The sequence below is a fragment of the Streptomyces sp. HUAS YS2 genome, from assembly GCF_033343995.1.
Classification (GTDB): Bacteria; Actinomycetota; Actinomycetes; order Streptomycetales; family Streptomycetaceae; genus Streptomyces; species Streptomyces solicathayae.
The window spans coordinates 4356834-4467593 of sequence record NZ_CP137573.1 but is presented as its reverse complement, the minus strand read 5'-3'; the positions used below and the strand labels follow the sequence as shown (position 1 = coordinate 4467593).

General features: G+C 72.4%; 111 protein-coding genes, 1 tRNA gene, 3 pseudogenes and 1 riboswitch (2 of these 116 running past the window's edge). Of the genes and pseudogenes, 63 read left to right on the top strand and 52 right to left on the bottom strand.

Going from position 1 to position 110760, the window contains the following annotated elements; translation table 11 throughout:
- The 4 genes from R2D22_RS20695 to R2D22_RS20680 form a co-directional block, all read left to right on the top strand.
- On the top strand, positions 1–1009 hold the 3' portion of the coding sequence (locus tag R2D22_RS20695) for an MFS transporter (protein ID WP_318105742.1). The gene continues 362 nt to the left of window position 1, outside the view; only the last 1009 of its 1371 coding nucleotides appear in the window; its start codon lies beyond the left edge, outside the window; the stop codon is at positions 1007–1009.
- Positions 1010–1103: 94 nt separating this feature from the next.
- Positions 1104–1583 (top strand): DUF2771 domain-containing protein, encoded by a 480-nt coding sequence (locus R2D22_RS20690; protein ID WP_318105739.1) that lies wholly within the window; start codon positions 1104–1106, stop codon positions 1581–1583.
- A gap of 7 nt (positions 1584–1590) precedes the next feature.
- The gene (locus R2D22_RS20685; RefSeq protein WP_318105737.1) at positions 1591–2544 is read left to right on the top strand and encodes a futalosine hydrolase; all 954 of its coding nucleotides are present in this window, start codon (positions 1591–1593) and stop codon (positions 2542–2544) included.
- Positions 2541–3389: a 1,4-dihydroxy-6-naphtoate synthase gene (locus R2D22_RS20680; protein ID WP_318105734.1), complete on the top strand. Its 849-nt coding sequence runs from the start codon at positions 2541–2543 to the stop codon at positions 3387–3389. The genes R2D22_RS20685 and R2D22_RS20680 overlap by 4 nt, the downstream gene beginning before the upstream one ends.
- Before the next feature lie 79 nt (positions 3390–3468).
- On the opposite strand, the gene R2D22_RS20675 is transcribed toward R2D22_RS20680, so the two are convergent.
- Entirely contained in the window at positions 3469–3852 is a 384-nt protein-coding gene (locus tag R2D22_RS20675) for a cold-shock protein (RefSeq protein WP_318105731.1), read from the bottom strand.
- A 151-nt stretch (positions 3853–4003) separates the two neighbouring features.
- Here R2D22_RS20675 and R2D22_RS20670 point away from each other — a divergent pair, with 151 nt between their 5' ends.
- Complete coding sequence (locus R2D22_RS20670; protein ID WP_318105729.1) at positions 4004–4273, top strand: hypothetical protein; 270 nt, start codon at positions 4004–4006, stop codon at positions 4271–4273.
- On the opposite strand, the gene R2D22_RS20665 is transcribed toward R2D22_RS20670, so the two are convergent.
- Positions 4270–4902 (bottom strand): HAD family hydrolase, encoded by a 633-nt coding sequence (locus R2D22_RS20665; protein WP_318105727.1) that lies wholly within the window; start codon positions 4900–4902, stop codon positions 4270–4272. The two genes, R2D22_RS20670 and R2D22_RS20665, sit on opposite strands and share 4 nt — an antisense overlap.
- Positions 4903–5011: 109 nt before the next feature.
- On the opposite strand from R2D22_RS20665, the gene R2D22_RS20660 reads away from it, so the two are divergent.
- From R2D22_RS20660 to R2D22_RS20650, 3 genes are read left to right on the top strand one after another with little or no spacing between them, the layout of a single operon-like run.
- Positions 5012–6016 carry a FecCD family ABC transporter permease gene (locus tag R2D22_RS20660; RefSeq protein WP_318105724.1) on the top strand — a complete coding sequence of 335 codons (1005 nt, stop codon included), beginning with the start codon at positions 5012–5014 and terminating at the stop codon, positions 6014–6016.
- A complete protein-coding gene (locus R2D22_RS20655) occupies positions 6013–7116 on the top strand; it encodes a FecCD family ABC transporter permease (RefSeq protein ID WP_318105722.1) in 1104 nt (367 codons plus the stop codon). Before R2D22_RS20660 ends, R2D22_RS20655 begins: the two co-directional genes overlap by 4 nt.
- Positions 7113–7970 carry an ABC transporter ATP-binding protein gene (locus R2D22_RS20650; RefSeq protein WP_318105720.1) on the top strand — a complete coding sequence of 286 codons (858 nt, stop codon included), beginning with the start codon at positions 7113–7115 and terminating at the stop codon, positions 7968–7970. Before R2D22_RS20655 ends, R2D22_RS20650 begins: the two co-directional genes overlap by 4 nt.
- Before the next feature lie 517 nt (positions 7971–8487).
- On the opposite strand, the gene R2D22_RS20645 is transcribed toward R2D22_RS20650, so the two are convergent.
- Complete coding sequence (locus tag R2D22_RS20645; protein WP_318105716.1) at positions 8488–9321, bottom strand: hypothetical protein; 834 nt, start codon at positions 9319–9321, stop codon at positions 8488–8490.
- A gap of 63 nt (positions 9322–9384) precedes the next feature.
- On the opposite strand from R2D22_RS20645, the gene R2D22_RS20640 reads away from it, so the two are divergent.
- Entirely contained in the window at positions 9385–11955 is a 2571-nt protein-coding gene (locus R2D22_RS20640; RefSeq protein ID WP_318105714.1) for a helicase-associated domain-containing protein, read from the top strand.
- A gap of 12 nt (positions 11956–11967) precedes the next feature.
- Here R2D22_RS20640 and R2D22_RS20635 read toward each other — a convergent pair whose 3' ends face one another.
- Both R2D22_RS20635 and R2D22_RS20630 read right to left on the bottom strand, forming a co-directional pair.
- A complete protein-coding gene (locus tag R2D22_RS20635) occupies positions 11968–13458 on the bottom strand; it encodes an HAD-IA family hydrolase (RefSeq protein ID WP_318105712.1) in 1491 nt (496 codons plus the stop codon).
- Between the two features lie 26 nt (positions 13459–13484).
- Positions 13485–13916: pseudogene (locus R2D22_RS20630) on the bottom strand (TOBE domain-containing protein); the annotation flags it as partial.
- On the opposite strand from R2D22_RS20630, the pseudogene R2D22_RS20625 reads away from it, so the two are divergent.
- Together R2D22_RS20625 and R2D22_RS20620 are read left to right on the top strand one after the other, a co-directional pair.
- Positions 13908–14288 (top strand): annotated as a pseudogene (locus R2D22_RS20625) (GntR family transcriptional regulator); the annotation flags it as partial. The pseudogenes R2D22_RS20630 and R2D22_RS20625 sit on opposite strands and share 9 nt — an antisense overlap.
- A 51-nt stretch (positions 14289–14339) precedes the next feature.
- The gene (locus R2D22_RS20620; RefSeq protein WP_318105710.1) at positions 14340–16016 is read left to right on the top strand and encodes a DNA repair helicase XPB; all 1677 of its coding nucleotides are present in this window, start codon (positions 14340–14342) and stop codon (positions 16014–16016) included.
- A 16-nt stretch (positions 16017–16032) separates the two neighbouring features.
- On the opposite strand, the gene R2D22_RS20615 is transcribed toward R2D22_RS20620, so the two are convergent.
- The gene (locus R2D22_RS20615; protein WP_318105708.1) at positions 16033–16209 is read right to left on the bottom strand and encodes a hypothetical protein; all 177 of its coding nucleotides are present in this window, start codon (positions 16207–16209) and stop codon (positions 16033–16035) included.
- A 396-nt stretch (positions 16210–16605) separates the two neighbouring features.
- On the opposite strand from R2D22_RS20615, the gene R2D22_RS20610 reads away from it, so the two are divergent.
- A complete protein-coding gene (locus R2D22_RS20610) occupies positions 16606–18576 on the top strand; it encodes a HelD family protein (protein ID WP_318109888.1) in 1971 nt (656 codons plus the stop codon).
- Here the strand turns inward: R2D22_RS20610 and R2D22_RS20605 are convergent.
- Entirely contained in the window at positions 18573–19454 is an 882-nt protein-coding gene (locus tag R2D22_RS20605) for an aminoglycoside phosphotransferase family protein (protein ID WP_318105706.1), read from the bottom strand. The two genes, R2D22_RS20610 and R2D22_RS20605, sit on opposite strands and share 4 nt — an antisense overlap.
- Positions 19455–19671: 217 nt before the next feature.
- Between R2D22_RS20605 and R2D22_RS20600 the strand changes: the two genes are divergently transcribed.
- Complete coding sequence (locus R2D22_RS20600) at positions 19672–20076, top strand: hypothetical protein (protein WP_318105704.1); 405 nt, start codon at positions 19672–19674, stop codon at positions 20074–20076.
- A gap of 19 nt (positions 20077–20095) precedes the next feature.
- On the opposite strand, the gene R2D22_RS20595 is transcribed toward R2D22_RS20600, so the two are convergent.
- Entirely contained in the window at positions 20096–20785 is a 690-nt protein-coding gene (locus tag R2D22_RS20595) for a copper homeostasis protein CutC (RefSeq protein WP_318105703.1), read from the bottom strand.
- Positions 20786–20840: 55 nt separating this feature from the next.
- Positions 20841–21800: a hypothetical protein gene (locus R2D22_RS20590; RefSeq protein ID WP_318105701.1), complete on the bottom strand. Its 960-nt coding sequence runs from the start codon at positions 21798–21800 to the stop codon at positions 20841–20843.
- A 175-nt stretch (positions 21801–21975) separates the two neighbouring features.
- On the opposite strand from R2D22_RS20590, the gene R2D22_RS20585 reads away from it, so the two are divergent.
- The 5 genes from R2D22_RS20585 (at position 21976) to R2D22_RS20565 (ending at position 26962) form a co-directional block, all read left to right on the top strand.
- A complete protein-coding gene (locus tag R2D22_RS20585) occupies positions 21976–22266 on the top strand; it encodes a heavy-metal-associated domain-containing protein (protein ID WP_318105699.1) in 291 nt (96 codons plus the stop codon).
- Positions 22267–22368: 102 nt separating this feature from the next.
- The gene (locus R2D22_RS20580; RefSeq protein ID WP_318105697.1) at positions 22369–24633 is read left to right on the top strand and encodes a heavy metal translocating P-type ATPase; all 2265 of its coding nucleotides are present in this window, start codon (positions 22369–22371) and stop codon (positions 24631–24633) included.
- Between the two features lies 1 nt (position 24634).
- On the top strand, positions 24635–24916 hold the full coding sequence (locus tag R2D22_RS20575) for a metal-sensitive transcriptional regulator (protein ID WP_318105696.1): 282 nt from the start codon (positions 24635–24637) through the stop codon (positions 24914–24916).
- Positions 24917–25097: 181 nt separating this feature from the next.
- Positions 25098–26312: a sensor histidine kinase gene (locus tag R2D22_RS20570; protein WP_318105694.1), complete on the top strand. Its 1215-nt coding sequence runs from the start codon at positions 25098–25100 to the stop codon at positions 26310–26312.
- Positions 26309–26962, top strand: a complete 654-nt coding sequence (locus tag R2D22_RS20565) for a response regulator (protein WP_318105692.1) — start codon at positions 26309–26311, stop codon at positions 26960–26962. Before R2D22_RS20570 ends, R2D22_RS20565 begins: the two co-directional genes overlap by 4 nt.
- A 6-nt stretch (positions 26963–26968) precedes the next feature.
- Here the strand turns inward: R2D22_RS20565 and R2D22_RS20560 are convergent, their stop codons facing one another.
- Positions 26969–27244: a hypothetical protein gene (locus R2D22_RS20560; RefSeq protein ID WP_318105690.1), complete on the bottom strand. Its 276-nt coding sequence runs from the start codon at positions 27242–27244 to the stop codon at positions 26969–26971.
- A gap of 150 nt (positions 27245–27394) precedes the next feature.
- Positions 27395–28837, bottom strand: a complete 1443-nt coding sequence (locus R2D22_RS20555) for an MFS transporter (protein ID WP_318105687.1) — start codon at positions 28835–28837, stop codon at positions 27395–27397.
- Between the two features lie 127 nt (positions 28838–28964).
- Between R2D22_RS20555 and R2D22_RS20550 the strand changes: the two genes are divergently transcribed.
- Positions 28965–29657 (top strand): HD domain-containing protein, encoded by a 693-nt coding sequence (locus tag R2D22_RS20550; RefSeq protein WP_318105685.1) that lies wholly within the window; start codon positions 28965–28967, stop codon positions 29655–29657.
- Positions 29658–29772: 115 nt separating this feature from the next.
- Entirely contained in the window at positions 29773–30993 is a 1221-nt protein-coding gene (locus R2D22_RS20545; protein ID WP_318109886.1) for a Cmx/CmrA family chloramphenicol efflux MFS transporter, read from the top strand.
- Here the strand turns inward: R2D22_RS20545 and R2D22_RS20540 are convergent.
- Positions 30983–31264: a DUF4031 domain-containing protein gene (locus R2D22_RS20540; RefSeq protein WP_318105684.1), complete on the bottom strand. Its 282-nt coding sequence runs from the start codon at positions 31262–31264 to the stop codon at positions 30983–30985. The genes R2D22_RS20545 and R2D22_RS20540 overlap by 11 nt on opposite strands.
- A gap of 19 nt (positions 31265–31283) precedes the next feature.
- A complete protein-coding gene (locus R2D22_RS20535) occupies positions 31284–31640 on the bottom strand; it encodes a hypothetical protein (RefSeq protein ID WP_318105682.1) in 357 nt (118 codons plus the stop codon).
- Between the two features lie 68 nt (positions 31641–31708).
- Here R2D22_RS20535 and R2D22_RS20530 point away from each other — a divergent pair, with 68 nt between their 5' ends.
- From R2D22_RS20530 to R2D22_RS20500, 7 genes are all read left to right on the top strand, one after another.
- Entirely contained in the window at positions 31709–32734 is a 1026-nt protein-coding gene (locus tag R2D22_RS20530) for a MurR/RpiR family transcriptional regulator (RefSeq protein WP_411977053.1), read from the top strand.
- Positions 32735–32914: 180 nt separating this feature from the next.
- Positions 32915–33844, top strand: coding sequence for an N-acetylmuramic acid 6-phosphate etherase (gene murQ / locus R2D22_RS20525; RefSeq protein ID WP_318105677.1), 930 nt, complete (start codon positions 32915–32917; stop codon positions 33842–33844).
- A 39-nt stretch (positions 33845–33883) separates the two neighbouring features.
- Complete coding sequence (locus R2D22_RS20520) at positions 33884–35368, top strand: PTS transporter subunit EIIC (RefSeq protein WP_318105675.1); 1485 nt, start codon at positions 33884–33886, stop codon at positions 35366–35368.
- An 86-nt stretch (positions 35369–35454) separates the two neighbouring features.
- A complete protein-coding gene (locus R2D22_RS20515; RefSeq protein WP_318105673.1) occupies positions 35455–35727 on the top strand; it encodes a type II toxin-antitoxin system RelE/ParE family toxin in 273 nt (90 codons plus the stop codon).
- 21 nt (positions 35728–35748) lie between these two features.
- Positions 35749–36312: a dihydrofolate reductase family protein gene (locus R2D22_RS20510; RefSeq protein WP_318105671.1), complete on the top strand. Its 564-nt coding sequence runs from the start codon at positions 35749–35751 to the stop codon at positions 36310–36312.
- Positions 36313–36421: 109 nt separating this feature from the next.
- Positions 36422–37441, top strand: a complete 1020-nt coding sequence (locus R2D22_RS20505) for an alpha/beta hydrolase (RefSeq protein ID WP_318105670.1) — start codon at positions 36422–36424, stop codon at positions 37439–37441.
- A gap of 4 nt (positions 37442–37445) precedes the next feature.
- Positions 37446–37781, top strand: coding sequence for a deoxyxylulose-5-phosphate synthase (locus R2D22_RS20500; protein ID WP_318105667.1), 336 nt, complete (start codon positions 37446–37448; stop codon positions 37779–37781).
- Here the strand turns inward: R2D22_RS20500 and R2D22_RS20495 are convergent.
- Positions 37756–37980: a hypothetical protein gene (locus tag R2D22_RS20495; RefSeq protein ID WP_318105665.1), complete on the bottom strand. Its 225-nt coding sequence runs from the start codon at positions 37978–37980 to the stop codon at positions 37756–37758. The two genes, R2D22_RS20500 and R2D22_RS20495, sit on opposite strands and share 26 nt — an antisense overlap.
- A complete protein-coding gene (locus tag R2D22_RS20490) occupies positions 37977–38186 on the bottom strand; it encodes a hypothetical protein (RefSeq protein ID WP_318105663.1) in 210 nt (69 codons plus the stop codon). Before R2D22_RS20490 ends, R2D22_RS20495 begins: the two co-directional genes overlap by 4 nt.
- Before the next feature lie 107 nt (positions 38187–38293).
- Between R2D22_RS20490 and R2D22_RS20485 the strand changes: the two genes are divergently transcribed.
- Positions 38294–39169 carry a helix-turn-helix domain-containing protein gene (locus tag R2D22_RS20485; protein ID WP_318105661.1) on the top strand — a complete coding sequence of 292 codons (876 nt, stop codon included), beginning with the start codon at positions 38294–38296 and terminating at the stop codon, positions 39167–39169.
- Positions 39150–39356: a DUF397 domain-containing protein gene (locus R2D22_RS20480; protein ID WP_318105658.1), complete on the top strand. Its 207-nt coding sequence runs from the start codon at positions 39150–39152 to the stop codon at positions 39354–39356. Before R2D22_RS20485 ends, R2D22_RS20480 begins: the two co-directional genes overlap by 20 nt.
- A gap of 35 nt (positions 39357–39391) precedes the next feature.
- Here the strand turns inward: R2D22_RS20480 and R2D22_RS20475 are convergent, their stop codons facing one another.
- Positions 39392–39880, bottom strand: a complete 489-nt coding sequence (locus tag R2D22_RS20475; RefSeq protein ID WP_318105655.1) for an SgcJ/EcaC family oxidoreductase — start codon at positions 39878–39880, stop codon at positions 39392–39394.
- A 94-nt stretch (positions 39881–39974) separates the two neighbouring features.
- Here R2D22_RS20475 and R2D22_RS20470 point away from each other — a divergent pair, with 94 nt between their 5' ends.
- Together R2D22_RS20470 and R2D22_RS20465 are read left to right on the top strand one after the other, a co-directional pair.
- Positions 39975–40439 carry a hypothetical protein gene (locus R2D22_RS20470; RefSeq protein ID WP_318105652.1) on the top strand — a complete coding sequence of 155 codons (465 nt, stop codon included), beginning with the start codon at positions 39975–39977 and terminating at the stop codon, positions 40437–40439.
- A gap of 240 nt (positions 40440–40679) precedes the next feature.
- Positions 40680–41498: a hypothetical protein gene (locus R2D22_RS20465; RefSeq protein WP_318105650.1), complete on the top strand. Its 819-nt coding sequence runs from the start codon at positions 40680–40682 to the stop codon at positions 41496–41498.
- Between the two features lie 49 nt (positions 41499–41547).
- Here the strand turns inward: R2D22_RS20465 and R2D22_RS20460 are convergent, their stop codons facing one another.
- The 3 genes from R2D22_RS20460 to R2D22_RS20450 form a co-directional block, all read right to left on the bottom strand.
- Positions 41548–41880 carry a hypothetical protein gene (locus R2D22_RS20460; protein WP_318105647.1) on the bottom strand — a complete coding sequence of 111 codons (333 nt, stop codon included), beginning with the start codon at positions 41878–41880 and terminating at the stop codon, positions 41548–41550.
- A 231-nt stretch (positions 41881–42111) separates the two neighbouring features.
- On the bottom strand, positions 42112–42795 hold the full coding sequence (locus R2D22_RS20455) for a hypothetical protein (RefSeq protein WP_318105642.1): 684 nt from the start codon (positions 42793–42795) through the stop codon (positions 42112–42114).
- A 218-nt stretch (positions 42796–43013) separates the two neighbouring features.
- On the bottom strand, positions 43014–43592 hold the full coding sequence (locus R2D22_RS20450) for a TetR/AcrR family transcriptional regulator (RefSeq protein ID WP_318105640.1): 579 nt from the start codon (positions 43590–43592) through the stop codon (positions 43014–43016).
- Positions 43593–43682: 90 nt separating this feature from the next.
- On the opposite strand from R2D22_RS20450, the gene R2D22_RS20445 reads away from it, so the two are divergent.
- Entirely contained in the window at positions 43683–44117 is a 435-nt protein-coding gene (locus R2D22_RS20445) for a DUF4267 domain-containing protein (RefSeq protein WP_318105638.1), read from the top strand.
- Here R2D22_RS20445 and R2D22_RS20440 read toward each other — a convergent pair.
- Together R2D22_RS20440 and R2D22_RS20435 are read right to left on the bottom strand one after the other, a co-directional pair.
- On the bottom strand, positions 44114–44818 hold the full coding sequence (locus R2D22_RS20440; RefSeq protein WP_318105635.1) for an alpha/beta fold hydrolase: 705 nt from the start codon (positions 44816–44818) through the stop codon (positions 44114–44116). The genes R2D22_RS20445 and R2D22_RS20440 overlap by 4 nt on opposite strands.
- Before the next feature lie 32 nt (positions 44819–44850).
- Positions 44851–45510, bottom strand: a complete 660-nt coding sequence (locus R2D22_RS20435) for a DUF1326 domain-containing protein (protein WP_318105633.1) — start codon at positions 45508–45510, stop codon at positions 44851–44853.
- A 184-nt stretch (positions 45511–45694) separates the two neighbouring features.
- Here R2D22_RS20435 and R2D22_RS20430 point away from each other — a divergent pair, with 184 nt between their 5' ends.
- On the top strand, positions 45695–46441 hold the full coding sequence (locus R2D22_RS20430; protein WP_318105630.1) for a DUF2182 domain-containing protein: 747 nt from the start codon (positions 45695–45697) through the stop codon (positions 46439–46441).
- 50 nt (positions 46442–46491) lie between these two features.
- Here R2D22_RS20430 and R2D22_RS20425 read toward each other — a convergent pair whose 3' ends face one another.
- Positions 46492–48012: an alpha/beta hydrolase gene (locus R2D22_RS20425; RefSeq protein WP_318105628.1), complete on the bottom strand. Its 1521-nt coding sequence runs from the start codon at positions 48010–48012 to the stop codon at positions 46492–46494.
- 72 nt (positions 48013–48084) lie between these two features.
- Positions 48085–49281 carry a serine hydrolase domain-containing protein gene (locus tag R2D22_RS20420; protein ID WP_318105626.1) on the bottom strand — a complete coding sequence of 399 codons (1197 nt, stop codon included), beginning with the start codon at positions 49279–49281 and terminating at the stop codon, positions 48085–48087.
- 220 nt (positions 49282–49501) lie between these two features.
- Here R2D22_RS20420 and R2D22_RS20415 point away from each other — a divergent pair, with 220 nt between their 5' ends.
- Positions 49502–51496 carry a protein kinase domain-containing protein gene (locus tag R2D22_RS20415; RefSeq protein WP_318105624.1) on the top strand — a complete coding sequence of 665 codons (1995 nt, stop codon included), beginning with the start codon at positions 49502–49504 and terminating at the stop codon, positions 51494–51496.
- Positions 51497–51511: 15 nt separating this feature from the next.
- On the opposite strand, the gene R2D22_RS20410 is transcribed toward R2D22_RS20415, so the two are convergent.
- The 5 genes from R2D22_RS20410 to thrC form a co-directional block, all read right to left on the bottom strand.
- Positions 51512–52105, bottom strand: coding sequence for a GNAT family N-acetyltransferase (locus R2D22_RS20410; protein WP_318105623.1), 594 nt, complete (start codon positions 52103–52105; stop codon positions 51512–51514).
- Between the two features lie 152 nt (positions 52106–52257).
- Entirely contained in the window at positions 52258–53880 is a 1623-nt protein-coding gene (gene groL, locus R2D22_RS20405; protein WP_318105621.1) for a chaperonin GroEL, read from the bottom strand.
- Positions 53881–54201: 321 nt separating this feature from the next.
- Positions 54202–54405 (bottom strand): cold-shock protein, encoded by a 204-nt coding sequence (locus R2D22_RS20400; protein ID WP_005315736.1) that lies wholly within the window; start codon positions 54403–54405, stop codon positions 54202–54204.
- A gap of 396 nt (positions 54406–54801) precedes the next feature.
- Positions 54802–55080 carry a MoaD/ThiS family protein gene (locus R2D22_RS20395; protein WP_318105590.1) on the bottom strand — a complete coding sequence of 93 codons (279 nt, stop codon included), beginning with the start codon at positions 55078–55080 and terminating at the stop codon, positions 54802–54804.
- A 12-nt stretch (positions 55081–55092) separates the two neighbouring features.
- Entirely contained in the window at positions 55093–56403 is a 1311-nt protein-coding gene (thrC, locus tag R2D22_RS20390) for a threonine synthase (protein ID WP_318105588.1), read from the bottom strand.
- Positions 56397–56547, bottom strand: a riboswitch (SAM riboswitch). (Overlaps the previous gene by 7 nt.)
- Positions 56548–56691: 144 nt before the next feature.
- Between thrC and R2D22_RS20385 the strand changes: the two genes are divergently transcribed.
- The 4 genes from R2D22_RS20385 (at position 56692) to R2D22_RS20370 (ending at position 61860) form a co-directional block, all read left to right on the top strand.
- Positions 56692–57642, top strand: coding sequence for a glucosyl-3-phosphoglycerate synthase (locus tag R2D22_RS20385; protein ID WP_318105587.1), 951 nt, complete (start codon positions 56692–56694; stop codon positions 57640–57642).
- 38 nt (positions 57643–57680) lie between these two features.
- A complete protein-coding gene (locus tag R2D22_RS20380; RefSeq protein ID WP_318105585.1) occupies positions 57681–57845 on the top strand; it encodes a hypothetical protein in 165 nt (54 codons plus the stop codon).
- 72 nt (positions 57846–57917) lie between these two features.
- Positions 57918–59366, top strand: a complete 1449-nt coding sequence (locus R2D22_RS20375; RefSeq protein ID WP_318105583.1) for an alpha,alpha-trehalose-phosphate synthase (UDP-forming) — start codon at positions 57918–57920, stop codon at positions 59364–59366.
- Between the two features lie 202 nt (positions 59367–59568).
- On the top strand, positions 59569–61860 hold the full coding sequence (locus R2D22_RS20370; protein WP_318105581.1) for an immune inhibitor A domain-containing protein: 2292 nt from the start codon (positions 59569–59571) through the stop codon (positions 61858–61860).
- A 42-nt stretch (positions 61861–61902) separates the two neighbouring features.
- On the opposite strand, the gene otsB is transcribed toward R2D22_RS20370, so the two are convergent.
- From otsB to R2D22_RS20355, 3 genes are read right to left on the bottom strand one after another with little or no spacing between them, the layout of a single operon-like run.
- Positions 61903–62745 carry a trehalose-phosphatase gene (otsB, locus tag R2D22_RS20365; protein ID WP_318105579.1) on the bottom strand — a complete coding sequence of 281 codons (843 nt, stop codon included), beginning with the start codon at positions 62743–62745 and terminating at the stop codon, positions 61903–61905.
- A gap of 45 nt (positions 62746–62790) precedes the next feature.
- Entirely contained in the window at positions 62791–63051 is a 261-nt protein-coding gene (locus R2D22_RS20360) for a DUF3263 domain-containing protein (RefSeq protein WP_318105578.1), read from the bottom strand.
- Between the two features lie 9 nt (positions 63052–63060).
- Positions 63061–64329, bottom strand: a complete 1269-nt coding sequence (locus R2D22_RS20355) for an extracellular solute-binding protein (protein WP_318105576.1) — start codon at positions 64327–64329, stop codon at positions 63061–63063.
- A gap of 199 nt (positions 64330–64528) precedes the next feature.
- Here R2D22_RS20355 and R2D22_RS20350 point away from each other — a divergent pair, with 199 nt between their 5' ends.
- The 3 genes from R2D22_RS20350 to R2D22_RS20340 all read left to right on the top strand — a co-directional run bounded on the left by R2D22_RS20350 (position 64529) and on the right by R2D22_RS20340 (position 67720).
- Positions 64529–65491 (top strand): ROK family protein, encoded by a 963-nt coding sequence (locus R2D22_RS20350; protein ID WP_318105574.1) that lies wholly within the window; start codon positions 64529–64531, stop codon positions 65489–65491.
- Positions 65491–66636, top strand: coding sequence for an N-acetylglucosamine-6-phosphate deacetylase (nagA, locus tag R2D22_RS20345; protein ID WP_318105572.1), 1146 nt, complete (start codon positions 65491–65493; stop codon positions 66634–66636). The genes R2D22_RS20350 and nagA overlap by 1 nt, the downstream gene beginning before the upstream one ends.
- A 157-nt stretch (positions 66637–66793) precedes the next feature.
- Entirely contained in the window at positions 66794–67720 is a 927-nt protein-coding gene (locus R2D22_RS20340) for a 1-phosphofructokinase family hexose kinase (RefSeq protein WP_318109884.1), read from the top strand.
- 76 nt (positions 67721–67796) lie between these two features.
- On the opposite strand, the gene R2D22_RS20335 is transcribed toward R2D22_RS20340, so the two are convergent.
- Both R2D22_RS20335 and cdgB read right to left on the bottom strand, forming a co-directional pair.
- On the bottom strand, positions 67797–68753 hold the full coding sequence (locus R2D22_RS20335) for a CBM35 domain-containing protein (RefSeq protein WP_318105570.1): 957 nt from the start codon (positions 68751–68753) through the stop codon (positions 67797–67799).
- Between the two features lie 109 nt (positions 68754–68862).
- Positions 68863–70692: a diguanylate cyclase CdgB gene (cdgB, locus tag R2D22_RS20330; RefSeq protein WP_318105568.1), complete on the bottom strand. Its 1830-nt coding sequence runs from the start codon at positions 70690–70692 to the stop codon at positions 68863–68865.
- A 352-nt stretch (positions 70693–71044) separates the two neighbouring features.
- Here cdgB and R2D22_RS20325 point away from each other — a divergent pair, with 352 nt between their 5' ends.
- Positions 71045–71620, top strand: a complete 576-nt coding sequence (locus tag R2D22_RS20325) for a flavin reductase family protein (protein WP_318105566.1) — start codon at positions 71045–71047, stop codon at positions 71618–71620.
- Between the two features lie 72 nt (positions 71621–71692).
- On the opposite strand, the gene arfB is transcribed toward R2D22_RS20325, so the two are convergent.
- Positions 71693–72130, bottom strand: coding sequence for an alternative ribosome rescue aminoacyl-tRNA hydrolase ArfB (arfB, locus tag R2D22_RS20320; RefSeq protein WP_318105565.1), 438 nt, complete (start codon positions 72128–72130; stop codon positions 71693–71695).
- Between the two features lie 105 nt (positions 72131–72235).
- Between arfB and R2D22_RS20315 the strand changes: the two genes are divergently transcribed.
- Both R2D22_RS20315 and R2D22_RS20310 read left to right on the top strand, forming a co-directional pair.
- A complete protein-coding gene (locus R2D22_RS20315; RefSeq protein ID WP_318105564.1) occupies positions 72236–72811 on the top strand; it encodes a TerD family protein in 576 nt (191 codons plus the stop codon).
- Between the two features lie 271 nt (positions 72812–73082).
- Complete coding sequence (locus R2D22_RS20310; protein WP_411977052.1) at positions 73083–73337, top strand: GNAT family N-acetyltransferase; 255 nt, start codon at positions 73083–73085, stop codon at positions 73335–73337.
- On the opposite strand, the gene R2D22_RS20305 is transcribed toward R2D22_RS20310, so the two are convergent.
- The 3 genes from R2D22_RS20305 to R2D22_RS20295 all read right to left on the bottom strand — a co-directional run bounded on the left by R2D22_RS20305 (position 73334) and on the right by R2D22_RS20295 (position 76116).
- Positions 73334–74773 (bottom strand): M1 family metallopeptidase, encoded by a 1440-nt coding sequence (locus R2D22_RS20305; RefSeq protein ID WP_318105562.1) that lies wholly within the window; start codon positions 74771–74773, stop codon positions 73334–73336. The genes R2D22_RS20310 and R2D22_RS20305 overlap by 4 nt on opposite strands.
- 40 nt (positions 74774–74813) lie before the next feature.
- Positions 74814–75425: an ankyrin repeat domain-containing protein gene (locus R2D22_RS20300; protein WP_318105561.1), complete on the bottom strand. Its 612-nt coding sequence runs from the start codon at positions 75423–75425 to the stop codon at positions 74814–74816.
- Positions 75426–75573: 148 nt separating this feature from the next.
- Positions 75574–76116: a GlcG/HbpS family heme-binding protein gene (locus R2D22_RS20295; RefSeq protein WP_318105558.1), complete on the bottom strand. Its 543-nt coding sequence runs from the start codon at positions 76114–76116 to the stop codon at positions 75574–75576.
- 219 nt (positions 76117–76335) lie between these two features.
- Between R2D22_RS20295 and R2D22_RS20290 the strand changes: the two genes are divergently transcribed.
- The 5 genes and pseudogenes from R2D22_RS20290 (at position 76336) to R2D22_RS20265 (ending at position 80120) form a co-directional block, all read left to right on the top strand.
- Positions 76336–77484 carry a sensor histidine kinase gene (locus R2D22_RS20290; protein ID WP_318105555.1) on the top strand — a complete coding sequence of 383 codons (1149 nt, stop codon included), beginning with the start codon at positions 76336–76338 and terminating at the stop codon, positions 77482–77484.
- Positions 77481–78116 (top strand): response regulator transcription factor, encoded by a 636-nt coding sequence (locus tag R2D22_RS20285; RefSeq protein ID WP_318105553.1) that lies wholly within the window; start codon positions 77481–77483, stop codon positions 78114–78116. The genes R2D22_RS20290 and R2D22_RS20285 overlap by 4 nt, the downstream gene beginning before the upstream one ends.
- A gap of 99 nt (positions 78117–78215) precedes the next feature.
- Positions 78216–78722 carry a hypothetical protein gene (locus tag R2D22_RS20280; protein ID WP_318105552.1) on the top strand — a complete coding sequence of 169 codons (507 nt, stop codon included), beginning with the start codon at positions 78216–78218 and terminating at the stop codon, positions 78720–78722.
- A 24-nt stretch (positions 78723–78746) separates the two neighbouring features.
- The gene (locus R2D22_RS20275; protein ID WP_318105548.1) at positions 78747–79247 is read left to right on the top strand and encodes a hypothetical protein; all 501 of its coding nucleotides are present in this window, start codon (positions 78747–78749) and stop codon (positions 79245–79247) included.
- Between the two features lie 40 nt (positions 79248–79287).
- Positions 79288–80120: pseudogene (locus R2D22_RS20265) on the top strand (IS5 family transposase).
- A 40-nt stretch (positions 80121–80160) separates the two neighbouring features.
- On the opposite strand, the gene R2D22_RS20260 reads toward R2D22_RS20265, so the two are convergent.
- Entirely contained in the window at positions 80161–80835 is a 675-nt protein-coding gene (locus R2D22_RS20260; RefSeq protein WP_411977051.1) for a pentapeptide repeat-containing protein, read from the bottom strand.
- A gap of 99 nt (positions 80836–80934) precedes the next feature.
- Here R2D22_RS20260 and R2D22_RS20255 point away from each other — a divergent pair, with 99 nt between their 5' ends.
- Positions 80935–82098 (top strand): NAD(P)-binding protein, encoded by a 1164-nt coding sequence (locus tag R2D22_RS20255; RefSeq protein WP_318105544.1) that lies wholly within the window; start codon positions 80935–80937, stop codon positions 82096–82098.
- Positions 82099–82157: 59 nt separating this feature from the next.
- The gene (locus R2D22_RS20250; RefSeq protein ID WP_318105542.1) at positions 82158–83144 is read left to right on the top strand and encodes a zinc-binding dehydrogenase; all 987 of its coding nucleotides are present in this window, start codon (positions 82158–82160) and stop codon (positions 83142–83144) included.
- A 95-nt stretch (positions 83145–83239) separates the two neighbouring features.
- Here R2D22_RS20250 and R2D22_RS20245 read toward each other — a convergent pair whose 3' ends face one another.
- Positions 83240–83719, bottom strand: a complete 480-nt coding sequence (locus tag R2D22_RS20245; protein WP_318105538.1) for a GNAT family N-acetyltransferase — start codon at positions 83717–83719, stop codon at positions 83240–83242.
- Between the two features lie 259 nt (positions 83720–83978).
- Here R2D22_RS20245 and R2D22_RS20240 point away from each other — a divergent pair, with 259 nt between their 5' ends.
- On the top strand, positions 83979–85376 hold the full coding sequence (locus R2D22_RS20240) for an NAD(P)/FAD-dependent oxidoreductase (protein WP_318105537.1): 1398 nt from the start codon (positions 83979–83981) through the stop codon (positions 85374–85376).
- 50 nt (positions 85377–85426) lie between these two features.
- Here R2D22_RS20240 and R2D22_RS20235 read toward each other — a convergent pair.
- Positions 85427–85500, bottom strand: a tRNA-Thr gene (locus R2D22_RS20235).
- Between the two features lie 182 nt (positions 85501–85682).
- On the opposite strand from R2D22_RS20235, the gene R2D22_RS20230 reads away from it, so the two are divergent.
- The 3 genes from R2D22_RS20230 (at position 85683) to R2D22_RS20220 (ending at position 88183) form a co-directional block, all read left to right on the top strand.
- Positions 85683–86780, top strand: a complete 1098-nt coding sequence (locus R2D22_RS20230) for an ABC transporter ATP-binding protein (RefSeq protein ID WP_318105536.1) — start codon at positions 85683–85685, stop codon at positions 86778–86780.
- A 225-nt stretch (positions 86781–87005) separates the two neighbouring features.
- Complete coding sequence (locus tag R2D22_RS20225) at positions 87006–87419, top strand: hypothetical protein (protein ID WP_318105534.1); 414 nt, start codon at positions 87006–87008, stop codon at positions 87417–87419.
- Between the two features lie 47 nt (positions 87420–87466).
- Positions 87467–88183, top strand: coding sequence for a nucleotidyltransferase family protein (locus tag R2D22_RS20220; protein WP_318105532.1), 717 nt, complete (start codon positions 87467–87469; stop codon positions 88181–88183).
- Positions 88184–88258: 75 nt separating this feature from the next.
- On the opposite strand, the gene R2D22_RS20215 is transcribed toward R2D22_RS20220, so the two are convergent.
- The 6 genes from R2D22_RS20215 to R2D22_RS20190 all read right to left on the bottom strand — a co-directional run bounded on the left by R2D22_RS20215 (position 88259) and on the right by R2D22_RS20190 (position 94437).
- Positions 88259–89791, bottom strand: a complete 1533-nt coding sequence (locus R2D22_RS20215) for a DoxX family membrane protein (RefSeq protein WP_318105530.1) — start codon at positions 89789–89791, stop codon at positions 88259–88261.
- A 133-nt stretch (positions 89792–89924) separates the two neighbouring features.
- A complete protein-coding gene (gene rlmB, locus R2D22_RS20210) occupies positions 89925–90884 on the bottom strand; it encodes a 23S rRNA (guanosine(2251)-2'-O)-methyltransferase RlmB (RefSeq protein WP_318105529.1) in 960 nt (319 codons plus the stop codon).
- 76 nt (positions 90885–90960) lie between these two features.
- Positions 90961–92358, bottom strand: a complete 1398-nt coding sequence (gene cysS / locus R2D22_RS20205) for a cysteine--tRNA ligase (protein WP_318105527.1) — start codon at positions 92356–92358, stop codon at positions 90961–90963.
- Positions 92359–92438: 80 nt separating this feature from the next.
- Complete coding sequence (gene ispF, locus R2D22_RS20200) at positions 92439–92960, bottom strand: 2-C-methyl-D-erythritol 2,4-cyclodiphosphate synthase (RefSeq protein ID WP_318105525.1); 522 nt, start codon at positions 92958–92960, stop codon at positions 92439–92441.
- A complete protein-coding gene (ispD, locus tag R2D22_RS20195; RefSeq protein WP_318105523.1) occupies positions 92950–93696 on the bottom strand; it encodes a 2-C-methyl-D-erythritol 4-phosphate cytidylyltransferase in 747 nt (248 codons plus the stop codon). Before ispD ends, ispF begins: the two co-directional genes overlap by 11 nt.
- Before the next feature lie 258 nt (positions 93697–93954).
- A complete protein-coding gene (locus R2D22_RS20190) occupies positions 93955–94437 on the bottom strand; it encodes a CarD family transcriptional regulator (protein WP_003953493.1) in 483 nt (160 codons plus the stop codon).
- A 676-nt stretch (positions 94438–95113) separates the two neighbouring features.
- Here R2D22_RS20190 and R2D22_RS20185 point away from each other — a divergent pair.
- Positions 95114–95770, top strand: a complete 657-nt coding sequence (locus R2D22_RS20185) for a DUF461 domain-containing protein (protein ID WP_318105521.1) — start codon at positions 95114–95116, stop codon at positions 95768–95770.
- A 285-nt stretch (positions 95771–96055) separates the two neighbouring features.
- Here R2D22_RS20185 and phoP read toward each other — a convergent pair whose 3' ends face one another.
- Both phoP and phoR read right to left on the bottom strand, forming a co-directional pair.
- The gene (gene phoP / locus R2D22_RS20175) at positions 96056–96727 is read right to left on the bottom strand and encodes a two-component system response regulator PhoP (RefSeq protein ID WP_475638844.1); all 672 of its coding nucleotides are present in this window, start codon (positions 96725–96727) and stop codon (positions 96056–96058) included.
- Between the two features lie 5 nt (positions 96728–96732).
- Entirely contained in the window at positions 96733–97977 is a 1245-nt protein-coding gene (gene phoR, locus R2D22_RS20170; protein WP_318105516.1) for a two-component system sensor histidine kinase PhoR, read from the bottom strand.
- Between the two features lie 265 nt (positions 97978–98242).
- Here phoR and phoU point away from each other — a divergent pair, with 265 nt between their 5' ends.
- The 4 genes from phoU to R2D22_RS20150 all read left to right on the top strand — a co-directional run bounded on the left by phoU (position 98243) and on the right by R2D22_RS20150 (position 105172).
- Complete coding sequence (gene phoU / locus R2D22_RS20165) at positions 98243–98923, top strand: phosphate signaling complex protein PhoU (RefSeq protein ID WP_318105513.1); 681 nt, start codon at positions 98243–98245, stop codon at positions 98921–98923.
- Positions 98924–99116: 193 nt separating this feature from the next.
- Complete coding sequence (locus tag R2D22_RS20160) at positions 99117–99422, top strand: trypco2 family protein (protein WP_318105510.1); 306 nt, start codon at positions 99117–99119, stop codon at positions 99420–99422.
- 16 nt (positions 99423–99438) lie between these two features.
- Positions 99439–104913 (top strand): trypsin-like peptidase domain-containing protein, encoded by a 5475-nt coding sequence (locus R2D22_RS20155; protein ID WP_318105508.1) that lies wholly within the window; start codon positions 99439–99441, stop codon positions 104911–104913.
- Between the two features lie 103 nt (positions 104914–105016).
- Entirely contained in the window at positions 105017–105172 is a 156-nt protein-coding gene (locus R2D22_RS20150) for a hypothetical protein (RefSeq protein ID WP_318105506.1), read from the top strand.
- A gap of 48 nt (positions 105173–105220) precedes the next feature.
- Here R2D22_RS20150 and R2D22_RS20145 read toward each other — a convergent pair whose 3' ends face one another.
- Entirely contained in the window at positions 105221–105688 is a 468-nt protein-coding gene (locus tag R2D22_RS20145) for a GNAT family N-acetyltransferase (RefSeq protein WP_318105505.1), read from the bottom strand.
- A gap of 157 nt (positions 105689–105845) precedes the next feature.
- On the opposite strand from R2D22_RS20145, the gene R2D22_RS20140 reads away from it, so the two are divergent.
- Entirely contained in the window at positions 105846–106277 is a 432-nt protein-coding gene (locus R2D22_RS20140) for a hypothetical protein (RefSeq protein ID WP_318105503.1), read from the top strand.
- A gap of 58 nt (positions 106278–106335) precedes the next feature.
- Here R2D22_RS20140 and R2D22_RS20135 read toward each other — a convergent pair whose 3' ends face one another.
- Positions 106336–107097, bottom strand: a complete 762-nt coding sequence (locus R2D22_RS20135) for a phosphoglyceromutase (protein ID WP_318105501.1) — start codon at positions 107095–107097, stop codon at positions 106336–106338.
- 156 nt (positions 107098–107253) lie between these two features.
- Between R2D22_RS20135 and R2D22_RS20130 the strand changes: the two genes are divergently transcribed.
- Positions 107254–108558 (top strand): MDR family MFS transporter, encoded by a 1305-nt coding sequence (locus R2D22_RS20130; protein ID WP_318105498.1) that lies wholly within the window; start codon positions 107254–107256, stop codon positions 108556–108558.
- A gap of 22 nt (positions 108559–108580) precedes the next feature.
- Here R2D22_RS20130 and R2D22_RS20125 read toward each other — a convergent pair whose 3' ends face one another.
- A complete protein-coding gene (locus tag R2D22_RS20125; protein ID WP_318105496.1) occupies positions 108581–109084 on the bottom strand; it encodes a type III secretion system chaperone family protein in 504 nt (167 codons plus the stop codon).
- A complete protein-coding gene (mshA, locus tag R2D22_RS20120) occupies positions 109077–110435 on the bottom strand; it encodes a D-inositol-3-phosphate glycosyltransferase (protein WP_318105494.1) in 1359 nt (452 codons plus the stop codon). Before mshA ends, R2D22_RS20125 begins: the two co-directional genes overlap by 8 nt.
- 232 nt (positions 110436–110667) lie before the next feature.
- Between mshA and R2D22_RS20115 the strand changes: the two genes are divergently transcribed.
- On the top strand, positions 110668–110760 hold the start of the coding sequence (locus R2D22_RS20115; protein WP_318105492.1) for a class I SAM-dependent methyltransferase. Its footprint extends 705 nt past the window's final position; only the first 93 of its 798 coding nucleotides appear in the window; it begins with the start codon at positions 110668–110670; its stop codon lies beyond the right edge, outside the window.

Genomic DNA, 110760 nt, shown 5'->3' with positions numbered 1-110760 from the left:
ATGGGCCATGGCGGGCTCGATGGTGGCCCGCGCCGTCCTGGCCCTCGCCATGTCCGGCGCGGTCGCCACGGGCGGCCTGGAGCTCTATCCGGCGGCCCTGGGCGTCCTCGTGGCGTCGAAGGCGTACGGGGTGGTCCGCAGCGCGGTCGTGCCCCGGCTGCTGCCACCGAACTTCTCGCTCGTGAAGGCGAACTCGCGCGTCACGCTGGCCGGCCTGCTCGCCACCGGGCTCGCCGCGCCGGTGGGGGTCGGGCTGCAGCGGATCGGGCAGGCCTGGCCGCTGTACGGGGCGTGCGCGCTGTTCCTGCTCGGCGCGTTCTGGTCGCTGCGGATGCCGCACAAGGTCGACTCGCCGAAGGGCGAACGGCGGGCGCACCTGCTGACCCACGGCGAGACGAAACCGAGCCTGCGCACGGTCGGCCCGGCGGTGCTCCACGGCCTCCAGGCGAACGCGGCGATGCGCGGGCTGTCCGGGTTCCTGATCTTCTTCCTGGCGTTCCTGCTGCGCGAGCACCCGCTCGCCGGGCAGAGCGCGGCGGTCTCGCTGGGCATCGTCGGCGTGGCGGCGGGCGCGGGGAACGCCTGCGGCACGGCGATCGGCTCGCTGCTGCGCTCCCGCAGCCCGGAGGTGATCATCGCCACGATGATCGTGGTGGACCTGGGGGCGGCGATCTGCGCGGCGATCTTCTTCAGCCCGGCCTGGGTGGCCGTCCTGGGCGCGGTGGCGGGCCTGTCGCAGGCGCTGTCGAAGCTGTCGCTGGACGCGCTGATCCAGCGGGACGTGCCGGAGGTCGTACGGACCTCCGCGTTCGCGCGGTCGGAGACCCTGCTGCAGATGGCGTGGGTGGCGGGCGGCGCGATCGGCATCGCCCTGCCACTGCAGGGAACGCTCGGGATGGCCGTCGCCGCGGCCATCCTGGCGACCGGCGCCCTGCTGTCCGTACGCGGCCTCCTGACCGCCCCCCGCCACCCCCCGGCCCAGCGCCCGTCCACGTCCCGGGTGACGTGAGGCGGGCGGGACCCGAGCCGGGCGCGGGTGACGCGAGGCGCGCAACCGGGGGGTCGACAAGCCCTCTCCCGACCCGCCCGATAGCCTTCGGCTCATGACCGTTGCGTTCTTCTCCGGCAAGCGCCGCCGGGCCGCCATGGCCCTCGGGGCCGTCTCCGCCGGGCTCCTCGTACTCTCCGCCTGCGACAAGCCGACGCCGCTCGCGACCGTGACGGTCGGGACGGACTCGGTCCACACCGAGGCCTCCTGCTACAACGACGGCGAGGCCATCAAGGAATCGCTGATCCAGGGCTGCCTGAACAAGAAGGCGAAGACCTCGATCTCCGTCTCCTCCGACGACAAGATCCGGTTCGGCGTCGACCCGGAGATCGCCGACAACGGCTGGACGATCTTCCTGGGCGGCCAGCAGGCCGAGCCCGAGCCGTACACGAAGACCTACCGGACCATCCCGGCCAGCGCCTTCTTCTCCGCCCAGGGCGGCGAGGCGACGAACAAGACCCAGGTCACGATCGTCGAGACCACCGGCAAGAAGCTGACCGGCATCTGGCAGTTCGAGCTGAAGAAGAAGTCCTGATCCCCAGGTGGCCGACCGGATCCTGATCGTGACGGCCGTGGCGGCGGAGGCCGACTCCGTCGCCCGGGGCCTCACCGGCGGCAGCCGGGGACCGAGCGGCCGGACGCCGATCGGCCCGGGGCCGGCGGTCCAGCCGCTGCCGGGCGGGTACGCCCTGCGCCGCCATGCCTCGGCGATCCTGCTCCCGGGCGCCATCACCCCCAGCCCGCTGTCCGCGCACGGACCACTGTCCGGCACCGTCTCTGCGGGCGGCCTGGTCCCCCCGGCCCTGGCCCAGTCCCCCGAGCCCGTCCCGCACGGCCCCGTCGTCGACGTCCTCGTCGCCGGCGTCGGCCCCGCGGCCGCGGCGGCCGCCACGTCGACCGCGCTCGCCCGGGCGGCCCTGGGGCACGGCCCGACGGCCGGCCCGCGCACCGCCCCGTACGACCTCGTCGTGTCCGCCGGGATCGCCGGCGGGTTCCAGCCGGACGCGCCGCTCGGCGCGATCGTCGTCTCGGACGCGATCGTCGCCGCCGACCTCGGCGCCGAGACCCCGGACGGCTACCTGCCCGTCGAGGAGCTCGGCTTCGGACACTCCGTGCACCGCGTGCCCGACGCTCTGACCGGCCGGATCGCCGGGGCCCTCGCGGACGGTGTGCAGCGCCACGTCGTGGGGCCCGTCCTCACCGTCTCCACCGTCACCGGAACGGCGGAGCGCGCCGCCGAACTGGCGCGCCGTCACCCGCGCGCCGCCGCGGAGGCGATGGAGGGCTTCGGGGTCGCGGAGGCCGCCGCCGCGTACGGCGTGCCGGTCGTCGAGATCCGCGCCGTCTCCAACCCGGTCGGCCCGCGCGACCGCGCCAACTGGCGCATCGGGCAGGCCATGGACTCGCTGCGGTACGCGTTCCAGCTGCTCGGCAGCACGGTATTCGTTGAGCCGATGGACCCGATCGACCCGAGGGACCCGAGGGAATCGCTGTGAAGAAGCTGAAGATCGCGTACTCGCCCTGCCCGAACGACACCTTCGTCTTCGACGCCTGGGCGCACGACCGCGTCCCCGACGCCCCCCGGCTCGACGTCACCTTCGCCGACATCGACATCACCAACGGCTGGGCGGAGCGCGGCGACTCGGAGCACGACGTCCTGAAGGTCTCGTACGCGGTGCTGCCCTGGATCCTCGACGAGTACGCGCTGCTGCCCTGCGGCGGCGCGCTGGGCCGCGGCTGCGGCCCGCTGATCCTCACCCGGGAACCGGGCGTGGACCTGACCGGGAAGACCATCGCGGTCCCGAGCGAGCGCTCGACCGCGTACCTGCTGTTCCGCCTCTGGGCGGCGGACGTGCTCCCCGGCGGCGTCGGGAACGTCGTCGTCATGCCGTTCCACGAGATCATGCCCGCCGTGCGGGACGGCCGGATCGACGCCGGACTCGTCATCCACGAGGCCCGGTTCACGTACCAGGACTACGGGCTGCACTGCCTCGCCGACATGGGCGAGCACTGGGAGAACACCACCGGCCTGCCGATCCCGCTCGGCGCGATCGTCGCGAAGCGCTCGCTGGGCGAGGAGACGCTGCGCCGGCTCGCCGAGTCGGCGCGGACCTCGGTCCGGATGGCCTGGGACGACCCCGAGGCCTCGCGGCCGTACGTGGTCGAGCACGCGCAGGAGATGGACCCGAAGGTGGCGGACCAGCACATCGGGCTGTACGTCAACGAGTTCACGGCCGACCTCGGCGAGAACGGCTACGCGGCCGTCCGCGGCCTGCTGACCCGCGCCGCGGCCGAGGGACTGGTCCCGCCCCTCGGCCCGGACGCACTGCGCTTCCCGTGACGCGTCGCGCACGGGACGCCGGACGGAGTCCGGCAGCCGCCCGAAGCCTGCGTCAGCAGTGCGAGAGCGGCAATGAGCCCTAGACGTCGAGCTGATCCGCGACCGCGCGCAGCAGTCCCGCGATCTTCTTGCCCTGCATCTTCTCGGGGTAGCGGCCGCGCTCGAGCATCGGCGTGATGTTCTCCAGAAGCGTCGTCAGGTCCTGCACGATCGACGCCAGCTCATCGGGCTTGCGACGCTGCGCCGCCGCCACGGACGGGGTCGGGTCGAGGACCGTCACCGAGAGCGCCTGGTCGCCGCGCTGTCCCGCGACGACACCGAACTCCACGCGCTGCCCCGGCTTCAGGGCCTCGACTCCGGCAGGGAGCACCGACGAGTGGACGAAGACGTCACCGCCGTCGTCACGGGAGAGAAAGCCGAAGCCCTTCTCCGAGTTGAACCATTTGACTTTGCCGGTAGGCACGTCTGTCCTCGTCCTCGTACTCGTCGGGTGCGCCGGATTAGGGCTCTTGATGGCAGGGGCGGAAATCCCCGGGCACCAAGGCTAATGGTCCGGGGGCCGGTGACAAGACGTCGCCGGTTTGTTCCTTCGGCCTGGGAACTACCCTGGCCGAATGCGTAGTGAAACCCCCTCGAACCGTTCGAACAACGCCGCTCCGGGTGACGGACTGGTCCGTGTCGGCGCGATCGTGTTCATCGTCGGCGCGGTGGCCACTCTGGTCACGGTGGCGCCGCTGTTCCTGGGTACGGATCCGTTTCCGACGGGCGCGTACCTGGTGTCGATGCTGATGGGCGTCGGGTTCCTGATCGCGGCGGCCGGAGTGCTGCGGTCGATCGGGGTCCAGCGGCGGCAGGCTCGGGCGGCGGGCGCGGGCGGGCGCTAGCCGGCCAGGTGGGTCTCCCACCAGGCGCGGAAGTGGGTCAGGTCCGGCAGGACGACGTCCGCTCCGGCCTCGCGGAGTTCGGTCGCGTCGCAGGGGCCGGTCGTCACGGCGACCGACAGGGCGCCGGCGGCCTCGGCGCCGCGTACGTCGCCGGTGTGGTCGCCGACGTACACGCCCGCGCCGTGCTCGCGCAGGGCCTCCGCCTTGCCCTCGGCCCACAGGCCGCCGACGACGGCGTCGGGGTCGATGCCGAGGTGGACGAGGTGGAGCTTGGCGTGCGCCTCGTTCTTCGCGGTGACGACGATCGCCCGGCCCCCCGCCTCGCGAACGGCCTGAATCGCATCCCGCGCGCCGGCCATCGCGAGCGTCGGCACGATCGCGTACGAGGGGTAGAGCGCGCGGTACTGGGCCACCCGCTCGTCGATCTCGTCCGCCGGGAACCAGTGCGCGATCTCCTGCTGCAGCGGCGGGCCGAGCCGGCTGACCGCGAGGTCCGCGTCGATCGCGACCCCGGTCTGCGCGGAGAACGCCTCGTACGCGGCCTTGATGCCGGGCCGGGAGTCGATCAGGGTCATGTCGAGGTCGAATCCGACGGTGGGAGCGCTCAGGAGCTGGGGCGTGGAGGTCATGGGGTCATTGTGCCGGGGCGTTCGAACACGGCCGCCCCCGGATCGAACGCAGGCCGCTGCTTAAACTGAGCCAAGCCTTACCGAACCTCGTCACCTCCGATGGGCCCCGATGACAGCCGCTCTCCGTTCCCGGCGGGTACTCGCGACCTCGGCGGCCCTCGCGGCCCTCCTGCTCGCCGTCCTGCTCAGTCTCGCCGTGGGCGCGCGCCCCGTTCCCCCGTCCACCGTGCTCGACGCGCTGCTGCACGGCGGGACGAGCGCCGACGCGCAGGTCGTCCGTGAGCTGCGGGTGCCTCGGACACTGATCGGGCTCATGGTCGGCGCGGCGCTCGCGCTCGCCGGCACCGCGCTCCAGGGAATCACCCGCAACCCGATCGCCGACCCGGGCATCCTCGGCATCAGCCAGGGCGCGTCGGTGGGCGTGGTCCTCGCGATCGCGTTCGCCGGGGTGCACACGCTCACCGGTTACGTGTGGTTCGCGTTCGCGGGCGCGGCGCTGGCGTCGGTGGCGGTGTACGCGATCGCGTCGAGCGGGCGGGGCGGGGCGACGCCGGTGAAGCTGGCGCTGGGCGGCGCGGCGATCAACGCGCTGCTGCTGTCGGTCACCACCGGCGTGCTGACGACGAAGGCCGCGGCGCTCGACGAGTTCCGGTTCTGGCAGGTCGGCTCGGTGGACGGGCGGGACGCGGCGGTCGTCGCGCAGGTCTGGCCGTTCCTGCTGGTCGGCGCGGTGCTCGTGGTCTCGGTCGCGCGCGGCCTGGACGCGCTGGCGCTCGGCGAGGACGTGGCGAAGGGGCTCGGGCAGAAGGTGGCGACGGTCCGGATCGTCGCCGGTGTCGGCGCGACCGTGCTGACCGGCGCGGGTGTCGCGGCGGCGGGCCCGATCGCGTTCATCGGGCTCGCGGTGCCGCACATCGCGCGGGCGGTCGTGGGTTCGGACCATCGTTGGGTGCTGCCGATGGCGGCGCTGATCGGGCCCGTGATGCTGCTCGTCGCGGACGTGCTCGGGCGGGTGGTGTTCCCGCCGGGCGAGGTCGCGGCGGGGGTGATGACGGCGCTGATCGGGGTGCCGTTCCTGGTGACGCTGGTGCGCAGGAAGGCGGTGCCGGCATGACGGGGACGAAGAGCGTGGTCGTGGAAGCGGCGGCGACCGCTCGTACGACCTCCGTGCGCCCCGCCGGGTACTCCGTCGTGAAGGCCGGCAGGCGCGGGGCGTCGTTCCTGGTGCACCGGCGCTCGGTCGTCGTCGCGATGGCGCTGACCGTGCTGCTGGCCGTGGTGTCGGTCGCGTACCTGTGCGTCGGCGAACGCTTCGTACCGCCGGCCGAGGTTCTGAAGGTCCTGCTCGGGCAGGAGTCGTCGGCCGAGCTGGTCGTCGGCACGCTGCGGCTGCCGCGGCTGGTGGTGGGGCTGCTCGTCGGCGCGGCGTTCGGGGTGGCGGGCGCGTTGATCCAGACCGTCGCCCGCAATCCGCTGGCCAGCCCCGACATCATCGGCATCAGCCAGGGCGCGGGGGCGCTGACGGTCGGCGCGATGACGTTCGGCGTGACGTCGTGGACGGTGCTGCCGTACCTGTCGGTCGTCGGTGGGCTGGCCGCCGCGGCCCTCGTGTACGTGTTCGCCTGGCGGGGCGGGCTGCACGCGACGCGGTTCGTGCTGATCGGGATCGGGTTCGCGATCGCGCTGCGGTCGCTGACGACGCTGTTCATGACGAAGGGCGACTATCTCGTCGCCCAGCAGGCGCAGATCTGGATGACCGGCTCGCTCAACGGGCGGGGCTGGGACGAGGCGGCACCGCTCGGACTGGTGCTGCTGGCGCTCGCGCCGGCGGTGCTGTGGGCGGCGCGGGCGCAGCGGACGGTGTCGCTGGACGACGACACGGCGACGGCGCTCGGGGTGTCGCTGGGGCGGGTCCGGCTGGGGCTGGTGGTGGTCGGGGTGGTGCCGGCGTCGGTGGCGACGGGGGTGGCCGGCCCGGTGGACTTCGTGGCCCTGCTCGCGCCGCAGATCGCGCGGCGGGTCACGCGTACGGCGCAGATCCCGCTGCTTGCCTCGGCGCTGACGGGCGCGGTGATCGTGGTGCTCGGCGACCTGCTGGGGCGGCGGCTGTTCGCGCCGGTGGAACTGCCGGTGGGCGTGCTGACGGCGGCGGTCGGCGCGCCGTATCTGATCTGGCTGATCGTGCGCAGCCGTACTTCTGGAGGACGAGGATGAGCAGGCTGACGGCGCGCGGGCTGACGCTGGCGTACGAGGACCGGGTGGTCGTCGAGGGGCTGGACCTCGACGTCCCGGACGGCAAGGTCACGGTGATCGTCGGTCCGAACGCGTGCGGCAAGTCGACGACGCTGCGGGCGCTCGGGCGGCTGCTGAAGCCGAAGGGCGGGGCGGTGCTGCTGGACGGGGAGTCGCTGGCGAAGCTGCCGACGAAGCGGATCGCGCAGTCGATCGGTCTGCTGCCGCAGACGCCCGTCGCGCCGGAGGCGATCACGGTCGCGGACCTGGTGTCGCGCGGGCGGCAGCCGCATCAGGCGTGGTGGAAGCAGTGGTCGGAGGACGACGAGCGGGCGGTCGTCGACGCGATGGCACGTACGGACGTGAGCGCGCTGGCGGACCGGTCCGTGGACGAGCTGTCGGGCGGTCAGCGGCAGCGGGTGTGGATCGCGATGGCCCTGGCGCAGGACACGGACCTGCTGCTGCTCGACGAGCCGACGACGTACCTGGACATCGCCCACCAGGTGGAGGTCCTGGACCTGGTCCGCCGCCTGAACCGCGCCCGGGGCCGGACGGTGGTCGTCGTCCTCCACGACCTCAACCAGGCCGCGCGGTACGCGGACCACCTGGTGGCGATGAAGTCGGGCGTGGTCGTCGCGGAGGGCGACCCGCGCGAGGTCGTCACGGCGGAGCTGGTGCGGGAGGTCTTCGGCCTTGACTCGATCGTCATCCCCGACCCGGTGACGGGCAGCCCACTGGTCGTCCCGTCGGCCCCGTGGGGCGCGGCGCCGGCCGGGGAGGCGGACGAGGCCCGAGGCGCGGGCGGTGACGCGGACCCGCAGCCGGCACGCGCCTGACGGGAGACCCCCCACCCCGCCCCTCCCCGAAACCCTGCCGGGGGCCGGCGGGGGCTGGGGTAGCGGGGGCAAAGCCCCCGGGCCCCGGGGGCGGCAGCTTCGCGCCGCACAGTGAGCAGCGTCCCCGTTCCGGGAAACCCAGGTGCGGCGGCTTCTCGCCGTGCCGCGGCCAGGCGCGAACCCCGGACACGGGGGCTTTGCTCCGCGCCGTGGGCACGCGCTCGGGCCCCGCGGCCCGGCGCCGCGCTGCGGGCAGGCGCTCCGGCGCCGAACTGGCGGGCGTTGCCCGTTCGCGGTCCCGGGACGGCAGCTTCGCGCCGCGCCGGACGCCCCGCGCCGCAGGTGCGCATTCCCCGTTCACGGCCCCGGACGGCGGTGCCCGTGGGCGCCCACGCGGCGCCGCGCCGCGCCAGCGGGCGTTGCCCGTTTCGCGGGCCCGGGGCGGCGTTTCGCGCCGCGCCGGACGACTCGCGCCGCGGGTGCGCGTTCCCGGTGCCGGGCCCCTCGGCCGGCGGTCTCATGCGCGGCGGGAGCGCCAGGTGAGGTAGAGGGCGGAGGTGAGGGCGGCGGCGCGGATGACCCAGGGCCAGGTGGTGGAGAGGGCTGCGGAGAGGGGTTCTGCGCCTTCAGCGATGGGGGTGCCCCAGCGGCCTTCGAGGCGGCCCCAGATCCAGATCGCGCCCGCACCCGCCGCCACGCCGGGCAGACCCATGACCGCCAGCTTCGACTCGAAAGGGGTCAGGCGGCGGGAGGCGTAGGCGATGATCCAGCCGCCTGCCAGGGCCAGCAGGGAGCCCAGGACCGCGCCGACCACCAGCAGCGCCGCCGCCAGCAGGAGCAGGGGGTTCGTCAGGGTGATGCGGCGGATCCTTCTCGGTTCGGGCCTCGGGTCCGGGGCGTCGTCCGGGTCGTCGTCCGGGTCGTCGTCCGGGTCGGCTTCGGGGGCCCGCTCTTCCTCCTCCTCGTCCGCCGGCGGGCGGAGTATCTCCGCCAGTTCCACGCCGCCCACGAAGCCCGGCAGGTTCGGGGGGTCGTCCGTGGTCCACCAGTCCCCGTCCGCCGATGCGCGATCCCCCGGGACCGGGTCCGGTACCGCCGCCGCGTCCTTTCTCGGGGCCGGGACCGCCGCTCGGTCCACCACCTCGTCCGGTGTGCCGATCCTCCGCAGGATGCGACGTACCGCCGCCGGGCTGTCCTCGCCGCCCAGGGACTTCGAGCGCTGACGGCCGATCTCCTCGCGCAGCTCCGACACGAGGGTCATCCGCGCGCCGGATGTCATCTGGCGCTGTTGCGCCAGATCCCCCACCCGGCTCAGGTAGTCGAAGACCAACTGGTCGCTCTCGATCCCCACAGTGCCCCTCCACAACCGGTCCGACCCGACGTTAGCGCCTGCGCAGGGGCTAACGTGGGGCGGATGGCGACCGATCAGCGCAATCGGGAGGCGGACGTGCCCGGACGGAACGCAGGCGGCACCCCGCCCCCGCGCACCCTCGCGGAGGCGCTCCGCGCCCGCGGGGACGAAGGGCTGGCCGTCCTGCTGCGCGCCCGGCCCGATCTGCTGTCGCCGGTGCCGACGGACCTCACCCAGCTCGCCACCCGCGCCGGCACCCGCGCCTCCGTCGTCCGCGCCCTCGAACGCCTCGACCGGTTCGCGCTGCAGACCGCCGAGGCCCTCGCGGTCGCCCCGGACCCCGCCCCGTACCCCGTGCTCCTCGCGCTGCTCACCGGCGACGACGGCGACCCCGCCGTCGAGGCCGCGCTGCCCCGCGCCGTCGAGCTGCTGCGCGAGCAGGCCCTGCTGTGGGGCGACGACGACCGGCTCCGCCTCGTCCGTACCGCCCGCGAACTGCTCACCCCCTCTCCCCAGCATCCGTCGCCCACCGGCCTCGGCCCGTCCGTGGCCGAGGCCACGGCCGGCATGTCGCCCGGCCGGGTGCAGGAGATCATCGCGACGGCCGGGCTGCCCGCGACGCACGATCCGGTGTCGGCGGTCGCCCTGCTGACGGAGCTGTTCACCGACCGCGCCCGGATGGGCGAACTGCTCGACAGCGCCCCGCCCGACGCGCTGGCCGTGCTCGACCGGCTGGTGTGGGGCCCGCCGTACGGGGAGGTCACCGCCGACCCGCCGCCGCCGGTCCGCTGGCTGCGCGACCGCGGTCTGCTGCTGCCCGTCTCGACGCGCACGGTCGTCCTGCCGCGCGAGGCCGCGCTGCACCTGCGCGGCGGACGCGCGCACCGCGCCGTCGAACCGGTCCCGCCGCGCGTCGAGCTGCTGCGCGAATACCGTCCACAGGTTGTGGACAGCGCCGCGGCCGGGCAGGCGTACACCGCGCTCGCCACCGTCGAGGAACTGCTGCGGGAGTGGAACGAGGGCGGACCGCAGGTGCTCCGCGCCGGCGGTCTGGCGGTACGGGACCTCAAGCGGACCGCCGCCGCCCTCGACCTCACCGAGCCGCTCGCCGCGTTCTGGCTGGAGCTGTGCCACGGAGCGGGGCTGCTCGCCTCGGACGGCGAGGCGGACGAGCGGTTCGCGCCCACGCCCGCGTACGACGACTGGCTCGACCAGCCGCCCGCCGAGCGCTGGGCCCTGCTCGCCACCGCCTGGCTGGCGGCGACCCGTACGGCCGGACTCGTCGGCGGCCAGGACGCGAAGGGGCGCACCCTGTCCGCCCTCGGCCCGGACCTGGACCGCTCCCCGGCCCCCGAGGTCCGCCGCCGGGTCCTGACCCTCCAGGCCACCCTTCCGCCGGGCGCGGCCGCCTCCCCGGACAGCGTCCTCGCCCGGCTCCGCTGGGAGCGCCCGCTCCGCGGCGCCGCCGCCGACCGAGCCGCCGCCGACCGAGCCGGCACCGACCAGGCCCCCGCCGACCTCCGCTCCCGCCTCGCCCTGTGGACCCTGAACGAGGCCGAGCTGCTCGGGCTCACCGGCCGCGGCGCGCTCTCCGGCCCCGCCCGTGCCCTGCTGAACCTGCCGCTCGCCGAGGCCGCCCCCGACGCCCCGCCCGGCGCGGTCGGCGGCAACGTCGAGCCGTCCGTCGCCGCGTCCCGCGCGGCCACGCTGCTCGCCCCGCTGCTCCCGGAGGCCGTCGACCACGTCCTCCTCCAGGCGGACCTGACCGCCGTCGCGCCCGGCCCGCTGCGCCGGCCGCTCGCCGAGACCCTCGCGGTGCTCGCGGACGTCGAGTCGAAGGGCGGCGCGACGGTCTACCGGTTCACGCCCGCGTCCGTACGGCGCGCTCTGGACGCCGGCCGGACCGCCTCCGACCTGCAGGAGTTCCTCTCCGCGCACTCCCGGACCCCGGTGCCGCAGCCACTCGCCTACCTGATCGACGACGTGGCGCGGAAGCACGGCCACCTGCGGATCGGCGCCGCGTCCGCGTACGTCCGCTGCGACGACGACGCGCTGCTCGGCGAGATCCTCGCCGACCGCCGCTCCGCGTCGCTGCGGCTGCGCCGGCTCGCGCCGACCGTGCTCGCCGCGCAGACCGACCCCGCCTCGCTGCTCGACGGCCTGCGGGCGATGGGGTACGCGCCGGCGGCCGAGTCCGCGGAGGGCGACGTGCTGATCACCCGCGCCGACGCCGTCCGCACGCCGCCCCGCAGCGCCCCCGTCCCCGTCCCCGACGGCCCGCCGACCCCCGACGGCACGCTCCTCGGCGCGGCGGTCCGCGCGATCCGGGCCGGCGACCTGGCCTCGACGGCGGTGCGCAAGGAGCGTCCGGACGCGCCCCCGCGCACGCCCGGCGAACTGCCCCGCACCTCCGCCGCCGAGACCCTCGCCACCGTCCAGGCCGCCGCGATGACCGGCTCGGCGGTCTGGATCGGGTATGTGAACGCCGACGGCGCCGCGAGCCAGCGCGTGATCGCGCCGGTCCGGGTCGAGGGCGGTTTCGTCACCGGCTACGACCACACGGCGGACGAGGTCCGCACCTTCCCGCTGCACCGCGTCACGGGCGTGGCCGAGCTGGCCGAGGGCGAGGTCTGACGCCGTTCGGCGCTAGCCGAGCACGAACGTCGTCAGCACCGCCGCGTGGTCCGACGGCCACTCGTTCGCCGCGACCGCGGGCCACGGGTCCGGCGTGCCCGCGACCCGCGTGTGGGAGTCGAGCACCCGCAGGCCGCGGCCGTTGTGGAGCACGTAGTCGATGCGGTCCTGCGGCTCCGGCCGGCCGCTGCCCGAGCCCTCGTCCGGGTGCGTGACGTGCACCGGCGACCAGGTGTGGCCGGGGTCGCGCACCGGGTCGGGGTGGACCTCCCGGTACGAGTCGCGCAGCCCGGCGGCCTCGGCGGCGAGCGTCACCGGCCAGGGGACGTCGGTCCGGTCGAGGTGCGAGGGCGCGTTGAAGTCTCCCACCAGCACCACCGAGCCCGACTCCCCCGCCGCCGCACCGATCCGCTCCAGCGTGTCCCGCATCTGCGCCAGTCGTACGTCCTCGTGGGCGACCAGCTCGTCGGCGGGCAGCCCGTCGAAGTCGGCCTCGTACGGGCCGTACGGGGTGTAGTGCAGGTGCGCGGTCCACACGTCGACCTCGTGGCCCTCGTCCGTACGGATCCGCACGCCGGCCGCCCCGTAGAAGCCGACGTCCGGGTCGCCGAGCCGGGCGACGATCGGGTGACGGCTGACGATGCCGAGGTTGTCGCCGGCGTGGTGGCCGTGCCAGCCGAGCTCCTTCGCCAGCTCGTCGGTGGCCTGCGGGCCGGCCTCCTGCAGGCCGACCACGTCGGCGCCGGAGGCCCGGATCGCCCGGACCTGCTTCGCGCGGCCGTCGTCGACCATCGCGCCGGCGAGCCACAGGTTCCAGCTCATCACCGCCAGCCGGGGGCCGCCGGTCATGGCCCGCAGACGGTCCGGGGTGACCTCGGTGAGGCTGCCGAGGACGGTCCGGCCGGGCGCGGCGTCGATCGGCGCGAGGGACGGGACCGCGAGCACCGCGCAGCCGGCCGCCTCGGCGGAGCCGACGCCGGTCGGAGTGTCCTCGACGGCGACGCAGCGGGCCGGGTCGACGCCGAGGGCGCGGCAGGCGGCGAGGTACGGGTCGGGCTCGGGCTTGGTGCGCGCGGTGTCGTCCGCGGTGACGGAGACCGCGAACGAGGGCGCGCCGAGGGCCCCGAGGGCGGCGAGGACGGTGTCGGCGACGGCCCGCGGCGAGGCCGTCACCAGGGCGGTGGGCACGCCGTCGTGGGCGAGCGAGGACAGCAGGGCGAGCGCGCCGGGACGGGGGACGACGCCGACCCGGACCCGGTCGGCGAACTCCCGGTGGAGCAGGGCCGCGAGGTCGTCCGCGGACGCGCCCGTGGCGGCGGCCAGCCAGGCGGCGGTGTGCTCGACGGGGCGGCCGAGCACGTCCGGCCGGTCGGCCTCGGTCAGCGGGCGTCCGGCGACCTCTTCCACCGCCTCCCACCACAGCCCCTCGGTGTCGACGAGCGTGCCGTCCATGTCGAACAGGACGGCGTGCAGGGGCGCTTCGGTGTGTACGGGCGGAGTCACGTGGTTCTCTCTCTTGTCTCTGTTCGTCACGGAGCGGTGCGCGGGGCCACCAGGACCGGGCGCTCGCGCAGTGTGACAGTCACGGTGGCCCCGGCGGGCAGCTCGGTGGCCTCGTGGGTGGGCAGGTCGGCCTTGGCCTCGGTGCCGTCGGCGAGCCGTACGGTCAGCCGGGTGGTGGCGCCGAGGAACGCGGCGGCGACGATCCGGGCCGGGCCGTCGGGGTCCGCGGAGACCCGCAGGTCCTCGGGCCGTACGAGCACGTCGACCGCTGACATCTCGGGGGTGCCCTCCGGCCCGTCCACCGGAAGCCGCTGCCCGAGGACCTCGACGGTGCTGCCGTCGAGGTCCCCGGGGATCCGGCTCATCGTGCCGACGAACTCGGCGACGAAGGCCGTGGCGGGGCGGCCGTACAGCTCGGCGGGCGGGGCGATCTGCTCCAGGCGTCCGCCGTGCATCACGTCCTGCGGGTACGCGGCCTGGACGGCGAGCCGGTGCTCGTCGAGCGGACCGTGTACGCCGACTGGATCTCGCCGGCCGTCGAGGCCGGCGACCCCGAATGCGCCTCGGTCACCCAGCGCCTCTACGAGGCCACCGGCCTCGTCTTCGCCCACGGCGAGCACGTCATCGACGCGCTGTCCGCGGGCGCCCAGGACGCCGGACTGCTGGGCCTGCGCCGCACCAGCCCGCTGCTGCGCGTCCGCCGCGTGACCACCACGCACGAGGGCCGCCCGGTCGAATGGTCCGACGACCGCTACCGCCCGGACGCCGTCAGCTTCACCGTCCAACACTCGATCGCGAGCAACGCCCTGGTCCGCACCACGGCCGGATGACCCCGACATCGGGCAGACTGGATGTTTGGCCGTTACGGGAAGGACGCAAGCGTGAACGGACCTCTCATCGTCCAGAGCGACAAGACGCTGCTGCTGGAGGTGGACCACGAGCTCGCCGACGCCTGCCGGCGGGCCATCGCGCCGTTCGCGGAGCTGGAGCGGGCTCCCGAGCACATCCACACGTACCGGATCACCCCGCTCGGCCTGTGGAACGCCCGGGCCGCCGGGCACGACGCGGAGCAGGTCGTCGACGCGCTCGTCGAGTACTCCCGCTATCCCGTCCCGCACGCGCTGCTCGTCGACGTGGCCGAGACGATGGCCCGGTATGGGCGGCTCACGCTCAGCAAGCACCCCACCCACGGCCTCGTGCTGACCACGACGGACCGGCCCGTCCTGGAGGAGATCCTCCGGTCGAAGAAGGTGCAGCCGCTGGTCGGGGCGCGGATCGACCAGGACACCGTGGCCGTGCACCCGTCCGAGCGCGGGCAGATCAAGCAGACGCTCCTGAAGCTGGGCTGGCCGGCCGAGGACCACGCCGGGTACGTGGACGGCGAGGCGCACCGCATCGACCTGGCCGAGGACGGCTGGTCGCTGCGGCCGTACCAGAAGCAGGCCGTGGAGGGTTTCTGGCACGGCGGCTCCGGCGTCGTCGTGCTGCCCTGCGGCGCGGGCAAGACGCTGGTCGGCGCGGGTGCGATGGCGCAGGCGAAGGCGACCACGCTGATCCTGGTCACGAACACGGTCTCCGCCCGCCAGTGGAAGCACGAGCTGGTGAAGCGGACCTCGCTGACCGAGGACGAGATCGGCGAGTACTCCGGGACCCGCAAGGAGATCAGGCCGGTCACCATCGCCACGTACCAGGTGCTGACGACCAAGCGGAAGGGGATCTACCCCCACCTGGAGCTGTTCGACTCCCGCGACTGGGGCCTGATCGTCTACGACGAGGTGCACCTGCTGCCCGCGCCGGTCTTCAAGTTCACCGCCGACCTGCAGGCCCGGCGGCGACTGGGCCTGACCGCGACGCTGGTCCGCGAGGACGGCCGCGAGTCGGACGTCTTCTCGCTGATCGGGCCGAAGCGGTTCGACGCGCCGTGGAAGGAGATCGAGGCGCAGGGCTACATCGCGCCCGCCGACTGCGTCGAGGTCCGGGTGAACCTGACGGACTCCGAGCGGCTCGCGTACGCGACGGCCGAGACGGAGGAGAAGTACCGCTTCTGCGCGACGACCGCGACGAAGCGGAAGGTGACCGAGGCGCTGGTGAAGAAGTTCGCCGGGCAGCAGATCCTCGTCATCGGCCAGTACATCGACCAGCTGGACGAGCTGGGCGAGCATCTGGACGCGCCGGTCATCAAGGGCGAGACGTCGAACGCCCAGCGCGAGAAGCTCTTCGACGCGTTCCGGAACGGCGAGATCAGCGTCCTGGTGGTGTCGAAGGTCGCGAACTTCTCGATCGACCTGCCGGAGGCGACGGTCGCGATCCAGGTGTCCGGCACGTTCGGATCCCGGCAGGAGGAGGCCCAGCGGCTCGGCCGGGTGCTCCGCCCGAAGGCCGACGGCCACCAGGCGCACTTCTACTCGGTGGTCGCCCGGGACACCATCGACCAGGACTTCGCTGCGCACCGGCAGCGCTTCCTGGCCGAGCAGGGCTACGCGTACCGCATCGTCGACGCGGACGACCTGCTGACGGGGACGGAGACGGGACCGGAGACGGAGACCGACTCCGACTAGCCGGTCCCGCTCCGGCTCAGTCCTCCCGTGCCGCGTACACGGGGCGGGGGTTCCGTATGCCCGCCCCCGGCGGGCCGTAGTCGCCGAGCAGGACGACGCTCACGGCGGCGCCGCCGTAGGCGCGGACGGCGCGCAGGGCGAGGGAGAGTCGGTGGGAGTGGGGGACGGCGGGGGTCAGGGTCGCTGCGGTCATGTCTCCATGATGGAATTCGGGCATACCGAACACATCGCCCTGAGGGCGGAACCTCGATCCGCCCCGCCTACGACCTGCGACGGGTGCCGTCCCCTACGGGTCCCCTGGAGGTCGTAGGCCCTCGGGCCGGGCGCGAAAAGCGTTTCGTGACCGCCCCGCGCGCGGGCTAGAATCGTCGGCTTCCCCGCCTCCCTTCGCGGAGTGCCCTCCCGTCTCCCACCACCACCCCCAACCGATGCCCTTCGGGCAGCCCCCTCTCGTTGCCGCCCGAGTCCGAAACCGGCGGCCACCTCGACGTGTCCGCATCACCCGACCGGAGGCTCCACGGTGTCCGCAACCGACCCGCTCGCGCTCGAGCGCGCCCATCTGACCTCGTCCCGCGCCGCGCTGCGCGCGATGCGCGAGGACGTGGAGGCGCTCGACATCAAGGACGTCACGGCGAACTGGGTCAACTCCGTCGTCCTGGGGCGGCAGATCGAGGAGCGGATCAAGGCGCTCGCCGACCTCGCGCACACCCCGCTGTTCTTCGGCCGGCTCGACTACCTGCCCACCACCCAGCAGGGCCAGCGCTTCTACATCGGCCGCCGGCACGTCCACGACGCGGTCGGCGACCCGATGGTGATCGACTGGCGTGCGCCGGTCTCGCAGCCGTTCTACCGGGCCTCGAAGCAGGACCCGCAGGACGTGGCGCTGCGGCGGCGGTTCGGCTACACCGGCGGCGACCTCACCGCGTACGAGGACGAGCACCTCTCCGACCCGGCCGCTGTGACGTTTTCCGGCTCCGCCGGGGGCACACAGACCTCGAAGCTGCTCCAGGCGGAGATCGAGCGGCCGCGCGTCGGCCCGATGCGGGACATCGTCGCCACGATCCAGCCCGAGCAGGACGAGATCGTCCGCTCCGACCTGTCCGGCACGGTCTGCGTGCAGGGCGGCCCCGGCACCGGCAAGACGGCAGTCGGCCTGCACCGAGTCGCGTACCTGCTGTACGCGCACCGGGAGCGGCTGTCCCGCACGGGCACGCTGGTGATCGGCCCGAACCGGTCCTTCCTGCACTACATCGAGCAGGTGCTGCCCGCGCTCGGCGAGCTGGAGGTGCAGCAGGCGACGGTGGACGACCTGGTCGCGCACGTCGAGGTGCGCGGCGAGGACGCGGCGGCGACGGCCGTGGTGAAGGGCGACGCGCGGATGGCGGAGGTGCTGCGGCGCGCGGTGCGCGCGCACGTCACGCTGCCCACGGAGCCGCTGATGGTGGTGCGCGGTTCGCGGCGCTGGCGGGTGCCGGCGTACGAACTGGAGGAGATCGTCAGCGAGTTGCTGGACCGGGACATCCGGTACGGGGCGGCCAGGGACGCGCTGCCGCAGCGCATCGCGCACGCGGTGCTGGTGCGGATGGAGCAGGCGGGCGAGGCGCCGGACGACCGGGTGCAGGACGCGGTGGCCCGCAACGCGGCGGTGAAGGCGGTCGTGAAGGAGTGCTGGCCGCCGGTCGACCCGGCGAAGCTGGTGCTGCGGCTGCTCGGCGACGCCGAGTTCCTGGCGGAGCACGCGGCGGGGCTGCTGACGGAGGACGAGCAGAAGCTGCTGCTGTGGACGAAGCCGTACCGGAGCGTGAAGTCGGCGAAGTGGTCGGCGGCGGACGCGGTGCTGATCGACGAGGCGAAGGACCTGGTGGAGCGCACGCACTCGCTCGGCCATGTGGTCGTCGACGAGGCGCAGGACCTGTCCCCGATGCAGTACCGGGCGGTGGGGCGGCGCTGCACGACGGGCTCCGCGACGGTCCTCGGCGACCTGGCGCAGGGCACGACGCCGTGGGCGACGGAGAGCTGGGCGCAGGCGCTGGCGCACCTGGGGAAGCCGGACGCGATCGTGGAGGAGCTGACGGCGGGCTTCCGCGTGCCGCGCGAGGTCATCGCGTACGCCTCGCGACTGCTGCCGCACATGTCGCCGGGGCTCGCGGCGGTGGAGTCGGTCCGTGAGAACCCGGGGTCGCTGTCCGTCGTCACGTCCGAGTCCCTGGACGCGGACGTGGTGGCGGCCTGCCGGGCGTCGTTGGAGCACGAGGGCTCGATCGGCCTGATCGCGGCGGACGCCCGCATCGCACCGCTGGCGGAGGCCCTGACGGCGGCGGGCATGGCGTACCTCTCCCCCGGTGAGGAGACGACCGCCGAGTCCCGCCTGACCCTGGTCCCGGCGTCGTTGGCCAAGGGTCTGGAGTACGACTACGTGGTGCTCGACGAGCCCGCCGCGGTCGTGGACGGCGAGCCCGACGAGCGCACCGGCCTGCGCCGCCTGTACGTCGCCCTCACCCGTGCCGTCTCGGGCCTGACGGTCCTCCACTCGGCGCCGCTGCCCGAGCAGTTGGGCTAGACAGCGGCTTCCGCGTACTCGGCGAGCGCCTCGGCGAAGGTCCGGCGGGCGACCGCGGCGAGGACGGGGTTCACCGGGTTCACCACGCGGTAGTAATGGTCGGTCACGATCCCCCAGCACAGGGCCCAGCCGCGGCCCCGCGCCCAGGTCGCGTCGTCGACCTCGGCGGCCTCGCGGAAGAGCGGGCGGGTCTCGGCGGTGAGGAGGGTCCAGGCGGCCATCATGTCGCAGGCGGGGTCGCCGGTGCCGAGGCCGCCGAAGTCGATGACGGCGCTGAGCCGGCCGTCCCGGGTGAGCAGGTTGCCGGGGAGCAGGTCGCCGTGCACCCAGACGGGAGGCCGGTCCCACTGCGGCAGCCGCAGCACGGACTCCCAGGCCGCGCCGGCGAGTTCGCCGTCGAGGCTGCCCTCGGCGGCGAGGGCGCGGACGGCGCCCGCCATGGAGCCGCCCTCCCACTCGGTGACGTGTCCGCCCCGGAACGACGTCGGGCCGCCGGTCGCGTCGACGCGGCGCAGGGCCGCCCCGAAGCGGCCCAACTCGACGGCGGCGTGGGCGAGATCGGTGACCGGCGCGTCGAAGGCGTCGTCGCCGTCCAGCCACGCGTACACGGCCCAGTGCTGCCCGAAGCCCTCCCCCGGCACCCCGTCCCCGACGGGCGCCGGCACGGGCAGCGGCAGGTGCGGGGCGATGTGCGGCAGCCAGCGCCGCTCCTTCTCGATCTGGCCCGCAGCCCAGTCCGCCTTCGGCAGCCGTACGACGAGCTCGTCGCCGAGCCGGAACATCTCGTTGTCGGTGCCGGCCGAGTCCACGTGTGCGAGGGGAAGCCCCGCCCACTGCGGGAACTGTGCGGCGATCAGTCTGCGCGCGAGGTCGATCATGGCCGGGAGGGTAACCGGCGGACGGTCGGCCGGACCATCGAATTTCGGGCTCCTGCCGCGATCTGGCCATTCCCTTTCGGATCCCTTGAAGTCGCCCTGTGCGCGCCGCTTACAGTGAGGCCGCAGTGCGGGAAATGACCCGTGGTGAACGAGTGAACCCTGTTGCGCGCCCATGAGATTTCCGTCCCATGGATTTCTGTCGAACAGAGGAGAACCCATGTCTGCACGTATGCGTACGAGCGTTGCGGTCCTGGCCGCCGCCGGCGCTCTGGCACTGCCCACGACCCCGGCCGCCGCCGAGGGGGTCGGCACGACCGCCGTGACCTGGTCGGTCTCGCTCGGTACGGCGAAGGCCGAGGGGACGCGGCGGTTCGAGGGCACGAGCCTGGTGGCGGAAGGCCGGTTGAGCAACACCGGCCCGGGCTGCTACTCGGTGTGGACTCAGGTCACCCACGATTTCGTGCCCGGACCGGCCGTGCGGAACGCGACGCTGTGCGGCCCGGGGGCGGTCGACGTCTTGGTGCGACGTGACTACTGGCTTCCCACGATGACCGGCCGGATCACGGTGTGCGAGGGATCGGCGAACACCGCGACATGCGCTCCGTGGAAGAGCCTCGTCTGAACCGAAGTCGCCGGAAGGGCTATTCGTCCAGTGCGCGGCGCCAGGTCCTGACCGCGTCGGCCGAGACCGGGGCGGTCCAGCCGCTGGGGCGGGCCGCTCCGCCGATGTGGAAGGCGTCGAGGCCGGCCGCGCGCAACTCCGGGAGATGGTCGAGCCGGAGGCCGCCGCCGACGAGGATCTGGGGCTCGTAGCCCGGTTCGCCGGCACGGGCCGCCTCCGCGGCCAGGACGCGCAGGCCGTCGTCGACGCCCGTCGCCGCGCCGGCCGTCAGGTACGTGTCGAGGCCGGGCAGGTCCGCGAGGAGCTTGCGGAGGCCGTCCCGGTCGGCAGCCCGGTCGATCGCGCGGTGGAACGTCCAGCGGCAGCCGTCCAGTACGGCGAGGAGGCGTTCCACGGCGACCAGGTCCGGCCCGCCGTCCGAGGTCAGGAAGCCGAGCACGAACTCGTCCGCGCCCGCCTCCCGCAGCTCCTCCGCCCGGCCGACCAGCGCGTTCACATCGCCGGCCGCGAAGCCGTCGGCCAGCCTGAGCATCACCCGCAGCGGGATGTCCACGGCCGCGCGGATGGCCGCGAACCGCTCCGTGGAGGGGGTCAGCCCGTCCGCCGCCATGTCGGTGACCAGTTCGAGGCGGTCCGCCCCGCCGGCCTGGGCCGCGACCGCGTCCTCCTCGTCGAGGGCGATCACCTCCAGCACTGCACGGTCGCTCATCGAGCCCGATCCTCCCAGAGACGGCTACAGGTCTAGTCCAATGTCCGGGACCAGACTAGCCGTGCGCGTGGCCTCCCGCATCGTGCGCGGCCTCACCCGTCCCACGGGTTCCGGCCGTTTCGGTCGCTCCGGCCGTCACACCCTTCCCGCCCGCGTACACCGTGAACGCCGCCGTCCGGACCTTCCCTTCGTGCTGGAAGTCCAGGAACAGCCGGTACGCGCCCGCGCTCGGCGCGGTCGCCGTGAACGAGACGTCCGGGCCGGGGCCGCCCTCGTTCGGGTGGACGTGCAGGTACGCGAGGTCGCCCTCGCGCAGCGCGACGAGGTGCCCGTACGCCCCGAGGTACGGCTCCAGGTTCGTCACCGGCTTCCCGGCCTTCGTGACGGTGAGCTTCAGCTCGCCCGCCCTGCCCGGGTCCAGCGTGCCGCCGAGCCGCACCTGGTAGCCGTCCACCTCGGCCGTCGGCGCGACGGCCGGCAGCGGCTGCGGCGCGTACGCCCCCGGCACGGAGACGTCGGCGCCCAGCGTGACACCCTTCGCGCCCTCGGCCGCCGGGGTGAAGTCCGCGAAGACCTTGTACGCGCCGGCCGCCGGCAGGTCCACCGGCGTCGACCAGGTCCCGTCCGCCGCGCGCACCGGGTGCAGGTGCCGGAAGACGGTCAGGTCGTGGGAGGCGACGATGAAGTGCAGCTCCTTGCCGTGCTCCGTCCGGTACGCGGTGACGTTCCTACCCCCCGCGTCCTTGACGGCGAACTTCAGCACGCTCGTGCCCACGGCGGTCTTCGGCGTCGCCAGGGCCAGCGTGTAGCCACCCTCCGACACCTGGAGCCCACCGGCCGCGGGGGCGGTTCCCCCGCCGGCGTCCGCCTCCTCGTGCGCCGCGTGCCCGGCCTGCGCGTGCTCCGCCTTCGTCGGCTCGCCCACGGGTCCGACGCCCTTGCCGACCCCGTACGCGGTCCCGAAGGTCGCGGCGAGCGCGGCGGCGAAAGCGGTGATCTTCACTCCGGTGTTCATGGCAGCTCTCCCGTCCTGGTGGCCTTTCTTGCCCTTCACCATACCCCTGGGGGGTATCAAGTCAAGCGGCCGGAGAGGCTTGCGTGAGGTACGGGAGGGGGGTATACATGGATCTCGAAGCCGATACCCCCCTAGGGTATCGATGGGATCGACCCACCGAGGAAGGGGACCTCACATGTCCGAGTCCTGCTGCACCACCGACGGCAGCTGCTCGACCAGCGGCTCCACCGCCACCGCCACGGCCGTCGCCGAGACCACCGCCACCACGTACCGCGTCTCCGGCATGAGCTGCGGACACTGCCGGACCGCGATCACCCGGTCGGTCGGCGCGCTCGACGGCGTGCTCTCGGTCGAGGTCGACATCGCCGGCGGCCTGGTCACCGTCACCACCGGTGGCGAGCCCGACGACACCGCCGTCGCCGCCGCGATCGACGACGCCGGCTACGAGCTGACCGGCCGCGCCTGACCCGTACCGCGCACGACGCGGCACCACCCCGGCCGCCGGGGCCCGTCCCTTCCCCGCCGGGCCCCGGCCCCCACCCTCCCGCCTCAACGAGGAGCAGCCCTCATGACCACCACGACTCCCGGCGCCGCCCAGGTCGAGCTCGCCATCGGCGGCATGACCTGTGCCTCGTGCGCGGCCCGCATCGAGAAGAAGCTCAACCGGATGGACGGGGTCGAGGCCACCGTCAACTACGCGACCGAGAAGGCCAAGGTCACCTTCGACGCCGACATCTCCGTCGCCGACCTGATCGCCACCGTCGAGGCCACCGGCTACACCGCCGAGGAGCCCGCGCCACCGAGGAGCGAGGCCCCCGGCACCGAGGGCCCGTCCGACGAGGAGAAGGCGGACGAGGAGCTGCGGCCGCTCAAGCAGCGGCTGATCACCGCCGTCACGCTCGCCGTGCCGGTCATCGCGATGGCGATGGTCCCGGCGCTGCAGATCGAGTACTGGCAGTGGCTGAGCCTCACGCTCACCGCGCCGGTCGTCGTCTACGCCGCCTGGCCGTTCCACCGGGCCGCCTGGACCAACGCCAGGCACGGCGCGGCCACCATGGACACGCTGATCTCGGTCGGCACGATCGCCGCGTTCCTGTGGTCGCTGTGGGCGCTGTTCTTCGGCACCGCCGGCACACCCGGCATGACACACGCCTTCGAGTTCACGATCGCCCGCACCGACGGCGCCGGGAACATCTACCTGGAGGCCGCCGCCGGCGTCACCGCGTTCATCCTGGCCGGCCGGTACTTCGAGGCCCGCTCCAAGCGCAAGGCGGGCGCGGCGCTCAAGGCGCTGATGCAGCTGGGCGCGAAGGAGGTCACGGTCCTGAAGGGAGGCCGCGAGGTCACCGTCCCGACCGCCGAACTCCAGGTCGGCGACCGCTTCCTGGTCCGCCCCGGCGAGAAGATCGCCACCGACGGCACCGTCGTCGAGGGTTCCTCCGCCGTCGACGCCTCCATGCTCACCGGCGAGTCCGTGCCGGTCGAGGTCTCCGTCGGCGACTCCGTCACCGGCGCGACCCTGAACGCCGGCGGCCGCCTCGTCGTCGAGGCCACCCGCGTCGGCGCCGACACCCAGCTCGCCCGGATGGCCAAGCTCGTCGAGGACGCGCAGAACGGCAAGGCCGCCGCCCAGCGCCTCGCCGACAGGATCTCCGCCGTCTTCGTGCCGATCGTCATCGCGCTCGCCCTCGGCACCCTCGGCTTCTGGCTCGGCACCGGCCAGGGCCTCACCGCCGCGTTCACCGCCGCCGTCGCCGTCCTGATCATCGCCTGCCCCTGCGCCCTGGGCCTGGCCACCCCGACCGCCCTCATGGTCGGCACCGGCCGCGGCGCCCAGCTCGGCATCCTGATCAAGGGGCCCGAGGTCCTGGAGACCACCCGCAAGGTCGACACGATCGTCCTGGACAAGACCGGCACCGTCACCACCGGCCGGATGACCCTCATCAAGGTCCACACCGCCGACGGCACCGACGAGACCGAGGTGCTGCGCCTCGCCGGCGCACTGGAGCACTCCTCCGAGCACCCGATCGCCCAGGCCGTCGCCACCGGCGCCGCGGCCGCCGTCGGCGCCCTGCCCGTCCCCGAGGACTTCGCCAACGTCCCCGGTCTCGGCGTCCAGGGCGTCGTCGACGGCCACGCCGTCCTCGTCGGCCGCGAGAGGCTGCTCGAAGAGTGGGCCATGTCCCTGCCGGAGGCGCTGAAGTCCGCGAAGGACGAGGCGGAGAAGGCCGGGAAGACCGCCATCGCGGTCGCGTGGGACGGGGAGGCCCGCGCGGTCCTGGAGGTCGCCGACGCCGTCAAGGGGACCAGCGCCGAGGCGATCCGCCGCCTCAAGGGGCTCGGCCTGACCCCGATCCTGCTCACCGGCGACAACAAGGCGGTCGCCGAGGCCGTCGCCGCCGAGGTCGGCATCGACGAGGTCATCGCCGAGGTCATGCCGCAGGACAAGGTCGACGTCGTCAAGAAGCTCCAGGGCGAGGGCCGTTCGGTCGCCATGGTCGGCGACGGCGTCAACGACGCCGCCGCGCTCGCCCAGGCCGACCTGGGCCTGGCGATGGGCACCGGCACCGACGCCGCCATCGAGGCCGGCGACCTGACCCTCGTACGGGGCGACCTGCGGGCCGCGGCCGACGCCATCCGGCTCTCCCGCAGGACGCTCGGCACCATCCGCTCGAACCTGTTCTGGGCCTTCGCCTACAACGTGGCCGCCCTGCCGCTCGCCGCCGCCGGGCTGCTCAACCCGATGATCGCCGGTGCCGCGATGGCCTTCTCCTCGGTGTTCGTGGTCGGCAACAGCCTCCGCCTGCGCGGCTTCCAGGCAGCGGACAAGTGACATGGCCGGCTACGCGCGGCACAAGGAAGACGTCATCAGGCGCCTGAGGCGCATCGAGGGGCAGGTCCGGGGGGTGCAGCGGATGGTCGACGAGGACACCTACTGCATCGACGTGCTGACCCAGGTCTCGGCGATCAACGCGGCTCTCCAGTCCTGCGCCGTGGCCCTCCTCGACGAGCACCTCGGCTGCTGCGTCGCCGAGGCGATCGCCGAGGGCGGCGACCAGGCGAAGGCGAAGGTGGGAGAGGCCTCGAAGGCCATCGCCCGGCTGATCAGAGCGTAGGGAACGAACGACGGCCACGGGGCCGGGCCTTGAGGCCCGGCCCCGTGGCATGCACCGCCCGGGGAGGGACCCGTCATGGGGCATCGATCTCGGCCGCCGACGCAACCCCGGCCGACTGTCGACCTGGGGTGTACACCCGTGGCCCGATGCCCCGGAACGATCACCGCCCTACGATCGGGCCATGCCCGCCACTCCGCCTCCCCGACCGCTCGTCAAGCGCCTGTCACCGGGCGCCTGGGCGGCGATCGCCTGGAGTGCCGGCCTGGCGGTCACGGTCCTGACCCGGATGCGGCTGCCCGGCGAGAGCGGGCCGCGGTTCCGGCCCGGGATCCAGCTCTTCCGTTGGGACGGGCCCGCGTTCCTCCTCGTCGCCACGGCGCTGACGCTGGCCGGCTGCGCCCTGCTCCCCCGCCGGCCGCTGTCGGCGCTCTGCCTGATGCTGCTCGCGACGATCTGCGCCACGTTCCCGCTGAGCGAGGTGGAGATCCCGATGGCTCAGTTCGTCGCGGTCGACGTCGCCCTGTACGCCGTCGCCGCCGCCCGCCCCCGCCGTACCGCCCTGCCTGCACTGGCCCTCGCGGTCGGCACCCTCGTCGGCTTTCTGGCCTTCCGGTGGCTGATGGGCTGGCCGGTCGGGATGTCGGCGGAGCTGGCCGTGGCGCTGGTCGCCGTCGTCGCCTGGCTGCTCGGGCGGTCGGCGCACCAGGCGCAGGAGTACGCCGAGCGGGCCCGGGCGCAGGTGGAACGGCAGGCGGTCACCGCCGAACGGCTGCGGATCGCCAGGGAGATGCACGATCTGGTCGCGCACACGATCGGCGTCGTCGCGCTCCAGGCCGGGGCGGCCGCCCGGATCGTGGAGTCCCGTCCGGACCGGGCCCGCGAGGCGATGCTGGCGGTGGAGACGGCGGGCCGGGAGGCGCTGTCGGGACTGCGACGGATGGTGGGCGCGCTACGGGAGGGCGAACCCTCCACGGACGAACTCGAGTTGACTCCCGCCGCCACACTCGCCGGGCTCGACCGGCTGGCCGCCGCCACGACCGCGGCGGGGGTGCGGGTGGACGTGCGGTGGGACGGCGAGCGGCGGGCGCTGCCGCCCGAGCTGGAACTGTCGGCGTTCCGCATCGCGCAGGAGTCGGTGACGAACGTCGTGCGGCACTCGGGAGCGGCGTCCTGCGAGGTGCGGGTCGCCTTCGGCGAGGCGTACGTGTCGGTGACGGTCACGGACGAGGGCGACGGTTCGCCCCGGGCGGCTTCCGGCGGGCCGGGTCTCGGTCTCGCCGGGATGCGGGAGCGGGTCGCCCTGCTGCACGGGGAGTTCGCCGCCGGCCCCCGCCCCGAGGGCGGCTGGCGGGTGTCCGCCCGGCTGCCCGTCCCCGCGTACGAGGAGGCGAGGTGACCACCCGTGTGCTGCTGGTCGACGACCAGCCCCTGATCCGTACCGCTCTGCGCATGGTCATCGAAGAGCTGCCGGACCTGGAGGTCGTCGGCGAGGCGGGCACGGGCGACGAGGCGGTCCGGCTCGCTGCCGGAACCCGCCCCGATGTGACCGTGATGGACATCCGCATGCCCGGCATGGACGGCATCGAGGCCACCCGGCGGATCACCGCCGCCGACGACGACGCCCGTGTCCTCGTCCTGACGACCTTCGACGACGACGAGTACGTCTACGGGGCGCTGCGCGCCGGGGCGTCGGGGTTCCTCGTCAAGGACATGGGGATGGACGAGATCCTCGCCGCGGTCCGGGTGGTCGCCGCCGGGGACGGGCTGATCGCGCCGGGCGTCACGCGCCGGCTCATCAAGGAGTTCGCGGACCGGCCGGCGAACCCGGCGCCCGCCCGGCCGCTCACGGCGATCACCGAGCGGGAACGCGAGGTGCTGACCCTCGTCGGCAGCGGGCTGACCAACACCGAGATCGCCGAGCGTCTGATGATCAGCGTCGCCACCGCGAAGACGTACGTGACGCGGCTGCTGGCGAAGCTCGACGCCCGCGACCGGGTCCACCTGGTGATCATCGCGTACGAGGCGGGGCTCGTCGGCCGCGCCTGACGGCGGTCAGCGCGCGACGAAGTTCGCCGGCTCGTAGAACTTCGGGTGGACCGGGGGCGTCCCGTTCTCCTGGAAGATCGGCATCGCCCGCTCCACGAACGCCGTGTAGTCGTCCTTCGTCTCGAAGACGTCGACGATGAGCCAGCCGGCCTCGGACGGGGCGGCGACGTGCGAGACGAAGCCCTTGGGCGGGAACCAGGGCGAGCCGGTGATCTTCTTGTGGTTCGCCTCGTACTGCTCCTTGGTGCCGCCGGGGATGTCGACGACGACGAGTACGGCCATGGTCGTGGCCTCTCTGTGTGGGGGTGGGAGTCCCTTCCAGTCGAGCAGCACGCCACCGCAGGCGCACGGCGGCGGCAGCCGAAAGGGGCCGCACCGGAGTGCGGCCCCTTTCCAAGCAGCGCGCGTGCGGGGGACACACGCCCCCGTGCCTCACACGCCGACCTTCTCGCCCCGCTCGGCGGGGGCCGCAGCGGCGGCGACGGCCTTGTCGCTCTTCATCACGAGGAGCGTGACCACACCGCCGACGGCGGCGACGATCGCAGCCCCGGTGAAGGCGGCCGAGAAGCCCTCGGTGAGGGCGGGCAGGTTGCCCAGCTCGTCGGCGCCCTGCGACATCGCGAGGGCGGTCAGCGCGGCCAGGCCGAGCGCGGAGCCCACGTTGTACGTGGTGTTGACGATGCCGGAGGCGAGACCGGCCTGCTCCTGCGGGGCGCCCGACATCGCGGCGATCATCGCCGGGATGTAGGCGAGGGACATGCCGAGCGCAGCGACCAGCGAGGCGGGCAGCACGTCGACCAGGAACGTCCCGGTCGGCTCGACGGCGGACAGCCAGACCAGACCGGCCGCGAGGACCAGCAGACCGCCGCCGATCAGCGGCTTCGCGCCGAACTTCGCCATCAGCCGGGCGGTGATGGCCGTCATGAAGATCATCAGCAGCACGGTCATCGGGAGCAGCGCGGCGCCGGAGGCGAAGGCCCCGTAACCGAGGACCTGCTGGAGGTAGAGGTTGAGGAAGTACCACATCGGGATCCAGGCCGCGCCGAGCAGCGTCATCGACAGGTTGGCCGAGCCGAGGCGCGGGACCCGCCACACGCTGAGCGGCATGAGCGGCTCGCGGACGGACTTCTGGATCACGAAGAACAGGATCAGCAGGGCGGCGGCGCCGGCCAGTTCCAGGACGGTGGCGGTGGCGCCCCAGCCGACCTCGGGGGCCCGGACCACTGCGAACACGGCGAGCGCGAGACCGGCGGTGACGGCGACCGCGCCGAGCACGTCGACCGAGCCGCGGCGGGACTCGACGTTCGGGAGGAGCTTGGTGGCGGCGAGGGTCGCGAGACCGATCGGCACGTAGATGATGAAGACCCACGGCCAGCTCATCCACTCGGTGAAGACGCCGCCGAGGAAGACGCCCGCGGTGCCGCCGGCCGGGGCCGCGGCGCCGTAGAGCGCCATCGCCTTGCCGAGCTCCTTCGGGTCGTGCATGAAGAGCATCATCAGCAGGGTCATCGCGGAGGGCGCGATGAGTGCGCCGCCGACGCCCTGGACGGCGCGGCCGGCGATCTCGACCCAGGCGGTCTGCGCGGCGGCGGCAAGCACGGAGCCGGCGATCATCACGGTCCAGCCGGTGACGAAGATCCTGCGGGCTCCGACGAGGTCGGAGAGCCGGCCGCCGAGCAGCAGCAGGCCGCCGAAGACGATGACGTAGGCGTTGAAGACCCACTGCAGCTCGCCCTGCGAGAAGCCCAGGTCCTTCTGCATCTCGGGGAGCGCGACCCCGATGATCGAGGTGTCCATGATGACCATGAACTGGGCGGCCGCGAGCACGAGAAGTGCCCACCAGCGCCGGGGATTGACGTGTGATCCGGTTGACATTGCCCTGACCCCTCCAACGCGATGACATACCCCCAGGGGGTACCTTCGCGGAGCACCGTAGCATACCCACAGGGGGTATGTAAGACCGGAGTTACGGGAGTGCGGGAGAGGCGGCAGAATGCCTCCCATGGCAGCCGACGCAGAACGCGACCAGGACCGCATCGACCCGGACCCCGCCGACCAGGACCTCGTCGACCGGTGGACGTCCGCCCTCCTCGCCGCCCGGGCCGGCCGCGAGGGCCCGGACCCCGCCCCGTACGCCGCGAACCTGCTGAACCGCTGGGCCGAGCCGCAGCGCCGGTACCACACCACCGACCACCTGCGGGCGGTCCTGCTGCGCATCGACGAGCTGGCCCCGTCCGCGCCGGACACGGCCGACCTCGCCCTCGTACGCCTCGGGGCCTGGTTCCACGACGCCGTCTACCGCCCCGACCGCTCCGAGAACGAGGAGCGCAGCGCCGCCCTGGCCGAGCGCGCCCTGCCGGAGGCCGGACTGACCCCGGACGCGACCGCCGAGGTGGCCCGCCTCGTCCGCCTGACCGTCACCCACGACCCGGCGGCCGGCGACGCCAACGGCGAGCTGCTGTGCGACGCGGACCTGGCGATCCTGGCGAGCGACGCGGATACCTACGGGGGGTACACGGCGGCGGTACGCGAGGAGTACGGCTTCGTCCCCGACGACGCCTTCCGCGCGGGCCGGGCGGCCGTCCTGCGACAACTCCTCGACCTGCCGCGCCTTTTCCGCACCCCGTACGGCACGGAGCACTGGGAGGCCCCGGCCCGGAAGAACCTGGAGCGGGAACTGACGGAGCTGACGTGACGATCGTCCGGATGGCGAGACACCGGACGAACGGGGAATGACAGGCACAAACGATGGGTTGACCCATGTCATGCCGTCTTCCTCTGCCGAACGCACGACGCGCTCCACGACCCGCATGCCGCTGGCCGTCTACATCCTCGGCCTCTCCGTCTTCGCGCTCGGCACGAGCGAGTTCATGCTGTCGGGGCTGCTGCCACCGATCGCCGACGACATGAACGTCTCGATCCCCCGCGCCGGCCTGCTCATCTCCGCGTTCGCGATAGGCATGGTCGTCGGCGCGCCGCTGCTCGCCGCCGGGACCCTGCGGCTGCCCCGCAAGACCACCCTGGTCGCGCTGATCACCGTCTTCGGCCTCGGCCAGGTCGCGGGCGCGCTGGCTCCGACGTACGAGGTGCTCTTCGCCTCCCGGGTGATAAGCGCCTTCGCGTGCGCCGGGTTCTGGGCGGTCGGGGCGGCCGTGGCCGTGGCGATGGTCCCGGAGGACGCCCGCGCCCGGGCGATGGCGGTGATGATCGGCGGACTGTCGATCGCCAACGTGCTGGGCGTCCCGGCCGGCGCCTTCCTCGGCGAGCACCTCGGCTGGCGGTCCGCGTTCTGGGCGGTCGGCGCGGCCTCCGCGATCGCTCTGGTCGGCGTCCTCACCCGCATCCCGCACATCCCGCTGCCCGCGACGAAGCCGCGGCTGCGGCCGGAGCTGGTCGTCTACCGCGACCGGCAGGTCTGGCTCACGGTCGTGATGATCGCGATGGTCGCGGGCGGCGTCTTCTGCGCCTTCTCGTACCTGGCCCCGCTGCTCACCGACGTGGCCGGCCTCGACCAGAGCTGGGTCTCCGGCGTTCTCGCGATCTTCGGCGTCGGCGCGCTGATCGGCACCATGATCGGCGGCCGGGCCGCCGACCGGCACATGTTCGGCGTCCTGCTCACCGGCATCGCCGCGTCGACGCTGCTCCTGGTCGCGATCGCGCTGTTCGCGAGCAACCCGGTCGCGGTGGTCGTCCTGACCTTCCTGCTCGGCGTCTCCATGTTCGCCACGGCCCCCGGCCTGAACGCCCGGATGTTCGGCGTCACGACCGCCGCCCCCACCCTGGGCGCCGCGACCGCGACCGCCGCGTTCAACATCGGCAACACCGGCGGACCCTGGCTCGGCGGCACCGTCATCGACGCGGGCCTCGGCTACGCCGCGACCGCCTGGGCCGGCGCCGCGATGGCCGTCGTCGCCCTCGCGGCGGCCGCCGTCTCGCACCGCCTCCAGCGCTCCACGGACGCCGACCCCGGCTCCCGCGTCGTGATGGGCGCGACGACGGACCGCGCGGGCGACAAGGAACTCAGCAAGTAGGGCGCGACACCGGGCGGCGCTTCGGACGGCGGAGCCCCGCCTCGGTGATCAGCCGGACCAGTTCCTTCGAACCGACCTCGACCGCACCCGCCGCCACCGCGTCGCCGTAGTGCTCCGACGGTATGTCGTAATGGTCGCCGTCGAAGGCGCGGGCGGGCGCGCCGATGAGCGCCGCGAACGCGTGCAGTTCCTCGAACGACACGTCGCTGACCAGGTGTGACCACATCCGCCCGTGGCCCGGCCACTGGGGCGGGTCGATGTAGAGAGTCATGCGCTCAGGTGATCACAGGTCACGTCAGGCCGCCGACCGGAGCGACGACCACGCCCTGCTTCCCGCACACCCAGTGCGGGTCCGGTCCGAGTTCGGGTTCCACGTCGAGCGCGTGAGGGTCGCCCGCCGCGCAGACGGGGCAGAGCGGCCAGCGCCCGTACCGTTCGAGCAGCGCGTCCTGGACGTCCTGGGCGACGAGCCCGGCGACGTACGCGACGCCCTCCGGCCACTGCTCGACCCACCAGCGGCGGTGCGTCACCGCGTCCTCGACCACCGAGACGACTTCGGCCTGCGCCACCTCGCGCGCCACCAGGTCGGCCAGCACCAGCGCGCGGGCGGCGTGCAGCGCCTGTTCGACGGGGTCGATGTCATCCATGGAGCCATTGTCCACCCCGGCCCCACGAGGGGTTGACGGTCCCGACGAACCGAAAATATCTTTCAAATGTGACCAATGACGTGAAGGAAATTTTCAGCAGTACTCCAGTCGGGTCCATGTCACCGCCTGGCCAGGCCGGTCAGGCCGGTCCGGGCGGCCCCGGGGGCGCGGGTGGCCCCACCGCGGCCCGGACCGCCGGACCCGCCGGTGACGCGCCGCCCGCGCCCGCCGCCCTCGCGGCCAAGGTCCGCACCCTCGCACCGTCCATGACCCGCTCCATGCAGCGGGTCGCCGAGGCGGTCGCGGGCGACCCCGCCGGCTGCGCCGCCCTCACCGTCACCGGCCTCGCCGAGCTCACCGGCACCAGCGAGGCGACCGTCGTCCGCACCGCGCGCCTGCTCGGCTACCCCGGCTACCGCGACCTTCGGCTCGCCCTCGCCGGGCTCGCCGCCCAGCAGCAGTCCGGCCGGGCGCCGTCCGTCACCGCCGACATCGCGGTCGACGACCCGATCGCCGATGTCGTCGCCAAGCTCGCGTACGACGAGCAGCAGACCCTCGCCGACACCGCCGCGAACCTGGACACCGTGCAGCTCGGCGCGGCCGTGGCGGCGCTCGCCGGGGCCCGTCGCATCGACGTGTACGGCGTCGGCGCGTCCGGTCTTGTCGCCCAGGACCTCGTCCAGAAGCTGCTGCGCATCGGCCTGCTCGCGCACGCGCACAGCGACCCGCACCTCGCGGTCACCAACGCCGTCCAGCTCCGCTCGGGCGACGTCGCCATCGCCATCACGCACTCCGGCTCGACCGGCGACGTCATCGAACCGCTGCGGGTGGCCTTCGACCACGGCGCGACGACGGTCGCGATCACGGGGAGACCCGACGGCCCGGTCTCGCAGTACGCGGACCACATACTCACGACCTCCACGGCCCGAGAGAGCGAACTGCGCCCCGCCGCGATGTCCTCCCGCACCAGCCAGCTCCTGGTCGTCGACTGCCTCTTCACCGGCGTCTGCCAACGCACGTACGAATCAGCCGCCCCCGCCCTGGCAGCCTCGTACGAAGCCCTGGCCCACCGCCACGCGCCGAGATCCCGCTGACGGCTGCGTTCCCCCCGTTGTGGGCAATCGTTCCGCAGGGAGGAACGGGTGGGCACAACGGAACATGACCGCCCCGCCCCACGTGCACCCCCACCGGCCCGCACCCGGACACACCCCGCGAACCGCACCCGCACCCGCACCCGCACCCGCACGCGCACCCCGAGAGAGCCGCCCTCCACGATGACCTCCCAGGACTACTCCGCCCTCCAGTCCCAGCTCGCCGCCCTCACCACCGAGGCGTTCCGCCCCGACCTGGCGGAGATCGACCACCTCCCCACCCTCGAGATCGCCAAGATCATGAACGGCGAGGACGCCACCGTCCCCGCCGCCGTCACCGCTCGCCTCGAAGACATCGCCGCCGCGATCGACGCCACCGCCGCGCGGATGGCCCGCGGCGGCCGGCTGATCTACGCCGGCGCCGGGACCGCCGGCCGGCTCGGCGTGCTCGACGCGAGCGAGTGCCCGCCGACCTTCAACACCGACCCGTCCGAGGTCGTCGGCCTGATCGCGGGCGGCCCCTCCGCGATGGTGGAGGCGGTCGAGGGCGCCGAGGACTCCGCCGCGCTGGCCGCCGAGGACCTGGCGAAGCTCGGTCTCACGGAGACGGACACCGTCGTCGGCATCTCCGCCTCCGGCCGCACCCCGTACGCCGTGGGAGCGGTCGAGCACGCCCGCGCCGCCGGGGCGCTCACCATCGGCCTGTCCTGCAACGCGGACAGCCCGCTGGCCGCCGCCGCCGAGCACGGCATCGAGATCGTCACCGGTCCCGAACTCCTCACCGGCTCCACCCGGTTGAAGGCGGGTACGGCGCAGAAGCTGGTGCTCAACATGATCTCGACGATCACGATGATCCGGCTGGGCAAGACGTACGGGAACCTGATGGTCGACGTCCGCGCCTCCAACGACAAGCTCCAGGCCCGCTCGCGCCGCATCGTCGCGCTCGCGACGGACGCGCCGGACGCGGAGATCGAGCGCGCGCTCGCCGCGGCGGACGGCGAGGTCAAGACGGCGATCCTGATGATCCTCGCGGGCATCGACGCCCCGGCCGCCGAGCGCCGACTCGCCGGGAGCCGCGGTCACCTGCGGGGCGCGCTGACCGCGGGACAGTAGGGGCCGCCGTACCCCCTCCCCCCACAGCAAGGCCCGCACATGAGCACAGCAGACGACAAGAACCGCGCCGTCGCCGCCGCGATCCTCCCGCTGGTCGGCGGCGCGCGGAACATCGAATCGGTGGCGCACTGCATGACGCGGCTCCGCCTGGGCCTGCGCGACCGCTCGCTCGTCCAGGACGGGGCACTCCGGGCGCTCCCGGCGGTGCTGGGCGTGGTGGAGGACGACACGTACCAGATCGTGCTCGGCCCGGGCACGGTCGCGCGGGTGAGCCCGGAGTTCGAGGCGCTGGTGGCGGAGGGGCGGGGCCACTCGGCGGAGGACCTGGCGGCGGCGGGCGCGAGGATCAGGGAGTCGCGGAAGGCGGCGAACGCCACCCCCCTCAAACAACTCCTTCGCCGCATCGCGAACATCTTCGTCCCCCTGATCCCGGCCCTGATCGGCTGCGGCATCATCGCGGGCCTGAACGGGCTGCTGATCAACCTCCATTGGCTTCCCTCCGTGACCCCGGCGCTGGCCGCGATCGCGTCCGGGTTCATGGCGCTGATCGCGGTGTTCGTCGGCTTCAACACGGCGAAGGAGTTCGGCGGGACGCCGATCCTGGGCGGCGCGGTGGCGGCGATCATCGTGTTCCCGGGCGTCGCGAAGATCGACGCGTTCGGCCAGTCGCTGTCGCCGGGGCAGGGCGGGGTGCTCGGCGCGCTGGGCGCGGCGGTGCTGGCGGTGTACGTGGAGAAGTGGTGCCGCAGGTGGGTCCCGGAGTCGTTGGACGTCCTGGTCACCCCCACGCTGACGGTCCTGATCTCCGGCCTGGTGACGGTGTTCGGCCTGATGTACGTGGCGGGCGAGGTGTCGGAGGCGATCGGCGAGGCGGCGACGTGGCTCCTGGGCCACGCGGGCGCGTTCGCGGGCTTCGTCCTGGGCGGGTTGTTCCTGCCGCTGGTGATGCTGGGCCTGCACCAGGCACTGATCCCGATCCACACGACGCTGATCGAGCAGCAGGGCTACACGGTGCTGCTGCCGATCCTGGCGATGGCCGGCGCGGGCCAGGTCGGCGCGGCGGCGGCGGTGTACGTACGGCTCTCCCGCAACGGCTCGATCCGCCGCACGGTGCGCTCGGCCCTGCCGGCCGGCCTGCTGGGCGTCGGCGAACCCCTGATCTACGGCGTCTCGCTCCCCCTGGGCCGCCCGTTCGTCACGGCCTGCGTGGGCGGCGCGTTCGGCGGCGGGTTCGTCGGCCTGTTCAACATGCTGGGCGTCCAGGTCGGCTCCACGGCCATCGGCCCGTCGGGCTGGGCCCTCTTCCCCCTGCTGCAGGGCAACCGCGGCCTCGCGGAGACGATCGCGGTCTACGCCGGCGGCCTGCTGGTCGGCTACGCGACGGGCTTCGCGGCGACGTACTTCTTCGGCTTCGGCCGCGCCCTGCTGACGGAGTGGAACGTGGGTCCGGTGACGCCCTCGAACGCCCGGCGCTCCCGGCCCCGTTCCGACGAGGACGACAGCCACGTCCCCACCCCGGCCTGAGCCACGAGACGCGCTGCGTCACCTGAAGGAGCGAACCTGCTCCGTGGACCGCAATATGTCGTTGACGACATATTGCGGTCCACGGCATGGAGGACCTGCACACCATCGAGCTGGAGCCAGAGGTACGCGCATGGCTGGACGGCCTGCCGGACAGGCAGTACCGCAAAGTAGAGGAGTACGCCGCGCTCCTGGCCTCTCTCGGAACGCGGACTCCCATGCCTTTCGCCCGCCCGCTGCGGAACGGGGTCCACGAGTTGCGGCCGACACTGGACGGTGAGGACACACGGATCACGTACTGGTTCGCGCCCGAGCGGGTGCAGCCGGCCGCGGGCGCTGGGCGAAATGATGCCGTGAAGTGAACCAGCCGAGGAGGACTTCCGATGCGCAGCGTGACCTATGCGATGGGCGTTTCGCTCGACGGCTACATCGTCGGGCCGGACGGCACCTTCGACTGGACCGACCCCGACGACGACGTCTTCCGCTTCTGGATCGACGAGACCCGTAACGTCGGCGTCCACCTGCTCGGACGGCGGCTGTACGAGACGATGCTGTACTGGGAGACCGCCGATCAGGACCCCGAGCTCGACGACGCGAATCGCGAGTGGATCGAGGTCTGGAACCCGCTCCCCAAGGTGGTGTTCTCCCGCACCCTGACGGAGGTGCAGGGCCACGCCCGCCTCGCCACGGGCAGCGTGGCGGAGGAGATCGCGCGGCTGCGGGCCGAACCAGGGGAGGGCGAGATCGCGATCGGCGGCGCGACGCTCGCCGCCGAGGTGGCCGCGGCGGACCTGATCGACGAGTACCGGGTCATGGTCTATCCGGTGCTGGTCGGCGGCGGCATCCCGTACTTCCCCCGGGCCGAGCGCCGGGTGGACCTCGAACTCGTCGAGACCCGCACCTTCAACTCGAGGGTCGTCCACCTCCGCTACCGCGTGCGCCGCTGATCGCCGGGCCGGGCCCACTCCGCCTGTCAGCCCCCGGCGCCTGGGGCGAAGCCGTAGGGGCCTGCTCCTGACGGCGGGAGACACCCGCGGCCGAGTACTGTTCCGGCGCATGGATGTGGATGGAGTGCGCGGGGAGCACGGTGGGGCGCGCGAGAGGAGCGCGTACGGACCGGTCCCGCTCGACGCGGAGCTGACGGCCGTCCGCGCGGCACGCGGTGAGCGGGGCGTCGTCACGCCCGAGAACCTCGCGGACGTGCAGGCCCGGGACATCGCCGCCCGCCCCCGCCCGACCGCCGAAGAGCTGGGCGACGGCGGCCGCTTCGAGGTGACCGAGCTCAAGGCTCCCGGCCCGCCCGGCGCGCCCGACGTCACGCTCGTGTACGGCCGTCCCGCCGACGCGGCCGGCCCGCTCCCCGTCCTGTACTACATGCACGGCGGCGGAATGGTGATGGGCAACGCCTGGTCCGTCCTGCCGCGCGTGCTCCGCGACTGGACGGCGCCCCTCGGCCTCGCGGTCCTCTCCGTCGAGTACCGCCTGGCGCCCCAGACGCAGTACCCGGCGCCCCTGGAGGACTGCTACGCCGGGCTGACCTGGGCGGTCGAGCAGTCGGCCGAGCTGGGCCTCGACCCCGCCCGCATCCTCGTCGGCGGCAAGAGCGCCGGCGCCGGACTCGCCGCCGCCCTCGCCCTGCTCACCCGCGACCGCGGCGGCCCGGCCTCGATCGGTCAGCTCCTCATGAGCCCCATGCTCGACGACCGCGACGAGCGGTTCTCCACCCGCCAGATGGCCGACGTCGACACGGTGGACAGCACGTCGAAGGCGACCTTCTGGCAGGCCTACCTGGGCAACCGGTACGGCACGGACGACGTCCCGCCGTACGCGGCGGCCGGCCGCGCCGGAGACCTGTCCGTCCTGCCCCCGGCGTACATCGACGTCGGCTCGGCCGAGAACTTCCGGGACGACGCCGTCGCCTACGCCGACGCCCTCTGGCGCACCGGCCTCGACGCCGAACTCCACGTCTGGCCGGGCGCGTTCCACGGCTACGACTCGATCGCGGCGAAGGCCACGATCAGCCAGGACGCGACCGAGGCCCGTACGCGCTGGCTCCGACGCATCCTGGATCGGTGAGGACATGTCCCACGGAAAGACCTCGTACGTCTGCGTCCCGTGCCGGGCCTCCTACAAGCAGTGGCACGACCCGGAGCGCGAGCGGCGCTGCCCGCGCTGCGCGGAGCCGATGATCCACGCCGGCTCCGCCTTCGCCGCGCCGCGACGCCGCGACGCCACCGCATGGCGCGTCCTCGCCACGCTCTTCGACGCCGGCGTCGGCTTCCACAAGAGCTGCTGCGGTGGCCCGGGGGACCGACCCCGCACTCCGCGCGAGACGAAGGAGTGGCTTCCGCAGTACAAGGCTCGGCAGGAGCAGGTGGCGCGTCACCGCCTCAGGGAAGCCGCCCGTCGCGGTTGACCGCCCGCACGCGGGCCCTGAGCACGTCACGCGGCGCGGCGGGAGCGAGGGCCTCGGGCGGACAGTCCCACTCGCGCCCGCCACCCGGCGGACACAACTGCAGACAGGGACCCTGCCGGCCCATGACCCGGCCGATCCGCCCGTCGCGCGAGTCGACGACGTACGCGCCGACCGCGTACGCGGCGGCCCCCGCGTTCACCGCCGCCCCTCGCTGAGCACGGCCGCGAGCCGCAGTGCGGTGTCGATGTTGCACCGCCCCAGATCCACCAGCGGGTACGGGGACTCCGGGCCGCTACCGGCCAGCGTCAGGGGATCCACGCCGAGCGACGGCAGGACGACATCGACCGCGTCCAACTCGGATTTCAGCTGGTCGACGACCTGCTGCGCTGCGCGCAGGCGATCCAACGAAGTTTCCACCTTACCGACTCCTCCACTCTGTGTATCGGTTTCGTGCACCCAGAGTGTCCGGGCAGGGGACACTGGGAACAGTCGTGACACCCCAACAACCGCGAATGTGCGAGCTGGAGTTGATCACCATGGCCGGAACCGGCGGCCCGAGGAAACCTGACCCCTCAGCCTCACCCAGAGCGATAATCGGCGCCGAACTCCGCCACGCCCGCGAACGCAAGGGCCTCAGCCAGGAGGCGCTCGGCGAGTCGCTGTTCGTGAGCGGCTCGTACATCGGCCAGATGGAGGCGGGGACACGGCGCATCCCACAGGACATCGCGACCCAACTGGACGGGTTGTTGGACACGGGCGGGTTCTTCGAGCGGAACTGCCGGGCGGCAAACAAGTCGAGATACCCGGACCACTTCGCGGAGGCGGCGGAGGCGGAAGCGGTGGCGGAGGCGATCAAGGAGTTCGCGCCGTTGTTGATCCCGGGGCTGATGCAGACGGAGGCGTACGCGCGAGAGGTGTTCCACGCGTACCAGCCGACCGCTCCAGAGGAGAAGATCGACGAACTCGTAGCCGCGAGGCTGGAACGCGGCCGACTGCTGGCCGACCCAACAAAGCCGTTGTTGTGGGTGGTGCTGGGCGAGGCGGTGCTGCGCCAGGAGGTCGGTGGGCGAGACGTGATGGCAGGGGCGCTTAGTCACGTTGCGGCACTGGCCAGGCGGCGCCGATTGATCGTGCAGGTGCTGCCGTTCGGAGCGGGAGCATACGGGGCTATGGAGGGCTCACTGAAGCTGATGTCCTTCAAGGACGCACCGACGCTCGCCTATCTCCAGGGCCTGAACGCAGGCAGGCTGGAGGACGATCCTGGCGCCGTCAGGCGGCACGAGCTGACCTACGATCTGCTCGGGGCCGACGCGTTGTCCCCGCGAGAATCCCTGGCCCTGATCGAAACCTTGGCGGAGGATTACGCGCATGAAGATCGACATCCCTGAGTACGACCTGAGCACCGCGGTGTGGTTCAAGTCCAGCTTCAGCGGCGGCAGCGGCGGCGACTGCCTCGAAGTGTCCGCCGACCACCCCGGCGTCGTCCCCGTGCGGGACTCCAAGAACCCCGACGGCCCGAAGCTCGTGTTCCGGGCGGCCGCCTGGTCCGCGTTCGTCGCGGACGTCACGCGCTGAGCCCCTGACAGGCCCCCGCCCCGCGGGGGCCTGACTCACGGCAGCGTCACCTGACGCGCGCGGCCTACGTTGAGCCGCTGCGCGAGCCGCGTCATGGCCTGCGACATCTTCGCCGGCATCGAGTCGGGCTCCGGGACGGTGATCGGCCGCTGCCGGCCGTTCTGGATGGCGGCGATCCGCCAGCCCTCCGGCGTGCGGACGACGACGATGATCTGCCGCGACAGCCGCCGCTTCGGGAGCCGGCTGCGCCAGGGCATGAGGACCGACCCGTTCCCGACGAGCACCGCGACGTCGGCGGTGACGAAACGCAGCGACTCGATCTCGCCGACCATTGCCGATCCGGCGATGACGCCCCGGAAGAGCTTGTCGTGGTTGTCCTGGAGCCGCTCGGCGCCTGCCGCCCAACTGCCGTCGTACGAGACGTAGTCGGCGTCCTCGGTGAAGAGCCGGCCGAAACCGACGGCGTCACCCGCCGTCCAGGTCCGGCAGTACTCCGCGAACAGCTCACGAATCTCTGTGTCCATGACGTTCCCCTCGTCGCTCAGGATTTATTTCGTTCGGCCGAACTAAATATGTAGGCGGCGACACGGCTCCGTCAAGGGGCGCAGGATGATGACCATGGAACCCAGCAGCGACGAGCCGGTGTTCGTGCGGAGCAAGTGGGGCACCGGCCGGTACGTCTACAACCACCGGAGCCCGGTGGGGCTCGCGCTCATCGTGATCACGCCGCTCCTCGCGTTCGGCGCGATATTCGCCGTGGAGGCCGGGTCGACATGGAGCGACGGCGAGCTGCGTGACGGGGTCCAGGAGGCGAACCGACGGCTCGACGGGGGCGTCCACGACCCGTACGTGCACTTCTCGATCGACGCCCACATCAGGGACGCGATCGAGGAGACGGGCGCGGGTCCGGACCTCGGCGTCGACGTCTCCAAGTACTCCGACGGGCGGTACGAGATCAGCACGGACGACACCACGGCGAAGTTCTGCATGACCGTCAGGACGACGTCCCTGGAGGCGGATCCGGTGAGCCCGGTGTACGCGAAGCAGCTGCTCGACACGTCGGTCACCGAGGGCCCCTGCTGAGCGTCCGCCGGCCCGAAGCTCAAGCCCCCAGCTTCGAGCCCTGTTTCTGAGGAATGGGTACGGACCTGGGATCAACCCACCCACCCACCCCAGGAGTTGACGCTGAGCGAGCAACTTGCCACGGAGCGTCATATGCGCTTACGGTGAGCGGGCCTAGACATAGAACGGCCCCCGCCGGTGCGCCAACACCGGACGAGGGCCTCACCAACCAGATCGAAGAAACCCAACGAGGTTCGATCCATGGCTAACGCCGACTCTAATAGTGCTGCGCACCCTCTCGCCAACCCTGGCTACGGAAAGCGCTCCACGCCGTACGAACGTCCGGCAGGGCTGGACGACTGGGGCCATCTCCCGCCCCGCGAGGCGGCGATCGCCGCGTACATCGACCGGCTGCCGGAGGGCAGCGACATCTCGGTGAAGATGCTGGCCGAGAAGCTGCCGTACGGGCAGTGCGCCGTCCGGACCTCCCTCAACCGCATTCAGCGGGTGGGGCACTTGAGGCGCGGGCGAGAATGTCTGGACGGGCTGTGGATCACACGAACGTGGTGGTCCCGTACGGCTCGCGACGACGCCTGGTGGGAGCAGTTCCGGCGCGGGGACGTCCCGAAGGAGAAGCCCCGGCCGACCCGCTCCCGCGCGTACATCCTGCTTGCGGCTCTCGGCCGGGAGAACTCCGTCCTGTCGCTGTCCCACGCGGAATGCCACAGACTCTCGCCGCTGGTCGAGGAGTGGTTCGCCCGGGAGGCGACCGACGACGACGTGCGGCGGGCCCTGACGACCGGGCTGCCGTCGCCCGTCCACCACCCGGCCGCGCTGCTCCGTACCCGCCTGACCACGAAGATCCCGCCCGAACCACTCCGCCGCGAGCCCCCACCCCTCCGCCTCCTGGAATGCGCCAAGTGCGGGGCGCCCAGCTACGCGGAGACCTTGGCAGGCGGCGAATGCGGCACCTGCCGGGACGAGCCGGCTCGCCCACCACGCCCCGCCCCGGCCGTCCCCGCCCCCCGCGTCCACGCCTACGCGGAAGCGATCCGCGCCCGCGAGAGGAACCGCCCATGACGCTTCAGCTCATCCGCGCGGACGGCGGGGAACGAGATGCCCGTGCCGCCTAGACGAACGTCGAGGCGCTCGTGATGTGGCAGTTGTACCTGTCGCCGTCCACCAGGGAGGCCGGGGGGTGGCTCTGGCCGGAGGACCGGGAGACCCAGGGGCCGTAGATGGTGATCGAGTAGGGGTAGGTGGGCGAGTCGCACTTCGACTTCACCCGGTACCTGCCGAATCCCCCGTAGCAGTGGGCGACTGCCATGTTGTCCTCGCCGTTGAAGGACGCCTTGCAGTCGTAGACGGCCGCCTGGGCCGGGCTCGCGCCGACTACCAGACACGTGGTCAGCCCCACAGAGGCCACCACTCCTTGCACGGCCACCTTGGTGATACGTCGCATGTCGAAATCCTTTGAACGTGGTCAGCGTCGCGCGTCACGCTAAGAGGTGATCGTTAAGGTCGTCAACAGACTTCTTCCGCCTCAACCACCCCTGCCTGTACGGCCGTTGGCCGCCCTGAGCGATCTTCGACAGCACATGCGCGCGGCAACATGTCGATCGCACCGCCGCGACCGCATCGAGAAGCGCGACGGCCGCGCCGCCTCCGATAGGCGGGCGGGCCGATTTCGTCGTCAGGCGGCCGTATCGGTGCCCGCTGTACGCGTGGGCCGCCAGAGGTACCAGGCGACGTAGGCCACGATCAGCGTGGAGACGGGGGGCACGGTCCACCACGGGAGGTCGAGCCAAAGGGCGGGAAGTCCGCCGACAACCCCGACGACCATGGTGACGATGAACAGTGGCCGACCCGACGATCGCACGGTCAGAGACTCGTAACTGTCGGGACGCGCGACTCTTGCCATGCCGAACACGAGCCCCAGGGCGGCCAGCAGCCCCAGCCCCGTACCCGCGCCGGCAGTCCCCTGGTAATCGTCGCGCGGTCTGTCGGTGGTGGCCTGCCGTACGCCTCCCCGGTCCAACTCCGTGACCTGCCGTCGCCAGACGGTGCCGACGACCCGGTCTCCGGGCTTCAGCCGCTGGAGCAGGGGGTCCGGGTTGCCGAAGTCCACGTGCGTGTGCAAGGACGGCGCGAGGTACAAGGTCGCCGCGTAGGAGCCTCTCCTCTGCGGTTCCATCCGGACGCTTGTCACCGTGAAGGTGAGCTCCTGCAGGCAGTCCACCGCCGGCGCCTCGCGGGGACACGGCTCAGCGGCCTGGTAGGCCTCGTACCGCTCGATCTGGTGGGGCAGCAGGCGGCCGAACATGGCGGCGGAGGCCACCGCCAGGGCGAGACCCGCCACGATCAGCAGCGCGCCCACGGCCCGCGTCCATCCGGCCGACCGCCATGCGCGCCGACGGGCGCCCGTACGCACGGGAACCTCTGTGAGCCATTCGCCTCTCGTGCCGGCATCCGTCTTGTCCATGACCGCCCCCACCGCCTGCTCCGGACCGGCGCACGCCCCCCAGCGCACGCCCCCTGCCCGTGGCGCTTCCCTCAGCCCGAGCCGCGAAACGAGGGGGCGCGCCGTGCGGTGCGTCAGACCACGGCGAGCCGGTCCACCAGCAGCTGCACCCTCGGCTCGGCGTCCTCGGGCAGGAGGCGACCCGCGCGGGTCAGGGTCGCCAGGCCGTGCAGGGACGCCCAGAACACCTCGGTGAACAGCCCCGGGGGGACGCCGTCGCCGGCGACCTCGGCCAGGCTCTCCATCAGCGCGGCGAAGGCGTCCTTCAGCTGCTCGGGGGTGTCCTCCTGCGCGTACGCGAGGCCGCCGTCGAGCTGGAACAGGGCGTCGTAGACCGCCGGGTTGCGTACGGCGAAGTCGAGGTAGGCGCGGGCCAGGGCGGCGGCGCGGGCGCGCGGGTCGTCCTCGGCGCCGGTCGCGGCCCGCACCGCCGCGGCCATCTCGGTGGCGCCTTCCAGGGCGACGGCGCCGATGATCTCGCGCTTGCCGCGGAAGTGGCTGTAGAGGACGGGCTGGCTGTATTCGATGCGCTCGGCGAGCCGGCGGGTGGTGACGGCGTCCCAGCCCTGCTGCTCGGCGAGTTCACGGGCCGTCGTCACGATGAGGCGCTCGCGCTCCGCCCGTTCGCGCTCCTTGCGTTCTTTTACCGACATGAGTCGATCCTAGCACCGCTAGACAATCGAGCGTTAGCAGAGCTAGCGTTGCATCGTCACCTAGCAACGCTAGCTCCCGGAGGGATCGTCATGCGCTCTACGCCACTGAAGAAGATCAACACCGTTCTGGCCGCCACCTTCGTCCTCTTCATCCTCTGGTTCGGGTCGGAGTTCATCCTGAGGCCGGAGACGGTGGCGCCGACCTTCGGCCTGCCGACCTGGCCGTCCGGCGACGGCGGCGGCTTCCTGGTCGTCAAGGGAACCCGCGACGTCGTCATGGCCCTGACCCTGGGCGCCCTGCTGGTGACGGGGCAACGCCGGGCGCTGGGCTGGGCACTGCTCGTGGGGGCCTTCGCCGCGTACGGCGACATGGCCAACGTGCTGGCTCACCACGGATCCGTCTCCACCGCGCTCGGCGTCCACGGCCTGACCGCGACGCTGATGGTGGTCAACGGCCTCCTTCTCATGCGCGAGACCCGCAGGGCCGCGACCGCTCCGGCAACGCTCGCCCCGCAGCCCGCCTAGCGGGCAGCCTCCGTGAGGAGGATCCGGGCCAGGTCGCGCGGGGTGGAGAACATCGGCCAATGGCCGGTGTTCATCTCGACCAGGCGCCAGCGGTCGCTCTTGAGCAGCTCCGCGACGTCCGGGTTCGGCTCGTCGCCGTCGAGCAGGCACTTGATGTACGTGGCCGGGAGTTCGGTCAACGAGCGCTCCAGGACGGCCGGTTCGGTGACCGTCGCGCCGGGGTGCGGGGTGGCCCGGTCGATGATGCGGGCGATCTGCTCGTCGGTGAGGTCCTGACCCGCGAACTCGGGCGCGGTGAGCGGGATCCAGTACCCGTCGTTATCGGCGAGCATCGCCTCGAAGACCGCCTGACCCTGCCACCAGGCGGAGGCCATCGACTCCCCGTGTGCGGGCACTCCGGAGTCGACGAACACCACCCGCTTCAGCCGGTCCCCGATCCGCTCGGCGGCCTGACCGACCGGGATGCCCGAGTAGCTGTGGCCGACGAGGACGACGTCCCGCTCGCCCGAACCGAGCCGGTCGACCTCCGCCACGATGTCGTCCACATGCGTCCGCTGTCCGGCCGCCACGTCCCGCTTCTCCGCGAGCCCGGACAGCGTCAGCGCGTGCGCCCCGTGTCCCGCCGCCCGCAGTTCCGGGACCACCTCGTCCCACGCCCAAGCCCCGAGCCACGCGCCTGCCACCAGTACGAAGTCAGTCATGCCGGCACGCTAGCGGGTGCCGCTGACACTCCTCACGGTCCCGACCAGTCGAACGGGATGTGCTTGCTGGACTGGCCCTCGCGGCTCCACTCGAAGCCGAACGCGTCGACGCTGTCGGCCGTCGCCCGGCCCCAGGTCACGACCTGTCCGGGGCCGGTCTCGCTGCCCGGCATGTTCATCGACTGGACGCGGGCGCCCTCGGGGGTCGTGGGGCCGGTCAGGGCCTCGGCGCTCGCCGTGACCTTGCCGGGGATGGACACGCGCCAGCCGGAGAGGTCGTCCGCGACCTCGAACGTGATCGGCGCGACGCCCATGCCCCGCATCTCGGCCCCGAACATGGTCACCATCTCGTGGGGCCAGCTGCCCGCCTGCCCGCTGAAGATCATCATGAGCGCTTCGCGCTGGGAGTCGTCCGCGCGCTCGTCGAGGAAGACGGCGGCGTAGGCGTCGGAGTGCTCGGCCCACACGTTGCCGGTGAATTGTCCGAGCATCATGACGTTGAGGCCGTCCAGGGTCACGTCCCCGTACCGGCCCTCGTTGACGTGCCAGGCGAGGACGCCGTCGCACTCGCCGAACGTCGGAGGCTGGGCGAAGGTGCACGGGCACGGCACGTTGCACCGGCAGGTGTCGAACCAGTCCCCGGCCACGTGCCACTTCGGGATGGTGGGGGTGGTGGCTGCGGTCTCGGTCATCTCGCCGCCTCCTCACGGATCACCACCTCAATTCTCCTCCCCCGCTCCGGTGGTCGCGAGCGCGCGGGCGGCGACACTGTGCTGTGCTGGAAGGGTGCGTCGCCTCGACCGGAGGACACTCTCACCACCCCTGAGGCCCCCGAACCTGCTGTCGGGACGGGAGCTCGCGCTCGGCTGGGTCCTGATGACCGTGCTCGCCGCGGTGGCCTGGGTCCTCGTCGCCGACCAGGCCCGCGGCATGGGGATCGAGCCGGGAACCATGGGGATGGGCATCCCCCTGTTCCTGCTGATGTGGCTGATCATGATGATCGCCATGATGTTCCCGTCCGTGGCCCCGGTGGCGATCACCTGGGCGCGGACCATCCGCCGTCAGTCGACCGGCGCGGCCCGGGTCGGCCGGCTCAGCCAGTTCACCGCGGGCTACCTGCTGGTCTGGACGGCCTTCGGGCTGGCCGTGTACGGCATCCTCGCCGCCACCGGCCCCCTCGTCGACGACCATCCCGACGCGGGGCGCTGGATCGGCGCGGCGGCCTTCCTGCTCGCGGGGCTGCAGCAGCTCGGCCCGCTCAAGGACATCTGCCTGCGGCACTGCCGCAGCCCCATGGGGCAGCTGGTGCGGTACGCGGGGTTCCGGCCGCGCGCCCGCGACCTGCGGGTCGGGCTGCACCACGGGGCGTTCTGCGTCGGCTGCTGCTGGGGGCTGATGATCGTCCTGATTCCGCTCGGCGTGATGAACGTCCTGGCCATGGCCGCGCTCTCGGTGGTGATCTTCGTGGAGAAGCTGTGGCGCTACGGCCCGGTGCTTGCGTCCGTCGTCGGCGTCACGTTCCTGGTCCTCGCGGTCCTGGCCCCGTTCCAGCCCTGGCTGCTCCCGGGCCTGGAGCCGCCGGCGGAGCCGATGCAGGACATGGAGATGCTGGGCGTGCGGTGACGCCGCGCCCCACAGGGGCCCGGCGTCACCGCACTGCCTCACCGCCCGCGTCAGTTCGCGCAGGTCGTGTCCTGCTCCGGGCGCTCGCCGGTGAGCAGGAAGCGGGTCACCGTGGTGTCGGTGCAGGCGTTGCCGTTGCCCAGGTAGAGGCCGTGACCGCCCTGGTCGACGGTGACGAGGCGGGCCTTGTCACCGAGGGCCGCGCGCATCTTCAGGCCGCTGGTGTACGGGGTGGACGGGTCGCGCAGGCTCTGGACCATGAGGATGTTGGAGGGGCCTTCGTCGGTCAGCCGGGTGGGCTTCTCGGCCGGGGCCTTCCAGAAGGAGCAGGGCGTGATGTTCGCGGGCAGCCCGGCGGTGAGCGGGTGCACGGCGCGGTCGGCGGCGACGGCGCGCCGGTAGGCCGGGACAGAGCCGGTCCAGCGGACGTCGTTGCAGATGACGCCGACGGTGATCGCCGCGTCCTCGTCGCTCATCGGCTGGGTCAGCTGCGGCGGCAGCGCGGGCCGGCGGGCGGGGTCGTCGGCGGCGGCCGGGTCCTGGGCGGCCTTGATCAGGCGGGCGAGGCCGGGGAAGGCGGAGTCGCTGTAGAGGGAGTTCTGCAGGGCCTGCCGGAGCACGTTCCCGTTGACCTCGACGCCCGGCGTGGTGCTCGGGACGGGCGTGGTGTCGAGGCGGGCGGCGAGGGCGATGAAGAGCGGGCGGACGTCCTCGGGCCGGTCGGCCAGCCGCAGTCCGTCGCCGGCGCGGTCGGGGTGCGCGGCCCAGGCGGCGAAGTCGGGGAAACGGTCGTCCGCGCCGCGCGCCATGTCGCGCATCCAGCCCTGCGCGACGCGCTTCGGGTTCGGGTCGGCGCTGCTGTCGAGGACCCAGCGGTCCGTGCGCTGCGGGAACTTCTGCGCGTACACGGCGGCGACGTACGTGCCGTACGAGGTGCCCCAGGCGGAGATCCTCTCCTCGCCGAGGGCCTCCCGCAGCCGGTCCAGGTCGCGGGCCTGGTTGTGGGTGGTCAGGCTGTCGAGGACCGGGCCGCCGTTGCGGCGGCAGGCCTCGGCGATGCGCTTGGAGCGTGCGACGTTGTCCTCGATCGAGCCGTCCGCGCCCGGCCAGGACCGCAGCGTCACCATGTACCGGTCGGCCGCGTCGAGACCGCAGTTCGCGCGGGTGCTGCCGCCGACGCCGCGCGGGTCGAAGGCGACGAGGTCGTACGCCCCGCCCGTCTCCTGTGCGAGCCGGGCGCCCTTCTGGGTGAGCCGCTGCACGCCGGAGCTGCCGGGGCCGCCGGGGATCACCATGAGCGTGCCGCGCCGCGCCTCGGGCCGGGTGCTCTTGATCCGGGAGACGGCGATGGTCACCTGGCGGCCGGCCGGCTCGCGGTAGTCCAGCGGGACGGAGAGGTCGGCGCACTCCTGGCCGGCGGGCCCGCCGGCGACGGCGCAGTTCCGCCAGGCGAGGCCGCTGCCCGGGGCGGAGGCGGTCCCCGCGGCGGAGGCGGTCGCGGCGGGCAGGGCCGCCGCGACGGTGGCGGCGGAGAGGGCGAGGAGGAGGGCGTTGCGCCGGTAAGTGGTCATGAGCACAGCTTTGTTGACGCGGCGTCATCGTCCCATCCGGCAGGCAGCCCGACCGGGGGTGGGGCTATCCCCCTAGGAGCGGGCGAAGGCCGCGCCGGTCAGCTGGAGGAGGTAGGTCAGGTAGGTGCGGGAGTCCGCCGTGTAGGTGGGGTTGAGGGAGTAGACGAAGCGACGGTCCAGGTCGCGGGTGGCGAAGAAGCCGGTGTCCCAGCCGGGGCGGGAGCCCGTCTTGCCCCAGACGGTGACGCCGTTGTCGAGCCGGACGCGCATCAGGCCGGCCGGGCTGAAGCAGGCCGTCCCGTCGAGGCAGTGCTTGTTGCCCGGCGCGCTGGGGACGTCCGGGACCGCGAACACCAGCTTCTGCTGGGCGGGCGGGAGGAGGCGGCCTCGGAAGAGCGCCGTGAGGAAGCGGTCGAGGTCGGCGGCGGTGGAGATCATGCCGCCCTCCGCCCAGGGGTACGGGCTCTGCTCGGTGACGTCGTCCCCGCCGACGCGTACGCGCGTGTGCGGCGCGGGCAGCGAGGTGTCGTCGGCGGCCGGCAGGCTGGTGTCGCGCAGCTGGAGCGGGCGCAGGATCCGACGGTCGAGCTCGTCCCGGAAGCTGTTGCCGGTGACCTCCTCGATCAGCAGGCCGACGACCGTCGTGTTGACGCCGTTGTACTGCTGCACCGCACCGGCCGCGGGGCGGTGCGCCTGCCACATCTCGTCCCGCTCGGCGCGTGCGAACGCCTCGCGGACGCCGTCCGCCGGGGCCACGCCGCGCAGCCACCAGCCGGGGCCGTCGCCGGGGCCGGGCACCGGGGCGGGTGCCGGGAAACCGCTGGTGTGGTCGAGGAGTTGGCGAACCGTGACGGCGCCGTACGCGGCGGGGATCAGCTCGGGCAGGTACTGCCGTACGGGCGCGTCGAGGTCGAGGCGGCGCTCGGCGGCCAGCTGGAGCGCGACGGTGTGCGTGAAGACCTTCGTCACGCTGCCGATGCGCACGTGGTCGTCGGCGGAGACCGGCCCCGCCGTTCCCGTCCACAGCGGGCCGCGACCGGGTCCGTCGACCCTCAGCAGCGCCCCCGCCTCGTGGCCGGGCAGGGGGTCGATCAGCCGGCGCAGCGGCTCGGGGTCGAAGGCGGCGCCGGAGGGGGCGGCGGAGACCGTGGTGGGCTCGGCGCCGGGCGCGGCCATCGCGGCGGGGACGGCCGCGCCGACCGTGAGGGCCGCGGTGGCGATGCCGGTGACGACGAGGCGGCGAAGGGCGGAGGGACGTCCGGTGCGCATGGGGAAACTCCAGTACATGGGTGAGCGGTGGGTGTCTTGCGGCCTCGGCCGGTGCGACGTGACAACTCTCCCGTTCCGCAGGCCCGTTGGACATCGGTGATCACCCCGATCCCGGCCTCGGGGAAACCCCGACACGCGCCCCTGACGCCCCGACCCCGCCCCCAGCCGAGGACACAACCCGCCCCAACTCCCCGTCAGGTAAACGCGATAGCCTGTCCGCATGACCGGGGGACTGGAAAATGGTTCTAATTTGACGGGTAGTGGCGCAACCCCTCTCCAGCCGGACGACCCGCGCCGGATCGGCTCGTTGCGGCTGCTCGGCGTACTCGGCGCCGGGGGCATGGGGCGGGTCTATCTCGGCTGCACCCAGGGCGAGCCGGAGCGGCCGGGGCAGTACGCGGCGGTCAAGCAGGTGCTGCCCGCGCTGGCCGAGGACCCCGACTTCCTGCGCCACTTCGGGCACGAGCTCGACAACCTGTCCCGGCTGCCCGCCGACGTCAGCGCCCGTCTCCTCGCGAGCGACCGCACGGCCCGGCCACCGTGGTTCGCGACCGAGTACATCCCCGGCATCACCCTGAGCGAGGCGGTACGGCTGCACGAGGCGCCGCTGCCCGGCCGGAGCCTGTGGCATCTGCTGCGCGAGGCGGCGGCGGGGCTGCGCGCGGTGCACGCGGCGGAGATGGTGCACCGCGACCTCAAGCCGTCCAACGTCATGCTGACGACCGACGGCGTGGTCCTGATCGACTTCGGCGTGGCCCGGGCCGCCGACCAGAGCCGGCTCACCAAGACCGGCATGGTCGTCGGCACGCCCGCCTACATGGCGCCCGAGCAGGCCGTCGCCGAGCGGAACCTCACGGGCGCGGCCGACGTGTTCGCGCTGGCCAGCCTGGTGCTGTACGCGGCGAACAACCGGCCGCCGTTCGGCGACGGCTCCGGGCTCGACCTGCTCTACCGCATCGTCCATTCCGAGCCCGACCTCGGCGCGCTGCCGGAGACCGAGCCGCAGCTCGCCGCCGTCGTGACGTCCTGTCTCGCGAAGGACCCGGAGGACCGGCCGACGGCCGCGGAGCTCGTCGCCCTCGCGGACGCGCACCTGGCACAGGCGGCGGAAGCGGTGGAGGCGGCCGACGCGGAGGCCCCGCCGACGATGCGGCTCGGGACGAAGGAGCCCGCCGCCGTCTCGCCCTGGCCGCCGGCCGTCGCCGAGCGGATCGCCCGGCGCGTCGCGTTCGCCGCGGTCCCGCCGCGGCTCCCGGCCGAGGAGCCGGCGGTACCCGGCCCGGCGGCGGCGAAGGAACCCGTCAAGGAACCCACGGAGCCCTCCGTACCCGGCCCGGGGCCCGCGGTCGTGCCTCCCGCCACCCCGGCCACGGCCCCGGCGCCCGCCCGCAAGCGGCCGCGCATCGTGCTCCTCGCCGTCCCCGTCGTCCTGGGCGCCGGTACGACGCTGACGCTGGCGCTCGCGCCGTACGAGATCTCCGGCCTCGGCTCGGGCCCCGACGACGTGAAGCCCACCGCGTCGGTCTCCGCCGGCGTCACGCCCCCGGCCTCGGCCGGGGGCGTCGGCTCGCCCGCCCCGTCGACGGCCGGCAGCGCGTCCCCGACCGGCGGCCCGGCGCAGCCCTCCGGCGGCCCGGCACCGGGCGGCCCCGCCCCCGGCACCCCGGGCGGCGGCGGGTCGGCGTCCTCGTCCGGCGGGTCGTCGTCCTCCGGCGGATCGAGCGGCTCGGGCGGGTCGTCCTCGTCCTCCGGCGGCTCGGGCGGCGGAGCCCCCGCCCCGACGACGAAGCCGCCGTCCCAGCCCGCGCCCTCGGGCACCCACTGGCTGAAGAACGCCTCCGACGGACGCTGCATGGCGGAGAACGTCAACAACTTCAGCGGCAGCTCGACGATCACGTCCGAGGTGTGCGGCTCCCCGGGCCAGAACGGCACCACGATGAACTACAAGTGGACCTACAAGACCGTGTCCGGCAACAGGTTCCGCCTGGTCAGCGCCAAGACCGGCAAGTGCCTGGAATCGAAGAGCTACGCCGGCATGGCGATCGAGACCTGCAACGGCTCCGAGGCGCAGCTCTGGCGGGTCTACACGACGACCTCCGGCGGCCGCCTCCTGGAGAACATGGCCGAGAAGCGCTGCCTGTCCATGGCCCTCTACAGCCGGGGCACCAACGTCTGCAATCCCGGCGACACCATGCAGCGCTGGCGCGACTCCTGACCCGCCGGACCGACCTCAGACCGAGGCGACCAGGGGCGCCGGTTCGACCCGTCCGTACAGCACCATGTCCCGCCGCTGCCCGCCGATCTCCTGCCAGGACCGCAGCAGTCCCTCCCGGGTGAACCCGGCGCGCTCCGCGGTCCGGCAGGAGGCCGTGTTCCACGGCTCGATGAACAGTTGGAGGCGCGGTATCCGCAACTCCCCCAGCGCCCAGGCCGCGACCGCGTTCAGCGCCGTGCCCGCCGCGCCGGCGCCCCGGCAGCGCGGGGAGATCCAGTACCCGATGGTCGCGCGGCCGTCCGGGAGGTCGCGCAGCCACAGGCCGATGCCGCCGAGGGGGCGGGCGTCGGAGCGGCGCTCGACGACGAAGGGGTAGCCGGTCCCGGTCTCGGCCCGGGTCCACTGGCGTCGGACGAACGCCTCGCCCTCCGCCCGGCTGTACATCGGCGGGACGGAGGTGGTCAGCGGGATGTACGGGTCCGTCGACGCCTCCTGCACGAGGGGGAGGTCGGTCATCTCCCAGCGCCGCAGGACGAACTCCTCACCGGCCGGAGAAGCCGCTGCAAGCCGCGGCACCACCAGCTCTTCGGCGCTCGACTCGTCGTCCACGGACACCCTTCCCGTTCCGCCCTGCCGGTGCTCCCCCACCAGCATCCCGCAAACCCCCGGGGGCGGCACGGCGGCGCCGGACACGACGGAAGGGCGGCACCCCTCGCGGGGTGCCGCCCTTCGCGTACGAGCGGGAACTACCGAGCCGAGGCTCAGAAGTCCATGTCACCGCCGGGCATGCCGCCCGGAGCGGCCGCGGAGGCCTTCTCCGGCTTGTCGGCGATGACGGCCTCGGTGGTGAGGAACAGCGCGGCGATGGAGGCCGCGTTCTGCAGCGCGGAGCGGGTGACCTTCGCCGGGTCGATGATGCCGGAGGCGATCATGTCGACGTACTCGCCCGTGGCGGCGTTCAGACCGTGGCCGACGGCCAGGTTGCGCACCTTCTCCACGACGACGCCGCCCTCGAGACCACCGTTGACGGCGATCTGCTTCAGCGGGGCCTCCAGGGCCAGCTTCACGGCGTTGGCGCCGGTCGCCTCGTCACCCTCGAGGTCCAGCTTCTCGAAGACCGAGGAGGCCTGCAGCAGGGCCACGCCACCACCGGCGACGATGCCCTCCTCGACGGCCGCCTTCGCGTTGCGAACGGCGTCCTCGATGCGGTGCTTGCGCTCCTTGAGCTCGACCTCGGTCGCGGCACCGGCCTTGATGACGGCCACGCCGCCGGCCAGCTTCGCGAGGCGCTCCTGGAGCTTCTCGCGGTCGTAGTCCGAGTCGGAGTTCTCGATCTCGGCGCGGATCTGGTTCACGCGGCCCGCGACCTGCTCGCTGTCACCGGCGCCGTCGACGATGGTGGTCTCGTCCTTGGTGATGACGACCTTGCGGGCGCGGCCCAGCAGGTCCAGGCCGGCGTTCTCGAGCTTGAGACCGACCTCCTCGGAGATGACCGTGCCGCCCGTGAGGATCGCGATGTCGTTCAGCATGGCCTTGCGGCGGTCGCCGAAGCCCGGGGCCTTGACGGCGACGGACTTGAAGGTGCCGCGGATCTTGTTCACGACGAGCGTGGACAGGGCCTCGCCCTCGACGTCCTCGGCGATGATCAGCAGCGGCTTGCCGGACTGCATGACCTTCTCCAGCAGCGGAAGGAGGTCCTTCACGTTGCTGACCTTGGAGTTGACGATGAGGATGTACGGGTCGTCGAGCGACGCCTCCATACGCTCCATGTCGGTGGCGAAGTACGCCGAGATGTAGCCCTTGTCGAAGCGCATGCCCTCGGTGAGCTCGAGCTCCAGACCGAAGGTCTGCGACTCCTCGACGGTGATGACGCCTTCCTTGCCGACCTTGTCCATGGCCTCGGCGATGAGCTCGCCGATCTGGGTGTCGGCGGCGGAGATGGAGGCCGTGGAAGCGATCTGCTCCTTGGTCTCGACATCCTTCGCCTGCTCGAGCAGGGCGCCGGAGACGGCCTCGACGGCCTTCTCGATGCCGCGCTTCAGCGCCATCGGGTTGGCGCCGGCGGCCACGTTGCGCAGGCCCTCGCGGACCAGGGCCTGGGCCAGAACGGTCGCGGTGGTCGTACCGTCACCGGCGACGTCGTCCGTCTTCTTGGCGACTTCCTTGACCAGCTCGGCGCCGATCTTCTCGTACGGGTCCTCGAGCTCGATCTCCTTGGCGATGGAGACACCATCGTTGGTGATCGTGGGGGCGCCCCACTTCTTCTCGAGGACGACGTTGCGACCCTTCGGGCCGAGGGTGACCTTGACGGCGTCAGCGAGCTGGTTCATGCCGCGCTCGAGACCGCGCCGGGCCTCCTCGTCGAACGCGATGATCTTGGCCATGTGAAGTGGTCCTCCCGGACATGGGGTGGATAACGCTCCAGGACCGCGCCGACGCCCGCGACGGACGGTCTGCGTGCCGTGCGGTTCCTTGCCCCGCCCGGCCTGCGGACCTCGTCTGCCCGATCCTCGTAAGCACTCTCACTGGGAGAGTGCTAACGCCAATGATTAGCACTCGACCTAGGCGAGTGCAAGCGACTCCCATGGATCGGGCAGCCTTCCGTCACGGGGTCGCAGGGCTTCCGGACACGCGCGAGGGGCCCGCATCCAAGTCAGGATGCGGGCCCCTCGACGGAAGTGCGTCGGTGGCCGATCGCGCCGCGGTCAGACGGCGAGCTTGACCATGTCCGCCTGCGGACCCTTCTGGCCCTGCGAGATCTCGAACTCGACCCGCTGACCCTCTTCAAGGGTGCGGTAGCCGTCCATCTGGATCGCGCTGTAGTGGACGAAAACATCCGCACCACCGTCGACCGCGATGAAGCCGTAGCCCTTCTCCGCGTTGAACCACTTGACGGTGCCCTGAGCCATGCCTAACTCCCCTATTACTGGCCCTTGCGCGGGACCGCACTTCGCGGACCCGGGTCAGACCCTGCGCCGGAACGCGTCGACCGCGGCTGAATGTATCTGCCCAACTGCCCTCTGCAACAGGGCAATCGAGCGAGAATTCTGAGCACGCAAGAAAGGAGAATTAAGGAGATTTCCTTGAATTCCGGGGCAAGTCGGGCCCGGCAAAGGTCGCAAAAAGTACACAACGTGCGGGCACTTTGGCTGCTTCTTGTCGGTGCGGGCGCATTTTCATATGCGCGTGGCACGAGCAGCGGAGGGGACTTCCCCAACTCTACCGCGTTCAACCATGCAGAATTGCCCCCTCCGCTTATCAGCGAAGGGGGCAATTCGGATACCGCGGGTAACGCGCAGGGCGGCTCAGCAGCCGCCGGCGACGGCCGGGATGATCGAGACGCCCGCGCCGGCCGGGGTGGCCGTCTCCAGACCCTGCTCGAAGCGCACGTCGTCGTCGTTGACGTACACGTTGACGAAGCGGCGCAGCTTGCCCTGGTCGTCGAGGACGCGGGCGGCGATGCCGGTGTGGTTCTTCTCCAGGTCCGCGATGACCTCGGCGAGGGTCGCACCCTCGGCCTGGACCTCGGACTGCCCGCCCGTGTAGGTGCGGAGGATGGTGGGGATGCGGACGTTGACGCTCATGCTTGCTCCGTTTCAGTTGGCCAGGCCGGCGTCGCGGAACGCGTCCAGGCTCGGGCGGATGGTGGCGGTCGCCTGAGAGGTCTCGGCCACCGCGTCCAGGGTCTTGAGGCCGTCACCGGTGTTGAGGACCACGGTGGTCAGCGTCGGGTCGAGGACGCCGTCCTCGATGAGCTTCTTCGTCACGCCGACGGTCACGCCGCCCGCGGTCTCCGCGAAGATGCCCTCGGTCCGGGCCAGCAGCTTGATGGCGTCCACGACCTGCTCGTCGTTCACGTCCTCCACCGCGCCGCCCGTCCGGCGGGCGATGTCCAGGACGTACGGGCCGTCGGCCGGGTTGCCGATGGCGAGCGACTTGGCGATGGTGTTCGGCTTCTGCGGACGGACCACGTCGTGACCGGCCTTGAAGGCGGCCGACACCGGGGAGCAGCCCTCGGCCTGGGCGCCGAAGATCTTGTACGGCTTGTCCTCGACGAGGCCCAGCTTGATGAGCTCCTGCAGACCCTTGTCGATCTTCGTGAGCTGCGAGCCGGAGGCGATCGGGATCACGATCTGGTCGGGCAGCTGCCAGCCGAGCTGCTCGCAGATCTCGTACGCGAGGGTCTTGGAGCCCTCGCCGTAGTACGGCCGCAGGTTGACGTTGACGAAGCCCCAGCCCTCGCCCAGCGGGTCGCCGATGAGCTCCGAGCAGAAGCGGTTGACGTCGTCGTAGTTGCCCTCGATGCCGACGAGTTCGCCGCCGTACACCGCGGCCATGACGACCTTGCCCTGCTCCAGGTCGTGCGGGATGAACACGCAGGAGCGGAAGCCGGCGCGTGCGGCGGCGGCGCCGACGGCGCCGGCCAGGTTGCCGGTGGAGGAGCAGGACAGGGTGGTGAAGCCGAAGGCGCGGGCGGCCTCCAGGGCCTGCGCGACGACGCGGTCCTTGAAGGAGTGCGTCGGGTTGCCGGAGTCGTCCTTGACGAACAGCTTGCCCGGCTCGACGCCGAGTTCGCGGGCGAGGTTGTCGGCCTGGACGAGCTTGGTCCAGCCCGGGTTCAGGTTCGGCTTGTCGGCGACGTCGGCCGGGACGGGCAGCAGCGGGGCGTAACGCCAGATGTTGGCGGGGCCGGCCTCGATCCGCTTGCGCAGCGCCTCGGGGTCGCCCTCGGGAAGGTCGTACGCGACTTCGAGCGGCCCGAAACAGAGTTCGCAGGCGAAGATCGGACCGAGCGGGAACTTCTCACCGCACTCACGACAGGAAAGGCCGGAAGCGGGACCGAGGTCGACGGTGGTTGCGGTGTCAACAGTCTGTACAGCCATGGAGGCGAGGCCCTTTCTCCTCATCTTCCTCACGGCGCATTTCGCCATGAGACGGATTTGGCACCTTCCCTAGCCGGGAGCCTCGCGGCCGCGGATTCGCGGACGAGACCGGCTGGAGGGTTGCCGGGGCTTCAACGGGCCGTTTCCCTCTGCCCCTCTGGATGAGCGGTATTCGGTTGTGGGACGCGGGCGGGACCCCGACATGCATCGGGCCTCCGCGTTGTTCAAGACTGTAACCGAAGGCTCGGACGGCGCGAGACGGTCGTCCGAACCGCGAGATGGATCACAAACCGCAACTGGGGAGTAACGGACGTGCTGGAAGAAGTGGAGCGCTGGCTCGGGCGGCGCTCCTGGTCGGTGACCGATCGCCCGCTCGACCAGATCCTGGCCGCCAAGCGCGCGACGACGGTGAGCGTCGTGCTGCCCGCGCTGAACGAGGAGGCGACGGTCGGCGACATCGTCTCCGTGATCCGCCGCGAGCTGATGTCGGAGGCGGTCCCGCTCGTCGACGAGCTGGTGGTGGTGGACTCCGGGTCCACGGACCGGACCGCGGAGGTGGCCGCGGTAGCGGGCGCCCGGGTGGTGGCGCGGGACGCGATCCTGCCGCGGATCCCGGCCGTCCCCGGCAAGGGCGAGGTGCTGTGGCGGTCGCTGATGGCGACCAGCGGCGACATCGTCTGTTTCGTCGACGCGGACCTGCGGGACTTCTCGGCGGACTTCGTCACGGGGATCGTCGGCCCGCTGCTGACCGACCCGGACGTGGAGTTCGTCAAGGCGATGTACGACCGCCCGCTCGGGGACACGCCCGGACAGGGCGGCCGGGTGACGGAGCTGGTGGCGCGCCCGCTGCTGAACCTGCACTGGCCGCAGCTTGCCGGCTTCGTGCAGCCGCTGGGCGGCGAGTACGCGGCCCGCCGCTCGCTGCTCGAACGGCTCCCGTTCCCGGTCGGGTACGGGGTGGAGTTGGGGCTGCTCGTGGACGCGCTGCACACGGTGGGTCTGGACGCGTTGGCGCAGGTGGACGTGGGGGTGCGCAAGCACCGGCACCAGAGCGGACTGGCGCTGGGCCGGATGGCGGCGGCCATCTACCGGACGGCGCAGGTGCGGCTGTCGCGCGGGCACCTGGTGCGGCCGCGGCTGACCCAGTTCGAGCGGGACGAGCAGGACGGGACGGGCTTCGTGCCGCGGACCTACTCGGTCGACACGGAGGAGCGCCCCCCGATGGCGGAGATCGCGGAGTATGCGCGGCGCCGCGTGGCGTAGCGTCGGATGATGATGGTCTCTACCTACATTTCCGTTTCATGCGGTGGAACCTGATCCTTGCCACGACGGACGAGGCCTACGCACCCCTGGCCGCCACCGGATCACACGTCGAGCGGCTGTGGCTGCTCGGCGGGCTGGCGCTGGCGGCGGGCGCGATCGGAGTGGTGGCGCGGGCGGCGGCCCGCGCGCACCGCGACCGCTGACCGAGCGTGGCGTGTTCGCGCCGTCTCGTATACGTACGTTTGAGCGTTTACGGGACGGGCTAGGTTCGGCACATGGCTTCTGTTCTCGTCGCATCCAACCGAGGACCGGTCTCGTACACGCTCGGCGAGGACGGCACGCTCGACGCCCGCAGGGGCGGCGGCGGGCTCGTCTCGGGGCTGAGCGCGGTGGACTCGCAGGACTCCCTGTGGGTCTGCGCGGCGCTCGGCGCGGGCGACCGGGAGGCCGTCCGGCGCGGCGTCGCCGAGCCGGGCGTGCGGATGCTCGCCATCGACCCGGACGTGTACGCGGACGCGTACAACGGCATCGCGAACTCGGTGCTGTGGTTCCTCCACCACCACCTGTACGAGATCCCGCGCGAGCCCGTCTTCGACGCGGAGTTCCGGCGCCGCTGGGAGTCGTACCGCGCGTACAACCGCGCCTTCGCCGAGGCGCTGGCCGAGGCGGCGGACGACGGCGCGGCGGTCCTGGTGCAGGACTACCACCTGGCGCTGGTCCCCGGGCAGCTGCGGGAGCTCCGTCCCGACCTGCGGATCGGCCACTTCACGCACACGCCGTGGGCGTCGTCGGAGTATCTGCGGATGCTCCCGGAGGAGGTCCGCGAGGAGCTGGTGTGGGGCATGCTCGGGGCGGACGAGCTGGGTTTCCACACCTGGTCCTGGGCCTTCTCCTTCCTGAACGGCGCGCACATCGACAGCGCCACGGGAGTGACGACACCCCTCTCCCCGACCGGGACCCCGTGGCGCGGGGTGGATCACATGAAGTGGGGCGCCCCCCGGCGAAGCACCCGGCTCCGGGTGCACCCCCTCGGTGTCGACGGCGAGGAGCTGCGGGCGCTCGCCCACCGGCCCGAGGTCGACGAGCGGCTCGCGCGGCTGCGCGAGGAGGTCGGCGACCGCCTGACGATCGTCCGCGTCGACCGCACGGAGCTGTCGAAGAACATCCTGCGCGGCCTGCTCGCGTACCGGGAGCTGCTGACCGTCCACCCCGAGTGGCGCGGTCGGGTGGTCCACCTGGCCTCGGCGTACCCCTCGCGACAGGACCTCGAGGCGTACCGCTCGTACACGGCGGCGGTGTCGGAGCTGGCGGAGGAGATCAACGCGGAGTTCGGCACGGCGGACTGGCAGCCCGTACTCGTCTCCGTCCAGGACGACTTCACGCGCTCGCTCGCGGTGTACCGCATGGCCGACGTGGCCCTGGTCAACCCGGTGCGGGACGGCATGAACCTGGTGGCCAAGGAGATACCGGTGGTCTCCGAGGCGGGCTGCGCGCTGGTCCTGTCCGACCAGGCGGGCGCGTACACGGAGCTGCGGGAGGACGCGCTCACGGTGAACCCGTTCGACGTGAGCGCGACGGCGGAGGCCCTGCACACGGCCCTGTCGATGCCGGCGGCCGAACGCGCTGACCGCACCAAGCGCCTGGCCGTCGCGGCCACCGCCCTGCCCCCGCAGCGCTGGTTCCTGGACCAGCTGGAAGCCCTGACGACCCCGCCCGAGGAGTAGCCCCGGCGGGCGGGGGCGGCCCTGCGGCGAACGGGGGGTGCCGCAGAATCTGCGGCTCCGCCCTCTCCTCTTCGCGGTCCTTCCCGTGTCAGACTCTGCCGCGATCGTTCCCCCAGGCGATCCTGCATCACACGGAACCAGCGCGAAACATGCGTCGCATGCATGCGAAGGGATCGCAGAAGTGAAGAGAATTGTCGTGGGCATGACCCTAGGGTCGGCGCTCACCGCTCTCCTCGCCGCGGGGCTCACCCCCGCCGCCGCGCAGGAGACCCGGGACACCGCCTCGGCCGCCCCGGGAGCCACCGCACCCCGCGCCGACAACCGTCCCGGCCCGCTCACCAAGCAGCGCACCGAACTGCGCGAGCAGGCCATCGACAAGCTCGCCAAGGGACGGGCGAAGGCGAACGCCCGGGGCGTCGTCGAGGTCGCGCCCGGCAAGTTCGTGGAGACCGAGACCACCACCGCCGTACGCCAGGAGAAGATCTTCACGATCCTCTCCGAGTTCGGCGACGCGAGCACCGGCAAGCTCGGCAGCGTCCCCGGCCCGCTGCACAACGCCATTCCGCAGCCCGACCGGAGCAAGGACAACTCCAACGCCTGGACCGCCGACTTCTCGAAGTCCTACTACGAGAACCTCTTCAACGGCTCCGGCGAGTCGATGAAGACGTACTACGAGCAGCTGTCCAACGGCCGCTACTCGGTGACCAACACGGTCGAGGACTGGGTCAAGGTCCCCGGCAACGCCTCCACCTACGGCGACAACACCGTCGAGGACAACGGCGGTTCGTGGGCGTTCATCCAGGACACCGGCAACTCCTGGTGGGACAGCCAGATCGCGGCCGGGAAGTCCCCCGCCGAGATCGACGCCTACCTCGCCCAGTTCGACGTCTGGGACCGCAACGACTGGGACCACGACGGCAACTTCGACGAGGCCGACGGCTACATCGACCACTTCCAGGCCGTGCACGCCGGCATGGGCGAGGACGCCGGCGGCGGCGCCCAGGGCGAGGACGCCATCTGGTCGCACCGCTGGTACGTCAACGGCGACGACTACGGCCTGACCGGCCCGGACGTCTCCGGCACCCAGAACAAGGCCGGCGGCGCCCGCATCGGCCAGTCGAAGTACTGGCTCGGCGACTACACCACCGAGGGCGAGAACGGCGGACTCGGCGTCTTCTGCCACGAGTTCGGCCACGACCTCGGCCTGCCGGACTACTACGACACCGACGGCGGCGAGAACTCCACCGCCTTCTGGACCCTGATGAGCTCCGGCTCCTGGCTGGGCCACGGCGCCGCTGCCAACGCAGGCATCGGCACCCACCCGGGCCTGATGGGCGCCGAGGAGAAGCTCTTCCTCGGCTGGCTGGACTACGCCGACGCGCCGCTCGGTACCAACGGCTCGTACACCCTGAACCCGGCGCAGTTCCAGGTCGCCGGCAAGGAGCAGGCGGTCCGCGTCGCGCTGCCCGACAAGACGAGCAGCACCACGTACGCCACCCCCACCTCGGGCACCCACGCCTGGTGGACCGGTTCGGCCGACGGCCTCAACCAGTCCCTCACCCGGTCCGTGCCGGCCGCCCCGAGGGTCACCGTCAAGGCGAGTGCCTGGTACGAGATCGAGGCCGACTTCGACGCCCTCTTCGCCGAGTACTCCCTCGACGGCGGGGCGAACTGGCTGCGCGCGGGCGACTCCGTCGACGGCTCCTCCACCGGCAAGTGGACGACGCTGCGCTTCACGTACGACTCCCAGGGCAAGCCCTCGCTGTTCCGCTTCCGCTACCAGACCGACGGCGGCGTGCACTTCGCCGGCGCGTTCCTGGACGACATCGTCCTGACGGCCGGCGGCACCACGCTGGGCACGGACGACGCCGAGCAGGGCGCGAACGGCTGGACCGCGCAGGGCCGCTGGAAGATCTCGACCGGCACGGAGACGGCCACCTACCCGCGCTACTACCTGGTCGAGAACCGCGAGTACGTCGGCAGCGACGCGCTCCTGGCCGAGGGCCCGTACCAGTTCAGCAAGGGCATCAGCGCGCCGGACTGGGTCGAGTACTTCAAGTTCCAGAACGGCATGCTGGTCTGGTACGTCGACCGCTCGTTCGACGACAACAACGTCAGCGCGCACCCCGGCGGCGGCTCGGCCATGGCCGTCGACGCCCGCCCGGCGCCGTTCAAGTACGACGACGGCACCGCGCCGAGCAACCGCCGGCAGCCCTTCGACGCGACCTTCGGCCTGGAGGCCACCGACGCGACCTGCCTCCACAAGGAGGTCCTGACGGGCAAGGGCAACAACCAGACCGTCGTCACGAAGGCGGCCTGCGCGCCGTCCGTCCCGGGCATCCCGGTCTTCGACGACACCGACCCGAACGCGTACTACAGCTCCGCGGCGCCGCAGGCCAGCGTCAAGGTCGCGGGCCACGGCGTGAAGGTCACCGTCACCGGCGACGCCGGCGACGACCTGACGGTCACCGTGGCCAACCCGGCCGCGCACTGATCGTCCGGGCTCCCCGCGGTACGTGACGCGGTGCGGGCGGTCTCAGGCCGTCCGCACCGCCTCCGCGAGCGCCGCCAGGAACTCCACCACCGCGGACGGGCCGGCGACCGACAGGTCGGCCCGCTCCGCCAGTTCCGGGACCTCCGTCGAGCCGCTGCACACCAGCAGCCCCGGCACGCCGTCGGAGCGGAGCTTCTCCACCGCCGCGAAGGCGGGCAGGTCGCCCAGGTCGTCGCCCGCGTACAGCACGGACTCCGCGCCGGTCCGGCGGACGTACTCGGCCAGCGCCATGCCCTTGTCCATGCCGGGCGGGCGCAGCTCCAGGACCATCCGGCCCGGCTCCAGGACCAGGCCGTGCCGGGCGGCCAGCTCGCCGAGCGGCCCGCGCAGCGCCTCGAACGCGCCCTGCGGGTCCTCCGCGCGCCGCGTGTGCACGGCGACCGCGCGGCCCTTCTCCTCGATCCAGGTGCCGGCCCACGCGCCGGCGGCGTCCAGGAAGCCGGGCAGTTCCGCCCGGACCGCGGCGACGCCCGGCGGGACGGCGGCGGCCTGGACCGTACCGGTGACGGCGTCCCAGCGCTCGGCGCCGTAATGGCCGAGGACGACGAGGTGCTCCAGGCCGGGGACCCCGGCGAAGCCGCCGTAGCGGACCGCGACCCCGGCAGGCCGGCCGGTGACCACGGCCACCGAGGCGACCTGCGGAGCCAGCACGGACAGGGCGGGAACGGCGCCCGGGTGGGCGCGGGCCTGCTCGGGGTCGGGGACGATCTCGGCGAGCGTCCCGTCGAAGTCGAGGGCGACGACGGCCTTCCCGGGTCGCGCGAGAAGCGCGGCCAGGCCGTCGCGGCCGGCGGACGTGGTCGGGTGCGGAAGGCTGCTGACCATGCCTACGACCCTACCGACGCGCGGCGCCCGCGTCAGCGGCGCGGTTCAGCGGCGCTGCTCACGCTCGGCGCGGACCCGCCGCAGCCGATTGACCGTGACCGGGTCGTGGGCGAGCGCCCGCGGGTCGTCCAGGAGCGCGTTGAGCAGCTGGTAGTAGCGGACCGGGGACAGCCCGAGCTGCTCGCGCACCGCGCGCTCCTTGGCGCCGGGTCCCGGCCAGGAACGCCGCTCCAGGGCGAGAACGCCCCGCTCGCGCTCCCCCAGCTCGCGCGCACCCGCGGGCTCGCCCTGTGGTTCGTCATTCATACGACCAACCTATTCGGCGCCCTCCGCCGCCGTCGCCTCCCGGCCGATCCGGCCGAGCACGGTTCCGGGCACGGCGGACGGCTCCACGGCCCGGCCGATGTCCTTCTTGATCGTGCCGCTGACCTGCGCCCAGGAGGTCTTGCCCACCGGGTAGAGCCGAGAGTTCGGCAGCGCCTGCAGGAACGGGGCGAGGGCGGCGTACGCGGGGTCGGCCTGCATCCGGTTGGAGGCGCTGACCGTGGCCGGGAGCAGGTTGTTGTCCCCGGCGAACTTCAGCACGTTCGTGTCGCTGAATACGAAGTCGAGGAACTCGCCGATCTCCTTGCGATGGCCGTTCTGCTTGAAGCCCATGATCCAGTCGGCCACGCCCATCGTGGCCCTGGCCTCGCCGTCGGCGCCGGGCAGCGGGACCATGCCGACCTCGACGCCCTTCCTCGCGGCCTCCTGCGCGAGCGACGGGTGGCCGTTGAGCATCCCGACCTCGCCGCGCGCGAAGGCGGCGAACGCGGCCTTGCGGTCGAGCTTTCCGGGGGCGACGGGGCCGGTGAGGCCCGCGTCGACCAGCTCCCGCTTCAGCCACTGGAAGGTGCGGACGTTCCGGTCGGAGTCGATCACGTAGCGGCCGGCGTCGTCGGTGTAGCCGTCGCCACCGCTGAGCAGCCACATCATGGTCTCCGCCTGCGCCTCCTCCGGTCCGAGGGGCAGGGCGAAGGGGTACGCGACCTTGTCCCGCTTCAGCTTCTTCGCGGCGGCGGCGAGCTCGGCCCAGGTCGTCGGGGGCTCGGTGATCCCGGCGTCGGCGAAGAGCTTCTTGTTGTAGAAGAGCAGCCGGGTGGAGGCGACGAACGGCAGGCCGTACTGGACGCGCCGCATCTCGCCGGCGGTGGTCAGCGGGACGAGGAAGTTCGCCTGGACGGGGACGGTGAGCAGTTCGTCCGCGGTGTAGAGCTCGCCCTCGGCGGCGTAGTCGGCGTAGGCGCCGATCTGCGCGATGTCGGGGGCCTTGCCGGCCTCGACCATGTCGGCGACCTTGCGGTCGACGTCGTCCCAGGACTCGATCCGGACATCGATGTCGACGCCGGGGTGCTCGGCCTCGTACGCGGCGGTCAGGTCCGCCCAGTACTTCTCGGTGGAGTCGCCGCCGTTGAGGTCGTAGTCCGCCGCGACCAGCGACAGGGTCACGTCTGAGTCCCCGCCGGTGACGCCGCAGCCGGCGAGCACGGCGGCCGCGCTCAGCGCGGCGATCGTCGCGGTCAGTCCCAGAAATCGCCGCTGCACAGCTTCGTCCCACTCTCGGCTCGTCGTTGAGCTGCGATTTTCCCTCACAGCGAGGCATGAGGTCTACACCACTTGGGTATCGCTTCCGCAACGCGTGCCGCACCGGCGCCCGGCCCCGTGGTCGGGATTTGTATGGGCGCGCAACAATCTCGGACAGTGGACTAGACCTGTTGGGTACCGACGGGTCAGACTGTCACCCGTGAGACACGTCATCGCCCTCGATGTGGGCGGCACCGGCATGAAGGCCGCCCTCGTCGGGGCGGACGGGACCCTGCTGCACGAGGCCCGCCGCGCCACCGGGCGCGAGCGCGGAGCCGAGGCGGTCGTGGAGTCGATCCTCGACTTCGCCGCCGAGCTCCGCGCCTACGGCCTCGACCGGTACGGACGGCCCGCCTCCGCCGCCGGCGTCGCCGTCCCCGGCATCGTCGACGCCGACCGCGGCATCGCCGTCTACGCCGCCAACCTGGGCTGGCGTGACGTCCCGCTGCGCGCCCTGCTCAGCGAGCGGCTCGACGGCCTGCCCGTCGCCCTGGGCCACGACGTCCGCACCGGCGGCCTCGCCGAGGGCCGCATCGGCGCCGGCAACGGCGCCGACCGCTTCCTCTTCGTCCCCCTCGGCACCGGCATCGCCGGCGCCATCGGCATCGGCGACCGCATCGAGGCCGGCGCCCACGGCTACGCCGGCGAGATCGGCCACATCGTCGTCCGCCCCGGCGGCGCCGACTGCGGCTGCGGCCAGCGCGGCTGCCTGGAGCGGTACGCCTCCGCCTCCGCCGTCTCCCTCGCCTGGGCCGACGCCTCCGGCGACCCGGACGCCGACGCCGCCGACTGCGCCAAGGCCGTCGAGTCCGGCGACACCCGGGCCGCGGCGGTGTGGCAGACGGCCGTCGACGCCCTCGCCGACGGCCTCGTCACCGCGCTCACCCTGCTGGACCCGCGCACGCTCATCATCGGTGGCGGGCTCGCCGAGGCGGGGGAAACCTTGTTCACACCCCTCCGGTCGGCAGTGGAGCAGCGCGTCACGTTCCAGAAGCTGCCCGCCATCGTCCCGGCGGCCCTCGGGGACACCGCCGGATGTCTGGGCGCGGGCCTCCTCGCCTGGGACCTGCTCTCCCTCGACAATTCCCACGAAAACCCCCACGACCCGGAGGTATCCGCCTGATGGACGATCGCAAGGTTCTCGCCGGCGCACGAGTCGTGCTGCCGACCGGGATCGTCGACAACGGACGTGTGATCGTCGAAGGCGGCCGCATCGCGGGCTCGGCGCCCGCCGACACCCCCGGCCTGGACCTGTCCGGCCACTGGGTGGTGCCCGGCTTCGTCGACATGCACAACCACGGCGGCGGCGGCGCCTCGTTCACCTCCGGCACCGTCGACGACATCCTCAAGGGCGTCCACACCCACCTCACGCACGGCACCACCACCACCGTCGCCTCGTTCGTCACCGGCGACATGGACTTCCTCGTCCGGCGGGCCGGCCTGCTCTCCGAGCTCGCCGAGCAGGGCGACATCGCCGGCATCCACTTCGAGGGCCCGTTCATCTCCCCCTGCCGCAAGGGCGCCCACGACGAGACCCTGCTGCGCGACCCGGACCCCGCCGATGTCCGCAAGCTGGTCGACGCGGCCCGCGGCCGGGCCAAGATGGTCACCCTCGCCACCGAACTGCCCGGCGGCATCGACTCCGTGCGACTGCTCGCCGAGCACGGCGTCATCGCCGCCATCGGCCACACCGACGCCACGTACGAGCAGACCGTCGAGGCGATCGACGCGGGCGCCACCGTCGCCACGCACCTCTACAACGCGATGCCCGGCCTCGGCCACCGCACCCCCGGCCCGATCGCGGCCCTCCTGGAGGACGAGCGGATCACCGTCGAGCTGATCAACGACGGCACCCACCTCCACCCCGCCGCCCTGGAACTGGCGTTCCATCACGCGGGCCCGGAGCGCGTCGCGTTCATCACCGACGCCATGGACGCCGCCGGCTTCGGCGACGGCCGCTACATGCTCGGCCCGCTGGAGGTCGAGGTGAAGGACAGCGTCGCGCGCCTCGTCGAGGGCGACTCCATCGCGGGCTCCACCCTCACCCTGGACCGCGCGTTCAAGCGCGCCGCGACGGTCGACGGGCTCCCGGTGGAGTCGGTCGTGCAGGCCATCTCCGCCAACCCGGCCCGGCTGCTCGGCCTGTACGACCGGGTCGGCTCCCTCGAACCCGGCAAGGACGCCGACCTCGTCGTCCTCGACGAGAACTTCGAGCTCAAGGGCGTGATGCGGCGGGGCGCCTGGGTGGTCGAGCCCCAACTGGGGTGACGGGGTCTGGGGGTTTCCCCCAGAAGTGAACACAGCGCCATAAGTTGCCTGACGGCGGTTGGTCCAGGGTCTGGGCCAACCGCCTTCTGTTTGGCATGATCAGGGCGCGAAAGACGTTCCGTACCGGACGATGAGCGCCGATCAGGGGGTGTGGCGGATGATTCTCACGGTCACCCTCAACACCGCGCTCGATCTCACGTACCGCGTCCCCGCGCTGACCCCGCACGGCTCGCACCGGGTCACCCAGGTCCTCGAACGCCCCGGCGGCAAGGGCGTCAACGTCGCCCGCGTCCTCGGCGCGCTCGGCCACGACACCGTCGTCACCGGCTTCGCCGGCGGCCCCAACGGCGCGGTCATGCGCAACCTGCTGTCCCGCTCCCCGGTCCGCGACGCGCTCGTCCCGATCGCCGGCAACACCCGGCGTACGCTCGCCGTCGTCGACGACGCCACCGGCGACACCACCCAGCTGAACGAGCCCGGCCCCGCCGTCACCCCCGAGGAGTGGTCCGCCTTCCTCGCCCGGTACGGCGAACTCCTGCCCGCCGCCGACGCGGTGGCCCTCTGCGGCAGCCTCCCGCCCGGCATCCACGTGGGCGCGTACGCGGAACTCGTCCGCATGGCCCGCGGCGCCGAGGTCCCCGTACTGCTCGACACCAGCGGCGAACCCCTGCGGCGCGGCATCGCGGCCCGCCCGGACATCGTCAAGCCGAACGCCGACGAACTCGCCCAGCTCACCGGCGCCCGCGAGCCCCAGCGCGCCGCCCGCGACGCGCGCCGCCGCGGCGCGCACACCGTCGTCGCCTCGCTCGGCCCGGACGGCATGCTGGCCGTCACCCCGTCCGGCCTGTGGCAGGCCACCCCGCCCGCCGCGGTCAAGGGCAACCCCACGGGCGCCGGCGACTCCGCGGTGGCCGGCCTGCTCTCCGCCCTGGTCGACCGACTCCCCTGGCCCGACCGCCTGACCCGCGCGGTGGCCCTCTCCGCGGCAACCGTCCTCTCCCCGGTGGCCGGCGAGTTCGACGGAAAGACCTACGACAGCCTCCTGAAGCAGGTCGCGGTGGAGGACCTCGCCCCGGCGGCGTGAGGGTGAGCGGTACGAGAACGGGCGGCGTCCCCTTCGCAGGGGGCGCCGCCCGTTCACATCGTCGGGTCCGGGACCGTCAGGGCTGTTCCTTGGTGATCTTCAGCCAGTCGAAGATCGCGTCGCACTGGTTGCCCGGCTCGCACGACAGCTTGATCGTGTTGTCGCCCTTCTTGAGCTTCACCGGCGCCCAGGTGGTCTGCCAGTTCTTCTCGAGGTTCGGGTCGGACGACTTGATGAAGTTCTTCAGGCCGAGCGGGTTGCTGTTCGGCTTGTCGTTGACCGTCAGCGTCGCGTTGGCGTCCTTGGCGGGGATCGCGTAGCGCACGGACAGGTAGTACTGCCCCGACGTCTCGACCGACGCCTGCCAGGTGACCGACGAGCCGAGCGCGTTGAACCCGGTCACGTACGCGCCGTCCGCGCCCTCCGCGCCCTTGATGTCCTTCGCGAGGGCCGCCGTACCACCCAGCTTCAGGGTCGCCGCGTCCTGCTGCGGAAGCTCCTGCGGGGTCTCCTCGGCGGACGGCTCGCCGCCCGGGGACTCCTCGACGACCGTCGGGCCGGCGGACGGCGTCCCGCCGCCGGTCTGCCCCTTGTCGTCGTCGCCGTTGGTGACGATCGCCACGGTGATACCGATCACGACGACCGCGACGACCGCGATCGCGCCGAGCAGCAGCCCCTTGGTGTTGGGTCCGCGACCGCCCGCGCCGCCGCCGTGGCCGCGCTGCGGCGGGATCGGCGACTGGCGGGTCTGCTGGCCGCCGGGGTACGTCTCGGGCGCCGCGTACTGCGCGTGCGGCTGGCCGTACGACTGCTGCGGCACCTGGCCGTGCCCGCCGCCGTACTGGCGCTCGCCGACCGTCCTGACCTGGTTGTACGACGTCCGCGGGACGCCGGGTTGCGCGGCGGCGGGGCCGGGGTAGCCGTAGCCGCCCGAGCTCGGCGGCTGTGCGCCTGCCGCCTGACCGTCCGCGTACAGATAGCCGAACGGATCGTCGTCCTCGGGCGTGTTCGCGCCGCTGTTCCCGGCAGCCATCCCCGTCACTCCTATCCATGCTCGCCAGCCGTCGCCGACCGGCCGAGCCTACCCCGAACGGACCACCCCCCGGTGCGGTCCTTGACAGGGGATCGCCCCCGGGACCGGGCTACCCGGCCCGGCGGTGGACCTTGGAGCGGGATCGTTTCTCGATGTACATCCGCTGGTCGGCGGAGTTCAGGACCTCTTCGACGGTCATGCCGCACTCGGCCCAGCCGATGCCGAAACTCGCCCCTACACGGACCGCGCGGCCGTCCACCCGGATGGGCGGAATGATCGCGTTCCGCAGCCGTACGGCCAGGTCGGCGGCGTCGGCCGCGCCGAGCCCGTCGGCCAGGACGACGAATTCGTCACCCCCGAGCCGCGCGACGGTGTCGCCGTCGCGCACGCCGGTGGTGAGCCGGCGCGCGACCTCGATGAGGACGGCGTCCCCGGTGTGGTGCCCGAACCGGTCGTTGATCGACTTGAAGCCGTCGAGGTCGCAGAAGAGGACGGCGAGCCCCTTGGTGCCGTCGTCGACGTCGCCGCCCGCGGGGGCGACGGTGTGCACGTGGTGGTCGTACGGGCCGCCGCCCGGGGTGTCGAAGTCGAAGCCGTCGGCGCGGAAGCCGTGCTCGGGGCCGCCGGAGCGGTACGCGCCGTCGTACCCGGGCTCGTCGTACGACGGAGCCGGGTACTGCTGGCCCTCGTACGGCTCGCCCTCGTACTGCTGCGGATCGTACTGCTGGCCCTCGTAGGGCTGTGAGTCGTACGCCCCCGGCTGCCCGTCGTACGCGGGCTGGGGCTCGTAGCCCTGCATGGGCACGCCCTGTCCGCCCCGGGCGACCGCGTCGCCGGACGCGGCGCGCACGCCGCCCGGCCGGCCGCAGAGCCGGGAGCTGAGCCGGGCCCGCAGCTCGGCGCTGTTGGGCAGGCCGGTCAGCGCGTCGTGGGAGGCGCGGTGGGCGAGCTGGAGTTCGTGCCGCTTGCGCTCCTCGATGTCCTCGACGTGGGTGAGCAGGAAGCGGGGGCCGTCGGCGGTGTCGGCGACGACGGAGTTGCGCAGCGACACCCACACGTACGTGCCGTCGCGCCGGCCGAGCCGCAGCTCGGCCCGGCCGCCCTCGGCGGAGGTCCGCAGCAGGGTCCCGATGTCCTCGGGGTGGACGAGGTCGGCGAACGAGTAGCGGCGCATCGCGGAGGCGGGCCGGCCGAGGAGCCGGCACAGCGCGTCGTTGGTCCGCAGCAGCCGGCCGTGCTGGTCGCCGCCCATCTCGGCGATCGCCATGCCGGACGGGGCGTACTCGAAGGCCTGCCGGAACGACTCCTCGCTGGCCCGCAGCGCCTGCTGCTCGCGCTCGAGCCGGACCAGCGCCCGCTGCATGTTTGCTCGGAGCTTGGCGTTGCTGATCGCAATCGCGGACTGAGAGGCGTACATCTGGAGGGCCTCGCGGCCCCACGGGCCGGGGTGGCGGCCGTTGCGCGGCCGGTCGACCGAGATGACGCCGAGAAGCTCGCGGCCGCTCCCGGAGGCGTACATCGGAGCGTAGAGACGGTCCTGCGGGTGCCACTCGTCCTCGAAGCGGGGCGCGGGTCCGTCGGTGTGCCACTGGGGGACGTCGTCCTCCATGAGGACCCAGCCCTCGGTGTGCGGTATGAACCGCAGGTCGCCCCAGGCCTCGCCCATTGACAGGCGGCGGTCCCAGGACGGGCGGGAGCCGACTCGGCCGGTGATCAGGGCCTCGGCGGCGGGGCTGCCGGCGAAGGCGGCGACGACGAGGTCACCGTCGGGGCGTACGAGATTGACGCAGGCCAGCTCGTAGTTGAGGCCGGCGACGATGCCGTCGGCGACGGTCTGCAGGGTGTCCGCCAGACTGCGGGCAGTGTTGAGGTCGGTCACGACCTGGTGCAGCTGCCGCAGGGTCGCAAGACGGACGTACGGCTCCGACTCGGTCTCCATGTGCTCGCTCTCCCCGAGACCTCGACAGCAACTCCAGGATTCTCATCGGCTCTCTTGCTGCATTGTCTCCGCCACTGAATCACAGCGAGCTGTGCACCCGGTACACAGGGTCAACAAATACTGGTCTCTGTGACTCAAGTCACAAAGAGGGCCACGGGGTGCCAGGAAGCCCCCGGGAGCGCTCCCCAACCTTCTGCAACGCAAATCGAACAGTGAGTGAGGACTCGGCGCGCCGGTTTGCGCCGCGGCGCGGAACATGCCGTCGGCAGGTGCCGCCGGGACGCCGGTCCTAGGACCCGACTGGTCCCCTGGCCCGATACGACTGCCCGGGGCGCCCGGCTAGCGTGCAGGTGTGTTGCAGACGCCCCCCGCCCCGAGTTCCGCCGCCGTCCCGGTGCCCGCCCCCGCGATCCCCCATGCTGAGGGGGTGAGCAACGACGAGTTCCGGGCCGCGATGTCCCGGCTGGCGGCCGGTGTGGTCCTGGTGACCGCGCACGACCCGGACGACGGTCCGCGCGGCGAGGACGTCGGCATGACGGCGACGGCGTTCATGTCCGTCTCGCTCGACCCGCCGCTGGTCCTGGTGAGCCTGCGCAACGGCTCCCGGATGGACGACCTCCTCGCGGAGGTTCCGGTGTGGGCGGTCTCGTTGCTCTCCGAGAGCCAGCGGCACGTCGCGGGCCGGTTCGCGATGAAGGGCCGGATCAGCGACCGGCTGCTGTTCGCGGACGTCCCCTGGACGCGCGGCGAGGAGAGCGGCGCGCCGCTGATGGGCGGGGCGCTGGCGACGCTGGAGTGCCGTACCGAGAACCGGGTCGTCGCGGGCGACCACACACTGGTCGTCGGCCGCGTCCTGACGGCGGCGCTGCCCACGACGGACGGCGGCCCGCTGACGTACTTCCGCGGCAAGTACCGCCACTTGGGCTGAGCGCCCGGGGGTCCGTACCCGGCTGTCCCCGCTGGTGGCGGTTGTCCCTGGCGGCTGTGCCCGTCGCGGCGACTATCCCCAGTCGCGGCCCTGCCGCCCGCGCTTGGTCTCCGCCCGCTGCTTCTTCTGTCGCAGCCGGCGCTCGTTGATGCCGCGCGGGATCTTCGTCGGGCGGCGCGGCTTCGGGGGCGGCGCGGTCGCCTCGGCGAGCAGCGACGCCAGCCGGACCGCCGCCGTCTCGCGGTTGCGCCACTGGGACCGGTGCTCCGACGCCCGTACCGTCAGCACCCCGCCGACCAGCCGGGACGCGAGGCGCTCCAGCGCCCGCTCCTTCCAGACCGGCGGCAGCGCCTCGGTCGCCGCGAGGTCGAACCGCAGCTCGACCTGCGAGTCACTGGTGTTGACGTGCTGCCCGCCCGGCCCGGACGACCGCGAGAAACGCCACATGAGCTCGGCCTCCGGGAGGGAGACGGAGCCGCGGATCAGATACGGACCGGACATGCCTTCCATGTTCCCCGGACGGGCTCCCGCACGTCATCCTGTTTTCGCAAGGGAACCACCGTGCCTCGATACGCGTTATTGCGTCCGAAGACACCACGAAGAAAGGGACATCCCATGGCTGTAAGCCTGTCCAAGGGCGGCAACGTCTCCCTCACCAAGGAGGCGCCCGGTCTGACCGCCGTCACCGTGGGCCTCGGCTGGGACGTCCGTACGACCACCGGCACGGACTTCGACCTCGACGCGTCCGCTATCGGCGTCGACGCGGCGGGCAAGGTCGCCTCCGAGGCGCACTTCGTCTTCTTCAACAACAAGGCCACGCCGGACCAGACCATCGTCCACACCGGTGACAACCGCACCGGCGAGGGCGGCGGCGACGACGAGCAGATCAACGTCAACCTGGCCGCGCTGCCGCCGAACGTCGACAAGATCGTCTTCCCGGTCTCCATCTACGACGCGGTCTCCCGCTCGCAGAACTTCGGCCAGGTGCGCAACGCCTACATCCGCGTCGTCAACCAGGCCGGCGGCGCCGAGATCGCCCGCTACGACCTCAGCGAGGACGCGGCCGTCGAGACCGCCATGGTCTTCGGCGAGCTGTACCGCAACGGCGCGGAGTGGAAGTTCCGCGCGGTCGGCCAGGGCTACGCCTCGGGCCTCGAGGGCATCGCCCGCGACTTCGGCGTCAACATCTGACGAGCCGAGTAGCGCCCACAGGGCCCCGGTGCACACGGTGCACCGGGGCCCTCCGCACTCCCCCGTTGTGGGCATTCGTTCCGCTGGGGCGGAACGGGTGGGCACAACGGGACGGCGCCCTTGCGGGCGCCTCCGCCCCAAGTTCGTACCCGCACCCCGTGGACGCCGCCCCTGCAAGCGCGGCGTCCACGTGGTGCGGGCAGGAGCACGTGCGGAACGCGCCCGCGTGGGCGCCGTCCCGTGTGCCCACCCGTCCCGCCCTGCGGGACGATTGCCCACGCGGAGTGGAACGAGTCGGGATCGCCGGCTCGCCGCCGCCGTCGAGGACCGCTTCCGCGCGGCCGGACGGACCGGGCTGCGGCTCGCCGTTCTGGAGAACAACCCGCGCGCGCTGGCCTTCTGGACCGCGCTCGGTTACGCGGAGACCGACCGCCGCCCCGACCGCACCCTCGGCCGCCCGTGCGTCGTGATGCGCAAGGCGCTCCTTGCGTCGGGAGCCCGGCATGATCCGGAAGGCACCCCCTAGCCCTCGGGGTCCGTCGGTCTGCCGTTGCCGTACAGCCATACGTCCCAGACCTCGTCGAGGTCCTCGCCCGCCACCGACTCCGCGTAGGCGGTGAAGTCGTCGGTGGAGGCGTTGGCGTAGCGGTACTTCGCCGGCCAGCCGCGCAGGATCTCGTAGAACGTCTCGTCGCCGACCGTCTGCCGCAGCTTGTGCAGCACCATCGCGCCCCGGCCGTACACCGGCGCGTCCGAGATGTTCTCGGCGGACGGCGGATCGGCGGGCGGGAAGGCCCAGTTGGAGTCGTCGTCGAACGCCTCGTCGAAACTCTCCTGCGCCGGGGTGTCCTCGAAGTCCTCGGCGTACAGCCACTCCGCGTACGTCGCGAAGCCCTCGTTGAGCCACATGTCCCGCCAGGACTTCGGGGTGACGGAGTCTCCGTACCACTGGTGCGCCAGCTCGTGGACGAGCGTCGGGGTGTCGAACGCCGTGCGCGGGAACAACGGCCGGGTCTGGGTCTCCAGGGCGTAGCCGAGGTCCCCGGGGCGTTCGACGATCGCGCCGGCCGCCGAGAACGGGTACGGGCCGAAGTTCTCTGCCTGCCAGTCCAGGATCTCGGGGACCCGGGCGGCCAGCGCGGCGGTCTCGGCGTCCGCGGCGGACGGGTCGACGGCCGTGAGCACGGGCACGTCGGCGGCCGTACCGGCGCGGACCTTCGCCGTTCCGGTCGTGTACCTCCCGATGGCGACCGTCGCGACGTAGCTCGCCATCGGCTCGGGCGCGCTCCAGACCGCGGTGGTCCGGCCTTTCTCGGTGCGCTCGCTGACCAGGCGGCCGTTGGACAGCGCCTTGAGACCGGCGGGGACGGTGAGCGTGATCTCGTACGTCGCCTTGTCGGACGGGTGGTGGTTGCCGGGGAACCACGCCATGGAGCCGGTCGGTTCGCCGACCGCGAGCGCCCCGTCGGCGGTGGGCAGCCAGCCCTCCTCCGAGCCGTCCGGATCGGTGATCGTCTCGGGGACGCCGGAGTACGCGACGGTGGTGCGGAACACCGCGTCCTTGTCGATCTCGTCGCGCGGCCGGACCGTCAGCTCCTTGCCGGCCCGGCTGACCGCGGCCCGCGCCCCGTCGACGGCGGCGTCGCGGACGGTCAGCCCGGACAGGTCGAGGTTGAAGGCGCTGAGGTTCTGGGTGGCGGTGGCGGTGATCTCCGCGGTGGCGTCGAGCCGCCGCGTCTTCGGGTCGTAGGCGAGCTTCAGCGCGTAGTGCTGTACGTCGTACCCCCCGTTGCCCAGCTTCGGGAAGTACGGGTCGCGCAGCCCGGCCGACCCGGGCGTCCCGTCCACCCCGCCGGCCCCGCTGCATCCGGCCAGGAGCAGCAGCGCCGCGACGGCCGGCGCGGACCGCGCGAGGAGTGCGCGCGGCCGGGTCCGGGGTCGGGGGCGCGTACGGGGGTCCATCTGTTGATCTTAGGCGCGGGTCGTTCGGCCCCGCGCGCCGTCAGTCCTGCTGCCCGGCGGCCCTGAGCAGCGCCGCGATGCCGTCGAAGCCGCGGCGTTCGGCGTGCGCGAGCGGCGTGACGCCGTCCGCGTCCGGGAGGTCGGGCGTCGCGCCCGCGGCGAGCAGGAGCTCGACGACCTCCTCGTGCGCCCGGCCGCCGTCGCCGAGGATCACGGCCTCCAGGAGCGCCGTCCAGCCCAGGTCGTTGACGTGGTCGACCGCGATCCCGGTCTCGTCGAGCAGCGCCCGCACGTACTCCACGTGGCCGCGCTCGCTCGCCGGGATCAGCGCGACCCCGCCGAACCGGTTGCGCAGCGTCAGGTCCGGGCCGGCCGGGAGCAGCACCCTCATCATCGCGACGCTGCCGGTCACGCCCGTGACCAGCCAGGCGCTGTCCTGCCGGCTGTCCTGCGCGTCGGGGTCCGCGCCCGCCTCGACCAGGACGCGGGCCGCGTCCACATGGTCGCCGAGGGAGGCGAGCAGCAGCGGCGAGCGCAGCTCGCCGTCACGGGCCTCGACCGGGGCGCCGTCGGCGAGCGCGGCGCGCACGCCCTCGGCGTCACCCCGGCGGGCGGCGTCGAGCAGCCGTCGTGTCGGTTCGTTCGTCGTCATCGTGGTCCTCGTCCTCCGCCCGTGTGTCCGTGTCCGTGAGTGTGTACGAGTCGTCGCCGTTCTTGCCCGGTCCCGCACCCGTACGAGAAAGCCGGTGGCGTCCCGTTCGGGGGTCCGGGACGCCACCGGAGTCATCGCGCCGTCCCGATCAGTTGTCGAGCGAGGCGACGCCCGCGCGGGCGAACTTCTCGTCCAGGTCGCCGCTCGGGGCGCCGGCCACGCCGATACCGGCGATCGGCGCGCCCTTGACCTGCACCGGGGCGCCGCCGCCGAGGAACAGGGTGCCCGGGATGTCCTTCAGGTTCGGGGCGGTCTCGAGGCGCTTGACCAGCTCGGAGGTCGGGGCGTTCCAGGAGACCGCGGTGAACGCCTTCTTCACGGCGGACTCGTACGACTGCGGGCCGGCGCCGTCGCCGCGCAGCGTCACGATGGTGTTGCCGTTGCGGTCGACGACCGCGACGGAGACCCGCTGGTTCTCCTTCTCGGCGGCCTCGAGGGTGGCCTGCGCCGCCTCAGTCGCGGCCTCGATGGTGAGGTGCGTGGACTGCTGCAGGTTGTCGCTCGCGGCGTCCTTCTTCATCGCGACGGCCGGGGCGGCCGCCGGGGCCGAGGCGTTCGCGGAGACGGCGCCGAACGTTCCGGCGGCGACGACGGCGGCGGTGGCGGCACCGATCCAGAGCTTCTTCTTCATGGTGGGGCTCCTTCGAAATCCTTGGCGGCTGCGGTTCGTTCGCTCTGCCTCAATCCTGTGGCCGCCACCCTCCCCGTACGGTCCCCGGACCGGCTGCCCTCGTCGCGCATGATGGATGACGGCCGGGTCAGCCGATCGGTTGATGCCGCCCTGGCCCACCGGGGCCACCATGGACACGTACCACCAGGTCAGATGCGTTTCTGTTGCGGAAGGTGAACGATGGAGCACGACCCGGACGCCCGATGGCTGGCGCGCGTCATGCACATCGCGTTCTTCCTGCTGCTCGGCGCCTCCCTGATCCGCTTCCTGCTGCGGCACCCGTGGGAGGCCCGCAGCCCCTGGATCATCGCCCTGTCGGGGGCGCTCGCCTCCCTGTACCTCCTCGGACCGGTGCTCGGCACCCGCGCGACCCCGCGCCGCATCGCCTGGCTGGCCACCGTCGTCGCCGTGTGGATGGTCCTCGTCGTCCTCGCGCCCAGCTTCGCCTGGTGCGCCGTGCCGCTCTTCTACACCGGCCTGCGCACCCTCCCGCCGCGCGCCGCGCTCGTCCTCGTCACCCTGCTGACCGTGTTCGTCGTGGCCGCGCAGGTCGACCTCGGCGGCTGGGACCCGAACCTGCTGGTCGCCCCGCCCGCTGTCGCCGCGATCGCGACGGCCGTGTTCGTCAGCGCGCAGCGGCAGGCGGACCGCCAGCGCGCCCTCATCAACGACCTGATCAGGACCCGGCGCGAACTCGCCGCGATCGAGCGCCGCGAAGGCACCCTCGCGGAGCGCCAGCGGCTGTCGATGGAGATCCACGACACCCTCGCCCAGGGCCTGTCCAGCCAGCAGATGCTGCTCCAGGCCGCGGACCGCACCTGGGACAGCGACCCGGAGACCGCCCGTCGGCACGTCCGCACCGCCGAGTCCATCGCCGAGCACAACCTCGCCGAGGCCCGCCGCTTCGTCCACGACCTGGCGCCCGCCGACCTCGCCGAGGGCGGCGGCCTCGAAGAGGCGCTTCAGCTGCTGGCCGCCCGCGAGTCGGCCGGCTTCCGGGTCGACGGGACGGCCGTCCCCGTGCCGGAGCGGGTCCAGTCGGCGCTGCTGCGGATCGCGCAGGGCGCGCTGGCGAACGTCCGCGAGCACGCCGCCGCCACGTCCGCCGCGCTGACCCTGACCTACCTGGACGACCAGATCGTCCTCGACATCGCCGACAACGGCCGCGGCTTCGAACCGAGCCGCACCCGGAACGCGGGCGTACGCGGCCACGGCCTGCCCGCCATCCGGGCTCGCGTGCGCCAGCTCGGCGGAACCCTCACCATTGAGTCGGCACCCGGCGAGGGCACGGTCCTGTCCGCCGCGATCCCCCTGGAGACGGAAGAGTGACTTCTTCGAGTTCGACGGTACGCATCCTGCTCTGCGACGACCACGTGGTCGTACGCGCCGGGCTGCTCGCGCTGCTCGGCAGCGCCGACGGCATCGAGGTCGTCGGCGAGGCCGGCAGTGGCGAGGAGGCGGTCGCGATGGCCGCGAAGCTGAAGCCGGACGTCGTGCTGATGGACCTCCAGCTCGGGCCCGGCATCGACGGCGTCGAGGCCACCCGCCGCATCGCCACGCCGGACGTCCACGTCCTCGTCCTCACGACGTACGACACGGACGCCGACATCACCCGCGCGATCGAGGCGGGGGCCACGGGCTACCTGCTCAAGGCGGAGCGGCCCGAGGAACTCTTCGCCGCGATCCGCTCGGCCGCCGAGGGCCGCACGGCCCTCTCCGCCCCGGTCGCCAGCCGCGTCATGGACCGCATGCGCGGCGCCGGCCGCCCCACCCTGACCGACCGCGAGCGCGACATCCTCGCCCAGCTCGCCCAGGGCCTCGGCAACCGCGAGATCGCCCGCGCCCTGTTCATCAGCGAAGCGACGGTCAAGACCCACCTGGGCCGCATCTACGCCAAGCTCGGCGTGGACACGCGCGCGGGCGCGGTGGCCGTCGCCAAGGAACAGCGCCTCCTGTCGTAGGGCCTCGTCCCTGAGGACACGGAGCTCCGCCGTACGGCGGAACCACTCCGCCCCACGGGCCGACGACCCGGGGAGGGCGGCGCGGCGAGTCTGTACGCCATGACGACACCCGCTCCCCACCCCACGAGGCCCACGCCCACGCCCACCACCCCCGACCACCTGCGGACCGCCCGCCGCGCCGCCCACCTCCTCGCGCTGTGCACCGTGCCCTCCGGCCTGTGGCGGCTGGCGATGGCCGCGCAACTGCCCGTCGGCTACAGCGCTGAGGTGCTGCGTGACGTCTACGCGATTCCCGGCTGGGGCGTCGCGTACGTCGTCGGCCTCACCGTCCTCCAGGAGTGCGCGGCCCTGCTCCCGCTGCTCCTCGTCACCGGCCGGCTCCGCCGTCCCGGCCCCCGTACCGCCGTCCGGGCCGGGCGGATCCTCGCCGCCCTGCTCTCGCTGTTCTGCCTCAGCCAGGCCGTGCTGTTCTTCTTCGTCACCCCCGACGGCCACCTCTCCCCCTCCGGCCACACCCTCTTCCTGCTCGTCTACGCCCCGCTCCTCGCGACCGGCCCGCTGCTGTGGCTCACGACCCGCGCGTACGCCCGGCAGCACCGGCTCTGACCCGGGCGTGACACCATCGACCCCGTGCTCGACATCGGCTACTCCCTCTCGCGTCGTTTCCCGGACCCCCCGCAGACCGACTACCGCCGCGCGGACGTCCACGCCCTGCGCCACGACCTGTTCTGCGGCGACGTCTACCTCGCCGACACGAAGGCGGACCGCGAGGTGTCCACAGCCTGGGGATGGGTCCCGGTGCTCGACTTCGCGTGGGCGCTGTGCGACATCGTCGAGCGGCTCGACCGCGACCCGCGCGGCAGCCGCGCGTCCCAGCCCCAGCACGCCGAACTCGACTTCACCGAGTCCACCGACCGGATGCTCTTCGAGCGCCGCTTCGGCTGGGTCGACGTCGAGGCCGACTGGATGCCCGGCGACGAACCCCCGCTCACCTTCAACCACGCCGAGCTCCGCCGCGAGGCCCGCGACTTCCTCCACGACCTGATCGCGGACCTCACGGACATGCACGAGGGCCTCGCCGACAACCCCGCCATCTGGGACCTCCAGTCCCGCTTCCCGCGCACCCCCTAGGGCGTGTCCGCAATGTCGATCGGTCGTTACTCCGTTCGTGGTGCGACGTCATGAACTGACTGATCAGGCCTGGGTGGTGATCGGGCCGTTGCTGGCTCCGCCCCGGATGGGTCGTCCGGTGCGGGACCGGCGGCAGGTCCTCAACGGAATCCTGTGGAAGCTGTCCACGGGTGCGGCCTGGCGGGACCTGCCCGAGCGGTACGGGCCGTGGAAGACCGTCTACGAACGGTTCCGCCGCTGGTCAGCGGACGGAACCTGGGACCGGCTCCTGGCCCACGTCCAGCAGCACTCGGACGCGATCGGCGAGGTCGACTGGTCGATCGTCTGCGTCGACTCGACCATCGTGCGGGCCCATCAGCACGCCGCCGGGGCCCGAAAAGGGGGCCCTGGACCGGCGAAGCACTCGGCCGGTCCCGCGGCGGACTGAGCACAAAGATCCACCTCGCCTGCGACGGACAGGGCCGGCCGCTCGCCTTCACGATCACCGGCGGGAACGTCAACGACTGCACGCAGTTCGAACCGGTCATGGCCCGCATCCACATCAAGCGATACGGGCCCGGCCGGCCCCGCACCCGACCGCTACGGGTGGTCGGCGACAAGGGCTACTCATCCCGCAAGATCCGCTCCTACCTGCGCAGACGCGGTATCGCCTGCACCATCCCCGAACGCGTCGACCAGATCAACGGACGCCTCCGGCGAGGCGAGAGCCTGTGCCGTCTCGACCGCGAGGTCTACCGGCGCCGCAACGTCGTCGAACGCTGTTTCAACCGGCTCAAGCAGAACAAGGCCCTCGCCACCCGCTACGACAAACGAGCCCGCCACTACAAAGCCCTGGTCACCCTCGCCTGCCTGCGACTATGGCTCCCTAGCTGACATTGCGGACAGGCCCTAGCCCCCCGGCCGCACCCCCCGCTCAGTCCTCCACCCGCACCCCCAGTTCCGCCGCGAACACCGGCGCCAGATCGAGCAGTTGCGCCGTACTGATCACCGCCCCGGCCAGCCGGTCCACCCCCCGCGCGATCTCCAGCCGCTGCGCCGTCCGCAGATCCACGTCCTTCAGCCGCGCCGCGCTGAAGTCCGCCCCCGTCACCACACAGTCCCGGAACTCCACCCGCTCCAGCACCGCCCCGCCGAAGTCCGGCTCGGCCAGCACGCACCCCTCGAAGACGACGTCCTTCAGCTTCGCCGTCCGCAGGTTCAGATAGTCGACCTTCCCTCCCCTCACCAGCACTCTCTCCAGCACCGCCCCGTGCAGCTGCACCCCGCCCAGCCGCGCGTCCACCACTTCCACGTCCCGCAGCGTCGCCCCCGACAGATCCGTCCCCACCCCCCGGACCCCGTCGAGCACCGAGTCCAGGAACCGCGCCGCCGTCAGCCGCGCCTCGTCCATCGCGCAGTCCCGCAGCGCGCAGTCCAGGAACCGCGCCCCGGACCCGTCCTGCCCCGCCAGGTCCGCCCCTGCGAACTCCAGCCCGTCGTAGTCCCCGTCCGGCACGAGGCCGCCGCCCCCGTACGCCGCGAGCTCCGGCAGCCGCACGTCCGCCCGCCGCGCCGCCGCCACCGTCTTCTTCTTCGCTCTCCCAGCCACGTCCTCATGGTGACGTACGCCACTGACAGCCCCCCGATGTCACAAACCCGCGCCCTCCGGCCGTCTCATCCGTGAAACCCACCGGAAGGGGCAGCAGACATGAAGCACATCACCGTGATCGGCGGCGGCTTCGCCGGACTCACCGCGGCCATCACCGCCGCCGAGGCCGGCGCCCGCGTCACCCTGCACGAGGCCCACCACACCCTCGGCGGCCGTGCCCGCACCGCCGAAGGCCCGTACCGCACCAACGAAGGCCCGCACGCCCTCTACGACCGCGGCCCCCACTGGACCTGGCTCCACCAGCGCGGCCTCATCGGCCCGCTCGCCCAACTGCCGCCGCTGGAAGCCACGCGTTTCCGCATCCACCACCGCGGCGCCCTGCGCCGCACCCCGCCGCTCGGCTTCGTCCGCCAGACCCTGCGCAAGGCCGAACAGGCCCCCGTCGACGTCGACTTCCTCACCTGGGCCACCGGCATCGCCGGCCCCGAGACCGCCCGCGCCGCCGCCCACTACAGCGCCGTCGCCCTCTTCCACCACGACCCCGGCGCCCTCTCCGCCCGCTTCGTCCAGGAGCGCCTGCACCGCGCCGCCTCCCTCCCGCCCGAGGCGAAGTACATCCGTGGCGGCTGGGGCCTGCTCATCGAGCGGATGGCCGACCGCGCCTGGAACCTCGGCGTACGGATCGAGACCTCGTCCCGCCTCGACACCCTGCCCGTCGCCGACGGCCCGGTCGTCGTCGCCACCGCGCTGAGCTCCGCCGCCCGCCTCCTCGGCGACCCCGGCCTGACCTGGGAGAGCGGTCGGACCGTCCTCTTCGACCTCGCGCTGCGCACCCGCAAGGGCGACCCGTTCGTCGTCTCCGACCTCGACGCCCCCGGCTGGGTGGAACGCTTCACCGCCCAGGACGCCTCCCTCGCCCCCGCCGGCCGGCAGCTCATCCAGGCCCAACTGCCCATCGGCCCCGACGAGACCAAGGCCGACGGCGTCGCCCACGCCGAACGCCTCCTCGACCTCGCCTTCCCCGGCTGGCGCGAGCGCACCGTCTGGCGGCGCGAGGCCCTCAGCCAGGGCCGTACCGGCGCGGTGGACCGGCCCGGCACCACCTGGCGCGACCGGCCCGCGATCGACCGCGGCGACGGCGTCTACCTGGTCGGCGACCAGGTGGCCGCGCCGGGCGTGCTGTCCGAGGTGTCGTTCACCAGCGCGGTCGAGGCGGTGTCACTGGCCCTCAAGGCCACACGACTTGACCTCAAGCATGCTTGAGGTCGAAAGCTGGGCTCATCAACGGGAGAACAGAGACACGGCACCCCGAGGAGCCCACCATGCACGCCATCCGCCTCCACGCCTTCGGCCCCGCCGAGAACCTCACGTACGAGGAGACCGACACCCCGGTCCCCGGCCCCGGCCAGGTCCGCATCGCCGTCGCCGCGGCCGGGGTGCACCTCCTCGACACCGTCCTGCGCGAGGGCGAACCCGGCCCCATGCAGGCCCCCGCCGAACTCCCCACCATCCCCGGCCGCGAGGTCGCCGGCACCGTGGACGCGCTTGGCGAGGGCACCGACCCCTCCTGGCTCGGCAAGCACGTCGTCGCCCACCTCGGCACCGTCCCCGGAGGCTACGCCGAGGCGGCCGTCACCGACGCAGCCCGGCTCCACGAGATCCCCGACGGCCTCGACGCGGCCGAGGCCGTCGCCATGATCGGCACCGGCCGCACCACCCTCGGCATCCTCCAGTTCACCGAACTCGGCCCCGACTCCGTCGCCGTCGTCCCGGCCGCCGCCGGCGGCATCGGCACCCTCCTCGTCCAGTACGCCAAGAACGCCGGCGCCACCGTCATCGGCCTCGCCGGCGGCCCGGCCAAGACCGCCCTCGTCAAGGAGAACGGCGCCGACCTCGCCGTCGACTACGCCCTCCCCGACTGGCCCGCCCACGTACGGGACTTCCTCGGCACCCGCACCGCCACCGTCGTCTTCGACTCCGTCGGAGGCGACACCGCCCGTGCCGCCGTCGACCTCCTCGGCAAGGGCGGACAGCACCTCGTCTTCGGCTGGGCCCCCGGCGGCGCCCCGCTCACCCTCACCCCCGAGGAACTCGCCACCCGCGGCATCACCTCCGAGTCCGTCCTCGGCCCCAAGATGCTCGAAAAGGCCGGCGGCGCCGTCCGCAACCTCGAACTCCGCGCCCTCGACGAGGCCGCCACCGGGCGCCTCCGCCCCGCCGTCCACCGCTTCCCGCTCGCCGAGGCCGCCACCGCCCACCGCGCCCTGGAGACGCGCGGCACGACGGGCAAGGTCGTCCTGATCCCCTGACGCCGGGATCCCCTGACGCCCTGCCCCCTGACAGCACCCACGCGGAAGGCCCGGACCGTTCCCGGCCCGGGCCTTCCGCACACCCACACTCCGCCTCAGACGCCCGCCGACCCCAGCGCCGTCAGCGCCTCGTCCGTCAGCCGGTACACCGTCCACTCGTCCTGCGGCCTCGCACCCAGCGACTTGTAGAACGCGATCGACGGCTCGTTCCAGTCCAGGACCGACCACTCCAGCCGCTCGTACCCGCGCTCCACGCAGATCCGCGCCAGCTCCGTCAGCAGCGCCTTCCCGTGACCGCCGCCGCGCATCTCCGGACGGACGTACAGGTCCTCCAGGTAGATGCCGTGCACCCCGCGCCACGTCGAGAAGTTGAGGAACCACAGACAGAACCCGGCGACCTCGCCGTCCTCCGTCTCCGCGATGTGCGCGTACGCACCCGGCCGCTCACCGAACAGCGCCTCGCGGATCTGCTCCGGCGTGGCCTTCGCCTCGTCCGGCTCCTTCTCGTACTCGGCGAGCTCACGGATCAGCTGACAGATGACGGGCACGTCTTCGGGCGTGGCAGAACGAATCATGAAATCAGCATGATCCCCAACTGCCGCCCGTGCCAGCACCGTCCGCCCGATGGACACCCGCACACCGGCCCCCGATGGACATCCGCACACCGCCCCCGGCCCACCCCTCGACACACTGCCGACCCACCACCTCCACCGAACCCCACCTGTGACCTCACCCCTCCTTCCCCAATCCCGATCACACCGGAATGCTGGGCACCGGCACCCCGGCGCACCCGCCGGCGTACCCCCGCATCCCTTCCGGCGCACGAGGAACAGCATGAGCACCACGGTCACGGTCAACGGCGGCATCTCGTTCTGGTACGCGCAGGAGGGCGCCCCCGACCCCCGCGAGCCCCTGCCCGGGGACACCACGGCCGACGTCTGCATCGTCGGCGGCGGCTACACCGGCCTTTGGACCGCGTACTACCTCAAGAAGGCCGTCCCCTTCCTCAACATCACCGTCCTCGAAGCCAAGTTCTGCGGCTACGGCGCCTCCGGCCGCAACGGCGGCTGGCTCTACAACGGCATCGCCGGCCGCGACCGCTACGCCGACCTCCACGGCCACGAAGCCGCCGCCCGCCTCCAGCAGGCCATGAACGACACCGTCACCGAGGTCGTCGACGTCTGCGCCGCCGAGGAGATCGACGCCGACATCCACCGCGGCGGCGTCCTCGAAGTCGCCCTCTCCCCCGCCCAGCTCACCCGCCTCAAGGAGTTCCACGCCCGCGAGATCGCCTTCGGCGAGAAGGAACGCGAACTGTACGGCGCCAAGGAGACCGCCGACCGCATCCGCGTCGCCGGCGCCGTCGGCTCCTCCTGGACCCCGCACGGCGCCCGCCTCCACCCCGTCAAGCTCGCCAAGGGCCTGGCGGCGGCGGTGGAAGCACTGGGCGTCACGATCCACGAGTCGACCCCGGTCACGGAGATCAAGCCCAAGCACGCCATCACCCCGTACGGCACCGTCCGCGCCCCGTACATCCTCCGCTGCACCGAAGGCTTCACCGCCTCCCTCGCCGGCCAGCGCCGCACCTGGCTCCCCATGAACTCCTCGGTGATCGCCACCGAGCCGCTCACCGACGCCCAGTGGGAGTCCCTGGGCTGGGACGGCCGGGAAACCCTCGGCGACATGGCCCACGCCTACATGTACGCCCAGCGCACCGCCGACGGCCGCATCGCCCTCGGCGGCCGAGGCGTCCCGTACCGCTACGGCTCCAAGACCGACAACGACGGCCGCACCCAGCCCCGGACCATCGAGGCCCTGAAGGAGATCCTCACCCGCTTCTTCCCGCAACTGGCGGGCGTCGGCATCGCCCACGCCTGGTCCGGCGTCCTCGGCGTCCCCCGCGACTGGTGCGCCACCGTCACCCTCGACCGCTCCACCGGCCTCGGCTGGGCCGGCGGCTACGTCGGTTCCGGCGTCGCCACCGCCAACCTCGCCGCCCGCACCCTGCGCGACCTGATCCAGCAGGACTCCGGCCAGTCCGGCCCCACCGACCTCACGACCCTCCCCTGGGTCAACCACAAGGTCCGCAAGTGGGAGCCGGAGCCCCTCCGCTGGCTCGGCGTCCAGACGATGTACGCCGCCTACCGCACCGCCGACCGCCAGGAAGCCACCGCCCACACGGCCACGACCTCCCCGGTCGCCCGCCTCGCCAACCGCCTCAGCGGCCGCTGACCGCACGCACGCAAAAGGGCCCGGGTGAATCACCCGGGCCCGTCTCGCCGAGCCCCCTGTCGGGTTCGAACCGACGACCCCCGCTTTACAAGAGCGGTGCTCTGGCCAGCTGAGCTAAGGAGGCAGCCAGAGCAGTGTAACCAACGGTCGCCCGCCGCCGGCCGAGAATTTCACCGACGGTCGACTGCTGACAGATCGGGCGTCGCCAGGTAGCGTCACCTGGAGTTCACCCTGGTGGACTAGACCTCAATCCTTCCTTTACTCGGATCGTCCGGCACGTTCCTGCCGGTGAAGGGACGCATCACCATGGCCACTGTCACGTTCGACAAGGCGACCCGGCTGTACCCGGGGAGCACCAAGCCCGCCGTCGACCAGCTCGACATCGAGATCGCGGACGGCGAGTTCCTCGTGCTCGTCGGGCCGTCCGGCTGCGGCAAGTCGACCTCCCTGCGCATGCTCGCGGGGCTCGAGGACGTCAACGGCGGGTCCATCCGGATCGGCGACCGCGACGTCACGCACCTGCCGCCGAAGGACCGGGACATCGCGATGGTGTTCCAGAACTACGCGCTCTACCCGCACATGACCGTCGCCGACAACATGGGCTTCGCGCTCAAGATCGCCGGGGTCAACAAGAGCGAGATCCGCGCCAAGGTCGAAGAGGCCGCGAAGATCCTCGACCTCACCGAGTACCTGGACCGCAAGCCGAAGGCGCTCTCCGGCGGTCAGCGGCAGCGTGTGGCGATGGGCCGCGCCATCGTGCGCGAGCCGCAGGTGTTCCTCATGGACGAGCCGCTGTCGAACCTCGACGCCAAGCTCCGTGTCTCCACCCGTACGCAGATCGCGTCGCTGCAGCGCCGCCTCGGCATCACCACGGTGTACGTCACCCACGACCAGGTCGAGGCCATGACCATGGGTGACCGGGTCGCGGTGCTCAAGGACGGCCTGCTCCAGCAGGTGGACTCGCCGCGCAACATGTACGACAAGCCCGCCAACCTCTTCGTCGCCGGCTTCATCGGCTCCCCGGCCATGAACCTGGTCGAGGTCCCGATCACCGACGGCGGCGTGAAGTTCGGCAACAGCGTCGTCCCGGTCTCCCGCGAGGCGCTCTCCGCGGCCACGGCGAAGGGCGACAAGACCGTCACCGTCGGCGTCCGTCCCGAGCACTTCGACGTCTCGGGCTCCGACAGCGACGCCGGCCTGGCCGTCTCCGTGAACGTCGTCGAGGAGCTCGGCGCCGACGGCTACGTGTACGGCTCCGCCCGCGTCGGCGGCGAGGACAAGGACCTGGTCGTCCGCGTCGGCGGCCGTTCCGTCCCGGACAAGGGCTCCGAGCTGCACGTCGTCCCGCGCGCGGGCGAGATCCACGTGTTCTCGACCTCCACCGGCGAGCGTCTCAGCGACTGACGCCTCCCGCTACGCCGACGGCCCCGTACCTGTTGCAGGTGCGGGGCCGTCGGCGTACACGAGCCACGACCGGCGACAAAGTCGATAAATACCCCGGCAGAGCGGGCAATTCGGACTCTCCCTCGCCCCTCGCGTCAACACGCGATTCGAAAAACGCCCTCGAACCGTCCCTCGCGAGAGTGACTAAATGTCGCCAAATCATCACCGGCCGCTACGCTCGCCTGCGTGACCCACACAGCCCGCCGCATCGGCCGCTCTCTCGCACTCGTCCTGCCCGTCGTCCTGGTGCTCTCCGGAACGCTCGCGGTGTCCGCCGTTCCGTGGGCCGGCCAGCACGCCGGGACCCAGATGCTCACCGCGTCCTCGGCGGACGTCTCGACGCGCGCCAAGTCCCGTGCACCGCAGGATATTCTGCGCGACCGACTGCTCGCAGAGCTTCAGGAGAAGGACCCCGGCACGGCGCTGACCCACCTCCAGCGTGAGGTCGAGGCCCGCCCGTCGCTCGCCCGGCACTGCATGGACATCGCCCGCGCCCTCGGCCGCGCCGCCGTGAAGCAGTACGGCCCGACCCGCGCCCAGTCCTTCTCCCGCCCGGTCTGCGACACGTCCTTCGCGACCGGCGTCATGGCGGCCTCCTGAGCGGTCGGAACCGAGTTCGCGCAGGGGATCCGCATATCGTTCCCGGTATGCATACCTCTCCGACGCAGGCCGTGGTCCTGGCTGGCGGCCAGGGCTCGCGACTGCGCCCGTACACCGACGACCGCCCCAAGCCGATGGTCGAGATCCCGGGCACCGGGACCCCGATCATCGGCCATCAGCTGTCCTGGCTGGCCGCCGAGGGCGTCACCGACGCCGTCGTGTCCTGCGGGCACCTCGCCGAGGTGCTCCAGGAGTGGCTGAAGACCGCCGAGCTTCCGCTCCGGGTGACCACCGTCGTCGAGTCGGAGCCGCTGGGCCGCGGCGGCGGCCTCAAGTACGCCGCCGCGCATCTGCCCGATCCCGACCAGCCGTGGTACGCCACCAACGGCGACATCTGGACCCGCTTCTCGCTGCGCGAGATGGCCGCCTTCCACGCCGAGCGTGACGCCACCGCGACGCTGGCACTGGCCCGCCCCCGGATCCCGTGGGGGGCCGTCGAGACCGACGCCTTCGGTCACATCACCGACTTCATCGAGTCGCCGCCCTCGCCGTATCTCATCAACGCGGGCGTGTACGTCTTCTCCGCGGCCTTCACGGCCCTGCTGCCGGACCGCGGCGACCACGAGCGCACCACGTTCCCCCGGCTCGCCCGGGAGCGCCGTCTGGCGGGCTTCCCGCTCCCCCAGGGCGCGTACTGGCGGGCCATCGACACCGCGAAGGACCTCACGGAGGCGGCGAAGGAGCTGTCGGGCACCCGCATGTAGGGGCGAAGGGCAGCACCGGACGAAGGGGCGGCACCGCTGCGGTGCCGCCCCTTCGTCCGTGTCGTGTCCCGGTGCTCAGCCCAGCAGGCCGCCGATCGGGTTCCGGTTGCCGCCCGAGGACGAGCCGCCGCCGTCCGACGAGCCGCCGTCGGACGCGCCGCCGTCCGTGCCGCCGTCGCCCGTCGGACCGGACGTGGAGGAGGGCGGGGGCGCCGGCCGCGAGTGGCTCGGCGATCCGCCGCCGGTGCCCTGCGTGGCGGTGGGCCGCTGCTCGACCCGGCCGGACTCGCGCACCGTCTCGGACGGCGACGAATCGGCCTTCCTGTCCTGCTTCTCGCCATCCGCGCCGGCCGTCTCGGACGGCTTCGGGCGGGACTCGGCGGACCGCGACGGGCTGCGCTCGCCCGGCTCCTGCGGGAGCGGCTGGCCGGGCAGGTGGTTGATCGGGTCGTCGTCGCGTTCGGGCACGGTGACCATCTCGGTGGACCGGACGGCGCCGCCGAGCATGGAGCCGACGAGCAGGGTGAGGCCGACGACGACCGCGGTGACGAGGGCGCCGCGGCGCAGCACCCGGCGGCGCAGCTCCCAGAGTTCGGACCGCGGGCCGAGGGTCCGCCAGGCCTCGCCGGCGAGGCGGCCGTCGACGGAGTAGACGGGAGCGCCGGCGATGATCAGCGGGGACCAGGCGGCGAGGAAGATGATGTCCGGCGCGTCGTAGACCGGGACGGTCTTCCAGCTGACGGTGAGGATCAGCGCGGCGGAGAGCAGGGCGCCGACGACCGCGGCGACCCGCTGCCAGAGGCCGAGGACGGTGAGGACACCGACGACGACCTGGAGGAAGGCGACGGTCAGGCCGGCGCCGACGGGGTGGGCGAGGGCGAAGTCGCGCAGGGGTTCGGCGAGGGCCCAGGGGTGCAGCGAGTTGAGCCACTTGACCATGGAGCCGCGTTCGCCGCCGTCGAAGTACACCGGGTCGCAGAGCTTGCCCATGCCGGCGTAGACGGAGATGAAACCGAGGAAGACGCGGAGCGGGAGGAGCACCACGCCGAGGTTCATCCGGCGCCCGGGGTAGTAGGCGTGCCGGACGCCGGACGCGTCGGCGGCGGGCGGGCGGCCGGCGGCGTGGTGGTGCGGGCGCTCGCCGGTGCCGCCGGGGCCCCCGTGGCCAGGAGTCCCGTAGCCGCCCGGGGCGGGCTCGGGCTCGTAGAGGTCGTCGTACGCGCCCTCGGCGCGGCGCATCGGCGGCAGCAGCGGGGCGGTGACGACGGGGGTCGGCATCGTCTCGTCGAAGCGCGGGATGGTCTGGGTGGCGCCGGCGTCCAGCGGTTCGAGCGTGGAGACGGAGGACTCCCGCACGGCTTGGAGCAGTCCGGTCGCGCCGGGAGCGGACTTGCCGCTCCACACGACGGGGGTGCGGCGCCGACCGGCGCCGACGCCGCCGACGCCTGGGGCGGCGGCGGCGAACCTGGGCTGCTGGGCCGGACCGAGCCGGACGCGGAAGCTGGCGTGGTTCACGATGACCTGCGCGGGGTCGGAATCCACTTTGACCATGCTCAGCGCGGGCTGATCGTCGAATCCCGGCCGGGGCGTTCTTGTGTCCACACTCATCTAACCGAGTGATGTGGGTTTAGGACACTGCCTTGACGGTCGGGAAATGTCCGGGCCGCGTCAAGATCGGGTGATACAGGAAAGGGCCCAGCTCAGTGAGCCGGGCCCTGTTCCGAAAGGTCCGCGAGACGTGTCAGCGGTTGCGGCGGCGCGCGACCTCGTAGAGGACGATGCCCGCGGCGACGCCGGCGTTGAGCGACTCGGCGCCGCCCGGCATGGCGATGCGGACGCGGTAGTCGCAGGTCTCGCCGACGAGGCGGCCGAGGCCCTTGCCCTCGCTGCCGATGACGATGACGACGGGGCCGTCCAGGGCCTCCAGGTCCTCGACGGTGTGCTCGCCGTCGGCGGCGAGGCCGACGACGGTGAGGCCGTCCTTCTGGAAGCCCTCGAGCGCGCGGGTCAGGTTGGTGACACGGGCGACCGGGGTGCGGGCGGCGGTGCCGGCGGAGGACTTCCAGGCACCGGCGGTCATGCCGGCCGCGCGGCGCTCGGGGACCACGACGCCGTGTCCGCCGAAGGCGGAGGTGGAGCGGACGATCGCGCCGAGGTTGCGCGGGTCGGTGACGCCGTCGAGGGCGACGATCAGCGGGTCCTCGTGGGCGTCGTAGGCGGCCGCCGTGAGGTCGTCCGGGTGGGCGTACTCGTACGGCGGGACCTGGAGGACGAGGCCCTGGTGGTTGAGCCCGTTGGTCATCCGGTCGAGCTCCTGGCGGGGGGCTTCCATCAGGTTGATGTTGCCGCGCTCGCCGGCGAGCTTGAGCACGTCGCGGACGCGCTCGTCGTTGTCGATGAACTGCTGCACGTACAGCGTGGTGGCGGGCACACCGTCGCGGAGCGCCTCGAAGACCGGGTTGCGGCCGACGACCATCTCGCTGGTGCCCTTGGGGCCGCCGCGGCGGGGGGCGGGGCGGCGCTTGGCGGCCTGTCGGGCGATGGCGTTGGAGACGCGGAACGCCTTGTGGCCCTTGCGGTCCTCGGCCTTCGGCGTGGGGCCCTTGCCCTCCAGGCCCTTGCGCCGCTGGCCACCGCTGCCGACCGTCGCGCCCTTCTTGTTGGACGTGCGACGGTTCCTGCGCTGGCTGTTCCCGGCCATGACTACCTAATCCTCGGTGTTGCGTACATAGGTCTGTAAGTGAAGTGTGCCGCCCGGCTCCCCGAGCGGCACATCATCAGCGGTTGGCGAGCGACCAGCGCGGGCCGTCGGGGCTGTCCTCGATCGCGAGCCCGGACTGGCTCAGCTGGTCGCGGATGGCGTCGGCGGTCGCCCAGTCCTTGCGCGCGCGAGCGGATTCGCGCTGCTGGAGCACGAGACGGACGAGGCTGTCGACGACGCCGTGCAGCTCCTCGCCCCGGTCGCTCTCCCCGGCCCAGTGCGGGTCGAGCGGGTCGAGGCCGAGGACGCCGAGCATCGCGCGGACCTCGGAGAGGCGGGCGACAGCGGCTTCCTTGTCGTCGGCGGCCAGTGCGCTGTTGCCCTGCCGGACGGTGGTGTGGACGATCGCGAGGGCGTGCGGGACGCCCAGGTCGTCGTCCATCGCCTCGGCGAAGGCGGGCGGGACCTCGGTGGCCGGCTCGACGGGGCCGGCCTTCTCGACGACGCGCTGGACGAAGCCCTCGATGCGGGCGAAGGCCGACTCGGCCTCGCGCAGCGCCTCCTCGCTGTACTCGATCATCGACCGGTAGTGCGGGGTGCCGAGGTAGTAGCGCAGGACGATGGGCCGCCAGTGCTTGACCATCTCGGAGACGAGGACGGAGTTGCCGAGCGACTTCGACATCTTCTCGCCGCTCATGGTGACCCAGGCGTTGTGCACCCAGTACCGGGCGAAGTCGTCACCGAAGGCCTTGGCCTGGGCGATCTCGTTCTCGTGGTGCGGGAAGATCAGGTCGAGGCCGCCGCCGTGGATGTCGAAGGCGGAGCCGAGGTACTTGTGCGCCATGGCGGAGCACTCGAGGTGCCAGCCGGGACGGCCGCGGCCCCACGGGGTCTCCCAGTCGGGCTCGCCGGGCTTGGTGGCCTTCCACATGGCGAAGTCGCGGGGGTCGCGCTTGCCGGTGATGCCCTCTTCGGTGGGCTGGCGCAGGTCGTCGATGTCCTGGTTGGACAACGACAGGTAGTCGGGGAACGAGCGCACGTCGAAGTAGACGCTGCCGTCGGCCTCGTAGGCGTGGCCGCGCTCGATGAGGCCGCGCATCATCTCGACCATCTCGGTGACGTGTCCGGTGGCGCGCGGCTCGTACGTGGGCGGCAGGCAACCGAGGGCGTCGTAGCCGGAGTTGAACGCGCGCTCGTTCTCGTAGCCGATGGACCACCAGGGGCGGCCCTGGTCGACGGACTTCGCGATGATCTTGTCGTCGATGTCCGTGACGTTGCGGACGAACGTGACGTCGTAGCCGCGGTACTCGAACCAGCGGCGCATGATGTCGAAGTTCAGGCCGGAGCGGATGTGGCCGATGTGCGGAGCGCTCTGCACGGTGGCGCCACAGAGGTAGATCGAGACGCAGCCCGGCTTGAGCGGGGTGAAGTCGCGGATCTGCCGGGCGCTGGTGTCGTACAGGCGAATGGTCACCACTCCAGGGTAGTGGGCGTGTGGTAGTGCCCCGCGCCCGATTCCCGGTCGCGGGGCGACTTTTTCGGGGGGTTGCCCCCCTATGCGGACGTCTCCGCGGACGTGACGGGGAACACCAGCGCGGTCGCGAGCGCGGCGAGGCCCTCGGCGCGGCCGGTGAGGCCGAGTCCGTCGGTGGTGGTGCCGGAGACGGAGACGGGTGCGCCGGCGGCTGCGCTCAGCGCCTTCTGGGCCTCGTCACGGCGCTTGCCGATCTTGGGGCGTACGCCGACGACCTGGACGGCGATGTTGCCGATCTCGTACCCCTCGGCGCGCACGATGCGGGCGGCCTCGGCGAGCAGGGTGACGCCGGAGGCGCCGGACCACTCGGGGCGGGAGGTGCCGAAGTGGGCGCCGAGGTCGCCGACGCCGGCGGCGGAGAAGAGCGCGTCGCAGGCGGCGTGGGCGGCGACGTCACCGTCGGAGTGCCCGGCGAGGCCGTACTCCTCGCCCTCCCAGAGGAGGCCGGCGCACCACAGTTCGCGGCCCTTCTCGAAGGCGTGCACGTCGGTGCCGATTCCGGTACGGGGGACGACGGGTGTCGCGGGCTTCTCAGAAGCCATCGTTGGCCCTCCTGCGGGCGAGTACGGCCTCGGCGAGGACGAGGTCGAGCGGGCGGGTCACCTTGAAGGCCTCCTCGTGGCCGGGCACGACGACGACGGGCGCGCCGAGCCGTTCGACGAGCCCCGCGTCGTCGGTCGCTCCGTCACCGGTGAGGGCGATGGTCGCGTGCGCGTTGACGAGGGTGTCGCGGTCGAAGCCCTGCGGGGTCTGTACGGCGCGCAGCCGGGACCGCTCGGGCGTGGCGACGACGGGTTCGGGGGCGCCGGCGCCGACCGGTTCGACCTCCTTGACCGTGTCGGCCAGCGGCATCGCCGGGACGACGGCGACGGCTCCGTCGCGGACCGCCTCGACGACCGCGTCGACGGTGTCGACCGGGACGAGGGGGCGGGCGGCGTCGTGGACGAGGACGATGTCGACGCCCTCGGGCAGGGCGTCGAGGCCGAGCCGTACGGATTCCTGGCGGGTGTCCCCGCCGGGGACGACCAGGTAGTCGGTGCGGGCGGGCAGCGCGTGCTCGTCGAGCAGCCGCTTCACCTCCGGGGCCCCGTCGGCGGGGGCGACCACGACGACGAGCGAGACGGCGCGGGAGGCGGCCATGGCGCGGACGGCGTGGACGAGCATGGGCGTGCCGTTCAGCGCGCGGAGCGCCTTGGGGGCGCCCGGGCCGAGCCTGACGCCCCGGCCGGCCGCGGGAATCACGGCGGCGGTACGGAGAGGACGCGTTTCGTCTGACATCGGTTGCACTCCGGCAGGTTTGTTTCCTCGGCCCTTGTGGGTATGGCCTCAATCGTGCCGGGCGCGACGCCTCGACCGGGCCCTTTCCGTGACGACTTGGTCAGGAGCGGTCGCGCCGGGCGCACGTGTGCGCGGCCGTCGTGGCGTATTCGCACACTCGGGAACGGGAGGGGACACGAACATGCCGCAGCGCCCGGCAACAGCGCTGTGGTTAGAGGTCACAGCTTGTCAGCGGGCACCGCGGCATCGATATGTGCGTCAGGACGCGAGGACCTCGTCGAGGAGAGCCTCCGCCTTGTCCTCGTTCGTGTTCTCCGCGAGGGCGAGCTCACTCACCAGGATCTGCCGAGCCTTGGCGAGCATGCGCTTCTCACCTGCGGAAAGACCGCGCTCACGCTCGCGGCGCCACAGGTCGCGGACTACTTCGGCGACCTTGATGACATCGCCGGAGGCGAGCTTCTCGAGATTTGCCTTGTAGCGACGGGACCAGTTGGTCGGCTCCTCGGCGTACGGTGCGCGCAGCACCTCGAAGACCCGGTCCAGCCCGTCCTGACCGACCACGTCGCGAACTCCGACGAACTCCGCATTGTCCGCCGGCACACGAACCGTCAGGTCGCCCTGGGCGACCTTGAGCACCAAGTAGGTCTTGTCCACGCCTTTGATCTGGCGAGTTTCGATGGCCTCGATCAGCGCGGCCCCGTGATGGGGATAGACCACGGTGTCGCCAACCTTGAACGTCATGTGACAGGTACCCCTTCCGTGGCTATCCAGGGTAACACGGAAACGGCGTCTTCTGAATGGCGTTTTCGCAGGTCAGGGCATATCTCGGGGCTTGACAACAGCAACGCGATCGTGCTGCGGAGGAGTTGCGGAGGGCGGTATTCGCAGGTCGGAGCCGCTCTGCGAACGGAGAGAAACGCGCGTGTTACAGATGCCCGGGGACTGAGGATGGGGGTTGGTTGCCCTGGTTTGTCCGGTTCGGTGCGTCGAACTCTGCGTACTCCGTTCGAGCATCGATCACCCGTACGGACCTCTGTCGCATCGCTTTCCTGAATTGATCACGCCGGGGGGCGCTCGCGGATTTCCTGCGGCAATAGCGAATTGATCACGGCGGGATATGTGAACGGCGGGCGAATCGGCGCGGGGGCCACGGCGGGCGCGGCGCGATCCGGGTACCGCGGCCCGGACGGTGGCGGCCGCCGGGTGATCCGCCGGGTGATGTCGACGGAGACGTCAGGGGGACGCCAGGGGGCAGGGGGGACGTCCGGGGGACGTCCGGGGGACGTCCGGGGGGACGTCCGGGGCCTAAGGGGCGGGTCGGGTGCGGGACGGAGAGTGCGGCTCGGTAACCTAAGCGCGCTGACACACCCTTAGCTGTTCCTTAGCCCGTCCGTACGTCCTAGGAGATGCCGCCGCCGTGAGCCGCAGCCTTCGACGCGGCGCCCTCGCCGCCACCGCCATCGTGATCTCGATCGCCTCGCTGTCCGCCTGCGGTGCAGGGAACGACGCACAGACGCTCGAGGTCAAGCCGGACAACGCCGCCGTCACGGTGGAAGACGTCCAGATCCAGAACGCGCTGGTGATCACTCAGCCCGAGGCCGGCGCGAAGGGTCCCGCCGTCGTCTCGGCGACGGTCTTCAACAACGGAAGCACCAGCCAGACCATCGACTCGATCACCCTGCCGCGCACCACGGCCGTCGTGAAGCTCAAGCCGGCCACCGGCGCGGGCCCGATCGTCGTCCCCGCGGGCGGCTCGGTCGTCATCGGCGGCAAGGGCAACGCCAGCGCCGTGATCGCGAGCGGCATCGGCGACCGCAGGAACGGCGACGCGCTGAGGGTCGTCTTCAGCCTGAGCAAGACCGGCGAGGTGGGCCTGCAGGCGTTCGTCGTCCCGGCGCAGAGCTACTTCAAGGAGTTCGGCCCCTCCGAGATCCCGGCGCCCCCGGCCGCCAAGCCGGCGGAGAAGCCCGCGGAGAAGCCGTCCGGCGAGGCGTCCGCCCCGGCGGGCGAGGCCTCCGGCGCCCCGGAGACCGGCGAGCCGACCGGCGAGGCCACGCACGCGGCGGGCCACTGACCCACACGAAGGGGCGCCCCACCGGAAGTCCGGCGGGGCGCCCCTTTCGCGTACGCCCTACGGCTCACGCCTCGTACGAGCCGCAGCCTGCGCCCCGTACGCGCTGCTGTCTACGGCTCGAACTTGTAGCCCAGGCCCCGCACCGTCACCAGGTACCGCGGCGCACCCGGGTCCGGTTCGAGCCCCGTCCCGCGTGCGCCCCTCGCACTGCTCGGCCCCAGGGGGCCTCACAGGCTTCGGCACGCTGCGCCGGACTCCGTCCGGCCGTCCGGGGCGACACCGTGTCTACGGCTCGAACTTGTAGCCCAGGCCCCGCACCGTCACCAGGTACCGCGGCGCACCCGGGTCCGGTTCGATCTTGGCGCGGAGGCGCTTGACGTGGACGTCGAGGGTCTTGGTGTCGCCGACGTAGTCCGCTCCCCAGACCCGGTCGATCAGCTGCATGCGGGTGAGCACGCGGCCCGCGTTGCGGAGCAGCATCTCCAGGAGGTCGAACTCCTTCAGCGGCAGGTCGACCTTGCCGCCCGCGACCGTCACCACGTGGCGGTCGACGTCCATGCGGACCGGGCCGGCCTCCAGGGCCGCCGGGGTGACCTCCTCCGGCTCGCCGCGGCGGCGCAGCACCGCGCGGATGCGGGCGACCAGCTCCCGCGAGGAGAAGGGCTTGGTCACGTAGTCGTCGGCTCCTATTTCCAGGCCGACGACCTTGTCGATCTCGCTGTCCTTGGCGGTCACCATGATGACCGGGACGTTGGAGCGCCCGCGCAGCTGGCGACAGACCTCGGTGCCGGGCAGACCCGGCAGCATCAGGTCGAGGAGAACGAGGTCGGCCCCGTTGCGCTCGAACTCGTCGAGTCCTTCGGGCCCGGTCGCCGCGACGGCGACCTCGAAGCCCTCCTTGCGGAGCATGTACGACAGGGCGTCGCTGAAGGATTCCTCATCCTCGACGACAAGCACTCGGGTCACGGAAGGACCTCCGGGGCAGGGAGTGGTTCGGTGGTGGAGTCGGGGGCGTGATCGTCGGCGCCCTCGGCGCCGGAGGCGTTGCTGTTCCGTACGGCGCCCGCCTCGGGCAGCCGCAGGGTGAAGGTGGAGCCCTGACCCTCGGTGCTCCACACCGTGACCTCCCCGCCGTGCGAGGCGGCCACGTGCTTGACGATGGCCAGGCCCAGGCCCGTGCCGCCGGTGGCACGGGAGCGGGCCGGGTCGACCCGGTAGAAGCGCTCGAAGACCCGCTCGCGGTCCTTCTCCGAGATGCCGATGCCCTGGTCGGTCACGGCTATCTCGATCAGGTCGCCGCCGGGCGCGGCGACGCGGCGGGCCGCGATGCCGACGCGGGTCCGGGCCGGTGAGTAGTTGACGGCGTTCTCGACGAGGTTGCCCAGGGCGGCGGCCAGCTGGCCGCGGTTGCCCCAGACGTGCAGCCCGGCGCTACCCCCCGACGCCATGGTGATCTGCTTGGTGGTCGCGGTGTGCCGGGAGCGGTCGATCGCCTCGGCGACCAGTTCGTCCACCCGTACCGGCTCGGCGTCCTCCAGCGGGTCGTCGTTCTGCACCCGCGAGAGGTCGATGAGTTCCTGGACGAGGTTGGTGAGCCGGGTCGCCTCGATCTGCATCCGGCCGGCGAAGCGGGTGACCGCCTCGGGGTCGTCCGAGGCGTCCATGACGGCCTCGGAGAGCAGGGAGAGCGCGCCGACGGGGGTCTTGAGCTCGTGACTCACGTTGGCGACGAAGTCCCGGCGGACGGCCTCGATGCGGCGGGCCTCGGTGAGGTCCTCGACCAGCAGCAGGACCAGCCGGGAACCCAGCGGGGCCACGCGGGCGGAGACGGCGAGCGCCTCGCCCCGTCCGGTGCCGCGCCGGGGCAGGTCCAGCTCGACCTGCCGTATCTCCCCGTCCCTGCGGGTGTCGCGAGCCATGTTGAGCATGGGCTCGACGGCGAGCTTGCCGCCGCGGACCAGGCCCAGGGCGTACGCCGCGGAGCTGGCCTTGACGACGGAGTCGCTCTCGTCGAGCACGACGGCCGACGACCGCAGGACCGACAGCACCGTGTCGACACCGGGCGGCAGGACCGCGTCGGTGTGCAGGGAGGTCCGCGTCGGGCGCGCCTGGTCGCGTTCGCTCCAGCGGAACGCCAGCATGGCGATCACGCCGGTGCACACCCCGGCGATCGCTGCCAATGCGGCGACCGCCGCGTTCACGTCCATGCCATCCAGGTTATGCGTGCTCGCAGACACTCTCCCAGCCGTCCGAGTGGCTGCTCGAACAGTCGTCGCCCAGAGTTCACCGTGGAGACGGTGTTGGTTCATTTGGTACGAAGCGAACGGCGGCGGGCGACTCCCAGAGTTCACCGAGGCGAAAGAGCCGGTTCACTTCCGGTGGAAGCGCCCGACGTGTAGGGGCCCGAACGTGGCAGCGTGGGGGTCCGAGCCCCACCCGGACCCCGGACTGCTGTGGAGAAGAGGGACACCGATGCGCGACGCGTACCACGAGGAACTGGACTCGATCGGCGAGGGCCTGGTCGAGATGGCCCGCCTGGTCGGGTCGGCGATCGGGCGCGCCACGACGGCGATGCTCGACGCCGACCTGAAGCTCGCGGAGAGCGTGATCGCCGCGGACCAGAAGGTCGACGACCTCCAGCACGACCTGGAGGCGCGGGCCATAGCACTGCTCGCGCGCCAGCAGCCGGTGGCGACGGACCTGCGGATCGTGGTGACCTCGCTGCGGATGAGCGCGGACCTGGAGCGCTCGGGCGACCTGGCGCAGCACGTCGCCAAGCTGGCCCGGCTGCGGTTCCCCGATACCGCGGTGCCGCGTGACCTGCACGCGACGATCCTGGAGATGGGTCAGCTGGCGCAGCGCCTGATGGCGAAGGCGGCGGAGGTCATCATCACGAAGGACGTCGACCTGGCGCTCCAGCTGGAGCATGACGACGACGAGATGGACCTGCTGCACCGGACGCTGTTCCAGCACCTGATGGACGACCGCTGGAGGCACGGCATCGAGACGGCGGTCGACGTGACCCTGCTGGGCCGCTACTACGAGCGGTTCGCCGACCACGCGGTGTCGGTCGCGAAGCGCGTCGTCTACCTGGTGACGGGCGAGCACGCGGACGAGCTGCAGGCGGCGGAGTCCCCGGTCGAGGGCGCGTAGGGCCCGTGCGACGACAAGGCCCCGCCCGGTGCGCCGGGCGGGGCCTTCTCGTCGCACGAGGCTTCGTCGCACGAGGCTTCGTCGACCGAGGCTTCGTCGACCGAGTGGTGGCCGGATCTGATCGCACATGATCCAGAACGGCCTCCGACGCCCTACCCTCTGAGACACTCTGCCTTCGTCTCGGGGGGACCGCATGGACATCGAACTCGCCGATCTGCTGAAGTCGCTCCGCTCGGAGATCGGCCGTGCCCGCCTCGACGCCGCCGGTCAGGACGTGCGGTTCCGGATCGACTCGATCGACCTCGAACTGCAGGTCGCCGTCGAGAAGAGCGCGGAGGCCAACGCCGGGATGAAGTTCTGGGTGGTCTCGCTCGGCGCCAAGGGCACCGCCAAGGCGGCGGAGACCCACACCGTCCGGCTGAGCCTGGCCGCCGAGACCGCCACCGGCGAGCCGGTGCTGACCGGCGACGACGTCTCGGACCTCTTCTCCGCCGGCTGAACCCTGAATGAGTCCCGTGGACAAGAACCGGGTGGCCCAGGTCGTCATTCGGCAGGGGTCGGACCTCGATTACGGGTCGGGCTACCGGATCAGCAGCCGGTTGATCCTCACTGCGGGCCATCTGCTCGCCGCCCCCGGCGCCTGCACCGTGATGATCGGCCTCGACAAGGTCGAGGTCCCGGCCACGCGCGTATGGCAGTCGGCGCACGGACAGGATCTGGCGCTGCTGCTACTCGACGCCGTGCCGTCGCATCTCGGCCCGGCGCCGGGCATCTTCCTGGGCCGCCTGCCGGACGGCGTGGGCAGCGTGCCGGTCACCGGGATCGGCTTCCCCAGGTTCGCGCAGCGCGCCGCCTCGGAACGGTTCCAGGGGTGGGACCGGCGCGACAGCTTCCAGTTCGACGGATCCGTCCAGCTCGGCTCCAACATGAAGTCGGGGCTGCTGCATCTGACCATGACGACCGCCCCGCCCAACGAGAGGGCGGCCGACGGAACGGACTCCTGGAAGGGCGCGTCGGGCATGGCCCTGTTCGCCCCCGGCGGCGTGCTCGTCGGAGTGCAGGCCCAGCGGCTGCCCGCCGCCGGAACCGGCAACACCGAGGCCGAGCCCGTCGCCAAGGCATTCGACGACCCGGAGTTCCGCCGCGTGCTCGGTGAGAACTTCGTGCCGACCCACCCGGTCGACGTGGAGCTGCCCGGTCGCGAGCCGGGACGCCGACTGCGGCTGGTGGTCTCCCAGCAGGAACTCGTCGAGGGCTTCGGCGACTTCGAGAAGAACCTCACCCCGGACCGCATGCCCTTCGTGTCGCCGGGCAGCGATCACGACACCGCTCCGGCCAAGCTGCTGACCCGGCTGGTGACGTCGGCGGAGCGCGGCGTGCTCCTGGTCGGCGCGGCGGGTACGGGGAAGACGCGTACCGCCCTCGAAGTGGGGCGGCTCGCCCTCGACCAGGGCTGGCGGGTGCTGCACGTCGTACCGCGGAACCGTGGCGAGTCGACGGCCGATCAGATCGTCGACGAGATCGCCGAGCGGGCCTTCGCGGAGCCCGGCGCCGCGCTGGTGGTAATCGATCTCAACGAGACCAACCTCGACCTGCAGGCCCTGCGGCACCAGTTGCTCCCCGAGGCGCGCCGTCACAACGTACTCATGGTCCTACTCGCCACGGTGCGACCCGGCTGGCTGCTGGAAGCCGATCGCGCGCTGGTGTACGAGCTCTTCGACGAGGTGCGACTGCGGCAGGACGAGGAATTCCAGCAGCTCGTCACCCGGAACGCCCTGGAGACACTGGCGCCCACCGCCATCCGTGAGCTGGGTACGGAGCGGATGCTCGAGGTCAGCGGCAACCGTCCGATCGTCGCCCTGCTCGTGGCCCAGGAGATCGAACGCCGGTACAAGGCGGGGCTCTCCCTGCCCGAGGACGTCGGCCTGCGGTCCGGCGGCGAACTGCCAGCGTGGCTGCTGAAGCGGCTGGGCGAGGACGGCCTCACCGTGCCTGGCCGCCGCCCGAACAGCCTCACCCCCGCACGTGCCTCGCACGGCCTGGTGGCCGCCGCCGCCGCCGCGGCGGCCTGCCCGCAGGACCACACCGAGGTGGTGGCGAGCGCCCACGCCGCCCTGGCCGGGGCGACCGGGGACGTACCGCCGGCCGAGGGCGTCGTGGCGACGCTCGTGTCGCTGGGCTGGCTGGAGGCGCGGAACGACGGGCTGTCGGTCGCGCACGACATCGTCGCCGACCAGCTCATGGAATCGGTCATGCTCCCCGAGCCGACCGACACTCCGGACGTCGCCGGAACCCAGGCCCTGCTTGCCGGCTGTCTCACCGGCGCCCGCACCATCGGGCGCTTCTCCGGCAACCTCGGCCGCCTCGTCAACGACCTCGCCCTCAGCGACCGGGCGTCGGCGGTCACCCCCGTGCTCCACGACTGGTTCACCGCACAGGCGGCCGCCATCGGCGGCCTCATGCGCCACAACTCCGACGTGGGCAGCTACGCGCTCGGCGCGATCTGCTCCGGGCCGCCGTGGTCCGACGCAGCCGTCGCGTCCTGGGATCAGGTCGTGAGCCCCTGGCTCACCGACTTCGGCGGCAGTTTCGACGCCCGGCACGTCCTTCACCGCGGCCTGCGCCATCTCCCCGGCGACGGGGCCCGGTACCTCGTCCCCGCCGCACTCGACTGGCTCACGGCCTACGGGCTGACGGGCCCGGCCAGTTACGTCGCGGGCCCCCTGCTCAGCCGTACGGACGTACCGGCCGACGCCGTGCAACAGGCCGTCACGTCCACCCTCGCCTGGCTCAACCGGCACAGCACCACTGCGGAGGCCGGATACGTCCTGAGGCCGCTGCTCGCCCGTACCGACCTGAGCCCCTTCGACACGCGGCGGGTCCTGTCCGCGGCGCTCGCCTGGCTCGACCGGCACTCCGCCACCCCCAGCGCCGGATTCGTCCTCAGCGTCTTCCTCTCGCGCGGAGACCTGGGCCCCGACGACGTCCGGCGGGTCCTTCCCACCGCCCTCGACTGGCTCGACCGCAACGCCACCGTCCCTGGCGGCGGATACGTCCTCCGGCCGCTGCTCTCCCGCAGGGACCTGGATCCTCAGACCCTCGCGGACGCGCTGCGCGGCGCTCTCGCCTGGCTCGACCACCATGTGACCACCGACCGCGCCTATCTCGCCCTCGGCCCCCTGCTGGCCCGCATGGACATGGCCCCCGAGGACGACGAGCGAGTCCTCCGGACCGGCCTCGACTGGCTCGACGCCCACGCCACCTCGGCGCAGGCCCGGTACGTCCTGCGCTCCCTGGTCGCCCGCCCCGACCTGCCTGACGACCACATCCGGCGGGTGCAGCGCGCCGCCATGGACTGGCTCGACCACCACGCCGGCACGGTCGACGCCGAGTCGGTCCTCGCCCGTCTGCTGGGGCGCTTCGACCTGGGCGCCGAGGACGCCGAGCGGACGCTGCGCGCCAGTCTGGGCTGGCTCGACCGGCACGCCACCGCTGTCGAGGCCGAGTACATCCTCGGCCGGCTGCTCGTACGCACCGATCTGCCGCCCGAGGACATCCTGCGTGTACGACACGCCGCCGTGGACTGGCTCGACCACCACGCCGCCGTGGAGAAGGCGTCGTACGTCCTGCGGCGTGTGCTCGGCCTGGCCGAGCTCCCCGGGACCGGCCGCCGCCGATCGGCTGCCGCCGCCCTGGTCTGGCTCGACCACCACGTCAGCGATCCTGTCGCCTGCTTCATCGTCGGCCCGCTGCTCACCCGCGCCGACCTCGATCCCGACCACCTCCGGCACACGCTCCGCGTCGCGTTCAGCTGGCTCGACCACCACGCCGACGGCGACGCGGGGTACGTGCTCAAACCCCTGCTCCTGCGCACTGACCTGTCGGCTCGCGACGCCCGGCGCGCACTCCGTGTGACGCTCGCCTGGCTCCGCTCGTACGCCACGACCCTGGACGCGGGATACGTCCTCAACGGCCTGCTCTCTCGTACCGACCTGAGCCCGGACCAGGCGCAGCAGTCGCTCGCCGACGCCTTCGGGTGGCTCGATCTCCACGCGGCCACCGTGGACGCCGGACACGTCCTCGGCCGGCTGCTCGAACGTCCCGATCTCACGCCCGGTGATGCTCGGCGCGTGCTGTCCGCCACCCTGGCCTGGCTCGCTGACCACGCCGATACGGCGCAGGCCCGCTTCGTCCTCGAGGCCCTGGAGGCGCGCGACGGCTTCGGCGCCGAGGAGGCTCTGCGGTCCCTGTCGGCGCAGTTCGACTGGCTCAACGAGCAGGTGGGCCATCCCCATGCCGGATACCTTCTCGCCCCGCTGCTGAAGCGCACCGACCTGGGCGCCGGGCACGCCCAGCGGTTGGTGACCGTGACCCTGGCCTGGCTCCACCACCAAGGCACCGTTCCGAGAGCTACGTTCGTCCTGGATTCGCTGCTCTCCAGGAGCGATCTCACCGTCGACCAGCTGGGCCGGGCCGTCAGCGCCGCCTTCACCTGGTTCGGCGATCACGCGGTCACACCGGAGGCCCGCTTCGTCCTCAAGCCGCTGCTGGCCGGCAGCGGTCTCGGCCCGCAAGAGGCGCGGCTCTCGACCGCGACGGCCTTCGCCTGGCTCGACCTGCACGGCACGACCCCCAGCGCCGCACACGTCCTCGACCCGCTGCTGGGCCGTGCCGACCTCAGCTCCGAGGACGCCCGGCGGTCGGCGACCGCAGCTCTCACCTGGCTCGACGAGCACGGCACCGCCGCCACCGCCGGACACATCCTCGGACCGCTGCTCGTCCGTGCCGAATCCGGCTCCGCGGACGCACGGCGCGCGATCTCCATGGCCCTCGCCTGGTTCGGCCCTCACGCGGCCAGGGCGGAGGCCCGCTTCGTCCTCAAACCCCTGCTCGCTCGCGCCGACCTGGCATTTGACGACGCCCAGCACTCCGTTACCACGGCCCTGAGCTGGCTGGCCCAGCACGCGGCCAGGCCGGAGGCCCGCTTCGTCATCGAGCCCCTGCTCGCCCGCCCCGACCTCGCGCCCGAGCAGGCGAAGCGCTGCATCGGCACGGCCGTCGTCTGGCTCGACGAACACGTGACCGCGGCGGAGACCCGGTACGTGCTCGAACCGCTGCTCGCCCGCCCCGATCTCGCACCCGAGGACGCCCAGTCGGCCGTCTCCCATGCGCTCGTCTGGCTCGACCGGCACGCCGCCGCGCCCACCGCCGGATACGTCCTCAAGCCGCTGCTCGGCCGCACCGACCTCGGCCCCGACGACGCGCGGCGCGCGGCGGCGCACGCCCTTGCCCACCTGGAGGAGCACGCCACCAGCTCCTACGCGGGGCACATCCTCACGCCGCTGCTGGGCCGCACCGATCTCACGCCCGCGGAGACCGGGCAGGCCGCCCCCCGCGCCCTCGCCTGGCTCGACCGCCACCCCGACGCTTCCGGCGCCGGCCATGTCCTGCGCCCGCTGCTGGGCCGCACCGACCTCACGGCGGGCGACGCGAAGCGTGCCGTCGCCGCCGGCTTCGCGTGGCTCGACCGGTACGGGTCGACCGCACGGTCCCGGTTCGTCCTCGCCCCGCTGCTCACCCGCACCGAGGTCACCGCCGACCAGGCGCAGCGAGCCCTCTCCATGGCGCTCGCCTGGCTCGACGACCACGCGATGATTCCCGGTGCGCCCCTCCTCCTGAGGGCGCTCCTGTCCCGCGCCGACCTCACCGCCGCCGACGCCAGGAGGACCGTCACCATCGCGTTCGCCTGGCTCGGCGACGGCGACCACGCCGCCACCGCACGGGCCCGGTACGTCCTCGCCCCCCTGCTCACCCGTACCGACCTCGGTGCGCCGGACGCCCGGCAGGCCGTCTCGCTGGCCCTCGGCTGGCTCGCCGACCATCCCGACCCGGAGAAGACCGAACTCGTCCTGACGGCGCTGCGCTCGCGCACCGACCTCACCCCGGACGAACGACGACGGCTGACGGACGCTCCGGTCGAGGGCGCGTGATCGCTGCGCGGTGCGGTGCGTAACCCTGTGCGCCGTTGATGCGCCGTGTCGGGTGGGCATGCAATGGGGAGGAAGGCGACCCACGCCTTGGAGGAGGGACCCCATGGCCGAATCCCCCGTCACGACGAACGATTCGCCGCAGGACGCCCCGCGCGAGGTGGTGTTCCTGCCCGTTCTGGGCGCGTGCGGCTGCGGCTCGGGCTGCGGCTGCGGCTGCCAGTCGGGCGCGCCGTGCCAGTGCGGCGGCTGCTGCGGTTAGCGCGGTGGGCGGGGGCGGGACGACGGTCCGCCCCCGCCGTCGCGTCCCTCACACGGTGAGGACGCCGACGGCCTGGTCGCCCGCGAGTTCGCCGGTCTCCTCGAAGCCGAGCCGGCGGTAGAAGTCCCCGGGGCCGTGCTCGCCCTGGTGCCAGGACACGTACAGCTTCGACGTCCCGCGCCGCCGCAGCTCCTCGCGCACGGCCTCGACGGCGAACTTCCCGTACCCCTTGCCCTGGTGGGCGGCGCCGATGTTCAGCCGCCACAGTCCGCTGCGCCGTACGTCGGCGGCGTCGCCGTCCCAGTGGATGTCGATGAAGGCCATCAGGAAGCCGACGATCTCGTCCCCGTCGAGGATCAGCCGCGGCCAGGCGGTCTCCCCGAACGCGTACGCCTCGGCGAGCGAGGTCGCCACGGGCGCGACGTTGTCCTTCTGATGGGGGTGCACGCTCAGCGCGAGCGCGGCGTCGACGTTGGCGGGGGTGATCGTCGCGAGACGCAGTCCGGTGGCACTCATTGCCCGCACGCTAGACGATCACCCGCGGCGGACGCCCGCGAATATCCGCCTGCGCCTGCCCCCGAGCGGTCAGTACACTCCACCGATCATTGGGAGGGGTGAGGCACGCGTGCCTCATGTGACCTATGGGGGTTGGGATTTGACTACGTACAAGCAAGTGCTCCGGCGACGCTTCCTCTCGCGCTCGCTGGCGGTCCTCGTCGCCACGGTGGCCGCGTTCACCGTGAGCGTCTCACCGTCGAGTGCCGCCGACGCCGGCTGGGCGACGCTGTCGCGGTCGCTGTACCTGACCGGGTCGCCGACGGCCGGATCGGCCGCCTCGATGAACCGGAGCATCTATCTGGCCGCGGGCAACTACTCCTGGTCCTCGGCCGTCCTGAGCGAGGGCGCGACCACCGCAAGCAGGCAGATCTACCTGGCCGCGGGTTGGTACGCCTGGAAGTGCACCATCCACGCTCCGGTGGCCGGCCGGTACCAGCAGACCTGTTCGCTCGACCACGGAGCCGGGCCCGCGTACCTCGTCTCCGACCAGTTCCGGCTCATCAGCGGCCAGTACACGATCCAGAGCGACCTGTTCGGCCCGTACTAGAAACGAATCAGCCCCCTACCGGCGGAGAAGCCGCACGTAGGGGGCATGATCACGTGGGTTACTTCTTCTTGCCCTGGTTCTTGACGGCCTCGATGGCGGCCGCGGCGGCCTCCGGGTCGAGGTAGGTGCCGCCGGGGTTGAGGGGCTTGAAGTTCTCGTCGAGCTCGTAGGACAGCGGGATGCCCGTGGGGATGTTCAGGCCCGCGATGTCGGCGTCCGAGATGCCGTCGAGGTGCTTGACCAGGGCGCGCAGGCTGTTGCCGTGGGCCGCGACCAGGACCGTGCGGCCGGCCAGCAGGTCCGGGACGATGCCGTCGTACCAGTACGGCAGCATGCGCTCGACGACGTCCTTCAGGCACTCCGTCCGCGGGCGCAGCTCCGGCGGGATCGACGCGTAGCGGGCGTCGTCGGCCTGGGAGTACTCGCTGTCGTCGGCGAGCGGCGGCGGCGGGGTGTCGTACGAGCGGCGCCACAGCATGAACTGCTCCTCGCCGAACTCGGCGAGGGTCTGCGCCTTGTCCTTGCCCTGCAGCGCGCCGTAGTGGCGCTCGTTCAGGCGCCACGAGCGGTGGACCGGGATCCAGTGGCGGTCGGCCGCCTCCAGGGCGAGCTGCGCCGTGCGGATGGCGCGCTTCTGGAGCGAGGTGTGCAGCACGTCGGGCAGCAGGCCGGCGTCCTTCAGCAGCTCACCGCCGCGGACCGCCTCCTTCTCGCCCTTCTCGGTGAGGTTGACGTCCACCCAGCCGGTGAACAGGTTCTTCGCGTTCCATTCGCTCTCGCCGTGGCGGAGGAGGATCAGCTTGTACGGTGCGTCGGCCATGCGTACGAGGTTAATCGACGCCCGACACGCCCCGCGCCCGGCGCCCGAGGCGCGGACGATTGACGCCTGGCGTCAATTCGGTGGCGGCCCGGCACGCCCCGCGCGTAAGTTACGACCACCGCTTGGGACGCTTACTGACACGGGGGACCCCCACGCATGTCCATCGCCTCGCTCAGACGATCAGCCGCCGCCACCGTCTCCGGTCTACCCGGCGGCTTCTGGTGGCTCTGGCTCTCCACCCTCGTCAACCGCACGGGCGCGTTCGTCCTCACCTTCCTGTCCCTGTACCTGACGCAGGAACTGGGCCACTCCGCGTGGTTCGCCGGACTCGTCGTCGCCCTGCACGGTCTCGGCGGCGTCGCGGGCTCACCGCTCGGCGGTTTCCTCACCGACCGCTGGGGCCGCCGCCCCACGATGGTGACGATGCACCTCGGGGCCGCCTCCTGCGCGCTGGCGCTGGCGTTCGTCTCCGGCGCCTGGGCCATCGCCACCGTGGTCCTGCTGATGGGCGTCGCGATGCAGGCGGTCCGGCCGTCCATCAACGCGACGATCGCGGACATGGTCCCCGAGCACGACGTCCGCAGGGCGTACTCCCTCAACTACTGGGCCCTCAACCTCGGCTTCGCCATCGCCGCCATCGGCGGCGGCGTGGCCGCCGTCCTCGGCTACCGGACCCTGTTCGTCGTCGACGCCGTCGCCACCAGCCTGTGCGCGCTCATCGTCTTCCTCCGCCTGCCCGAGACCCGACCCGAGGCCGCGGTCGACACCTCCGGCGAGGCCGTCGCCGAGCAGAAGATCAGCGTTCTCGACGTGCTCAAGGACGCGCCCTTCCGCACCCTCGTGCTGCTCAACCTGTTCGTCTGCCTCGTCTTCACCGCCCCCTGGATCGGCCTGCCGCTCACCATGGCGCAGGAGGGTCTGTCCCCCTCCTCGTACGGCGTGGTCATCGCCGTCAACGGTGTCGTCATCGTCGGCTTCCAGCTGCTGGTCAACAAGGTCACCGACAAGCGCTCGGCGGCCATGCTGCTGACCGTCTCCTCGCTGCTCTTCGCGGTCGGCACCGGCGCCACCGCGCTCGCCGGCTCCTCCGTCGTCGCCTTCGCCGCGACCGTGGTCGTCTGGACGATCGGCGAGATGGTCCACGTCCCGACCAACGCCGCCGCCACCGCCCGGCTCGCCCCCGAGCACGCGCGTGGCCGGTATCAGGGCGTCATGGGCATGTCCTGGTCCGTGGCCGGTTTCGTCGCCCCCATCGGCGCGGGCTGGATCGTCGAGGGGCCGGGACCGGACGTGCTCTGGATCGCCTGCGCCGTCATCGGCTGCGCCGCCGCGGTCGGGTACACGACCCGGCTGCGCAAGGCGCTCTCGGACGAGGACGCCCCCGAGCCGGCCTCGGCCCCCGCTCCCGCGGACGTGGAGAAGGCGAAGGAGAAGGAGTCGGACGCCGCCGTCGGCGCCTAGGCCTTCTTCCGCGCAGCCTGCGTCAGCGCTTCTGCGTCAGGTGGGTGAACGCGTCCAGGTTGCGCGTCGATTCGCCGCGGGACACCCGCCAGTCGTACTCGCGGCGGATCGCCGACGCGAAACCCAACTCCAGGAGGGTGTTGAAGTCGCCGTCCGCCGCCTCCAGGACGGACCCCAGGAGGCGGTCCAGCTCCTCGGGGCTGACGGCCGCGAGGGGGAGCTTGCCCGCCAGATAGACGTCGCCGAGCGAGTCCACCGCGTAACTCACGCCGTACAGCTTGAGGTTGCGCTCGAGCAGCCAGCGGTGGACGCCGGCCTCGTTCTCGTCCGGATGGCGGATGACGAACGCGTTCAGCGAGAGCGAGTGGCGGCCCACCTTCAGCGACAGCGTCGTGAAGAGCTTGCGGGTGCCGGGGAGTTTGACCACGTACGAGCCGGGCTCGGGGGACTCCCACTCGAGCTCTGCGTCCTTGAAGGTGTCCTCGACGATCCGCCGTACGTCCTGCTGCTCAGCGCCCTCAGCCATGGTGGGAGCGTACGCGACGCCGAGGCTCGCGCAGCCGGTGGTCGTGCATCGCCGCGGTGTACACGTCGGCCGTGCCGGACGCCGCCGTGTCCCAGCCGAACGAGCCCGCATGGCGGGCCGCCGCCGCGCCCATCTTCGCCGTCAGCTCGGGCGCGTCCGCGAAGCGGCCCAGCGCCCGGGCGTAGTCGGCCGGGTCGTGGCCCTGGACCAGGAAGCCCGTGACGTCGTCCCGTACCGCCACCGGCAGGCCGCCCACCGCGGCCGCGACGACCGGCGTGCCGGCCGCCTGCGCCTCGATGGCGACCAGGCCGAAGGACTCGCTGTACGAGGGCATCACGAGGACGCTCGCCGCGCGGAACCAGTCGGCGAGCCGGTCCTGGCCGACCGGCGGGTGGAACCGTACGACGTCCGCGATGCCGAGCCGCGCGGCGAGCTTCTGCAGGCCCTCCGGCTTGGCGAGACCGCTGCCGCTGGGACCGCCGACCACCGGGACGACCATCCGCGAACGCAGCGACGGGTCGCGGTCGAGCAGCTGGGCGGCGGCGCGCAGCAGGATGTCGGGGGCCTTCAGGGGCTGTATGCGGCCCGCGAAGACGGGCACGAAGGCGTCCGCCGGAAGACCGAGACGGGCCCGGGCGGCGGCCCGGCCGTCCGCGGGGCGGAAGTGGTCGAGGTTCACCCCGGGATGGACGACGGCGACCTTGCCGGGGTCGGCCTCGTAGAAGCGGACGAGTTCGTCCGCCTCCTCCGCCGTGTTGGCGACCAGCCGGTCCGCCGCGGCGACGATCTGCGTCTCGCCGATGACCCGCGCCGCGGGCTCGGGTGTGTCTCCCACGGCGAGCGCCGCGTTCTTGACCTTGGCCATGGTGTGCATGGCGTGCACGAGCGGGACGCCCCACCGCTCGGCTGCCAGCCAGCCGACGTGGCCGGAGAGCCAGTAGTGCGAGTGGACGAGGTCGTAGTGGCCGGGCCGATGCCCCGCCCAGGCCTGCATGACGCCGTGCGTGAAGGCGCACAGCTGGGCCGGCAGCTCCTCCTTCGCCAGGCCCTCGTACGGGCCGGCGTCGACGTGCCGGACCAGGACGCCCGGGGCGAGCTCCACGACGGGCGCGAGCCCGCCGGCCGTCGCCCGGGTGAAGATCTCGACCTCGATGTTGATCGCGGCGAGCCGCTTGGCCAGCTCCACGATGTACACGTTCATGCCGCCCGCGTCCCCCGTGCCCGGCTGGTGCAGCGGGGACGTGTGGACGCTGAGCATGGCGATGCGGCGCGGGGTCCGGTGCCGGCCGGGGAGCCGGAGACGGGGCGGCGCCGCCAGGGTGCCGGCGAACCGGGACACGTACTGGCTCACGTCGGCGGTCCTTCCGCTCGGGGGCACGACGGGCATGGGGCATGACTGCCGGAGGGCGCATGGACGTCCTCCACGCGCCACAACACCGGAATGACGTCTTTCATTTCCTCCGGGGGCTCTGCTTTGCCAATTCATTGCCCACTACACCCGGCGTGGCGCAACCCATGGGGCCTGTGTGGCACTCCCCCAGGGGCCTGCGTGACGGGCCCCGCGCGGCCCGTACGCTCGTCCCATGGCCCCGCGCACCACCCGCCCCGTCGGCACCCCGACCCGCGGGACCACCAACCCCAATCGTCTGCGGCGCATGGACCGCTGGATCGCCGAC

Coding starts and splice junctions, on each gene's coding strand:
- R2D22_RS20600 (WP_318105704.1), top strand. CDS start 19,672: ATGTCTGCACGTATGCGTACGAGCGTTGCGGTCCTGGCCGCCGCCGGC.
- R2D22_RS20125 (WP_318105496.1), bottom strand. CDS start 109,084: ATGGCTGAGGGCGCTGAGCAGCAGGACGTACGGCGGATCGTCGAGGAC.
- R2D22_RS20375 (WP_318105583.1), top strand. CDS start 57,918: ATGGCTTCTGTTCTCGTCGCATCCAACCGAGGACCGGTCTCGTACACG.
- R2D22_RS20160 (WP_318105510.1), top strand. CDS start 99,117: ATGGACATCGAACTCGCCGATCTGCTGAAGTCGCTCCGCTCGGAGATC.
- R2D22_RS20415 (WP_318105624.1), top strand. CDS start 49,502: ATGACCGGGGGACTGGAAAATGGTTCTAATTTGACGGGTAGTGGCGCA.
- R2D22_RS20510 (WP_318105671.1), top strand. CDS start 35,749: ATGCGCAGCGTGACCTATGCGATGGGCGTTTCGCTCGACGGCTACATC.
- R2D22_RS20425 (WP_318105628.1), bottom strand. CDS start 48,012: ATGACCACTTACCGGCGCAACGCCCTCCTCCTCGCCCTCTCCGCCGCC.
- R2D22_RS20595 (WP_318105703.1), bottom strand. CDS start 20,785: ATGAGCGACCGTGCAGTGCTGGAGGTGATCGCCCTCGACGAGGAGGAC.
- R2D22_RS20655 (WP_318105722.1), top strand. CDS start 6,013: ATGACGGGGACGAAGAGCGTGGTCGTGGAAGCGGCGGCGACCGCTCGT.
- R2D22_RS20220 (WP_318105532.1), top strand. CDS start 87,467: ATGCATACCTCTCCGACGCAGGCCGTGGTCCTGGCTGGCGGCCAGGGC.
- R2D22_RS20370 (WP_318105581.1), top strand. CDS start 59,569: ATGACCCTAGGGTCGGCGCTCACCGCTCTCCTCGCCGCGGGGCTCACC.
- R2D22_RS20250 (WP_318105542.1), top strand. CDS start 82,158: ATGCACGCCATCCGCCTCCACGCCTTCGGCCCCGCCGAGAACCTCACG.
- R2D22_RS20585 (WP_318105699.1), top strand. CDS start 21,976: ATGTCCGAGTCCTGCTGCACCACCGACGGCAGCTGCTCGACCAGCGGC.
- phoU (WP_318105513.1), top strand. CDS start 98,243: ATGCGCGACGCGTACCACGAGGAACTGGACTCGATCGGCGAGGGCCTG.
- R2D22_RS20570 (WP_318105694.1), top strand. CDS start 25,098: ATGCCCGCCACTCCGCCTCCCCGACCGCTCGTCAAGCGCCTGTCACCG.
- R2D22_RS20610 (WP_318109888.1), top strand. CDS start 16,606: ATGCGCGAGGACGTGGAGGCGCTCGACATCAAGGACGTCACGGCGAAC.
- R2D22_RS20255 (WP_318105544.1), top strand. CDS start 80,935: ATGAAGCACATCACCGTGATCGGCGGCGGCTTCGCCGGACTCACCGCG.
- R2D22_RS20690 (WP_318105739.1), top strand. CDS start 1,104: ATGACCGTTGCGTTCTTCTCCGGCAAGCGCCGCCGGGCCGCCATGGCC.
- nagA (WP_318105572.1), top strand. CDS start 65,491: ATGGACGATCGCAAGGTTCTCGCCGGCGCACGAGTCGTGCTGCCGACC.
- R2D22_RS20505 (WP_318105670.1), top strand. CDS start 36,422: ATGGATGTGGATGGAGTGCGCGGGGAGCACGGTGGGGCGCGCGAGAGG.
- groL (WP_318105621.1), bottom strand. CDS start 53,880: ATGGCCAAGATCATCGCGTTCGACGAGGAGGCCCGGCGCGGTCTCGAG.
- R2D22_RS20440 (WP_318105635.1), bottom strand. CDS start 44,818: ATGACTGACTTCGTACTGGTGGCAGGCGCGTGGCTCGGGGCTTGGGCG.
- R2D22_RS20575 (WP_318105696.1), top strand. CDS start 24,635: ATGGCCGGCTACGCGCGGCACAAGGAAGACGTCATCAGGCGCCTGAGG.
- ispD (WP_318105523.1), bottom strand. CDS start 93,696: ATGTCAGACGAAACGCGTCCTCTCCGTACCGCCGCCGTGATTCCCGCG.
- R2D22_RS20430 (WP_318105630.1), top strand. CDS start 45,695: ATGACCGTGCTCGCCGCGGTGGCCTGGGTCCTCGTCGCCGACCAGGCC.
- R2D22_RS20555 (WP_318105687.1), bottom strand. CDS start 28,837: ATGTCAACCGGATCACACGTCAATCCCCGGCGCTGGTGGGCACTTCTC.
- R2D22_RS20450 (WP_318105640.1), bottom strand. CDS start 43,592: ATGTCGGTAAAAGAACGCAAGGAGCGCGAACGGGCGGAGCGCGAGCGC.
- R2D22_RS20545 (WP_318109886.1), top strand. CDS start 29,773: ATGCCGCTGGCCGTCTACATCCTCGGCCTCTCCGTCTTCGCGCTCGGC.
- R2D22_RS20515 (WP_318105673.1), top strand. CDS start 35,455: ATGGAGGACCTGCACACCATCGAGCTGGAGCCAGAGGTACGCGCATGG.
- R2D22_RS20280 (WP_318105552.1), top strand. CDS start 78,216: ATGACGACACCCGCTCCCCACCCCACGAGGCCCACGCCCACGCCCACC.
- R2D22_RS20290 (WP_318105555.1), top strand. CDS start 76,336: ATGGAGCACGACCCGGACGCCCGATGGCTGGCGCGCGTCATGCACATC.
- R2D22_RS20315 (WP_318105564.1), top strand. CDS start 72,236: ATGGCTGTAAGCCTGTCCAAGGGCGGCAACGTCTCCCTCACCAAGGAG.
- arfB (WP_318105565.1), bottom strand. CDS start 72,130: ATGGAAGGCATGTCCGGTCCGTATCTGATCCGCGGCTCCGTCTCCCTC.
- R2D22_RS20215 (WP_318105530.1), bottom strand. CDS start 89,791: ATGAGTGTGGACACAAGAACGCCCCGGCCGGGATTCGACGATCAGCCC.
- R2D22_RS20470 (WP_318105652.1), top strand. CDS start 39,975: ATGGAACCCAGCAGCGACGAGCCGGTGTTCGTGCGGAGCAAGTGGGGC.
- R2D22_RS20295 (WP_318105558.1), bottom strand. CDS start 76,116: ATGAAGAAGAAGCTCTGGATCGGTGCCGCCACCGCCGCCGTCGTCGCC.
- R2D22_RS20540 (WP_318105684.1), bottom strand. CDS start 31,264: ATGACTCTCTACATCGACCCGCCCCAGTGGCCGGGCCACGGGCGGATG.
- R2D22_RS20605 (WP_318105706.1), bottom strand. CDS start 19,454: ATGATCGACCTCGCGCGCAGACTGATCGCCGCACAGTTCCCGCAGTGG.
- R2D22_RS20665 (WP_318105727.1), bottom strand. CDS start 4,902: ATGACCTCCACGCCCCAGCTCCTGAGCGCTCCCACCGTCGGATTCGAC.
- R2D22_RS20650 (WP_318105720.1), top strand. CDS start 7,113: ATGAGCAGGCTGACGGCGCGCGGGCTGACGCTGGCGTACGAGGACCGG.
- R2D22_RS20230 (WP_318105536.1), top strand. CDS start 85,683: ATGGCCACTGTCACGTTCGACAAGGCGACCCGGCTGTACCCGGGGAGC.
- R2D22_RS20360 (WP_318105578.1), bottom strand. CDS start 63,051: ATGAATGACGAACCACAGGGCGAGCCCGCGGGTGCGCGCGAGCTGGGG.
- otsB (WP_318105579.1), bottom strand. CDS start 62,745: ATGGTCAGCAGCCTTCCGCACCCGACCACGTCCGCCGGCCGCGACGGC.
- R2D22_RS20475 (WP_318105655.1), bottom strand. CDS start 39,880: ATGGACACAGAGATTCGTGAGCTGTTCGCGGAGTACTGCCGGACCTGG.
- R2D22_RS20245 (WP_318105538.1), bottom strand. CDS start 83,719: ATGATTCGTTCTGCCACGCCCGAAGACGTGCCCGTCATCTGTCAGCTG.
- R2D22_RS20305 (WP_318105562.1), bottom strand. CDS start 74,773: ATGGACCCCCGTACGCGCCCCCGACCCCGGACCCGGCCGCGCGCACTC.
- cdgB (WP_318105568.1), bottom strand. CDS start 70,692: ATGGAGACCGAGTCGGAGCCGTACGTCCGTCTTGCGACCCTGCGGCAG.
- R2D22_RS20240 (WP_318105537.1), top strand. CDS start 83,979: ATGAGCACCACGGTCACGGTCAACGGCGGCATCTCGTTCTGGTACGCG.
- R2D22_RS20560 (WP_318105690.1), bottom strand. CDS start 27,244: ATGGCCGTACTCGTCGTCGTCGACATCCCCGGCGGCACCAAGGAGCAG.
- R2D22_RS20145 (WP_318105505.1), bottom strand. CDS start 105,688: ATGAGTGCCACCGGACTGCGTCTCGCGACGATCACCCCCGCCAACGTC.
- R2D22_RS20580 (WP_318105697.1), top strand. CDS start 22,369: ATGACCACCACGACTCCCGGCGCCGCCCAGGTCGAGCTCGCCATCGGC.
- R2D22_RS20535 (WP_318105682.1), bottom strand. CDS start 31,640: ATGGATGACATCGACCCCGTCGAACAGGCGCTGCACGCCGCCCGCGCG.
- murQ (WP_318105677.1), top strand. CDS start 32,915: ATGACCTCCCAGGACTACTCCGCCCTCCAGTCCCAGCTCGCCGCCCTC.
- ispF (WP_318105525.1), bottom strand. CDS start 92,960: ATGGCTTCTGAGAAGCCCGCGACACCCGTCGTCCCCCGTACCGGAATC.
- R2D22_RS20460 (WP_318105647.1), bottom strand. CDS start 41,880: ATGCGACGTATCACCAAGGTGGCCGTGCAAGGAGTGGTGGCCTCTGTG.
- rlmB (WP_318105529.1), bottom strand. CDS start 90,884: ATGGCCGGGAACAGCCAGCGCAGGAACCGTCGCACGTCCAACAAGAAG.
- R2D22_RS20445 (WP_318105638.1), top strand. CDS start 43,683: ATGCGCTCTACGCCACTGAAGAAGATCAACACCGTTCTGGCCGCCACC.
- R2D22_RS20435 (WP_318105633.1), bottom strand. CDS start 45,510: ATGACCGAGACCGCAGCCACCACCCCCACCATCCCGAAGTGGCACGTG.
- R2D22_RS20550 (WP_318105685.1), top strand. CDS start 28,965: ATGGCAGCCGACGCAGAACGCGACCAGGACCGCATCGACCCGGACCCC.
- R2D22_RS20340 (WP_318109884.1), top strand. CDS start 66,794: ATGATTCTCACGGTCACCCTCAACACCGCGCTCGATCTCACGTACCGC.
- R2D22_RS20500 (WP_318105667.1), top strand. CDS start 37,446: ATGTCCCACGGAAAGACCTCGTACGTCTGCGTCCCGTGCCGGGCCTCC.
- R2D22_RS20395 (WP_318105590.1), bottom strand. CDS start 55,080: ATGAGCGTCAACGTCCGCATCCCCACCATCCTCCGCACCTACACGGGC.
- R2D22_RS20130 (WP_318105498.1), top strand. CDS start 107,254: ATGTCCATCGCCTCGCTCAGACGATCAGCCGCCGCCACCGTCTCCGGT.
- R2D22_RS20670 (WP_318105729.1), top strand. CDS start 4,004: ATGCGTAGTGAAACCCCCTCGAACCGTTCGAACAACGCCGCTCCGGGT.
- R2D22_RS20590 (WP_318105701.1), bottom strand. CDS start 21,800: ATGAACACCGGAGTGAAGATCACCGCTTTCGCCGCCGCGCTCGCCGCG.
- R2D22_RS20135 (WP_318105501.1), bottom strand. CDS start 107,097: ATGGCCGACGCACCGTACAAGCTGATCCTCCTCCGCCACGGCGAGAGC.
- R2D22_RS20615 (WP_318105708.1), bottom strand. CDS start 16,209: ATGACCGCAGCGACCCTGACCCCCGCCGTCCCCCACTCCCACCGACTC.
- R2D22_RS20150 (WP_318105506.1), top strand. CDS start 105,017: ATGGCCGAATCCCCCGTCACGACGAACGATTCGCCGCAGGACGCCCCG.
- R2D22_RS20335 (WP_318105570.1), bottom strand. CDS start 68,753: ATGGCTGCCGGGAACAGCGGCGCGAACACGCCCGAGGACGACGATCCG.
- phoR (WP_318105516.1), bottom strand. CDS start 97,977: ATGGACGTGAACGCGGCGGTCGCCGCATTGGCAGCGATCGCCGGGGTG.
- R2D22_RS20300 (WP_318105561.1), bottom strand. CDS start 75,425: ATGACGACGAACGAACCGACACGACGGCTGCTCGACGCCGCCCGCCGG.
- R2D22_RS20485 (WP_318105661.1), top strand. CDS start 38,294: ATGTGCGAGCTGGAGTTGATCACCATGGCCGGAACCGGCGGCCCGAGG.
- thrC (WP_318105588.1), bottom strand. CDS start 56,403: ATGAGGAGAAAGGGCCTCGCCTCCATGGCTGTACAGACTGTTGACACC.
- R2D22_RS20400 (WP_005315736.1), bottom strand. CDS start 54,405: ATGGCTCAGGGCACCGTCAAGTGGTTCAACGCGGAGAAGGGCTACGGC.
- R2D22_RS20520 (WP_318105675.1), top strand. CDS start 33,884: ATGAGCACAGCAGACGACAAGAACCGCGCCGTCGCCGCCGCGATCCTC.
- R2D22_RS20420 (WP_318105626.1), bottom strand. CDS start 49,281: ATGCGCACCGGACGTCCCTCCGCCCTTCGCCGCCTCGTCGTCACCGGC.
- R2D22_RS20380 (WP_318105585.1), top strand. CDS start 57,681: ATGCGGTGGAACCTGATCCTTGCCACGACGGACGAGGCCTACGCACCC.
- R2D22_RS20465 (WP_318105650.1), top strand. CDS start 40,680: ATGGCTAACGCCGACTCTAATAGTGCTGCGCACCCTCTCGCCAACCCT.
- R2D22_RS20190 (WP_003953493.1), bottom strand. CDS start 94,437: ATGACGTTCAAGGTTGGCGACACCGTGGTCTATCCCCATCACGGGGCC.
- R2D22_RS20660 (WP_318105724.1), top strand. CDS start 5,012: ATGACAGCCGCTCTCCGTTCCCGGCGGGTACTCGCGACCTCGGCGGCC.
- R2D22_RS20640 (WP_318105714.1), top strand. CDS start 9,385: ATGGCGACCGATCAGCGCAATCGGGAGGCGGACGTGCCCGGACGGAAC.
- R2D22_RS20480 (WP_318105658.1), top strand. CDS start 39,150: ATGAAGATCGACATCCCTGAGTACGACCTGAGCACCGCGGTGTGGTTC.